The following is a 103,722-nucleotide window of genomic DNA, read 5'->3' as shown; positions in this document are numbered from 1 at the left end:
CTCCGTGTGCGGTGCAGCTTAGACACCTCCACCACACCGGAGGTCTTCGTCGTGATCAAGACCGGCCCCCGTTAACAACGCTCGTGGTCAATACAGCTAGGCCGTCACGGTCCCGGCCGGCCCGCGCCCTTCGACGACACGCCGTACGGGTGGCACCGGGCGCTACCGCGGCACCCGCCCGGGGCCCGGCCGGGAGCGCGCGGCGGCAACGGAGCGTGATCGGCGGGGAGATGTGTCCCACGACCGGCCGTGAGCCCGGTCACGCGGGACGCCACCGCCTCCGGCGGTCTCCTAGTCTGGCTCCAGTGAACCTGCCCGGCCGCCCCGCCCCCACCACCCCGGACGCCCCCGCGCGCCCCGCCGCCCTGCGCACCCTGCTCGCGCTCGCGGTCGTGTTCCTGATGCTGGCGACCACCGGCTGGACCGCGGTGCACCGCCCCGACACCGGGATCCAGGCACGGGCCGCCGAGCTCGTCGCGTGGGCCTCGGTCCGGGTGGCGGGGCAGGCCGTACCGCCCGCCGACGCCCCCGTACGGACGGTCGCCCGCTTCTTCGCCGGCCTCGACGGCGCCCAGCGGGCCCACCTCGCCGACGGCTACCCGCTCGTGGTCGGCAACCTCGACGGGGTGCCCGCCGAGATCCGCTACCGGGCCAACCGCCGCGCCCTGGCGCAGGCCGCGCGGCTGGAGCGGGCCCGCGGCCGGGACGTCGCGCTGACCCCCGCCGACCGCGGCACCGCCGTCCGGCGCGCCCACCGCTTCGAGTCCCTCGCCGAACCCGGCCGGCAGATCCTCGTCTTCGACCCCACCGGCAGCGGCCTGGTGGCCGAGGTCTTCGGCGACCTCGCGGCGGCCCGGCGGGTCTCGGTGGTCGTCCCCGGCGTCGACACCGACGCGCTCACCTTCGAGCGCTCCCAGCGCCGCCTCACCGCCCCCTCCGGCATGGCGCGCTCCCTCTACGAGGCCGAGCTGGCGACCGCGCCGGCCGGCCGTACCGCCGTCATCGCCTGGGCCGGCTACACCGCCCCCACCGGGGTCGGCGTGGACGCCGCCACCGGCAGGCTCGCCGTGCAGGGCGCCGTACGCCTGGAGTCCCTGGCGGCGGCCCTGCCCGGGGACGCGAGCGTGGCCCTGTTCTGCCACAGCTACGGGTCGGTGGTGTGCGGCGTGGCCGCGCGCCGGCTGCCGGACCGGGTGACCGACCTGGTGGTGGCGGGCAGCCCCGGCATGCGCGCCGAGAACGCCGCCGCGCTGCACACCTCCGCGCGGGTCTGGGCGATGCGCGACGAGGGCGACTGGATCTCCGGCGTACCGCACGTCGAGGTCGGCGGGGTGGGCCACGGCGCGGACCCGGTGGCCCCGGAATTCGGCTCACGGCTGCTGTCCTCGGAGGGGGCCGGGAGCCACACCGGTTATTTCGAGCCAGGCACGGCCTCCCTGGACAACTTCGCCAAGATCGGAACCGGCGCCTTCGGTTCCGTCGCGTGCGCGAACGGCGCAGACGACTGCCGGCTCGGAATTTCCGGCACGGACGGTGACTGACGGGGCCGTCCCCGGCCCCGCACCCGTAGCAAGTCGAAAATCGGGCCGGGAGACGAGGGGGACGCGCGGGGGCACGTCCCTTTACGATGTGCCGCATGGGTGACGTACTGGCCGGAAATCATGCCGTCTGGGAGTTCGACTCGGACTCGGTGCTCATCCGCTTCGCACGGGGGATGCGAACTCCACGGCTCTGGCACGCACTGGGCGAGCGCCGCATCCCCCTGGAAGCGTTGTCCGGGGTGAACGTGAGCGCCGCCGCCGGGGCGATGGGCCGGCGGGACACGGTGGTGCTGCGCGCCGTTCCGCGCGCGGGCGCCGATCCGCTGATGGAGGCTGCCGCCGGGCAGCTGAAGGAGGGCTGCGACCCGTACCGCCTCGCGCTGCCCGGGGACCGGGCGCCGCAGGCCGTGGCCTTCGCCGACGCGCTGCGCGAGCGGCTGGGGCCAGGCTCCGACGAACCCGCCGACCGCTTCCTGGTCGAGGTGCCGCAGCCGCCGGTCCACCTGAAGGCGTACGACGCCCGGGTGGGCTTCGACGGCTCGGCGGTTACCTTCCACTGGTCGCGCACCGGTGCCAGCAGCGCCAAGTGGCGGGCCGGCGACCAGCGTTTCGCGCTGGCCGGCCTGGCCGGCGTCGAGTGGGCCTCCCCGGACCGCCCCGGCGGCGGGTACCTGCGGCTGCGGCCCCGGGACGCCGCCGGGGACCCCGGCCCGCCGGACCACGACCTCGCGGCCGCGGTGTTCGGGGTCGGGTACGGGGCGGTGCACGAGTCCCTGCCGTTCGCGGCCGCCGTGCTCGCAGCGCTGCGCGAACGGGCCCCCGTGGCCTCGGTCCCGCGCGCCCGGACGTCCGACGACCGGCTGGCGCACCTGAGCGAGCTGCACAGCACGGGCCTGCTCACGGACGCCGAGTACGCGATGCTGCGGGACCGTTTCGCCGCCGGGGCGTGAGCCCAGCGCACTACGCCTCGCGGGAGTCCGAGGTGAAGGCCATGTCCGGGTAGCGCGCGCCCTCGACCCGGCCGGCCAGCGGCTCCAGCAGGGCCAGCTCCGCCCCGGTCAGGGTGATCCGGGTCGCGGCGGTGTTCTCCCGCAGCCGGTCCGGCCTGCGGGTACCGGGGATCGGGACCACCGTCAGGCCGTGCACCGCCGCCCGCTGCTGCACCCAGGCCAGCGCGACCTGCGCCGCCGTGACCCCGCGCGCCGCCGCGATCTCCCGGACCGGAGCCAGCAGGGCCGCGTTGGCCCTGGCGTTCTCGCCGGTGAAGCGGGGCTGGCGCTGCCGGAAGTCGCCGGCCGGCAGCTCCGCCGCCGCGTCCGCGAAGGCCCCGGTCAGGAAGCCGCGCCCGAGCGGGGAGTACGGCACGAAGGCCACGCCCAGCTCCGCCGCCGCGCCCACCGCGCTGCGCTCCACGTCCCGGCTGAACAGCGACCACTCCGACTGGACCGCCGCGATCGGGTGCACCGCGTACGCCTCGCGCAGCTCGGGCCCGGTGACCTCGCTGAGGCCGAGGTGGCGCACCTTCCCCTCCCGCACCAGCTCGGCCATGGCGCCCACCGACTCGGCGAACGGCACGTCCGGGTCGCGCCGGTGCATGTAGTACAGGTCGATCACCTCGACGCCGAGCCGCCGCAGGCTGTCCTCGACAGCGTGCCGGACGTACGCGCGGTCGTTGCGGACGCCCCGGTACAGCGGGTCGTCGTTGCGCTCGATGGCGAACTTGGTCGCCAGGGTGATCTCGTCCCGGTGGGCGGCCACGAAGGGCGCCAGGAACTCCTCGTTGGCGCCGCGCCCGTAGACGTCCGCCGTGTCGAAGAGGGTGACCCCGGCGGCCAGCGCCGCGTCCAGGGTCGCGCGGGCGGCCGTCTCGTCGGTCTCCCCGTAGAACTCGCTCATGCCCATGCAGCCGAGGCCCTGGACGCCGACGACCGGTCCGCCCCGGCCCAGTTCGGCCCTCGCGATGGGGGTGCCGTGCTCCGTCATGACCGTGCCTTCCCGGCGACCGCTTCGGCGCCTGCCGCCGGGGTGCCCGTCGATTTCGTCCCGTACATGTTGATCTTCACGTCGAGTACGCCGAGCGCGTCCGTCAGCTCCGCGAGCCGCGCCCGCACCTCGCGGCGCGTCCGTTCCAGCAGTTCGCGGCGCTCGTCGACGGTGTGCTCCCCCTCTCGGACGAGTTCGGCGTAGCGGACCATGTCCGCCACCGACATCCCGGTGGCCCGCAGCTTGCCCACGAAGGCCAGCCAGCCGAGGTCCTTGTCGGTGAACCGCCGCTGCCCCGAGTGGGAGCGGTCCACGTGCGGCATCAGGCCGATCCGCTCGTACCAGCGCAGCGTGTGCTGGGTCAGCCCGGTCCGGGCCTCGACCTCGCTGATCGTGTACCGCGTCTCCGTCAGGCTCATGGCCCCTACGCTAAAACCCTGGAGCGCACTCCAAGCAAGTAGGCTCGGCGGCATGGAGACCATGCAGAGCCTGCGGGCCATCGAGACCTGGCCGGTACCCGCCGCCGCGGCGGCCGTCGTACGCGCCGACGGGAGCCTGGCCGGCTCCCACGGGGACACGGCCCGCCGTTTCCCGCTCGCCTCGGTCACCAAGCCGCTCGCCGCGTACGCCGTCCTCGTCGCGTACGAGGAGGGGGCCCTGGAACTGGACGAGCCGGCCGGGCCCGAGGGGTCGACGGTCCGTCACCTCCTCGCGCACACCAGCGGCCTGGCCTTCGACGAGCACCGGGTGACGGCCCCGCCCGGCGAGCGCCGGCTGTACTCCAACGCCGGCTTCGAGGTGCTCGGCGACCACCTCGCCAAGGCCACCGGCATCCCCTTCGCCGAGTACCTGCACCAGGCCGTCTTCGAGCCGCTGGGCATGACCTCCTCCAGCCTGGAGGGCTCCCCCGCCAAGGACGGCGTTTCCACCGTCGCCGACCTGGTGCGCTTCGCCGCCGAACTCCAGGCGCCCCGGCTGCTCGACGTCCGCACCGTCGCCGAGGCCACCTCCGTGGTGCACCCCGGTCTCAAGGGCGTCCTGCCGGGCTACGGGCACCAGTCCCCCAACGACTGGGGCCTCGGCCTGGAGATCCGCGACGGCAAGTCCCCGCACTGGACGGGCCTGACGTCCTCCCCGCGCACCTTCGGCCACTTCGGCCAGTCCGGCACCTTCCTGTGGGTGGACCCCGACGTGCGCGCCGCCTGCGTGGCGCTGACCGACCGGGCCTTCGGCCCCTGGGCGGTGGAGGCCTGGACCCCCTTCACCGACGCGGTGCTCGCGGAGTTGCGCGGCCGCTAGTCCGTCGGCGACGGCTACGCGGGCAGCTCCCAGATCAGCAGTTCGCCCGGGGACCCGGCGGTGATCTCCAGGCCCTTCTCGCCGGTGATCCGCGCCGAGTCCCCGGGGCCCAGCTCCTGCCCGTCGAGCCGCAGGTCGCCGCGCACCACGTGCAGGTAGACCCGCTCCGCGTCCGGTACGGGGACCCGCTCGCCCGCGCCCGGCCGTCGGACGTACAGCACCGCGCCCGCCGCGGGGACCTCGTACGGGGTGCCGTCCGCGAGGCCCCGCACCACCTCGTACGCGGGCTCCCCGCCCGCCGTGAGCGGCGCGAGCCACATCTGCACGAACCGCAGCGGGACCGGGCCGTCGTTGCGCTCCACGTGCCGCGCCCCGGAGCCGGCGCCGAGCAGCTGGACGTCCCCGGGCCGGACCGTGCCGGTGTGGCCGCCGGTGCTGTCCTGGTGGGTGAGCTCGCCCTCCACCACCCAGGTGACGATCTCGGTGTGGCTGTGCGGGTGCTCGTCGAAGCCGGCGCCGGGCGCGAGGCTCTCCTCGTTGCAGGCCAGCACCGGACCGAAGCGGATGTTGTCGGGGTCGTAGAAGGACCCGAAGGAGAAGGCGTGGCGGGTGGTGATCCCGGCGTCCGGGTCCCCGCCCGCGTACCGGTCGGCGGCGCGGCGTACATCGATCATGCGGGCCACCGTAGCCGCCGCCGGGGGACGGCGTGCGGACCCGACTCCGAGCCGGGCCGCCGATAAGGCAGTCTTGTCCCGTGCCCCAACCCGAACGTGAGCAGCCCCCCGAGACGCGTCCCGCGCATCCGGTCCACCCGCACACCGCGACGCTGCGCCGACTGGAGAAGTCGTCCGGCCGGCTCGCAGCCAACGCCATCGCGCGGATGGACGAGAACCTGCCCTGGTACCGGGCGATGCCTCCGGAGAACCGGTCGTGGATCGGTCTGGTCGCACAGGCCGGCATCGCGGCCTTCACGGAGTGGTTCCGGCACCCGGAGACCCCGCAGGCCATCTCCACCGACGTCTTCGGGACCGCTCCGCGCGAGCTGACCCGGGCGATCACCCTGCGCCAGACCGTCGAGATGGTCCGTACGACGATCGAGGTCATGGAGGCCGCGATCGACGAGGTGGCGGCCCCGGGCGACGAGTCGGTCCTGCGCGAGGCGCTGCTCGTGTACGCCCGGGAGATCGCCTTCGCGACGGCCCAGGTCTACGCCCAGGCCGCGGAGGCGCGTGGCGCGTGGGACGCCCGGCTGGAGTCCCTGGTCGTGAACGCCGTGCTGTCCGGCGAGGCCGACGAGGGCGCGCTGTCCCGGGCCGCCGCGCTCGGCTGGAACTCCCCGGAGCACGTCTGCGTGGTCCTGGGCACCGCCCCGGAGGGGGACAGCGAGCTGACGGTGGAGGCGATCCGCCGCGCGGCCCGCCACCACAAGCTCCAGGTGCTGACCGGGGTGCTCGGCGACCGTCTGGTGGTGATCGCGGGCGGCAGCGACAACCCGATGCAGGTGGCGAAGTCCCTGATCGGGCCGTTCGCGGCCGGTCCCGTGGTGGCGGGGCCGGTGGTCCCGGACCTGCTGAACGCGACGAAGTCCGCGCAGGCCGCGGCGGCCGGCCTGAAGGCGTGCACGGCCTGGCAGGACGCGCCGCGCCCGGTCCTTGCGGACGATCTCCTGCCCGAGCGCGCGATCGCCTCGGATCCCTCGGCCAGGGAGCAGCTGGTGGAGGAGATCTACAGACCGCTGGAGGAAGCGGGCTCGGCGCTGCTGGAAACGCTGAGTGTCTATCTTGAGCAGGCCAGCAGCCTGGAGGGGGCCGCGCGGATGCTGTTCGTGCACCCCAACACCGTGCGCTACCGGCTCCGACGTGTGACCGACGTCACCGGCTGGTCACCCTCAGACGTCCGTTCGGCGTTTACGCTGCGAATCGCCCTGATCCTGGGGCGTCTGGCCGACGGAGATCAACAGTCCTAGACTTTTGTCGGACATCAACAATTACCCCGACCGTTCTTCGTCCCTGTCCCCACGGGCGGCGGAGACCATCCACAAGAGAGAGTGTGAGGGTGCTCGTACTCGTCGCTCCAGGCCAAGGCGCTCAGACGCCCGGCTTCCTGACTCCCTGGCTCGAACTCCCCGGCGCCGCCGAGCGCGTCGCGGGGTGGTCCGACGCCATCGGGCTCGACCTCGCCCACTACGGCACGAACGCCGACGCGGACGAGATCCGCGACACGGCGGTGGCCCAGCCGCTGCTGGTCGCGGCCGGGCTGCTGTCCGCTTCGGCGCTCGGTGCGCCGACGGCCTTCGGTGCCGTCGCGGGCCACAGCGTCGGTGAGATCACCGCCGCCGCCGTCGCCGGTGTACTGAGCGAGGGCGACGCACTGTCCTTCGTCCGTACCCGCGGTCTGGGCATGGCCGAGGCCGCCGCCGTCACCGAGACGGGCATGGCCGCGGTGCTGGGCGGCGACCGTGACGTGGTCGTCGCGCACCTGGAGAAGCTGGGCCTGACCCCGGCCAACATCAACGGCGCGGGCCAGATCGTGGCCGCCGGCACCATGGAGCAGATCGCCGCTCTGGAGGCCGACAAGCCCGAAGGCTCCATGAAGGTCGTCGCCCTCAAGGTCGCGGGCGCCTTCCACACGCATCACATGGCCCCCGCGGTCGCCACCCTGGAGAAGGCCGCCGAGGCGCTCGCTCCGGCCGACCCGGCGCTGAAGTACGTTTCGAACAAGGACGGCCTCGTCGTCTCCTCGGGCGCCGACGTCGTCGCCCGTCTCGTGGGCCAGGTCGCGAACCCGGTCCGCTGGGACCTGTGCATGGAGACGTTCGCGGAACTGGGCGTCACCGGGATCATCGAGCTGTCCCCCGGCGGCACCCTGACGGGTCTGGCCAAGCGCGCGCTCAAGGGCGTGCCCAGCGTGGCGCTCAAGACGCCGGACGATCTCGACAAGGCCGCGGCGCTCGTCGCCGAGCAGACGGCCTGAGAGAAGGAGCCCACACAGCATGTCAAAGATCAAGCCGGCCAAGGGCTCCCCGTACGCCCGCATCCTCGGTGTCGGCGGCTACCGCCCGACCCGTGTGGTGCCCAACGAGGTCATCCTCGAGACGATCGACTCCTCCGACGAGTGGATCCGCTCCCGCTCCGGCATCGCGTCCCGGCACTGGGCCTCGCCCCAGGAGACCGTCGCCGCGATGTCGGTGGAGGCTTCCGGCAAGGCGCTCGCCGACGCCGGTGTCGCCCCCGAGCAGATCGGTGCGGTGATCGTCTCGACGGTCTCGCACTTCAAGCAGACCCCGGCCATCGCGACGGAGATCGCGCACCGGATCGGCGCGGGCAAGCCCGCCGCGTTCGACATCTCGGCGGGCTGCGCCGGTTTCGGCTACGGCCTCACGCTCGCCAAGGGCATGGTGGTGGAGGGTTCCGCCGAGTACGTGCTCGTCATCGGCGTGGAGCGGCTCTCGGACCTGACCGACCTGGAGGACCGCGCGACGGCCTTCCTGTTCGGCGACGGCGCCGGTGCCGTGATCGTCGGACCCTCGGACGAGCCGGCCATCGGCCCCACGGTGTGGGGTTCGGAGGGCGACAAGTCCGAGACCATCAAGCAGACCGTGCCGTGGGACGAGTACCTCGGCAAGGACGGCGGCGAGAAGTTCCCGGCCATCACGCAGGAGGGCCAGGCGGTCTTCCGCTGGGCCGTGTTCGAGATGGCCAAGGTGGCCCAGCAGGCGCTCGACGCCGCCGGGATCACCCCGGATGACCTGGACGTCTTCATTCCGCACCAGGCCAACATGCGGATCATCGACTCGATGGTGAAGACTCTCAAGCTGCCGGAGCACGTCACGGTCGCCCGTGACGTGGAAACCACCGGCAACACGTCGGCCGCCTCGATCCCGCTCGCCATGGAGCGGCTCCTGGCGACCGGAGCGGCGAAGAGCGGCGACACCGCGCTCGTCATCGGCTTCGGGGCGGGGCTCGTCTACGCCGCGACGGTCGTTACCCTCCCCTAGGGCCCGGGATCACTTCCCGCCCTGATCCACCAGTTAGCTACAGAAGGAGCGCCACATGGCCGCCACGCAGGACGAAATCGTCGAGGGTCTCGCGGAGATCGTCAACGAGATCGCGGGCATCCCGGTCGAGGACGTCGAGATCGGCAAGTCCTTCACCGACGACCTGGACGTCGACTCGCTGTCCATGGTCGAGGTCGTCGTCGCCGCTGAAGAGCGCTTCGACGTGAAGATCCCCGACGAGGACGTCAAGAACCTCAAGACGGTCGGCGACGCCGCCGAGTACATCCTGAAGCACCAGGCCGCCTGAGCCTGACGAGCGTTTGTCGCCACCTGGCGGTGGCGCCGTGACAATTCAGCACCCCCTTAGACGTGGAGAAAGAATTCCTGTGAGCCCGACCAATCGCACCGTGGTCGTCACCGGTATCGGCGCAACCACTCCGCTGGGTGGCGACAGCGCTTCGACCTGGGAAGGTCTGCTCGCCGGCCGGTCCGGCGTCTCGCCCCTGGAGGGTGAGCGCTTCGCCGAACTGCCGGTCCGGATCGCCGCCCAGGCCGCCGTGGACCCGAGCGAGGTACTGCCCCGCCCGCTGGCCCGCAAGCTCGACCGCTCGGCGCAGTTCGCCCTCATCGCGGCCCGTGAGGCCTGGGCCGACGCGGGTTACACCGCCCCGGCCGGCGAGGACGGGACCGTGGTCCCCGAGCGTCTGGGCACCGTGATCGCCTCCGGCATCGGCGGTGTCACCACCCTGCTCGACCAGTACGACGTACTGAAGGAGAAGGGTGTGCGCCGGGTCTCCCCGCACACCGTTCCCATGCTCATGCCGAACGGCCCCTCGGCCAACGTCGGCCTCGAGGTCAACGCCCGCGCCGGTGTGCACACCCCGGTCAGCGCGTGCGCGTCCGGCGCCGAGGCCATCGGCTACGCCGTGGAGATGATCCGTACCGGCCGTGCCGACGTGGTCGTCGCCGGCGGCACCGAGGCGGCGATCCACCCGCTGCCGATCGCGGCGTTCGCCAACATGATGGCGATGTCCAAGAACAACGAGAGCCCGACCACGGCCTCCCGCCCGTACGACAAGGCCCGCGACGGCTTCGTCCTCGGCGAGGGCGCCGGTGTCGTGGTCCTGGAGTCCGCCGAGCACGCCGCCCAGCGCGGCGCCCGCGTCTACTGCGAGGTGCTGGGCCAGGGTCTGTCCGCGGACAGCCACCACATCGCGCAGCCGGAGCCGACGGGCCGCGGTGTCGCGGCCGCCGTGCAGAACCTGCTCGACAACACGCAGCTGGACCCGGCCGAGCTGGTCCACGTCAACGCGCACGCCACCTCCACCCCGCAGGGTGACACGGCGGAGCTGAAGGCGCTGCGCAAGGTCCTGGGCGACGACCTCGACCACATCGCGATCTCGGCGACGAAGTCGATGACCGGTCACCTGCTGGGCGGCGCGGGCGGTATCGAGACCGTCGCGACCGTGCTGGCGCTGTACCACCGGATCGCCCCGCCGACGATCAACGTCGACGAGCTGGACGAGGACATCGACGCGGACATCGTGCGCGGCGAGCCCCGCAAGCTGCCGGTCGACGGCCCGATCTCCGCGATCAACAACTCCTTCGGCTTCGGCGGCCACAACGTCTCGCTGGCGTTCCGCACTGTTTAGTGCGCCTGAACCGGCGCCGCTCTCGCGGACGTGGTTGCTCGCCGTTCCGGCTGCTCAATTGATGGTTGCGGTGTTCGTCGTCTCGAACACCGCAACCGGTACGACGAAGGCCCACCCGGCGTCCGGGTGGGCCTTCGTCGTACCGGGCGGCTAGACCACCTGGTGGAGCCAGCGGACCGGGGCGCCTTCGCCGGCGTAGCGGAAGGGCTCCAGCTCGTCGTCCCAGGGCTTGCCGAGCAGTTTGGCGATCTCCGCCTCCAGGTCGGTCTCGCCGCGCGCGGACCGGGCGAGCGCGGCGCGCAGCCGGTCCTCGGGGATCAGGATGTCGCCGTGCATACCGGTGACGGCGTGGTAGATGCCGAGCTCCGGGGTCGAGCTGTAGCGCTCGCCCTCGGCGGTCGGGCAGGGTTCGGCGGTCACCTCGAAGCGGAGCAGGTGCCAGCCGCGCAGGGCGGAGGCGAGTTTCGAGGCGGTGCCCGCCTCGGCCTGCCAGGAGAACTCGGCTCTCCAGGTACCGGGGGATGCGGGCTGCCTGATCCAGTCGAGGTTCACCCGCACCCCGAGCACACCCGCTACGGCCCATTCCACGTGCGGGCAGAGCGCACGCGGTGCGGAATGCACGTACAGGACTCCACGTGTCGTCACCTGGACCTCCAGTATGGGACGAGGTCGGGAATAAACTCCAGAAAACGGACAGTATGTGACGTGATGTAATGTAACGGAAATTATTGGACATTGCGCTACGGCACCTGCGGCCGAAACGCCACGGGAAAAAGCTACCGTGCGCCAAGGGTCATGGTGTGACGTACGGTCGCTCCAAGACCCGTAAACCCAGAGCATTCACTCAGCAGGACGCCCCTTGGAGGACCGGGGGCGACGAGGGAGGACCACCCCATGCGCTCCACCGCCGCCCGTCGTCGCGCACTCCGGTCCGCGGGCGTGGCGGCGGCCGTCCTGGCCGCGACGGTCACGGGCTGTGACTCCGGCGGTCCGCCGGCCGGCGGTGAGCGGGGGGCGCAGGCCGCGCCGCGCTGGAACACCGCGCCCGCCTCGGTCGCCGCCGTCGGGGACTCCATCACCCGCGGTTTCGACGCCTGTTCGGTGCTGGCCGACTGCCCCGAGGTCTCCTGGGCCACCGGCAGCGATCCCGCCGTCCGTTCCCTGGCGGCCCGGCTGCTGGGCGATGCCGAGGTGCCCGCGCGCAGCTGGAACTACGCGGTGACCGGCTCGCGCATGGCGGACCTTCCGGGACAGCTGGCCCTGGCGGCCCGGCACAAGCCCGGCCTGGTCACGGTCATGGTCGGGTCGAACGACGCCTGCCGGCCCACCGTTTCGTCGATGACCCCCGTGGCGGAGTTCCGCGCCGGTTTCGAGCGCGCCCTGAAGGAGCTGCGGAGCGCGTCGCCCGACTCGCAGGTGTACGTGTCCTCCGTGCCGGACCTCCAGCGGCTGTGGGAGCAGGGCAAGGACATCCCGGTCGTGCGGCAGGTCTGGAAGCTGGGGATCTGTCAGTCCATGCTGGCCGACCCGCTGTCGGGCGAGGCGGTGGCGACCGCCCGCCGGGAGAAAGTGCGGGCGCGGGTGGTCGAGTACAACGAGGTGCTGCGCGAGGTGTGCGCGACGGACGCGCTGTGCCGCTATGACGGCGGCGCCGTCTTCCAGTACCCCTTCGGAGCGGACCAGCTGAGCCGCTGGGACTGGTTCCACCCGGGCCGGGACGGGCAGGCGCGGCTCGCGGAACTAGCGCACCGACAGGTGACGGCGGCGGCGCCGCCACGTTGACGCGTCCCGGGCCCGAGGCGGTCCCAGGGGCCGCCCCCGGCCCGGTGCACGGGTCTTTTCCAGCCAATTCCGCGCTACGGCGTGTCGCGCCGCCCCGCCGTCACGGGCGGAGGGTCGCCGTCAGCCGGGTGTCGGCGTGCGAGCGGCCCGCGCGGACCTCGTGGGCGCCGCCGGTCCGCCGCCAGCCGTGCGCGTCCTCATCCCAGACCTCGAAGGCGCGGGCGGGCAGCTCGATCTCCGCCTCGACGCTCTCGCCGGGGCCGGCCTCCACCCCCGCGAAGCCGGCCAGCCGGCTCGGCGGGTGCCCGTCCCGGCCGGCGAGGGGCGCCAGGTACACCTGGACCACCTCGCGGCCCCGCCGGGTCCCGGTGTTGGTGAGGCGGACCCGGACCCGGTCCGCGGTCGCCTCCAGGGACTCGTACGCCCAGTCCGTGTAGCCGAGGCCGTGCCCGAAGGGGTAGGCGGGCGTCACCCCCAGGGCCTCGTAGGCCCGGTAGCCGATGAGCAGCCCCTCGCGGTACTCCAGCCGCCCGTCGGCGGGGACGACCTCGGTGACGGGCGCGTCGGTGAGGGTGGCGGGCCAGGTGGTGGGCAGCCGCCCGCCGGGCTCGGTCCGCCCGAGGAGTACGTCGGCCAGCGCGGCCCCGCCCTCCTGCCCGGGGAACCAGGTCAACAGCACGGCGGCGACGTCCTCGCGCCAGGGCAGCTCGACGGGGGAGCCCGCGTTGACCACGACCACGGTGTTCGGGTTGACGGCGGCGACGGCCCGCACCAGGTCGTCCTGGCGGCCGGGCAGGGCGAGGTCCGCGCGGTCGAAGCCCTCGGACTCCACCCGCTCGGTGGTGGCGACGACCACGACGGCCGTGTCGGCGGCGCGCGCGGCCTCCACCGCTTCGGCGATCAGCTCGTCGCCGTCGCGCCGCGGCCCGAGGTGGAGCAGGGAGAACACCACCGCCCGCAGCGGCAGCGCACTCATGTCGGGGACCCGGAAGGTCAGCGACACCTCGACCGGTTCGCCCTCGGTGAGGACGGCTCGGGCGCGCTCGGCGGGCGCTCCGAAGAAGGCCTCGAAGGGGTCGGTCTCGTCGCCCGTCTCCTGGACGCCCTCCCAGAGGGTGCGGCCGGCGACGGCGAGGGTGAAGGCGCCGAGTCCGCGGGTGCCGAAGGCGTGCTCGCCGCTCTCGCGCGGCAGGTAGGTACCGGTGACCTCGATGGTGGCCATCGTCTCGTAGGAGGCCCCCTGGGGCAGGTCGTCGCCGATCCACTGGACCTGCCCGCTCGGCAGGGTGCCCTCGCCGATGACGGCCCCGGAGGCGTCCCGGCAGACGGCGCGCAGCGCGAAGCCCGGCCCGGCGGGGGCGAGTTCGTCGCTCGGGTCGGCGCCGACGGCGTAGGTGAGGGCGCCTTCGGGCAGCGCGGCGGTGAGCCCGTCGAGCGGGGACACCACCCGTTCGGGGAAGACGGTCGCGGATCCGCCGCCGAGGACGCGGGCGTCACGGGCGGCGGCGCCGATCAGGGCGACGGTGCGGCCGGGGCCGGCGTCCAGCGGCAGGGCGCCGGCTTCGTTGCGTACGAGGACGGCCCCTCGGGCGGCCAGCTCGTGGGCCAGCGCCTGCCCGTCGAGCGGGGCGGGCGGTTCGGCGACGGCGGCGGGGGCGCCCTCCAGGAGGCCCACGCGGGCGGCGAGGCGCAGGACGTTGCGCACGGCCCCGTCGACGGCGGCCTCGGGGACCTCCCCGGAGCGGACGGCCTCGGCGAGGGCGGGCCCGTAGACGGTCCGCGGGCCGGGCATGGCGACGTCGAGGCCGCCGAGGAGGCACCCGGCAGTGGAACGGGCGGCCATCCAGTCGGAGACGTTGCAGCCGTCGAAGCCCCACTCGGCGCGCAGGACCTCGTTCACCAGCTGCCGGTGCTCGGTCATGGTGGTGCCGTTGACGCGGTTGTAGGCGGTCATGACGGCCCAGGGGCGGGCGTTCCCGACGATGGCCTCGAAGGGTGCGAGGTAGGCCTCGCGCAGCGGGCGGGCTGCGATGACGTTGTCGACGGTGAAGCGCTCGGTCTCGGCGTCGTTGCCGACGAAGTGCTTGACGGTGGCGGCGACCCCGCCGTCCTGGACGCCGCTGACGTAGCCGCTGCCGATGGCGCCGGTGAGGTACGGGTCCTCGGAGTAGCACTCGAAGTGGCGGCCGCCCAGCGGGGAGCGGTGCAGGTTGACGGTGGGCGCGAGGAGGACGTGCACGCCCTTGCGGCGGGCCTCCTGGGCGAGGAGCCGGCCGGCGCGGCGGGCGAGGGCGGGGTCCCAGGCGGCGGCGAGGGCGGTCGGGGAGGGCAGCGCGACCGAGGGATCGTCGGCGGTCCAGCGCACGCCCCTGACCCCGATGGGGCCGTCGGACATGACCAGGGATCCGAGTCCGATCCCGGGGAGGGCGGGCAGGGACCACATATCCTGTCCGGCCAGCAGGCGGGCCTTGGTGTCGAGGTCGAGCTTGCCCAGCGCGGCCTCCACGGCGTCCTCGCGGTCCCGGTCGTCGCGGTCCTCGTGGCGCTCAGGGTCCTCGTGGTGCTCGCGTAGCTGATCGGCGTCGGTCACGGCCGTGCCTCCTCGTCGATGTGCGTGCGGGTGCGGTGCGGAGGGCCCCATCGTGGACCCGTTGCCTGTAGGCCAGTAGGCCTCGTAACCCTTTCGTGATGTCACCATGCCGTACGGTCCTGCTGGCAGGTGTGAGCGGAAGGAGCGCCGGGCGATGGCCAGAGCGAAGAGCGAAGAGCGGCGCGGCGAGATCGTCCGCGCGGCGGTCGAGGTGATCGCCGAGCGCGGCTACCGGGGCGCGTCCCTGGGGTCCGTCGCCGAACGCGTGGGCCTGACCCAGCAGGGACTGCTGCACTACTTCCCCACCAAGGAGGCCCTGCTGGTCGCGGTCCTGGAGGAGCGCGACCGCTGGGACACCGGCGGCGGCTCCCGCGCGGCCGCCGACGCCTGGCGCCTGGACCTGCTGGAGTCGCTGGTGGAGTACAACGCCATGCGTCCCGGCATCGTGCAGACCTTCTCGGCGCTGCTCGGCGAGAGCGTCACCGACGGCCATCCGGCCCGCGACTTCTTCACCGACCGGTACGCGCAGGTGCGGGCGGAGATGGCCACGCTGCTGCGCGCCGAGTTCGGTGCGCGCCTCCCCTCCGGCCTCACCCCGGAGGAGGCCGCTCCGCTGCTCACGGCGGTGATGGACGGCCTCCAGTACCAGTGGCTGCTCGCCCCGGAATCGGTGGACATGCCCGCCGCGTTCCGCTCCTTCCTCACCCTGCTGAGGGGTCCGGGCGCATAGCCGCCCCGTCCTGCCGGGCATCCTCTCCCCTGGTCGGAGCTGTTCTTCGACCTGGTGCCGGTCTTCGCCGTCACCCAGGTCTCCGCCCTGCCGCACCACGACCACGGGTGGGCCGGTACCGGCCGGGCCCTGATCGTCTTCGTGCCCGTCTACTGGGTGTGAGTGGGCAACACCGTCCACGCCAACACCCATGACGCCGACCGGCCGCTGAACCGGATCGCCCTCATCACGGCCGGGCTGCGCGGCCTGCTGATGGCCCTGCCCCGCCGGAGGCCTTCGGGGACCGCGGGCTCCTCCTCGCCGGCGCCTGCTTCTGCGCACGCCAGGTGCTCGCCGCGCTCGCGCACGGCCGCAGCCGCCGCCTCAGGCCCACCCCGGTCACCCTGTCGGTGCTGATCAGCGGACCGCTGCTGCCGGCCGGCGCCTTCCTCGACGGCGGACTCCGCGTCGCGCTGTGGGCCCTGGCCGGCGCCGTGGCCCTGGCCGCGCCCCGGTCGCCGCCGCCCCCGAGCTCGGCACCGGCTCCCTGGCGGCCGTCACCGCGGCCTTCGTCCTCGTCTGCGGTCTGTGGTGGGTGTACTTCCACCTCGCCGCCGGAGCCGTCCGGCACGGGCTGGAGACCGCGGCCGTACGGGCGGACGTGGCCCGGCAGGTCCTCTCGTACGGGCACCTCTCGCTGATCGCCTCGGTCATCGCGGTGGCCGTCGGCATGGCCGACCGTCGCCCATCCCGGGACGCGGCTCCCGCTCGGTTCGCCGCCCTCCTCCACGGGGGCTGCGTCCTCTTCCTCGCCACCTTCGGCCACACCCGCTGGTACCTGTTCCGCTCCTGGTCCGTGACCCGGCTGGCGGCCGCCGCGGCCGTCCCGGCCCTGCTGCCGGTGGCCGTGCTGCTGCCCTCCCTCGGGGCGCTCGCCCTGCTGACCGCCGTGGTCACCGCCCTGAACCTGGTGGATCTGAGCCTGGTGCGCCGCCGGGACCGGCTCCCCGGCGGCCGGAGCCGGGAGGCGGCCGAGGGGCTGGCATCCTGAGCCCATGAAGATCGCCGCCACCCAGCTGACCTGCGTCCCCGCCGACGTCACCACCAACGCCGCGGCCGCCGCCGCCCTCGCCGTCCGGGCGCGCGGACAGGGCGCGGAGCTGGTGGTCTTCCCGGAGTTCACGCTCACCGGGTACGAGCTGGAGGCCCTCGCCGACGACCCCGGCCTGTGGCTGGCCGACGCCGAGGATCCCCGCCTGGACGGGCTGCGCTCCACCGGCACGGCGGTGGCCGTCAACGTCGCCCTGCGCACCGGGGGGCCGCTGCCCGCCATCGCGACGCTGGTGTACGACGCGGACGGCGCGCACGTGACGACGTACGCCAAGCAGCACCTCTACCAGCACGAACGGGGCGCCTTCGCCGCGGGCGCCGCCGACGGCCGCTTCGAACTCGGCGGCATCCGCTTCTCCCTGGGCGTCTGCTTCGACAACCACTTCCCGGAGCTGACCGGCCGGGCCGCGGCCGACGGCTGCGCTGTGCACCTGGCGAGCTCCCTGTACGGCACGGGCGACGGGATCGCCGAGCGGGCGAGCGTGTACCCCGGGATCGCGAAGGAGCACGGCCTGTACGTGGTCCTCGCCAACCACGTCGGCCCGGCGGGTCCCTGGACGGGCTGCGGCGGCGCGGCGGTATGGGCCCCGGACGGCGCCCTGCTGGCCGAGGCCGACGACCGCGGCCCGGACGTGGTCACGGTCGAGGTCCCCGCCTGACGGCCGGCCCGGCGGTCTCCCGCACGCGCAGCCCCCGGGCTCAGGCGGAGTCCGGGAGGAGGTGCTTGGCGCCCCACTCCCCCAGGGCCTCCAGGGCCCCGTTCAGCTCCTCGCCGAGCGGGGTCAGGGAGTACTCGACGCGCGGCGGGACCTCGTCGTACACCTCCCTGCGGACGATGCCGTCGGTCTCCAGCTCGCGCAGCTGCGCCGCGAGCACCTTCTCCGACACCCCCGGGACGAGCCGCCTCAGCTCGCCGAAGCGGCGCCGCGGGCAACGCTCCAGCTCCCACAGGAGCGAGACCTTCCACTTGCCCTCGATCACCGACATCGCCGCGGCGATCCCGCAGTGGTCCGCCCCGGGCCGTCCTGTAACCGCCATCACGTACTCCCCTCCCACCTGCTCGCTCACCTCGGGGTAACCACCCACTCCGAAGTGCGTACTTGAGCGCGTCACCGCCTGCCACCAGGCTAAACGGCATGACCGACACACACGTGACGAAGCGTCCGCTCACCCTGCTCGGACTCGGCGACATGGGCACCGCCCTCGCCCGCACCTGGCTCGCCGCCGGGCACCCGCTGACCGTCTGGAACCGCACCGCCGCCAAGGCCGCCGCCCTGGCCCCCGAGGGCGCGGCAGTCGCCGGGAGCCCGGCCGCGGCCGTCGCCGCGAACACCCTCATCGTGCTCTGCCTGCTGGACGACGCCAGCATCGAATCCACCCTGGACGGCGTCGACCTGGCCGGCAAGGACCTGGTCAACCTCACCACCGGCACCCCCGCCGAGGGCCGGGCGCGGGCCGCCTGGGCCCAGGAGCGCGGCGCCCGCTTCGTGGACGCCGGGATCATGGCGACGCCGGACATGATCGGCGCCCCCGGTTCCGGTGGGTACGTCCTCTACAGCGGCTCCCGCGCCCTCTTCGACACCCACCGGGCCGCCCTGGAGGTCCCGGCCGTCGCCCGCTTCGTCGGCGAGGACCCGGGCCACGCGGCGCTGCACGACGTGGCGCTGCTCAGCGCGATGTACGGCATGTTCGCGGGGATCTCGCATGCCTACGCCCTGATCGAGGGCGAAGACATCGCCCCCAAGGACCTGGCGCCGCTGCTGTCCGAGTGGCTGGGCGCGATGGGCTTCTTCGTCGGCAACGCCGCCGAGCGGCTGACCTCGCGGGACTTCACCAGCGGGGTGGTGTCCGGGCTGGCCATGCAGGTCGCCGCCAGCGGGACGCTGCTGCGCACCGCCGCCGACCAGGGGGTCAGCGCCGAGCTGATCAGCCCGTACCTGGACCTGATGCGCGAGCGCCTGGACGCCGACCCCGCGGCCCACGGCGGCGAGGACACCGTCGCGGCGCTCACCCTGCTGCGGCGGCGGTAGCCACGCGTCGGACCGGCGGCGGCGCGCGGGGTCCGGGCCAGGTCAGCCCTGGGCGTAGGGGTTCGGGGTCTGGCCGTAGGGGTTCGGAGCCCCGCCGGGGGACTGGCCCGGACCCTGGCCGTACGGCCCCGGGCCGTACGGACCCTGACCGTGGGACTGGCCGTACGGGCCCTGCGCCCCCGGGCCCGTGCCGGGCCCCGGGCCGCCGTCACCCTCCTCCCCGTCCTCGGCGGAAGCGGCAGAATCGGCGGAGTCGGCGCCCACCAGCTCCCGCGCCATCAGGGTCGCCCCCGCCACCGCGCCCGGCATCAGGAAGACCGCGACGAACGGGATCAGGAACGCCAGCACCAGCGGCACGCCGAAGCCCAGGGCCTGCGCCCGCCGCCCGCGCAGCAGGACCAGCTGCTCGGCCAGGTCCACCCGGCGCCGCTGGAGGGCGACGGAGGTGAGCTCCTGGGTGAGGAAGAAGCCGGAGACGCAGAACCCGATCACCGGCACCACGGTCTGCCCGATGACGGGGATGAACCCGAGGGCGAAGAGCAGGATCCCGTACAGCACCACCCGTACCAGCAGCCGCACGCTGTCCCGGGCGGAGATCCACAGGTCCTCCCAGAACGAGCGCCCCGATTCGGGGACCTCCCCGCCCTCGGTCCGGTCGACCTGCTCGGAGAGGGACTCGTAGAAGGGCTGCCCGACCAGCAGGGTCACGGCGGTGAAGGTGATCACCGAGAGGAAGAGCCCGAGGGAGAGGGTCAAGGCGGTCAGGAAGCCGCGGAACAGGCCCAGCCAGGGCGAGGACCAGTCCGAGGCGAAGGGCGTGGCCCACTCGACGAAGTCGTCGGCGCCGTAGAGGAGGCCGGCGAGCGCGGCCGCGTACAGCGCCAGCGCGACGAGGCCCGGCAGCAGGCCGAAGCCCAGCCAGCGGCCGTTCCGGAACACCCATCTCTGTCCGGCCATCAAGTACCGGAAACCCCCCGCAAGATCACGCATGGGGCCAGTTTATGGGGCCGGGTACGGCGAAGGCCGCACCCCGGGGGGTACGGCCTTCACCAGGCGTGCGACGCGGTCAGGCGACGTTCAGCTCGACCGTGATGTTGCCGCGGGTGGCCTTGGAGTACGGGCAGATCTGGTCGGCCTTCTCGACCAGGTCCTTGGCGGTCGCGGCGTCCACGGTCGGGATCGAGGCCGTGAGCTTGACGATGATGCCGAAGCCGTCGTCGTTCTTGCCGATGCCGACCTCGGCGGTCACGGTGGAGCCGGTGACGTCGAGGTTCTCGTTGCGCGCGGCGACGCTGAGGGCACCCTGGAAGCAGGCGCTGTAGCCGGCGGCGAACAGCTGCTCCGGGTTGGTGCCGGCGCCGCTGCCGCCGAGCTCCTTCGGCGGGTTCACGACGATGTCGAGCTGGCCGTCGTTGGTGGCGACGCGGCCGTCACGGCCGTTCTCGGCGGTGGCGACGGCCGTGTACGCGACGTCGGTCTGCGTGATGGACATGAAGAACTTCCTCCAGATGAATCGCCGCGATGCGCGCCCACGATCGCGACGGTCGTGGAGTGAGCCTAACCGGTGAAAGAAACGATCATCTTGCCGGTGTTCTCTCCGCGCAGCATTCCGAGGAAGGCGTCGGTGGCGTTCTCGACGCCCTCGACGACCGTCTCGTCGTAGCGGAGCTCCCCGGAGGCCAGCCAGCCGGCCACGTCCTTGACGAACTGCTGCTGCAGTCCGTAGTGGTCGCCGACGAGGATGCCCTGGAGGCGCAGCCGCTTGCCGATGACCATCATGAGATTGCGCGGGCCGGGGGCGGCCTCGGTGTCGTTGTAGCCCGCGATGGCGCCGCAGAGGGTGGCGCGGCCGTGGACGTTCATGCTGGTCACGGCGGCCTCGAGGTGGTCGCCGCCGACGTTGTCGAAGTAGACGTCGATGCCGTCGGGGGCGGCCGCGGGCAGCTGCTCGGCGACGGGGGCGTTCTTGTAGTTGAAGGCGGCGTCGAAGCCGTACTTCTGCGTGAGCAGCGTCACCTTCTCGTCCGAGCCGGCGGAGCCGATCACCCGGGAGGCGCCCTTGATCCGCGCGAACTGGCCGACGAGACTGCCGACCGCGCCCGCCGCGCCGGAGACGAAGACGGAGTCGCCCTCCTTGAAGGAGGCGACCTCGAAGAGGCCCGCGTAGGCGGTCAGGCCCGGCATGCCGAGGACGCCGAGGTAGGCCGAGAGCGGGGCGAGCGAGGCGTCGACCTTGACGGCCTGCCCGGCGTCCACCTCGGCGTACTCGCGCCAGCCCAGCATGTGCAGGACGTGGTCGCCGGCCTGGAAGCCCTCGGCGTTGGAGGCGACGACCTCGCCGACGGCGCCGCCCTGCATCGGCTCGTCGAGCCGGAAGGGCGCGATGTAGGACTTCGCGTCGTTCATCCGGCCGCGCATGTAGGGGTCCACGGACATGTGCAGGTTGCGGACCAGGATCCGGCCGGGGGCGGGCTCGGCGGAGACGGGCACCTCGCGCAGGGCGAAGTCCTCGGCCACGGGCCAGCCCTGCGGGCGGCGGACGAGGTGCCACTCGCGGCTGACGGCGGGGATCTGAGACATGAGGGACTCCAGGGGAACGAAGTTTTACTTCAGAACGTGAAACAACCATGCGCCTGGATATTTCACGTTGTCAAGTAAACGGGTACGCTGGAGCCATGCCCAGTCGTCGCGCAGACCCAGTGACCATCGAGGTCGTCGAGCTCATCGGCGATGTCGTGGCCCGCTACCACATGGAGTACGAGGAGGCGGCCGCCCGCCACCAGCTCACCGGCGCCCAGGCCAAGGTGCTGAACCTGCTCGCGATGGAGCCGCTGCCCATGCGGCACATCGCGCAGAAGCTGCGCTGCGAGCCCTCGAACGTGACCGGCATCATCGACCGCCTGGAGACCCGTGGCCTGGTCGAACGCCGCCCGGACCCGGCCGACCGCCGGGTGAAGCTGGCTGCGCCCACCGAAGAGGGCACCGCGACCGCCGAGCGGCTGCGCGAGTCGCTGGACTTCGCGCGCGAACCGCTGGCCGGGCTCTCGGCGGAGGAGCGTACGGCGCTGCGGGACCTGCTCAGGCGGATGCTGGGCTGAGCGGCGCGGGGATGCCGCACCGGCCGGGGGTTCGGCACGGATCGGAGCCGCCCTGCGCACCGGAAGTGCCGTACCGGCCGTGAGGCCCGGTCAGCAGAAGATCCAGAACACGCAGGTCTCGGTCGGCTTCGGCTTCGGCTTGCCCGTCGTGCCCGTCGGGCTCGGCCGGGTGGGCTGCGCCGTGCCGGTGGGGCCCGGCTCGGGCTGTCCCGGCTGTGTCGGCTTTACGGATGCCCCGCTGCTGGAACCTTTCTGCGAGGGCGTCGCCGCCGAGGCGGAGGCGCTCGCGCTCCCCGACGGCTGCGCCGAGGCGCTCGGGCTTCCGCTGGGCCGGGCCGCCTTCGCCGCCCCGCCGGAGCCCTTCGGCAGGACCGAGGGCACGGCCGGCCCCTCCCCGCTGGGCAGCGGGTCCGGCTGCTTCGGCCCGTCGTCGGTCAGCACCACCTTGTCCGCCCGGTCGGTGCCCTCGCCGTCGGCCACGATCCGGGCCACGGCGATCGAGCCCCCGGTCGCCAGCACCAGACCCAGCCCGAGCGCGAGCACGCCCCGGCCCCGTCTGCGGCGGGTGGCGGCGCGCTTGCGGGTGCCGGCGCGGCCCTCGTGGGGGCCCGACAGCACGACGAGCGAATCGGCGAACACCTCGGCCAGCGCGGGCTGCGGCTCGGGGCCCGGGGACGGCACACTCGGCGCGGCGACCACCAGGTGCTCGGCCGGGGTTCCGCACCCGGCGCAGGCGAGCGCGCCGTTGAGGTGCCTCTGACAGGCGGGGCAGAAGTAGTTCATGGCGACCGCAGGCTATGCGGTCCCCGGCAACATAAGCATTCCGGGAACGTAAGGATCCTGTGTGGAATCGTTACTTCCATGACAGCGAACCCGACTCCGGGGCGTCCGGGAGCCTTCGGGCCGGCCGCCTTCCAGCTGGTGCTGCTGCGCAGGATGGCGGACTTCCAGCCCGGCCTGGCCGAGGAGGCCCGGCTGCGCCTCGGCGCCACCCTCGCGGAGCAGCGGGAGGCCAACCGGCGCTGGCAGGCGATGGTCCGCTCCCCCAGGTCCCGCGGGGCCCTGGCGCGTTACCGGTCGGTGCTCGGCCCGCCGGAGTCCGTGGAGCGGCGCACCATCGGGGACCTGGAGTGCGAGGCCCTGCTGTGGCCGGTGCCGCTGTGGCCGGAGCTGCGGTTCGAGGTGCTGGCCGCGCCGGACGGGGCGGTGTGGAACGAGTGGCTGGTCCGGGCCCCGGGCGCGCGGGGGCCCGTACTGGAGACGACCGGTGACCTGCGGCCCTGGTCGGCGACGGTGGACGAGGTCGCGCGGGCCTTCGCGCCGGCGCGGCCGATGGAGGGCACGGCGCCGACGCGCTGGCGGCTCGCGTTCACCGCGTCGGGCCGGCCGCTGGTGGCGGAGTTCACGTACGGGCTGCTCCAGCGGGTGCAGGAGGGGTAGGGCCGCCTCAGGTCAGCCCCGCAGGAAGGCGCGGACTCCGGCCGAGGTGGTGTCGTCGCCGAGCAGGTCGTTGTGTTCCAGGCAACCGACCGGCGTGTTGAGGGCCCCGGCGAGCGAGACGCTGCCGTCGGGGTTGACCACCTCGTCGCACTCCGACCAGAAGGTGGCGTACCTGACCGCGCCCGGGGTCTCGTCACCGGTGGCGAGGTTCTTCACCACGTACGAGCCCGGGGTCATGTCGCGGCAGGCCTGGTCCCACAGGGCGCAGGCCCAGGCGGTGGACGTGCCGTGGTTGGGGCCCGCCAGGGAGACCCAGTGGTCCACGGCCGCGTCGCCGCCGCCGTACTTGACGTACCAGCGGCTGACGAGCGAGCCGAAGGAGTGCCCCACGAGGTCCACGCGGGCGGCGCCGGTCTGCCGGCGGACCTGGTCGACGTAGGCGGCGAGGCGTCCGGAGAGCACTTCGTTGACGGACTGGTGGGTGTCGTAGCCGAAGGAGAAGAGCTCCGAATCGGCGTACCCGTCGGCCCTGAGGTCCTCGCGCAGGGACCCCCAGACCCCCGGGTCGGCGTTGTAGCCGTGCACGAAGACCACCGGATTGCGGGCGGCGGCGTCCTCGGCCGCCCGGGGGGCGGCGGCCTGGGCCGGAAGGGGTGCCAGGAGGGCCAGGCAGAGGATCAGGAGCGCCAGGAGTCTCTGGCGGGGCGTCAGCATCGGGTCTCCTTTACCTTGTTACGCACGGGTAGCGCGGATGGTGCGCGCATGCTGCTGCCTGTCGGTACAGAAATCCACCCCCGTGCAGCACCCCTCACCCGTACGCCACGACCCCACCCGGACCAGCCCAGCGGGCGCTATGACCCTTTTATCCGAGAAGATGTGAAATGCGATCGGCGGTAGCCGGTCTCTCATCCTTCGTCCGCGCTCTCGGGAGGATCTGCCGTGACCGTCAGTCTTGAGCAGTTGCGCCGCTGCCACGTCGCCGTCGACCTGGGAGCCGCGAGGACCCGCGTCTACGTCAAGGGACCGGGGCTGGTCGTCGACGAGCCCAGCGTCGCCGCCGTCAACACCCGCACCGGCGCCCTCATCGCCGTCGGCACCTTCGCCGAGCGGATGACCGGCCGCACACCCGACTACATCCGCGTCGTGCGCCCCGTCTCCGGAGGCACCGTCGTCGACATCGAGATGGCCCAGCGGATGCTGCGTCACCTCCTCGGCGAGAAACTGCGCCGCGCCCTGCGCCGCAAGCCCCGACTGCGCGCCGCCTGCTGCACCCCGCACGACGCCGACCCGCTCGCCCAGCGGGCGGCCGTGGAGACCATGGTCGGACTCGGCGCCCGGCGCGTCGAACTCGTCGACACCCTGATCGCGGCCGCCGTCGGCTGCGGCCTGCCCGTGGAACAGCCGACCGCGACCATGATCATGGTGTGCGGTGCGGCGGCCACCCAGATCGCGGTGCTCTCCCTCGGCTCGATCGTCACCGCCCAGCGGATCCCCGTCGGCGGCGAGGCCATCGACCACGCGGTGGTCCAGCACCTGCGCCACGCCCACGAACTGATGCTGCCGAGCCAGGCCGTACGCCCCCTCCAGCTGGCCCTGCACGGCAACGGCATCACCCCCGACGGCCCGGCCTCCACCCTGATCCACGGCCGGGACGTGGCCACCGGACTCGCCCGCTCCGTCCACGTGGACACCGCCGCCGTGCGGGACGCCATCCACACCCCGCTGACGGCCGTCCTCGACGGCATTGGCAAGGTGCTGCGGGACTGCCCGCCCGACCTGGTCGCGGACCTGACGGACCGGGGGATCATGATGGTGGGCGGCAGCGCCCTGCTGCCGGGCCTGGACCAGATGCTGCGGGACTCCACCGGAATGCCCGTGGCCATCGCCGAACGGCCCGACGTGTGCGCCGTGCTGGGACTCGGCGCGATGCTGGAAGGAAAAATCGCCCCCATGGTCCTCAACCCGCTGGCCGGATGACCCTGGACGGACCCGCCGGCGCCGCCGGGACCGGCGGGGCCGGTGTGCCGTCGAGCCTCCCGGCGCTGCTGGAGGCGGTCCTCAGCGTCGGCTCCGAACTGGAGCTGCACACCACCCTCCAGCACGTCGTGGACTCCGCCACCGACCTGTGCGGGGCGCGGTACGGAGCGCTCGGCGTCGTCGACCCCGAGCGCGTCCGGCTGACCCAGCTGTTCACCTCCGGCATGACCGACGCCGAACGCGCCACGATCCCCCGGCTGCCGGACGGCCGCACCGGCGTCCTCGGCGCGCTGATCACCGAGCCCCGGCCCCTGCTGCTGGACGACCTGACGAGGGACCCCCGCGCGGCGGGCTTCCCGCCCGGCCACCCGCCCATGCGCAGCTTCCTGGGCGTGCCGATCCGGGTGCACACCGAGGTCTTCGGCAACCTCTACCTCACCGAGAAGCGCGGCGGCGGCCCCTTCACGGACGAGGACCTCGCGCTGATGCGCGTCCTGGCCTCGCAGGCCGGCATAGCGATCGGCAACGCCCGGCTGTACGAGACCGCGCGCCGGCGCGAACGCTGGATCGAGGGCGCGGCCGCCGTCACCACCACCCTGCTGGCGGGACGCCCGGCGGCGGACGCCCTGATGTGCGTGGCCGAACGCGCCCGGCTACTGGCGGACGCGGCGGCCGGTGTGGTGCTCCAGCCGACGCCGGAGGGCGGCATGGAAATCGTGGCCGCCTCGACGCACGGGGACCCCGGCGACCTGGTCGGCACCGCCATCGCCCCCGGTTCGCCCGTACTGGAGCAACTCCTCGGCGGTGAGCCCGTCTTCATAGAGGACTCCGCGACCGATCCCCGGATGACCACCCACGTACGCGAGCGCTTCGGGCCGAGCATGATGCTGCCGCTGCAGAGCGGCGGGCAGCTGATCGGAACCCTCGCCCTGCCCAGGGCCCGGGGCGGGCAGCCGTACGACGCGGTGGACCGGCTGCTGGCCTCGCAGTTCGCCTCGCAGGCCGCACTGGCCCTGGTCCTGGCGGACGCGCAGCACGACCGGGAGCAGCTGGCCGTGTACGAGGACCGCGACCGGATCGCGCGCGACCTGCACGACCTGGTAGTGCAGCGGCTGTTCGCCACGGAGATGATGTTGGAGAGCACGCGGCGGCGGTCGGCCAACGCGGCGACGGGCGAAGAGGGCGGCGACGGAGGGGGCGGCGACGAAGTCGGCGAGGAGCTGGGCCGCGCCGTGGACGAGCTGGACTCCACCATCCAGGAGGTCCGCACGGCCATCTTCGCCCTCCAGCAACCCCCGACCGACGCCCCGACGACGTTCCGGGGGCGAGTGCTGCGCGAAACGGGCGGAGCCGCCGTGCTGCTGGGGTTCCAGCCGTCGGTGCACTTCGCGGGACCGGTGGACGCCCTCCTCCCGGACCCGGTGACCTCCGCGCTCCTGTCGACCCTGCGCGGCGCCCTGGCGGCGGCACACCGGCGCAGCGAGGTCACGTCGATCGAGGTCGAGATCGACGCGACCCCGTCCCGAGTCCGCCTGACGGTCTCCGACGACGGCCGCACGGAAGCGGGCACCGGGGGCACGACGGTGGTGTGGGAGGCGGGGCTGTAGGGAGATCCCCTCGGGCGGTCTTACAGCCGGTTTGGGGGTTTCCCGTCAGTCCCATCGTCCTTCCGCGTCGTGCCGGCCCGCCAAGGGCGCTCACTTCGTTCGCGTCGCTACGCGATGGCCTTCGGCCACCCTTGACCGACCAGCCCGCCCCGGAAAGCCGAAAGACTGCCGGGAACCCCCCAAAAGAACGGTCACGGGGCAGGAATGGGAGGGGCGGGCCCCTCACCGATGAGACGGGCGGCCGGGCCACGGCCTGCCGGGCATCCGGGCCCCCTCATCCCCCGTCCAGGACAGGGGCCCGGCTACCCGCACCACATGCTGATCAGAGCCCCCTGCGGAGCCCCCAAGCGCGACAGATCGCTACCCGCTCCTCCCGGCATGGCGTCCGACGCCCTTCCAGGGCCGATACCCGCACCACATGCCGAACCGGGCAGCGGAGGAAGCGGGTGGGCGCGTCAGATCGCTACACGCTCCTCTGGTCTCGGCGACTGACGGCCGCCTGGGGCTGGTCCGGGGCGGGTACGAGGTTGGCGACGGCGGTGGTGAACTCGCGGCCGGAGGCGTTGCGGATGTAGGCGAGCTCCATCCAGCGTTCGATGCCGGTGTCCGAGACGTTCTCGTTGATCACCGCCATCAGCACACCCTCGACGCCCGAGGCGATGTCGCGGACGCGACGGCGCAGGAGCCGGTGGGGCACGTACTCATAGCACTCATTCATCGGATGCTCCCTCGAAGGTGGCCAGGAAGCGCTCCCAGCCGGCACAAGCACGGTCGAGCAGCTCCTGACTCGGTACGGTTGCGGGCTCCGGCCGGGGCCACGGGGCGTCTTGGGCCGCTTCTTCGCGATGCACGCGCATTGGGTCCTCCTGTCCTCACGCGGAATGGCGTGAACCAAGTCCATCGCTCAGCGCGGTGAACCGGGCTCTGGGAGGGCGGACGTTCAGGCGGACGTTTTCGCTCCCTATCCTGGATGCGTCACGGACGATGTACGGATGGTGAGCAAGTGGTGGGGAAGAAGCTGGCCTCATTACGCCAGAGGGCGGGATACACGCAGGCGTCGTTCGTGGAGGCATTCGCGGCCGAGGCGGTGCGCCTTGGCGTTGCCGCTGCGGTGAGCGTGCGCCAGTTGCGGCGCTGGGAGAACGAGGCGCCGCCACCGCTGCCTCATCCGGGGCAGCAAGCCGTTTTGGAAGCGGTGTTCGGTGTCCCGCTCGCGGAGATGGGCTTCAAGGTCCCTCGTCATCGCGTGACTGTGGCAGAGCCGATCAGCGACTCTGGGAAGGTGAAGAGGAGGACCTTCGTCGCGGACGCCGGCGCCCTCGTAGCTGCGGCCCTCATTCCCGCCGCGCCAGGGCTGCGCGTGGGTACGGCCGAGCTCGGGCGTCTGCGGGAGCGACTCGAAGGGCTCTACCGGACGGACCACACCAAGGGAAGCGTGCCGGCGAGCGCACAGGCCGATCACATCGAGTCCGAGATCAGCAACGCCCTGCGCAAAGCGTCGTACACCTCCGCCGTGGGTCGTGAACTTCAGACGATGCTCGCCGAACTGCACGGCCACCGGGCGTGGTACGGCTACGACGGCGGCCGCATCTCCGAGGGCAGGTCCGCCTGCATGGAAGCCCTCACAGCAGCTCAGCTCGTCGACGATCCCCTCCTTCAGATCTCGGTGCTGGAGACGCTCGTCCTGCTGGCGATCAAGGCAGATCGAGCGTGGGAAGCCGCGAGCGCCGTCGAAACCGCCTACCGTCTGGCGACCCGTGCACGGGCCGGGGCGACGGTTCATCTGGTGATCGCACTTCGGAGCGCCAACGTGGCCATCCACTCCGGAGACCTGCCGAACGCACGCCGGGCCTTGAGCCGAGCCGTCCAGTTCCAGGGACGCACGGACCGTGACGAGGAAGTACCGGCCTGGGCCCGGTTCGTCGGCCCGTTCGAGGTCGACTACGCCACCGCCGACATGTACATGCGCGCCAACGAGCCCCAGAGGGCGGTTCCGTTCCTCCGGGCCGCCGTCGGCGGCATCGGAAGCGGATTGGCCCGGAACAGCGCCTCTTACCGCGTCAGGCTCGCCAATGCTCTGCTCGCCGCCGGCGAGGTCGAGGAGGCGTGCGCCGAGGTGGACGGCGTCATGGACGCCTGGGGTGGGATCGCCTCCCCACGTCTGCTGGGCAAGGTGTGTGAGTTCCTGCGCTCGGTGTCCGCGATCGATAGTCGGACCGCCCGCGACTGCGTCGCACGGATCCACGAAGCCATCTGAGAGGCCTGGGATGAGCCAGTCAGGACATGTCCGCATCGAGCGCCTCGACGGGCCTGCGGCGGCGGAGGCCGAGGAGGCCTTCCGAGTGGTCTACGCCGAAGCCTTCGCTCAACCGCCTTACTCGGAGACCGAGGCGGATGTGTCGTCCGCCTTCCGCCGCTTCCGTTCCCAGACCCGCAAGAGCGCCTTCATCGGAGCGCTGGCCACCACCCGAGACGGCGAACCGGTCGGCATGGCCTACGGCTATCCCCTCGGTCCCCAGACCGGCTGGTGGGACCAGCTCACTCAGCCCGTACCGGCGGACATGCGCCGCGAGGACGGCCACAGAACCTTCGGCCTGATGGAACTCGCCGTGCGCGCCCACTGGCGCAGACAGGGAATTGCCCACCGCTTGCACGACACTCTGATCGCCACCACCGACGCCGAACGCGTGCTGCTCAATGTTCACCCGGAGAGCAAAGCCGCCGTAGCCGCCTATCGGGCATGGGGCTACCGCAAAGTGGGTGACGCCCACCCGTGGCCCGGAGCACCCTCGCACGAAGTCATGCTGCTCGCCTTGGACCGCCGCACCGGCACGAACGAGCTGCGGACGCCTCCTCTGAGCAGCGTGTAGCGATCTGCCGCGCCCACCCGCTCCTCCGCTGCCCGGTTCGGCATGTGGTGCGGGTATCGGCCCTGGAAGGGCGTCGGACGCCATGCCGGGAGGAGTGGGTAGCGATCTGTCGCGCTTGGGGGCTCGGCAGGGGGCTCTGATCAACATGTGGTGCGGGTAGCCGGGCCCCTGTCCCGGACGGGGGATCAGGGGGCCCGGATGCCCGGCAGGCCGTGGCCCGGCCGCCCGTCTCATCGCTGAGGAGCCCGCCCCTCCCATTCCTACCCCGTGACCGTTCTTTTGGGGGGTTCCCGGCAGTCTTTCGGCTTTCCGGGGCGGGCTGGTCGGTCAAGGGTGGCCGAAGGCCATCGCGTAGCGACGCGAACGAAGTGAGCGCCCTTGGCGGGCCGGCACGACGCGGAAGGACGATGGGACTGACGGGAACCCCCCAAACCAGCCCTGGGACCGCCCCGCCGGGACACCGCCCACCGCCCCCAGTCCATGGCCTCGCGAGCGGGCTACGCCTAGGGTGGCTGCGTGACGATCCGCCTCTCGGCCCGTGCCGCCATCGCCGCCCTCACCGATCCCGGTACGTTCGCCGAACTCCCCGTCCCCCGCGCGGAGTCCCCCGACGACGGCCCCATCGGCTGGACCGGCTACGACGCCTCCCGGGCCCGTGCCACCGCGCGGACCGGCGAGCAGGAGTCCGTCGTCATCGGCACCGCCCTCATCGGCGGTCGTCCGGCGGCGGTCATCTCCTTCGAGTTCGGGTTCCTCGGCGGCTCCCTCGGGCAGCACACCGGAGACCGGCTCGAGGCCGCGTACCGGCACGCCCGGGAGCGGCGCCTGCCGCTGGTGTCCCTGATCGCCACCGGCGGGTCCCGGATGCAGGAGGGGATGCTGGCGCTGACCCAGCTCCAGCGGGTGGCGCGGCAGTGCGTGCTCACCCGGGCCGCCGGGCTGCCGCAGATCGCGGTGCTGCGCGACCCGACCACCGGCGGCGGGTGGGCCACCCTCGGGGCGGGGGCCGACGTGGTGCTGGCGCTGCCCGGGGCACAGGTCGGCTTCGCGGGGTCCCGGGTGCGGCCGGCGGACGCCGATCCGGCGGCCTACACCGCCGAGGGGCAGTACGCCGCCGGGCACGTCGACGCCGTCGTGCCCGCCGCGGAGCTCCCGGCGGCCGTCGCGGACTGGCTGCGGGTGCTGACCGCGCCGCGCCCGGACGGGGCGGTCGAGCCCCCGGCGGCGCTGGCCCGCGCGACGCCCCCGGAGACGGGCTGGGACGCCGTCCGGCAGGCGCGGCACCCGGACCGCCCGCGGGCGGAGGCGTACTTGCGGGCCTACTTCGAGCTGCGCCTGCCGCTGCGCGGCGACCGGGCCGGGGCCGCCGATCCCGGGATGCTGTGCGGGTTCGGGCTGCGCGGGGGGCGGGCCGTCGCGTACGCGGCCCAGTGCGGCACCGCCACCCGCCCGGCGGGCTACCGTACGGCGGCCCGGGTGATCCGCCTCGCGGACCGGCTGGGGATCCCGGTGCTCACCCTGGTGGACACCCCCGGCGCGGCCAACGACGCCGCCGCCGAACACGCCGGCGCCGGCCCGGCCATCGCCGACGCCTTCGCGGCGCTCGCGGAGGCCTCCGTACCGGTGACCACCCTGCTGATCGGGGAGGGCGGTTCGGGCGGGGCGCTCGCCCTGGCCGCGCCCGGGAACACCTGGGTCACCCCGGACAGCTACTTCTCGGTGATCGCCCCCGAACTGGCGGCGGCCATTCTGAAGCGCCCCGCGGAAGAGGCCCCCGCCACGGCGGACCAGCTGCGCATCCGGCCGCAGGACCTGGTCGCCCTGGGGGTGGCCCGAGGGATCGTCGCCCCCGCGAGCTGAGCCCGTCCCGCGAGCTGAGCCCGTCCCGAACGGCGCCCCGCGCCAACGGGGTTCCGGCGCGGAGGCGCGCGCCCGCTACGCCTGGGGCGAGCGCGCGTCGTAGCGGGCGAACGAGCGCCACCGCGCGGCGAGCCCGCACAGCACGAGCACGCACGCGACTCCTCCCCCCGTGACGGCCACCGTCGGCGAGGTCAGGTCGGCGACGGTTCCGGCGAGGAAGTCCCCCAGCCGGGGTCCGCCCGCGACGACCACGATGAACACGCCCTGGAGGCGCCCCCGCATCTCGTCCGGGGTGGCGGCCTGCATCATCGTGCTGCGGAACACCATCGAGACGGTGTCGGCGCAGCCGGCCGCCGCCAGGAAGACCAGTCCCAGCCAGAGGTTCCGCGTCAGGCCGAAGACGGAGATGGCCAGCCCCCATGCCCCGACGGACAGCAGGATCGCCAGCCCGTGGCGCCGGATCCGGCCCTGCCAGCCGGAGAACAGCCCGCCCAGCAGCGCGCCCACCGCGGGGGCGGCCACCAGCAGGCCGACCGTCTTGGCGTCGCCGCCGTACCAGAGCACGGCGACGGCCGGGAACAGTGCCCTCGGATGCGCCAGCACCATGGCGGCCAGGTCGGCGAAGAAGGTCATCCGGATGTTGGGGCGGGTCCCGAGGAAGCGCAGGCCGTCGAGGACGGAGGCCCGCCCGCCCTTGGTGCGGCCCTCCGGCAGCATCGAGGGCAGCCGCCACATGGCGTACAGGGCGGCCGCGAAGGTCACCGCGTCGACGAGGTAGGCCGCCTGGTAGCCCCACCAGCCGACGATCACGCCGCCCAGCACCGGCCCCAGCATCGTCCCGGAGGTCATGGTGACGGAGTTCAGGGCGTTGGCGGCGGGCAGCTGCTCGGGCGGCAGCAGCTTGGGGATCATGGCCGAGCGGGCGGGTCCGTTCAGCGCCCCGCAGACGGACTGGAGGGCGACGACGGTGTAGAGCAGCCAGACCCGGTGGTAGTCGAGCAGCGCCGCCGCGGCCAGGCCGAAGGACAGGACGGTGAGCCCGCTCTGGCTGTAGAGGCCGAGCTTGCGCCGGTCCACGGTGTCGGCGATGGCGCCGCCGTACAGGCCGAAAGCGACGAGCGGGACGAGCGAGAAGAGCCCGACCAGGCCGACGGAGAAGCTGGAGCCGGTGATCTCGTAGACCTGGAGCGAGATCGCGAGGGCGGTCATCGCCTGACCCATCCAGGAGATGGTGCCGCCCACCCATAGCCGCCGGTAGTGGGCGGAGGTGCGCAGCGGGGTCAGGTCGGCGAATACGCGTCGCGCGGGTCGGAGAGGGGAGGCGGTACCGGTCACACGGGATGGTAACCAGGCCGGTCTAGCGCCGCGCTGGAGCCCGGCGGCGGGCGGGCACCCACCGGCAACGCCCTCACCACGCGGACCCGGGGCCCCAGGGCGCGCCCGGTCTTACCGCTAACTCGCCACTATCACCCGAGATTTGACCGGATCGGCGTACCCTCCACGCCTCCTGTTCGGCTCATGATGAAAAGACTCGTATGTCCAGGGAGGCGTAGTGATCGAACCTGGCAACAGCACAACGAGCGCCATCGTGAGCGGGGTTCCCGTCCCCCTCACGGTCGGGGTCGAGGAGGAGTTCCTGCTCGTCGACGCCACCACCTTGCGGGTGGTCCCCGCCGCTCCGCTCGTCCTCGCCACCGCCGCCGGGCTCCCGCAGCAGCTGCACGCCGAGGGGACCCGGTACCAGGTGGAGATCTCCACTCCGGTCGCGGATTCGGCGGTGACCCTCCGCGAGGAGCTCGCCGTCCTGCGGCGTTCCCTCTCCGCGGCGGCCCGTGAACACGGCTGCCGGCTGCTGGCCGCCCCCTCGCCCGTGATGGCGGTGGAGGGGCCCCTGCACCTGACCGACGACGAGCCGCGCCAGCGGGAGCAGCACCGGCGGTTCGGCGCGCTGACGGACACCCTGGTGAGCTGCGGCCGCCACATCCACATCGGCACCCTCGACGTGGACACGGCGGTGGCCGTGTCCAACCGGGTCAGACCATGGCTGCCCACACTGATCGCGCTGGCGGCCAATTCCCCCTTCTGGGGCGGCCGGGACACCGGTCACTCCAGCTGGCGGGCCATGGCCTGGTCGGGCTGGCCATCGGCGGGGCTGCCCCCGCACTTCACGTCCACGGCCCACTTCCGGCACTCCGTGCAGACCCTGCTCGGCTCCGGGGCGGCGCTGGACACCAAGATGGTCTATTGGGACCTGCGTCCGTCCGGGAACTGGCCGACGCTCGAGATCCGGGCGCCCGACATGTCGTCGGACATCGACACGGCCGTGCTCCAGGCGGAGCTGGGGCGCGCCCTGGTGGCCTCGGCGCTGCGCGCGATCGCCGAGGGCCGGCCGGATCCGCCCGTACGGGACGACGTACTGCGTCTCGCGCGCTGGCGGGCGGCGCACGACGGTCTGGAGGGCTTCGGCCTGGACCCGTACACGGGCGCCGAGATCCCGGCGGCCGCTCTGGCGGAGGCGCTGCTCGACCTGGTGGCCGGGGACCTGGCCGCCGTGGGTGATCTGGACCACGCGGCGAAGACCCTGGGCGGGCTGCTGCGCGACGGGTCGGGGGCCGCCCGGCAGCGCACGGTCTTCGCCCGCCGTGGGGACCTCACGGACGTGCTGCGCCACCTGGTGGAGGAGACGGAGAACTTCTAGCCGGTTCCCCCCGCGGCCGCGGCCGCGGATGCCCGCTCGGGGCGTCCGCGGCCGCGGTGCCCCTCAGAGCCAGCCGCGCTGGGCGGCGCGCAGTCCGGCCTCGAAGCGGCTGGTGGCGTTGAGGCGTTCCATCAGCGCGGCCATCTGGCGGCGGACGGTGCGCAGGGACACCCCGAGCCGCTTGCCGGCGGCCTCGTCGGTCAGGCCGGAGGCCAGCAGCTTGAGCAGTTCGCGTTCGCCGGCGGTGATGCCGTCGTCGCCGGGGTGCTCGCGGGCGGCACCGAGCGGGACGGCCTGTTCCCAGGTCTGCTCGAAGAGGCTGACGAGGGAGGCCACGATGCCGGGGGCGGTGGTGCAGAGGGCGCCGAGCCTGGAGTTCGCGGGGTCGATGGGGACCACTGCGGTCTTCCGGTCGAAGATCACCAGGCGGGGCGGCAGCACCGGGCTGGTGCGCACCTGGGCCCCGAGGTCGGTCTCCCACTGCACGTAGGCCAGGGTGGCGGGGTCGTTGCGCACGCTGTCCTGGTAGACCGACCGCAGCTGGACCTTTCGCCGCAGGGCGTCCTCGTCCAGCGGCCGCGAGGCGTCCAGGCTTGCCTGGGACTGGGCGCCGCCCGGCATGATCGAGAGGCATTCGACGGTGAGGCTGCGGGTGAGGACCTCCAGCCGGGCCTGGATGGCGTCGAGGCCCACGAGCCGTTCGGCGCCGTCGGACTCCGTGTTCGGCCGCAGTCCCGCGAACTCCGCGACCGCGCGGGCGGCGGCCGCCTTGCTCGCCGCCAGCTCCTGCTGACGGCGGACCAGTTCCTCCTCCTGGCGGCGCAGGATCTGCTCCAGTCCCGCCTCCGGGCTGACGGCCCGCAGCCCGCCCGCGTGGTCGCGCGAGGGGGTGAGCAGATCGAGGTCGACGAGCCGGTCGAGCCCCTCGCGCACCTGCGCCTCCGTGATGCCCAGCCGTGCGCCCAATTCGGCCACCCCGCCGGTCGGATCGGCGAGCATCTCCCGGTAGACGGCCTCTACGAGGGTGTCCAGTCCCAAAGCTTCCAGCATGCTTGTGCCCCCCGGCCTGTTGGTCCCGGCGGATGAAGTTCCGCCGCGGGTTGATCCTAAAGGTGCGCAGGTCGGGCCATAGGCAGTCTCTTTCGATCTTGTTCGCCGGGCCCGCTCCCCATCCGGCGGCCGGGCGTGGCGGGCCGGCGGAAACGACCGGTTGCCGATGGCCGCTGGCGCCTCGGCGGCGCCCGCGGGGGCGGAGCGGATCTGGCCGGATCCCGTAGGGGCGATCGGGACCTTACCTTGGCCGGCCCCTGTCACCTTGGTGCCTGTCACCTTGGTGCCATCGGAATCCTCTTCTCCCTCTATACGGCGCCCAGCAGGATGGTGCTCACCGGGACGGCGGGGCACGGAGCCCCACCCCAGGCCAGGGCCGAAAGGCCGGACCGGTGCAGCGCGCCCATCCACACCGCACTGAAACCGCTCGTGTTCCGCAGGGGGATTCCATGTCTCGCACCGCTCGCCTGATCGCTGCCGCCGGCCTCACCGCTCTGCTGTCCTGCACCGCCGCCGTCGCGGTCACCGCCGGCCCGGGCACCATCGGCTGGGACTCGGTCCGGGCGGCCACGGCTCCGGGCACCATCGGCTGGGACTCGGTCCGGGCAGCCGGCCCCGGGACGATCGGCTGGGACTCCGCCTCCACCGACGAGCGCACCATCGGCTGGGACTGACCCGCGGTCCCTTGCCCTGCCCTCTCGACCACCCCCAGAAAACGCCGAAGCCGCAGGTGCAATCGTTTCTGCACCTGCGGCCTGCGGTGGGGCGGGTGGGACTCGAACCCACGGCCGACGGATTATGAGTCCGCTGCTCTAACCGGCTGAGCTACCGCCCCTTCACGGCGTGGCGCGTACATGTGTGCGCGCCGTCTGCCGCAGCATAGCCGCTCATACGATCTCCTGCCTCGGATGCCCCGCATGATCGGCTGCGCTCGTTCAGAGAGACCGCGCCGAAGGCTGCCCGGTTCCCCGAGGAGGGCAAAAAGAAAGAGGACCCTCCCGGGTCCTCTCCTCTTCCTGCTCCCCCGACTGGACTCGAACCAGTAACCTGCCGGTTAACAGCCGGCTGCTCTGCCAATTGAGCTACAGGGGACCGCGCTCCCCCGACTGGACTCGAACCAGTAACCTGCCGGTTAACAGCCGGCTGCTCTGCCAATTGAGCTACAGGGGATTGCTGCGGTGCACCGAACAGCCCACCTCCGGCCTTGCCGGGGGGCGAGCGCCCGTTGCGAGTCATAGATTAGCGCAAGCAGGGGGGTGCTCCGCCAATCGGTATCGCAGCAGGCCGGGCACCGAGACAAACGAAGGGTGACAGGCATGCGCTACAAGGTCACGTTCCTCTCCGGAGTGGCCCTCGGGTACGTGCTGGGCACGGCCGCGGGCCGGGAACGGTACGAGGAGATCAAGAAGTCCGCCCGGCGGATCGCGCAGAACCCGGCGGTCCGCAACGCCGCCGAGACCGCCGGGCAGACCGGACGGCAGTTCGCGGGCAAGGCGTTCGCCGTGGTCGGCGACAAGGTGGGGGACGCCGTGCCGGAGTCCGTGGCGAAGCGGGTGCGGTCGCTGCGGGACCGCGGACAGGGCACCGAGGACGAGTGGGGCACGAGCAACACCTGAGGCGGCCGGGTCCGGCCCGGCGTGCGGCAGAATTCTCCGCATGGGGATAGTCGCCGGGCTGGACAGCTCTTCCACCTTCACTCGCATCGTCGTCTGTGACACGGATACGGGGGCCGTGCTGCGCCAGGGCTACGCGCCCCATCCACAGCCCACCGGCGAGACCGTCCCCCACGAGACCGACCCACAGGCCTGGCTGCTCTCCCTCGGCGAAGCCGCCGGGGGCGGGCTGCTGGAGGGCGTCCAGGCCATCGGCGTCTCCGCGCAGCAGCACGGCGTGCTGCCGCTGGACGCGCAGGGCGCGCTGGTCCGCCCCGCCCTGGTCGGCAACGACAAGCGCGGTCAGGTCGCCGCGGTCGACCTGGTCGAGGCGCTCGGCGGCAAAGCCGCCTGGGTCGCGGCCGTGGGCTCCGTCCCGCACGCCGCGCAGCCGATCACGAAGCTCGCCTGGCTGGCCCGTAACGAGCCGGAGGCCGCGCGCCGGATCGCGGTGGTGCTGTCCCCGCACGACTGGCTCGTCTGGCAGTTGCTCGGCCGGCCCGCGCGCCGCACCACCGACCGGGCCGGTGCCTCGGGCACCGGCTACTGGTCGGCGGCCACCGGCTCCTACCGCCCCGACCTGGTCGAGCTGGCGCTCGGGCACCAGGCGCTGCTGCCCGAGGTGCTCGGCCCCGCCGACGCCGCCGGGATGACCCCCGAGGGGCTGCTGATCTCCGCCGGTACCGGGGAGACCACGGCCGCCGCGCTCGGACTGGGCATCGGGCCGGGGGACGCGGTGGTCTCGCTGGGGGCCTCCGGTTCCGTGATGGCCGTGCACCACGAGGCGCTGTCCGACCCGGGCGGTCTGATCACCTCCCTCGCCGACGCGGCCGGCATGCACCTGCCGGTGGTGAACACGTCCAACGCCGTACGGGCCCTGCGCGGCACCGCCGACATGCTGGGCACCGACCTGGAGGGGCTGAGCGCGCTCGCGCTGAAGTCGACCCCGGGTGCACACGGGCTCGTGCTCCTGCCCTACCTGGAGGGCGAGCGGACCCCGAACCTGCCGCACGCCGCCGGGACCCTGTCCGGGCTGCGCCGGGACTCGATGAAGCCCGAGCACCTCGCGCGGGCCGCCTTCGAGGGCATGCTGTGCGGGCTGGTCGACGCCCTCGACGTGCTGCGGCACCGGGGCGCCCAGATCCGCCGGGTGTTCCTGCTCGGCGCCGCCGCCGAGCTGCCCGCCGTACAGGCCGCCGCGCCGGGGCTGTTCGGGACGCAGGTGGTCGTACCCGCTCCGGCGGACTACGCGGCGCTGGGCGCGGCCCGTCAGGCGGCGTGGGCGCTGGGGGTGCGGCAGGGCACGCTGGCCCCGCACGTCCCGCCGCTGTGGCCGGCCCCGCCGGCCCAGGTGTTCGAGCCGGGCGAGGACTACCCGGCCTGGCAGGCCGTGCGTCAGCAGTACGTGACGACGCGGGAGCAGCTCCACCCGGGGGCGTTCGGGTTCTAGGGCGCGGGCCGCACGGTGGCCTACTCCTTTTGTCCCGGCTTTGCGAAAAGCGGTAGGGATCGGGCCACCGGTTGGCACAAGATGGAGTGAACCCCCCCTCGATCTTGCCTACCGGAGCCTGCGCGTGCTCATACGACTGCTGCGGACCCATCTGGGTCCGTACAAGAAACCCATCGCCGCACTGGTCCTGCTGCAACTCCTGCAGACCAGTGCGAGCCTCTACCTGCCCACGCTCAACGCGGACATCATCGACGACGGTGTCGTCAACGGGGACACCGGCTACATCCTGCGCTTCGGCGCGCTGATGCTCGCGGTCTCCCTCGTCCAGCTCGTCTGCAACGCCGGGGCCGTCTACTACGGGGCCCGCACCGCGGCCGCTCTCGGCCGCGACGTCCGGGCCTCCGTCTTCGACCGGGTGCAGAGCTTCTCGGCGCGGGAGATGGGCCAGTTCGGCGCCCCGTCGCTGATCACCCGTACGACGAACGACGTCCAGCAGGTCCAGATGCTGGTCCTGATGACGTTCACCCTGATGGTCTCGGCGCCGATCATGTGCGTCGGCGGCATCGCCATGGCGCTCTCCCTCGACGTGAAGCTGTCGGCCGTCCTGCTCGCGGTGGTGCCCGTGCTGGGCGTCTCGGTGGGGGCGATCGTCTGGAAGACGCGGCCCCTGTTCCGCCAGATGCAGGACCGCCTCGACGTCGTCAACCGCGTGCTGCGGGAGCAGATCACCGGCAACCGCGTCATCCGCGCCTTCGTCCGCGACGGCTACGAGGAGGAGCGCTTCCGCAAGGCGAACACCGGGCTGACCGACGTCTCGCTGGCCTCCGGCAGGCTGCTCGCCCTGATGTTCCCCGTGGTCATCCTGGTCGTGAACATCTCCAGCGTCGCCGTCATCTGGTTCGGCGCGATGCGCGTGGACAGCGGCGGCATGGAGATCGGCCAGCTGACGGCCTTCCTCGCCTACCTGATGCAGATCGTGATGGCCGTCATGATGGCGACCTTCATGTTCATGATGGTGCCGCGCGCCGAGGTGTGCGCCGAGCGCATCCAGGAGGTCCTGGACACCGAGTCCAGCGTGGTCCCGCCCGCCGACCCGGTGCGTACGCTCGCCCGGCGCGGGCGGCTGGAGCTGCGCGGCGCCGACTTCCGCTACCCGGGCGCCGAGGCCCCGGTGCTGCGGGGGGTGGACCTGGTGGCCCGCCCCGGCGAGACCACCGCGGTGATCGGCTCCACCGGCAGCGGCAAGTCCACGCTGCTGGGGCTGGTGCCCCGGCTGTTCGACGCGACCGGCGGCGAGGTGCTGGTCGACGGGGAGGACGTACGCCGGATCGAGCCGGAGCTGCTGGCCCGGACGGTCGGCATGGTCCCCCAGAAGCCGTACCTCTTCTCCGGGACCATCGCCTCCAACCTGCGCTACGGGCGCCCGGACGCGACCGACGAGGAGCTGTGGCGGGCCCTGGAGGTGGCGCAGGCCAAGGACTTCGTGTCCGAGCTGGAAGGGGGGCTGGAGGCACCCGTCACCCAGGGCGGGACGAACGTCTCCGGCGGCCAGCGCCAGCGTCTGGCGATCGCCCGGACGCTCGTGCAGCGCCCCGAGATCTACCTCTTCGACGACTCCTTCTCCGCCCTGGACTACGCCACGGACGCGGCGCTGCGCGCGGCGCTCGCCCTGGAGACCGAGAACGCGACGGTGGTCATCGTCGCCCAGCGGGTCTCCACGATCCGCGACGCCGACCGGATCATCGTCCTCGACGAGGGCCAGGTGGTGGGCGAGGGGCGCCACCACGAGCTGATGGCCGGCAACGAGACCTACCGGGAGATCGTGCTCTCCCAGCTGACGGAGGCGGAGGCCGCATGAGCGGGCCCGGAGGACGGATGATGACGGGGCCGGGCCAGCGGTCCATGGACTTCAAGGGGTCCGGCAAGCGACTGCTGGGCCAGCTCGCGCAGGACCGGGCCAAGCTGGGGGGCATGGTCGCGGCCGTGGTCGGCAGCGTCGGCTGCGCGGTGGTCGGGCCGAAGATCCTCGGGGAGGCCACCGACCTGGTGTTCTCGGGGATCGTCGGCCGGCAGATGCCGGACGGCCTGACCAAGCAGCAGGCGCTGGACGGGCTGCGCGACAAGGGCCAGGGCGGGATGGCGGACATGCTGTCCGGCACCGACTTCACCCCCGGGCGGGGCATCGACTTCGGTGCCGTCGGAGTCATGGCGCTCTGGGCGCTGGTCGTGTTCACCCTCGCGGGCCTGCTGATGCTGGTCGCCACGCGGCTGTCGAACCACGTGATGAACGGCACCGTGTACCGGATGCGCGAGGAGCTCCAGGCGAAGCTGTCGCGGCTGCCGCTGTCGTACTTCGACCAGCAGAAGCGCGGCGAGGTGCTGAGCCGGGCGACGAACGACATCGACAACATCGGCCAGACCCTCCAGCAGACGATGGGCCAGCTGATGAACTCGCTGCTCACGATCGTCGGCGTGCTGGTGATGATGTTCTGGATCTCGCCGCTGCTGGCGCTGGTCGCGCTGGTGACCGTACCGCTGTCGGTGGTGGTCGCGGCGAAGATCGGCAAGAAGTCGCAGCCGCAGTTCGTGGCGCAGTGGAAGAGCACGGGCGCGCTGAACGCCCACATCGAGGAGATGTACTCCGGCCACGCGCTGGTGAAGGTCTTCGGGCGGCAGAAGGAGTCGGCGGCGGTCTTCGCCGAGCAGAACGAGGAGCTGTACCGGGCCTCCTTCAAGGCACAGCTGGTCAGCGGCATCATGCAGCCGGTGATGTTCTTCATCTCGAACATCAACTACGTGCTGGTCGCGGTCGTCGGCGGTCTGCGGGTGGCCTCGGGCAGCCTGTCGATCGGTGACGTGCAGGCCTTCATCCAGTACTCGCGCCAGTTCTCGATGCCGCTGTCGCAGGTGGCGTCGATGGCGAACCTCGTGCAGTCGGGCGTCGCCTCGGCGGAGCGGGTCTACGAGCTGCTGGACGCGCCGGAGCAGGAGCCGGACGTCGAGGTTCCGGAGCGTCCGGAGAAGCTGCGCGGCCAGGTCACCCTCGACAAGGTGGCCTTCCGCTACGAGCCGGACAAGCCGCTCATCGAGAACCTCTCGCTGTCGGTGGAGCCGGGCCAGACGGTCGCCATCGTGGGCCCGACGGGCGCCGGCAAGACGACGCTGGTCAACCTGCTGATGCGGTTCTACGAGGTCACAGGCGGGGAGATCGCCCTGGACGGGGTGGACATCGCGAAGATGACCCGCGAGGAGCTGCGCGCCGGGATCGGCATGGTGCTCCAGGACACCTGGCTGTTCGGCGGCACGATCGCGGAGAACATCGCCTACGGTGCCTCGCGCGAGGTGACGCGCGCCGAGATCGAGGAGGCCGCGCGGGCGGCGCACGCGGACCGCTTCGTCCGCACCCTGCCGGACGGTTACGACACGGTGCTGGACGACGAGGGCGCGGGGGTCAGCGCGGGTGAGAAGCAGCTGATCACCATCGCGCGGGCGTTCCTGTCGGACCCGGTGATCCTCGTGCTCGACGAGGCGACGAGCTCAGTGGACACCCGTACGGAGGTGCTGATCCAGAAGGCGATGGCGCGGCTGGCACACGGCCGTACGTCCTTCGTGATCGCGCACCGGCTGTCCACGATCCGCGACGCCGACGTGATCCTGGTGATGGAGAGCGGCTCGATCGTGGAGCAGGGCACGCACGAGGAGCTGCTGGCGGCGGACGGCGCGTACGCGCGGCTGTACGCGGCGCAGTTCGCGCAGGCGGTGGCCGAGGTCGACTGACCGGGAGCGTGGACCGCGGCTCCGGCCGTGCGGGTGGGGGGCGTCCTTCGGGGCGCCCCCTTCGCGTTTCAGTCGAGGTAGCCGCGCAGCTGGTCGGCGAAGGCGTGGTCGCGCAGCTTGTTGAGGGTCTTGGACTCGATCTGGCGGATGCGTTCGCGGGTCACGCCGAAGATGCGGCCGATCTCCTCCAGGGTGCGGGGCCGGCCGTCGGCAAGCCCGTACCGGAGCTGGACCACCTTGCGCTCGCGTTCGCCGAGGGTGGAGAGCACGGCTTCGAGGTGCTCGCGCAGCAGGAAGAACGCGGCGGATTCCATCGGGGAGGTGGCGTCGCCGTCCTCGATCAGGTCGCCGAGGGCAACGTCGTCCTCCTCGCCGACCGGGGCGTGCAGGGAGACGGGCTCCTGGGCGAGGCGGAGGACCTCCAGGACCCGCTCGGGCGTCAGTTCCAGGTGGACGGCGACCTCTTCGGCGGTGGGTTCGTAGCCGCGTTCCTGGAGCATGCGGCGCTGGACGCGGACGACGCGGTTGATGAGCTCGACGACGTGGACGGGGACGCGGATGGTGCGGGCCTGGTCGGCGAGGGCCCGTGACATCGCCTGCCGGATCCACCAGGTGGCGTACGTGGAGAACTTGTAGCCGCGGGCGTAGTCGAACTTCTCGACGGCCCTGATGAGTCCGAGGTTGCCCTCCTGGACCAGGTCGAGCATGGTCAGTCCGCGTCCGACGTAGCGCTTGGCCACGGAGACGACGAGCCGCAGGTTCGACTCGATGAGGCGGCGTTTGGCCATGCGGCCCATGACGACGAGTTTGTCGAGGTCGACGGCGAGCTGGGAGTCGAGGTCGGCGGCGCCGGCGAGTTTCTCCTCGGCGAAGAGGCCCGCTTCCACCCGCCGTGCGAGTTCGACCTCTTCGGCGGCGGTGAGCAGCGGGATCCTGCCTATCTCGCGCAGGTACTGGCGGAAGAGGTCCGCGGAGGGCCCGGCCCCGGTGCCGCCGTCCCGGCCGCGCGAGCGCTGCGGGGGCACGGGTGCGAGGAGTTCGAGGACCTCGGGCTCCTCTTCCCCGGCGTCTTCCACGGTCTCGGCCTCCGGATCCGGATCGGAGGCGTCGTCCGCGGGGCGGCTCGCGTTCACGGTCAGGGTCTGGGTCTGCACGGGGGCGACCTCCAGGGCTCCGAGGACGGTGGCACCGCACCTCAGTGTGGGGTACGACACATCGCTGCCACGAGGGGCGTGCGGGCACTTTCTGAGCCCGCCGCGTGACGGATGGTTACCCCCTGGCGGGAACCCCGATGCGGACCGGACACATGTCCGAGCCGGCGGCCGCGTCGGGCCGCCGTCGGGCCGTCGTCGGGCCGTCCGGGAGACGACGGCCGTCATCGGCGGCCATACGGCGTCCGGGGCGGGGCTACGCGGGCTCCACCCGGACCGCGCAGACCTTGAACTCCGGCATGCGCGAGACGGGGTCCAGGGCCGGGTTGGTGAGGGTGTTGGCACGGCCCTCGCCGGGCCAGTGGAACGGCATGAACACGGTGTCCGCGCGGACGGCGTCCGTGACGCGGGCCGGGGCGACGGCACGGCCGCGGCGGGAGGTCACCGCGAGCGGGGCGCCGTCGGTCACGCCGAGGCGGGCCGCGAGGCGCGGGTGGAGCTCCACGAAGGGGCCGGGTGCGGCGGCGTTGAGTTCGGGCACGCGGCGGGTCTGGGCCCCGGACTGGTACTGGGCGACGACCCGGCCGGTGGTGAGCAGCAGCGGGTACTCGGCGTCGGGGACCTCGGCGGCGTCGCGGTGCGAGACGGCCGTGAAGCGGGCCCGGCCGTCGTCGGTGGCGAAGCGGTCCAGGAAGAGCCGGGGCTGTCCCGGGGAGCCTTCGGGGCAGGGCCAGAAGACGCCCTGCTCGGCTTCGATGCGGGCGTAGGAGATGCCCGAGTAGTCGGCGGGGCCGCCTTCGGAGGCGCGGCGCAGTTCGCCGAAGACCTCCTCGGGGTCGGTGGGGAAGCCCTTCTCCACGCCGAGGCGCGCGGCGAGCCCGTGCAGGACCTCCAGGTCGCTGCGGACCCCGGGCGGCGGGGTCAGGGCGCGGCGGCGCAGCAGGACGCGGCCTTCCAGGTTGGTGGTCGTACCGGTCTCCTCCGCCCACTGGGTGACGGGCAGGACCACGTCCGCGAGCGCGGCCGTCTCGGAGAGGACGACGTCGGCCACGGCGAGGAAGTCCAGGGAGCGGATGCGTTCCTCGACGTGGGCGGCCCGGGGGGCGGAGACCACCGGGTTGGACCCCATGAGCAGGAGAGCCTTGACGTCGCCGCCGAGGGCGTCGAGGAGTTCGTACGCGCTGCGGCCGGGGCCGGGCAGGCTCTGCGGGTCGACGCCCCAGACGCGGGCCACGTGTGCGCGGGCCGCCGGGTCGGTGAGCTTGCGGTAGCCGGGGAGCTGGTCGGCCTTCTGGCCGTGCTCGCGGCCGCCCTGGCCGTTGCCCTGGCCGGTGAGGCAGCCGTAGCCGGAGTACGGGCGGCCGGCGCGGCCGGTGGCGAGGCAGAGGTTGATCCAGGCGCCGACGGTGTCGGTGCCCTTGGACTGCTGCTCCGGTCCGCGGGCGGTGAGGACCATGGCGGAGGAGGGCGCGCAGAACAGCTCGACGGCGCGGCGCAGTTCCGGCACGGGGATGCCGGTGATGCGCTCGACCAGTTCGGGCCAGTGGGCCATGGCGGCGGCCCGGGCGTCCTCCCATCCGGTGGTGCGGCCGGCGATGAACTCCTCGTCGGTGCGGCCCTCGGCTACCACGAGGTGCAGCAGCCCGAGGGCGAGGGCGAGGTCGGTGCCGGGGCGGGGCGCGAGGTGCAGGTCGGCCTGCTCGGCGGTGCGGGTGCGGCGGGGGTCGACGACGATCAGGGTGCCGCCGTTGGCCTTGAGCTCGGTGAGGTAGCGCAGGGCGGGCGGCATGGTCTCGGCCAGGTTGGAGCCGACGAGGATGACGCAGCCGGTGCGCGGGACGTCCTCCAGCGGGAAGGGCAGTCCGCGGTCGAGGCCGAAGGCCCGCTGGTGCGCGGCAGCGGCCGAGGACATGCAGAAGCGGCCGTTGTAGTCGATCTGGGAGGTGCCGAGGGCGACGCGGGCGAACTTGCCGAGGGCGTAGGCCTTCTCGTTGGTCAGGCCGCCGCCGCCGAAGACGCCGACGGCGTCCGGGCCGTGGGCGCGGCGCGTGCGGGCGAGGCCCCCGGCGACGGCGTCGAGCGCCTCCTCCCAGGTGGCCGGGACGAGCGGGCCGCCGGCGTGGGTGCGGATGAGCGGCTCGGTCAGGCGCACCCGGGAGGAGAGCACGGCGGGGGCGGTGCGGCCCTTGCCGCACAGCGCGCCCCGGTTGACGGGGAAGTTGGTGCGCTCCTCGACCGTCACCGTGTCGCCGCCGGGGGCGGGGCGCAGGTTCATGCCGCACTGCAGGGCGCAGTAGGGGCAGTGGGTGGCGGTGGCTTCGGGGGAGCTGTGCATACGGTCCAGGGTGCGGGCGGGGTGTTACGCGGGTGCCTCACCTCGCGTTACACGTGGGGTACGCCGGCCTCCCGGTGCCCGGCCCCGCACGGTGAGCCGCACCCGATGAGGCCCGTCGGCGGCCGGGCGTGGCTAGGCCGGCGGGGCCAGGGCTGGAGGGCACCATGACCACCACGCTTCCCGAGTGGCTCTACCCGCCGCGCCCCAGCGGCTGGGAGGCCGGCGACCTCGACCGCATCCCGAACCTGCCCCGCCACACCGAACTGATCGACGGAGCACTGATCTTCATGATGTCGCCCCGGCGGGCCTGGCACGACCGTGTCGTCCGCCGTCTGACCGCCGCATTGGAGGACCAGGCATCAGAGGAGGGCACGGTCGCGGCGCAGATGACCGTGCGCCCTGAGCGTGAAGAGCCGCCCCGAGCCCGATGTCATCGCGGCGACCGTCGCCGACGACCCGGACCGGACCTGCTTCCTGCCGGAGGACGTCGCGCTGGTCGTCGACGTGGTCTCCGACGCGTCGCAGGAGCGGGACCGGGAGACGAAGCCCTTCAAGTACGCCCGGGCCGGGAGCCGGCGCTTCTGGCGCATCGAGGAGGAACACGGCCTCCCGGTGGTGCACGCCTACGAGCTTGACGACACGACCCGCACCTACGTCCCCACCGGGAGCACCTCAAGACGAGCGTGCCCTTCGGCATCGACATCGATCTGGCACGCCTCGCGCGGTGAGACCGGCCTACTGTCCGGTCAGGTACCTCACCGTCAGGCCGGCCGTCCAGCCGCCGTCCACGGCGAGCTCGGCGCCCGTCATGTAGCCGGCGGCGTCGGAGAGGAGGAAGGCGACGGCGGCCGCGATCTCCTCCGGGACGCCGACGCGGCCCAGCGGGGCCCCGGGGTAGTTGCCCTCGCCGGCCCGGATGCCGATGGGGGCGGTCATCGGGGTCAGCGTCATGCCGGGGTGGACGGAGTTGACGCGGATCCTCGCCTCGGCGAGCTCGACGGCACCGATCTTCGACAGCCCGCGCACGCCCCACTTGGAGGCCCCGTACCCGGCGGTGAGGGCAAGTCCCGTGAGGCCGGCCGCGGAGGAGATGTTGACGATGGAGCCGCCGCCGTTCGCCCGCATCAGGGGTATCGCGGTCTTGATCCCGATGAACACACCGACCTGGTTGACCTCGACGACCCGGCGGAAGTGCTCGACGCTCTCGTGTTCCAGGAACTGGCCGGTGGGGATGCCGGCGTTGTTCACCAGTCCGTCGATCCGGCCGAACTCGGCGGCCCCGTACTCCAGCGCCGCCCGCCAGTCGGTCTCGCTCGTCACGTCGTGCCGCAGGAAGCGGGCCGCGTCGCCGAGCCCGGCGGCGGTCTCGGCGCCCTCGTCCTCCAGCAGGTCGGTGATCAGCACCCGGCCGCCCCCGTCGACGACCGCCTGCGCGGCCGCCGCGCCCAGGCCCCGGGCCCCACCCGTGATGACGACGGCCTTGCCGCTCAGATCGACCACAGCCCCCACGCTCCACCCCCACAGCGGATACCGCATATGACTAATCGGCATACGCCGACGCGGCGTCAGTCTGCCAGAGCTGCCAGGACCCGCGACACCCCCTCCTCCTTCGGGCCGAGGAACCTCGGCTGCGGCTGGAAGGCCGCGTCGAGGGCCGCCTTGCCGGCCGCGAAGACCTCGCGGGCACCGCCGTAGTACCAGGTGGAGTCGTGCTCGTCGTCGACACCGACGCCGTAGGAGTCCACCCCCGCCGCCTGGCACAGCGCCACCGCGCGGTGGATGTGGAAGTGCTGGCTGACCAGCACCGCGCGGCGCACCCCGAATATCTCCCGGACCCGCACGCAGGAGTCCCAGGTGTCGAATCCGGCGTAGTCGCTGACGATCCGGTCGTCCGGTATCCCGTGGCCCCTGAGGTAGGCGCGCATGGCGCCCGGCTCGTCGTACTCGGTGCGGCTGTTGTCCCCGGTCACCAGGACCACCTTCACCTTGCCCGCGCGGTAGAGCTCCGCCGCCGCGTCGAGCCGGTACGCCAGGTACGGAGTCGGCCGGCCCTTCCACAGGCCCGCCCCGAAGACCACCGCCACCCCGGCGGCGGGCGCGTCGGCGGTGGTCCGCAGCCGGTCGGCGGCCGCGGCGTGCGTCCACGTCGAGGGCAGCAGCGCCAGCACGCACAGCGCCATGACCGTCTGCACGGCCCTCCGGCGCACCCGCACCGTCCACAGCCCGCCTGCACGCGACCGCCGGGCCCGCCACCGCCCGGCCCGCCACCACCCGCGCCACTGGCGGCCGCCCCGCTCCCGCTCGTCCATGACCGTCCCCCCTCATCCCGCACGCCTTTCGCACGGATTGACGAACCGGCCCCGCCCCCAGTTCCACCCGCCCCGCCTTTCACTCGTACGAATGACCGAGTGAGCCGCAGGAAAACACCCGTCACCCCCGCGCAACGCCCACGCAATCTGGACCCCGCAGGATCGGTTCATGACGGAGCCGGTGCACCCTCCCGCCACCCAGCCCCTCCCCTCCTCCGCCCTCCCGCCCTCCCTCCCCTTCGGCAGCGCGGCCGAGCTGCTGACCCGGATCACCGATCAGCTCGGCACCCAGCTCAGCGACCTGCGCCCGCCCCGCGCCCGGCACCACGGAGTCCTCCCATGCACCCCACCCTCGTCGCCGTGGCCCACGGCAGCCGCGATCCGCGCGCCCCGCTCACCGTCCTCGCCCTGCTCGAGCGGGTCCGCGAGCTCCGCCCCGCCCTCGACGTCCGCCTCGGGCACATCGAGCTGAACCGGCCGCTGCTGGCCGACACCCTCCGGGACACCACCGGATCGGCCGTCCTCGTACCGCTGCTGCTCGGGCGCGGGACCCACGTCAAGCGGGACCTCCCCGCCGCCGCGGCCCGGGCCGGGCACCTGCGGATCCGGACCGCCGCACCCCTCGGCCCCCACCCCCTCCTCGTCGAGGCCCTGTTCGAACGGCTCCTGGAGGCCGGCTGGACTCCGGGCACGGCCGTCGTACTGGCCTCGGCCGGGTCCCTCGACCCGGACTCCGCCGCCGACACCCGGCGCGGCGCCGACCTGCTCTCCGAACGGCTCGGCGGGGTGCCCGTGGTCCCGGCGTACGCCTCCGCGGCCGCCCCGAGCGTGGCGGACGCCGTCCGGGCGCTGGCCGCCCGGGGGCACCACCGGACCGCGGTGGCCTCGTACTTCGCCGCCCCCGGCCGGTTCGCCTCGGCGAGCGCCGCCGCCGCCACCGGCCCGGCGGCCGTCCCGCTCGGCGCGCACCCGGCCCTGGCCCGGCTGGTGCTGCACCGCTACGACGAGGCGCTGGCCCGCAGCGCCGGGCAACGGGAACTGGCCACCGCCTGACGACGGCATCGCTCGGATCGCTCCGGATCGCTCCGGATCACTCCGATTGTCGGTGGCTCCGGTTAACGTCTGAGCATGGAAGGCACGCCGCACGCTCCCGCCTACGAGTCCTACGATCGGGCCGCCACCGAGCGCTGGGCCCCCGAGCCCGACAAACGGCCCGGCCGCACCGCCTTCCAGCGCGACCGCGCCCGGGTGCTGCACTCGGCCGCGCTGCGCCGCCTCGCCGGGAAGACCCAGGTCGTCACCCCGGGCACCCGTTCGTTCGACTGGGACGCCAGTCCCCGCACCCGGCTGACGCACTCCCTGGAGTGCGCGCAGGTCGGCCGGGAACTCGGCGCGGCCCTCGGCTGCGACCCGGACCTGGTCGAAGCGGCCTGCCTCTCCCACGACATGGGCCATCCGCCGTTCGGGCACAACGGCGAGGAGGCGCTCAACGAGTTCGCCAAGGACTGCGGCGGCTTCGAGGGCAACGCCCAGTCCCTGCGCCTGCTGACCCGGCTGGAGCCCAAACGGTTCGTCACCGGCCCGGACGGCGAGCTGGCCAGCGTCGGCCTGAACCTGACCCGCGCCTGCCTGGACGCCGCCACCAAGTACCCCTGGGCGCGCGGGGACCACCCCACCGACCCCGCCTCGGTGAAGTTCGGGGCGTACGAGGACGACCTGCCGGTCTTCGAGTGGCTGCGGCGCGGCGCGCCCGCCGACCGCAAGTGCTTCGAGGCCCAGGTGATGGACTGGGCGGACGACGTCGCGTACTCCGTGCACGACTTCGAGGACGGGCTGCACGCCGGCCACCTCGATCCCAACCTCCTCTTCGCCGAGCCGGAGCGGACCGCCATCTGGCGGGTCGCGATCGGCCGGTACGTGCCCGCCGACACCTCCCCGGAGGAGCTGCGCGAGGCACTGGACCGGCTGATGGAGGAGGAGTGGTGGCCGCACGGCTATGACGGTTCGGCGGTGGCTCAGGCCCGTCTGAAGGACGCCACCAGCCAGCTGATCGGCCGTTTCTGCCTGGCCGCCGAGGGCGCCACGCGCGAGGCGTACGGCGCCGGGCGGCTCACCCGGTACGCGGCCGAGCTGGTCGTGCCGCGCGAGGCGCGCAACGAGTGCGCGGTCCTCAAGGCGGTCGCCGACCTGTACGTGATGCAGCGCGACGAGCAGGAGCGGCTGCGGGCCGACCAGCGCATCGTCCTGGCCGAACTCGCCGAGGCGCTCAGCGCCCGCGCGCCGGAGGGCCTGGATCCCCAGTTCCGGGCGATCTTCGACGCGGCGCCGGACGACAGGGCCCGCAAACGGGCGGTCATCGACCAGATCGCCTGCCTGACCGACGCCTCCGCCCGCTCCCTGCACGCGCGCCTCACCCGACGCGGGCGGCGCGCCGAAGGGTGAGCCGATCGGGCCACTCCCCCTTCACGCGGCAGGCTGGGTGCGGGACGCTCGCAAGGTGGCCGCACGTGGCCGATGGGTTATGAGGAGGCATCAGGTGGTCGACGCACACCAGACGTTCATCATCGTTGGCGCAGGGCTGGCCGGGGCCAAGGCCGCCGAAACGCTGAGGGCGGAGGGGTTCACGGGCCGGGTGATCCTGATCGGCGACGAGCGCGACCATCCGTACGAACGGCCCCCGCTGTCCAAGGGCTACCTGCTGGGCAAGGAGGAGCGCGACAGCGTCTTCGTGCACAAGCCGTCCTGGTACGCGGGCGCGGACGTCGAGCTGCACCTGGGCCAGCCCGCGGTGCACCTGGACCGGGACGCCAAGACGGTGCGCCTGGGCGACGGCACCCTGCTGCACTACGACAAGCTGCTGCTGGCCACCGGGGCCGAGCCGCGCCGCCTGGACATCCCCGGGACCGGTCTGGCCGGGGTGCACCACCTGCGCCGGCTGGCCCACGCCGATCTGCTGCGCAAGGCGCTGGCCTCCCTGGGCCGGGACAACGGCCACCTGCTGATCGCCGGGGCGGGCTGGATCGGCCTGGAGGTGGCGGCGGCCGCCCGCGGCTACGGGGCGGAGGTGACCGTGATCGAGCCGCTGCCCACCCCGCTGCACGCGGTGCTCGGCCCGGAGATCGGCCGGCTCTTCACCGACCTGCACGCCGAGCACGGGGTGCGCTTCCACTTCGGCGCGCGGCTGACGGAGATCGTCGGCCAGGACGGCATGGTGATGGCCGCCCGCACGGACGACGGCGAGGAGCACCCGGCGCACGCGGTGCTCGCCGCGATCGGGGCGGCGCCGCGCACCGCGCTCGCCGAGACCTCGGGGCTGGCCCTGGTGGACCGGGAGCACGGCGGCGGCATCGCCGTGGACGCCTCGCTGCGGACCTCCGACCCGGACGTGTTCGCCGTCGGGGACGTGGCCGCCGCCCACCATCCGGCGCTGGGCACCCGGCTGCGGGTCGAGCACTGGGCGAACGCCCTCAACGGCGGCCCGGCCGCCGCTCGGGCGATGCTGGGGCAGGAGGTCTCGTACGAGCGGGTGCCGTACTTCTTCTCCGACCAGTACGACGTCGGTCTGGAGTACTCCGGGTACGCCCCGGTGGGCGGTTACGACGAGGTGCTGGTGCGCGGGGACGCGGGCAAGCGGGAGTTCGTCGCGTTCTGGCTCTCGGACGGCCGGGTGCTGGCCGGGATGAACGTGAACGTGTGGGACGTCGTCGAGCCCATCCAGGCCCTGATCAGGTCGAAGGCGCCGGTGGACCGCGAAAAACTGGCGGACCCTTCCGTTCCGCTTGAGTCCCTGGTGCCGGCGGAGGGGGCCTGACGGGTTTGCCGGCGCCCGGCCGTAGAATTCACGGGTGGCAGGACGGATCAACGACGACGACGTGAAGGCGGTACGGGACGCGGTCCCGATCGACGCCGTGGTCTCCGAGTACCTCCAGCTGCGCAACGCCGGCGGCGGCAACCTCAAGGGGCTGTGCCCCTTCCACGACGAGAAGTCCCCGTCCTTCCAGGTCAGCCCCAGCAAGGGCTTCTACCACTGCTTCGGCTGCCAGGCGGGCGGGGACACCCTCGACTTCATCATGAAGATCGACCACCTCTCCTTCTCGGAGGCGGTCGAGCGCCTGGCCGGCCAGGCCGGCATCACCCTGCGGTACGAGGAGGGCGGCTACACCGCCGGCACCAGCGGCCGCGGCGAGCGGATCCGCCTGGTCGAGGCGCACAAGGCCGCCGCCGTCTTCTACGCGGAGCAGCTCGGCGGCGCCGAGGCGGAGATCGCCCGCCGGTTCCTGGCCGAACGGGGCTTCGACCAGGCGGCGGCCGAACACTTCGGCGTGGGCTACAGCCCGGCCGGCTGGGACCACCTGACCCGGTACCTGCGCGGCAAGGGCTTCACAGACAAGGAACTGATCCTCTCCGGGCTGGCCCAGGACAGCCGCAGCGGCAAGCCCATCGACCGCTTCCGGGGCCGGCTGATGTGGCCGATCCGGGACATCAGCGGCGAGGTGGTCGGCTTCGGCGCGCGCAAGCTGCGCGAGGACGACAACGGGCCCAAGTACCTGAACACCCCCGAGACGGCGATCTACAAGAAGTCCCAGGTGCTGTACGGCATCGACCTGGCGAAGAAGGAGATCGCGAAGACCTCGCGGGCCGTGGTCGTCGAGGGCTACACCGACGTCATGGCCTGTCACATGGCCGGGGTCACCACCGCCATCGCCACCTGTGGCACGGCCTTCGGCGGGGACCACATCAAGATCCTGCGCCGGCTGCTGATGGACAACGCGACCGCCGAGGTGATCTTCACCTTCGACGGTGACGCGGCCGGGCAGAAGGCGGCGCTGCGGGCCTTCGAGGACGACCAGAAGTTCGCCGCGGAGACCTCCATCACCATCGCCCCCGACGGCATGGACCCCTGCGACCTGCGTCTCGCGCACGGCGACGCGGCGGTGGCCGGGCTCGTGGACTCGCGCACCCCGCTGTTCGAGTTCGCCCTGCGGCACATCGTGGGCCGCCACAACCTGGAGAACCCGGCGGGGCGGGCGGCCGCACTGGCCGAGGCCGCACCGGTCGTCGCGAGCATCAAGGACCTCTCGATCCAGCACGAGTCGGCGGTCCAGCTGGCCGGGATGCTGGGCATCCTCGACGAGCAGTTCGTCGTCAAGCGGGTGGCGCAGCTGGCGCGCTGGGCCCGCGAACGCGGCGGCCAGCCGCAGCAGCAGGGCCGGGGCCGTCCCCAGGAACCGGCTCCCGCGCCGCCGCCGGCCGGCGCCGGCGGACCGGCGCTGAACCTGCGCAGCCCCGCCCACCGCACCGAGCGGGAGCTCCTCAAGCTGGCGCTCCAGCGGCCGGCCCTGGTCTCGCCCGCCTTCGACGCGTACGGGATCGACGAGTTCACCGCCCCGCCGTACGCGGCCGTCCGCCAGGCCATCCAGGACGCCGGCGGGGCCGCGCAGGCCACCGACGACTATCTGGCCCGGGTCCGTGACGCGGCTCCGAACGACACCGTCCGCGCGATGGTCACGGAGCTGGCGGTGGAGGCCATCCACGCCAAGACGGTGGACGAGGTCTACGCCGGCGTCCAGCTGGTCCAGGTCCGCCTGCGCGCCGTGGACCGGCGGGTCCTGGAGATCCAGGGCGCCCTGACCCGGCTGAGTCCGCAGGCCCCGCCGGAGCAGCACGCGGCGATCCAGCAGGAGCTGTGGGTGCTCCAGCAGTACGGCCAGCGCCTGCGCAACCGCGGCGCCGAAGGGCTGTAGCGGCCACACCCCGGCCGAAATCCCGCGGACGCCGCGCGGACGCGCCCCGCGGATACGCCTAGCGCAGGAGCCAGTCCCCGCCGGGGATCTCGGTGCCCGACTCCGCGAGGCGGCGGGCCAGCGGGGGTGCCGCCAGGTAGACCCAGGCCCGCACCCGGCTGCCGTCGGGGCGGACGGCCTCGCGGGCGACCCGGTCGTAGAGGTTCCCGGGGTGTCCCGGACCGGCGTACTCCTCCAGCAGGTCCAGCGCGGCCAGCAGTTCCGCGTACGCCCCCGGCGCGGCCGTGATCAGCTCGCCGGCCACGGCGAAGCCGGGGCGGTCGACGGCGTACGGGTAGCCGGGCCCTTCGTACAGCGCCGCGTCCGGCAGCCGGGCGGGCTCCTCGGCCGCCGTCCGGCCCCGCAGGAACAGGTCGTGGTTGGCCTCCCCCGGCCGCAGCGTCCCGTACACGAAGAACGGCAGCACGCCGGGCGCGGATCCCGGCCGGTCGACCGATGCCACAGGGCCCTCCCCCGACGATGGCTGGACGGTGCGGCGGCCCGGGTCCGAGGGCCCCGCTCCGCCGCGCACCCCCACCGTACGCACCGCTCTCGGGCGGTCCCCGGCCTGCCCGGGCGGGCGTCCCATGGCGACCGGTTCCGCCCGGTCCCGGGGCCGGCGCCGCCGCGCCGCCGTCCTGGCATCACCCGGACGGCGTGGCCGGACACGGATGCCCCCTCACGGCCCTGACCTGCACGGATGTCGGGCCGGCGGGGCACCGCGGGCGCCATCCGGCGCCGGTTCGGCAGGCGCGCACCGGACGGGCCGGTTTATCTCGAAGCACGACCCCGTGTCCTCCTGGAGTGCCCATGCGCCGCAGCACCGCTCACGTGCTCACCGCCACCGCGCTGACCGCCGTCGCCTTCGCCGGGCCGGTCGCTGGAGCGGTGGCGGCCGCGGACCTCGGCATGACGGCTTTCGCGCCCGGGGACTTCGCCGTGCTGGAGGTCTGGCCGAAGTCGGCCGCCCCAGGGGCCACCGTCACCGTGCACACCAAGGCCTGCGGCCGGGGCGGCCGGGCCGAGGGCGACGCCAGCACGGTGGACGGCGGCCGTTTCGACCTGGCGCCGGGCCACCGCGCGGACGTGGTGACGGGCCAGTTCCGGGTCGGCGCGGGGCTGCGGCCGGGCACCTACGGCATCGGCGCGACCTGCACGAACGGCAAGTTCGCCACCGGCGACCTGGTCGTCACCGAGCGCGGCCCGCAGGGCCACGTCCGGACCGGGGTGGGTGGTGGCACGACCACCGCCACCGACCCCGCCAAGATCGCGGCGGGAGCGGCCGTGCTGGCCGCGGCCGCCGTCGGCGGTACCTGGCTCCTGCGTCGCCGGGCGAGCGGCACGCGGAGCTGACGGGCGCCCACCGCGGCTGCGGCCGCGGTCCGACCGGTACCGCCCCCCGTCGCCCGCCCCGCGAGGTCCCCCCGTTCGCGGGGACGGGCGACGGCCACTCCCAGGAACGGCGAGACGAGGGGGTACGGCGCATGTGTGGCGGCTTCCCCGGCGGGCGGGACCGCGTACCGGACGGCGCCGCCCGGCGGGACGGCGTACTCCACGGCGGCACCGGCGTACGCGGCACCGGCGTACGCGGCGGCCCGTCCGGCGGCGTCCTCGGCACCCGGCGGGGCGGGCCGCCGGGCGCCAGGGCGCTCCCGGTGCGGGCCGGGCTGGTGGCGGTCGCCCTGTGCGTCGGCGTCTGGCTCATCGGCAGCGGCTCCGCCGTGACCGTGCGGCCCCCGCTGCCCTCCCCCGCCGAGGCGCTGAGCGCGCAACTGCTCTACCCCGGGAGCATCGCCCCGCTCCCGGGCTCGCCACCGGTGCGGATCAGGATTCCGGCGATCCGGGTGGACGCCCCGCTCACCGGGCTGGGCCTGGACCGCGAGGGCCGCCTCGAGGTGCCCCCGCCGGCCCGCCGCGACCTCGCGGGGTGGTACCGGGACGGGACCACTCCCGGGGCGACGGGGACCGCCGTGATCGCGGGGCACGTCGACCACGCCAGCGGCCCGGCCGTCTTCTACCACCTGGGCGCGCTGCGCCGGGGGGCGGTGATCGAGGTCGCCCGCGCGGACGGGCGTACGGCCCTGTTCACCGTCCACGCCGTCGAGGTGTACGACTCCGGGGCCTTCCCGGACCGGCGGGTGTACGGGCCCTCGCCGCGCGCCGAGCTGCGGGTGATCACCTGCGGCGGCGGCTTCTCGCCGCGCACCGGCTACCAGGGCAACGTGGTCGTCTTCGCCCACCTGACGGGCACGGCCTGAGCCGAGCCGCTATCCCCACTGTTCGAGCCCGAGCTTGACCACGAGGGCGCCCACCACGGTCAGCAGGACGCCGCGGACGAAGCCGCTGCCCTTCTTCAGTGCCATCCGGGCCCCGGCCATGCCGCCGGCCAGGTTGAAGACCGCCATCAGCGCGGCCAGCTGCCAGAACACCATGCCCTGGTACGCGAACATCGCGAGCGCTCCCGCGTTGGTGCAGCAGTTGACGATCTTGGCGGTGGCGGAGGCGGTGACCAGGTCGAGGTGGAGCAGGGCGGTCAGGGCCAGCACCAGGAAGGTGCCGGTGCCCGGTCCGATGAGGCCGTCGTAGAAGCCGATGCCCAGGCCGGCGAGGGCGATGGCGAGGAGCACCCGGCCCCGGGAGACGGGCGAGGCGGAGGGGGCGGCGCCGAAGCCGGGCTTGAAGATGACCACGGCGGCGACGACCACCAGCACCCCCATGATCAGCGGCCGCATGGTGTCCTTGCTGATCCCGCCCGCGAGCGCGGCCCCGCCCATGGATCCGGCGAGCGCGGCCAGCCCGATCCGGACGGCGAGCTTCACGTCGATCGGGGTCCGGCGGGCGTAGGTGACGGCCGCTCCGGCGGTGCCGACGATGGCCACCGCCTTGTTGGTCCCGAGGACGGCGGCGGGCTGGGCGTTCGGCAGGCCGAGCAGCAGGGCCGGCAGGAGCAGCAGGCCGCCGCCGCCGACGACCGCGTCGATCCAGCCGGCCGCCGCGGCGGCCGCGCACAGCACGATGATCATGGTTGTCGATATGTCAGGCACGGCCCCGACCCTAGGGACCCGGTCGATGCAAGGACCATCGATCGCCGGAAACTTGCGCAAAGGTTGAGCTTCGCCCGGGCGCCGGCCCCGGCGGGCGGCCTCCGGGGCGGCAACTCCGTGCGCCCGGAGGCCCTCACGCGCCCTGACCGGGGCGGGAGCGCCTCACGGGCCCCTGACCGGGGCGCTGAGGTCGGTGTTCCGTCCGGGTAACAGGGGCGATGCGGCGGGGAAACAGCCTGCCCGCACGCTCGTGCCATGACCTCGGAACAGCGTGTGGTGGTGATCGGCGGCGGCCTGGCGGGCCTGCGGCTCGCTGCGCGGCTGGGCTCCGGTGCGGCGGTGACCGTGCTCGGGGAGGAGACCCACGCCCCCTACAACCGGGTCCTGCTGGCGGAGGTGCTGGCCGGCCGGTACGCACCCGAGGTCACCGCGCTCCCGGAACCCGGCCCGGCCCTGCGCCGGGGTGTGCGGGCGGTGCGGATCGACCGCGCGGACCGCACCGTGCACTGCGACGACGGCTCCGGGGAGCGGTACGACACGCTGGTGCTGGCCACCGGCTCCAACCCGGTGCTTCCGCCGCTGCGCGGGCTGTTCGCCCCGGACGGGCGGGAACTCCCCGAGGGGGTGCACGCGTTCCGCACCATGGACGACTGCCTGGCCCTCGCGGCGGCCGTAGGCCCGGGCGTGCGGGCGGTGGTGATCGGCGGCGGGCTGCTGGGCGTCTCGGCGACGCGTGCGCTGGCCGCGCGGGGCGCGCAGGTGGTCCTCGCCCAGCAGGCGGAGCGCCTGATGGAGCGCCAGCTGGACGCCGACGCCTCCGCGCTGCTGCGGGACCACCTGACGGCGCTCGGCGTGGAGATACACACGGAATGCCGGGTCCGCGGCCTGATCACGACGCCCGCGCCGGGCGGACCGGCGGGGCCGCGGCGCGACTCCTCCCCGCTCTCCGGAAGTGACGGCCCCGCCCGTCCGCCGGCCCACCGGGTGCCCGGCCGGACGCCCGGCCCGGGCCCCCGCAGGGTCACCGGGGTGGAGCTCGCCGACGGCTACCGGCTCGACGCCGACGTCGTCGTCCTGGCCTGCGGGGTCCGTCCGCGCGTCGGGCTGGCCCAGGCGGCCGGGCTGGAGGTCCGCAAGGGCGTCGTGGTCGACGGCCGGCTGCGCACCGGCGACCCGCGCGTCCACGCCATCGGCGACTGCGCCGAGCACGACGGCCGGGTGTACGGCCTGGCGGGACCCGCCCTGGAGCAGGCCGACGCGCTCGCGGCGGTCCTGCTGGGGGGCGACGCCGAGTACGGCGGCACCCGCGCCCTCACCCGCCTCACCCTCCCCACCGCCGACGGCCCCGGCCCCTTCGACCTCGCCGCGTTCGGCGACCCCACCCCGCTCCCCGGCGACGACGTGCTCCGCCTCGCCGACGCCACCCGCCGCACCTACCGCAAGGTCGTCCTGCGCGGCGACCGGCTCGTCGGCGGGGTGCTCCTCGGGGAGCTCTCCACGGTGGGCGCCCTCGCCCGGACCTGGGAGGGCGACGAGTTCCTGACCGCCCCGCACGACCCGTTCCACCTGCTCACCGACGACGGAGGCCACTGATGACCGTGCCCGAGCCCCTGCCCGCGATCGTGCTCATCGGACACGGCATGGTCGGCCAGCGCTACCTGGAGGCCCTCGCCGAGCGCGGGGCCACCCGGACGCACCGGATCACCGTGCTCTGCGAGGAGCCCCGGCCCGCCTACGACCGGGTCCACCTCACCTCGTACTTCTCCGGGAGTACCCCCGAGGACCTCTCCCTCACCCCGGCCGGCTTCATCGAGGAGCACGGGATCGAGCTGCGCCTCGACGACCCCGCCGAGCACGTCGACACCGGCGCCCGTACGGTCACCTCCCGCTCCGGGCAGGTCTTCCCGTACGACGTCCTCGTCCTCGCGACCGGCAGCTACCCCTTCGTGCCGCCCGTCCCGGGCAAGGACGCACCCGGCTGCTTCGTGTACCGCACCATCGAAGACCTCCTCGCGATCGAGGAGTACGCCAAGACCCGCTCCAGCGGAGCCGTCGTCGGCGGCGGGCTCCTCGGCCTGGAGGCGGCGGGCGCCCTCCAGGGCCTCGGGCTCGCCACCCGCATCGTGGAGTTCGCGCCGCGCCTGATGCCCGTCCAGGTCGACGAGGGCGGCGGCGCGGCCCTGCTGCGCACCATCGAGTCCATGGGCCTGACGGTGCACACCGGGGTCGGCACGCAGGAGGTGCTGACCGGTGAGGACGGCTCCGTCCGCGGGATGAGCCTCTCGGACGGCTCCACGGTCGACACCGAACTGGTGGTCTTCTCGGCCGGGGTCCGCCCCCGCGACCAGCTGGCGCGCGCCGCGGGGCTGGCCGTCGGCGAGCGCGGCGGCATCACCGTCGACGCCCGCTGCCGCACCTCCGACCCGCACGTGTACGCCATCGGCGAGTGCGCGCAGGCCGTCGACGGCCGCGTCTACGGGCTGGTCGCGCCCGGCTACGAGATGGCCGAGACCGCCGCCGAGGACCTCCTGGGCCGGGAGAAGGAGTTCACCGGCGCCGACCTCTCCACCAAGCTCAAGCTGCTCGGCGTGGACGTGGCCTCCTTCGGCGACGCGCACGGCGCCGCCGAGGGCAGCCTGGACGTGGTGTGGTCCGACTCCCGTTCAGGCGTCTACAAGAAGCTGGTCGTCTCCGCCGACGGGATACTGCTCGGCGGTGTGCTGGTCGGCGACGCCGACTCGTACGGGCTGCTGCGCCCGCTCACCGGCAGCGTCCCGCCGGTCGCCCCCGAGCAGCTGGTGCTGCCCGCGGGGGTCGGCGCACCCGTCGCGCTCGGCCCGTCCGCGCTGCCGGACACGGCGGTGATCTGCTCCTGCCACAACGTCACCAAGAAGGCCATCACCGCCTGCGCCACCCTGCCCGAGGTGAAGAAGTGCACCAAGGCCGGCACCGGCTGCGGCAGCTGCCTGAAGGTGATCGGGCAGCTGCTGCCGGCCGCCGCCGACAAGGGGCTGTGCGGCTGCTTCCCGTACACCCGGGCCGAGCTGTACGAGATCGTCCGCACCCGGCGGCTGGTCTCCTACCGGGAGATCCTGGACGGTCACGGCCGGGCCGAGGCGCGCGGCGGCGAGGGCTGCGAGGTCTGCAAGCCCGCCGTCGGCTCGATCATCGCCTCCCTGGCCCCGACCCTGGGCGCCAGCGGCTACGTACTGGACGGGGAACAGGCCGCCCTCCAGGACACCAACGACCACTTCCTCGCCAACCTCCAGCGCAACGGCTCGTACTCGGTGGTGCCACGCATCCCGGGCGGCGAGATCACCCCCGACAAGCTGATCGTGATCGGGGAGGTGGCCCGCGACTTCGGCCTCTACACGAAGATCACCGGTGGTCAGCGCATCGACCTGTTCGGCGCGAGCGTGGACCAGCTCCCGAAGATCTGGGCCCGTCTGGTCGAGGCCGGTTTCGAGTCCGGGCACGCGTACGGCAAGGCCCTGCGGACGGTGAAGTCCTGCGTGGGGCAGACCTGGTGCCGCTACGGGGTGCAGGACAGCGTACGGATGGCCATCGACCTGGAGCTGCGCTACCGGGGGCTGCGCGCCCCGCACAAGCTGAAGTCGGCGGTGTCCGGCTGCGCCCGCGAATGCGCGGAGGCACAGAGCAAGGACTTCGGCGTCATCGCGACGGCGAGCGGCTGGAACCTGTACGTCGGCGGGAACGGCGGGGCCACCCCGCGGCACGCGGACCTGCTCGCCCAGGACCTCTCGGACGCGGAGCTGGTCCGGCTCATCGACCGGTTCCTGATGTTCTACATCCGCACCGCCGACCGGCTGGAGCGGACGTCCACCTGGCTGGACCGCCTGGAGGGCGGCCTGGACCACCTGCGGGACGTGGTGGTGCACGACTCCCTGGGGCTGTGCGCGGAGCTGGAGGCCCTGATGGCCGACCACGTGGCGCACTACCGCGACGAGTGGGCCGAGACCCTGTCGGACCCGGACCGGCTGCGCCGGTTCGTGTCCTTCGTCAACGCGCCCGGCGCCCCCGACCCGACGGTGAAGTTCGTTCCCGAGCGCGACCAGGTCAAGCCCGACCTGGCCGTCCTGACCATTGGAGGACCGGCCCGATGACCGTCGAACTGAAGGTGGCCGAAGGCTGGCTGACGGTGTGCCCGCTGTCGGTGCTCACCCCCGGGCGGGGGGTCGCGGCCCTGCTGCCCGACGGGAGCCAGGCAGCGGTCTTCCTCGACCGCTCGGGCCGCCCGTACGCCATCGGGAACCAGGACCCGTTCACCGGGGCGCAGGTCCTGTCGCGCGGGCTGCTGGGGGCCGCGGCGGGCCGGCCCTTCGTGGCGTCGCCGCTGCTGAAGCAGCGCTTCGACCTGGAGTCGGGGCGCTGCCTGGACGACGAGGAGGTGGCGGTCCGGACGTACCCGGTGCGGACCGCCTCCGCCCCGTAGGGGGTGGTCAGCCCTCGACGGCGGCCGGGTCCATCCAGACGTACTCCCACACATGGTGGTCCAGGTCCTCGAAGGCGCGGCCGTACATGAAGCCGAGGTCCATGGCGGGGCGGGGTTCGACGGCGCCGGCCGCGAGGGCGGCGTCGACGACCTCGTCGACCTTCTCGCGGCTGTCGGCGCTGAGCGCGACCATGACCTCGGTGGTCTTGGAGGCGTCGGCCACGGGCTTGGTGGCGAACTCCTTGAACTTCGCCTCGGTCAGCAGCATCGCGAAGATGGTGTCGCTGATCACCAGGGAGGCCGCGGTCTCGTCGCTGAACTGCGGGTTGAAGGAGTAGCCGAGCTTCTCCCAGAAGGCCCTCGCGGCGTCCAGGTCCTTCACCGGCAGGTTGACGAAGATCATCTGAGCCATCTCGGTTCCTCTTCTCTGGTGGGGCGTGCGGCGCGGTGTGCCCTGCCCGGCGTGCTGTCGAAGGGGTAGACGGGGGGCGCCGCCGGAACTCATCGCCGTCCGGAGACGTTTTTTTCGGAATTTCGTTTCCGCAGGTCAGGGCCCCGAGGGGTGGTTTCCGGGCGGCCCGGCGGGCAGCGGACGCCGCACGGGCATTGACCCCGAGCCGGTCGCTCGCGCGTCATGAGGAGTTGGCGCCGCGTCCATGCGGCGCCCTTAGGTTCCTCGACGCATGCGACCCCGCGCCCGACCGGGCGCGGGCCCTCCTCCCCCAGGAGTGACCGTGGAACGTCGTACCTTCCTGCGCGGTGCCGTGATCGGCACCTCCGCCGCCGCCTTCGCCGGCACCCTCAGCCACGGGGCCGCGTACGCCGCCCCCGCCCAGCCGGGCGCCGGGCCCTACGGCGCCCTCGGCGCGGCGGACGCCAACGGGCTCATGCTGCCGCCCGGTTTCACCAGCCGGGTCATCGCCCGCTCCTCCCAGCGGGTGAGCGGAACCTCGTACACCTGGCACAACGCCCCCGACGGCGGGGCGTGTTTCGCGGACGGGACCGGCTGGATCTACGTGTCGAACTCGGAGATCAACCCGGGCGGCGGCGCGAGCGCGGTGAGGTTCGACTCCTCGGGCACGGTCACCGGGGCGTACCGGATCCTCTCCAACACCCGGCAGAACTGCGCGGGCGGCAAGACCCCGTGGAACACCTGGCTGTCGTGCGAGGAGGTCAGCCTCGGCTACGTCTACGAGAGCGACCCGTACGGGGTGAACGCGGCCGTACAGCGGCCCGCGATGGGCCGCTTCAAGCACGAGGCGGCGGCGGCCGACCCGGTGCGCAAGGTGGTCTACATGACCGAGGACGAGTCGGACGGCTGCTTCTACCGGTTCGTGCCCACCACGTGGGGCAACCTCTCGTCCGGCACGCTCCAGGTCATGGTTGCCGGAAGCGGCACCTCCGGATCCTTCAGCTGGCAGAACGTGCCGGACCCCGACGGCTCCCCGACCACGACCCGCACCCAGGTCTCCGGCGCCAAGCGCTTCACCGGCGGCGAGGGCTGCCACTACGCGAACGACACCGTCTGGTTCACCACCAAGGGCGACAACCGGGTCTGGCAGCTCAACCTCGCGAGCGGCACCTACGAGCTGGCCTACGACGACTCGCTGGTCCCGGGCGGAGCCGCGCCGCTGACCGGCGTCGACAACGTCACCGGGTCGTCCTACGGCGACCTGTACGTCGCCGAGGACGGCGGCAACATGGAGATCTGCGTGATCACCCCGGACGACGTGGTGGCGCCCTTCCTGCGGATCACCGGCCAGTCCTCCTCGGAGATCACCGGCCCCGCCTTCTCCCCGAACGGCAGCCGGCTGTACTTCAGCAGCCAGCGCGGTACGAGCGGCTCCTCGAGCGGCGGCATCACCTACGAGGTGACCGGGCCGTTCCGCGTCTGACGCCCGGCCCGGGCGGCTCCCGGCCCGGCGGAGGAGGCCACCGCCCCTCCCGCCGGGCCGTGGCGCGTGCGTCCGGCGAACCGATCCTTCAGGAGACCACCGCGCCGCCCCTGAGCAGGGCCGCGCCCAGCGGGGTCACCGTGTGCAGGACCGCGTTCCCGTGGCGCAGGGTCGTCACCAGACCCGCCTCGCGCATCACGCAGGCGTGCTGGCTCGCGGAGGCCAGGGAGACCCCGGCCCGGCGGGCCAGTTCGCTGGTGGTGGCCCCGTCGCCGATGGCCCGCAGCACCACCGAGCGCGTGTGGCCCACCAGCTTGCCCAGGGTGCGCTGACGCTGCTCCTCGGCCGGCCGGGCGGCCTCCCCGCCCGTCGCCGCGGAGGCCAGCTGGGCGGCGGCCGGGTAGACCAGCACCGGCGGCAGCTCCGGGTCGTGCAGGGTCACCGCCGTCCGGCGGCAGAAGAAGGACGGCTGGAGCAGCAGCCCGCGTCCCCGCAGCCGTACGTCCCGGTCCACCGGGTACTCGCACTCCAGCACCGGGGCCCGCCAGCGCAGCATCGGCGGCAGCGAGGAGAGCAGCTCGTCCGCGCCCCCGTCCAGGAGGGCGCGGCCGCGTGCCGCCCGCTCGGCCTCGATCTGCGCCTGGATGTGGCTCCAGTACGGCTCCACGGCCGCCCGGTGGTACGCGCGCAGCTCGCCCAGCAGCCGGGGCAGGTACTTGGTGCCGCCGTCCATGAACTCCCGCAGCCGGGCCGGCGGCGGGGTCCCGAAGGCCGCCCCGAAGCCCGTCCCGGCGCCGGAGCCCACGAGGGACAGCTCCCGGCGCAGCCGCTCGGGGCGCAGCCCGCGCAGGGTGTCGAGCCCGAGGTCCCACCCGTACTGGCCCTCGGCCGGGGTCAGGAAATCGGGGAAATAGCCGCGAGCCGGTATGAGCGCACCCAGCAGCCTTGTTTCACCATTCAACCGGCTACGGGTTTCCGTACGCCATTCGCCGAAGAACCGGGCGTCACGCCGGTCTCTTAAGCGATGAAAACTAAGAATCGTTTCCCACAACGCATCGGGACGCCCTGCCATCCGTACGCGTGCCAGGTCCACTCCAGTGAAATGGATACGAAGCACCGAACCCCCACCTGTGCAACCGCAATCCCCCCGCCCCACGAGTATGCACCCCGTCACACGTGGTCACCACGCCCTTTCAGCCACAGTTGAAACCCCTTTCGGCGGAGGCGTGACAAGCGAAATCCTGTACTCCGCCAGGCACACTCCGGTGCGACCGAAACGCTCCGTGAAGGCCGTGGGGGGCTTTGCGGGGCCTGGCGGTCGGTCGCACTGGGAAGCGCCGACGTGCCTGGCGGATAGGCGGCAGGCGGTGGACGGGTGGGGATCCGTCCACCGCCTGGCGCCGTAATGACATTGTTGAAAATTTTGCGACACGGACCGTCTCGCGAACCGCCCCGCGAAATGGGTCGCGCCCTCCCCCGGCAGTCAGGGAACCGGGGGAGGGCGCAGTCAGGAGGGGCCATGAGCGCCCCGGGGCCCCTCAGGGGGCCTTCACGGGCCCCCTGAGGGGCCCGCAGTGGCTCAGCGGCTGTCGGAGCCCTTCGACTCGGCGGCCGCGCGGCCGGCCTCCAGGCGCGCCACCGGGATCCGGAACGGCGAGCAGGAGACGTAGTCGAGGCCGACCTCGTGGAAGAAGTGCACGGACTCCGGGTCGCCGCCGTGCTCGCCGCAGACGCCGAGCTTGAGGTCGGGGCGGGTGGCCCGGCCCTGCTCGACCGCGTGGCGCACGAGGGCACCGACGCCGTCCTTGTCGATGGTCTCGAAGGGCGAGACCCCGAAGATGCCCTTCTCCAGGTAGGCCGTGAAGAAGCTGGCCTCGACGTCGTCGCGGGAGAAGCCCCACACCGTCTGGGTCAGGTCGTTCGTGCCGAAGGAGAAGAACTGCGCGGCCTCGGCGATCTGGGCGGCGGTCAGAGCGGCGCGCGGCAGCTCGATCATGGTGCCGATCGACAGCTTGAGGCTGGTCCCCGTGGCGGCCTCGACCTCGGCGATGATCGCGTCGGCCTCCTCGCGGACGATCTCCAGCTCCTGGACGGTGCCCACGAGCGGGACCATGATCTCGGCGCGCGGGTCGCCCTTGGCGTTCTTGCGCTCGGCGGCGGCCTCGGCGATCGCCCGGACCTGCATGGCGAACAGGCCGGGGATGACCAGACCGAGGCGGACGCCGCGCAGACCCAGCATCGGGTTCTGCTCGTGCAGCTTGTGCACCGCCTGGAGCAGGCGCAGGTCGTTCTCGTTGGCGTCCTTGCGGGACTCGGCGAGGGCGACGCGCACCGACAGCTCGGTGATGTCGGGCAGGAACTCGTGGAGCGGCGGGTCGAGGAGGCGGACGGTGACGGGCAGGCCGTCCATGGCCTCGAAGAGCTCGACGAAGTCCTTCTTCTGGAGCGGCAGGAGGGCATTGAGTGCCGCCTCGCGCTCGCCGTCGGTGTCCGCGAGGATCAGGCGCTCGACCATCTCGCGGCGCTCGCCGAGGAACATGTGCTCGGTGCGGCACAGGCCGATGCCCTGGGCGCCGAAGCGTCGGGCGCGCAGCGCGTCCTCGGCGTTGTCGGCGTTGGCGCGCACCCGCAGGCGCCGGACGCGGTCCGCGTACGCCATGATCCGGTGCACGGCGGCGACGAGCTCGTCGGCGTCGTCGGCGCCGGCGTGCATGCGGCCCTCGAAGTACTCGACGACCGGGGACGGTACGACGGGTACCTCGCCGAGGTACACCTTGCCGGTGGAGCCGTCGATGGAGACGACGTCGCCCTCTTCGATGACCGTCTCGCCGACCGTCATCCGGCGGCGCTTGGTGTCGACGTCGAGGTCCTCGGCGCCGCAGACGCAGGTCTTGCCCATGCCGCGGGCGACGACGGCGGCGTGCGAGGTCTTGCCGCCGCGCGAGGTCAGGATGCCCTCGGAGGCGATCATGCCGTCGAGGTCGTCCGGGTTGGTCTCGCGGCGGATCAGGATGACCTTCTCGCCGGAACGGGACCACTTGACGGCCGTGTACGAGTCGAAGACGGCCTTGCCGACCGCCGCGCCCGGGGAGGCGGCGATGCCGCGGCCGAGGAGCGCGGTCTTCGCGTTCTCGTCGAAGCGCGGGAACATCAGCTGGGCGAGCTGGGCGCCGGTGACGCGCTGGAGGGCCTCGGCCTCGTCGATCAGGCCCTGGTCCACGAGCTGGGTGGCGATGCGGAAGGCCGCGCCCGCGGTGCGCTTGCCGACGCGGGTCTGGAGCATCCACAGCTGGCCGCGCTCGATCGTGAACTCGATGTCGCAGAGGTCCTTGTAGTGGGTCTCCAGCGTCTCCATGATCGTCATGAGCTGGTCGTAGGAGGTCTTGTCGATGGTCTCCAGGTCCGCCAGCGGGACGGTGTTGCGGATGCCCGCCACCACGTCCTCGCCCTGGGCGTTCTGGAGGTAGTCGCCGTAGACGCCCTGGTGGCCGCTGGCGGGGTCGCGGGTGAAGGCGACGCCGGTGCCCGAGTCGGGGCCGAGGTTGCCGAAGACCATGGAACAGATGTTGACGGCGGTGCCCAGGTCGCCGGGGATGCGCTCCTGGCGGCGGTAGAGCTTGGCGCGGTCGGTGTTCCAGGAGTTGAAGACCGCCTCGACCGCGAGGTCGAGCTGCTCTCGGGCGTCCTGCGGGAACTCCCGGCCGGCCTCCTTCGCGACGATCTTCTTGAAGACCTTGACCAGCTTCTTGAGGTCGGCGGCGTCGAGGTCGGTGTCGACGGTGACCTTCTTGGCGGTCTTGGCCTCCTCCAGGGCGTCCTCGAAGAGCTCGCCCTCGACGCCGAGGACGGTCTTGCCGAACATCTGGATGAGGCGGCGGTACGAGTCCCACGCGAAGCGCTCGTTGCCGGCCTGGGTCGCGAGGCCGGTGACGGACTCGTCGGAGAGGCCGATGTTGAGGACGGTGTCCATCATGCCCGGCATGGAGAACTTGGCGCCGGAACGGACGGAGACCAGCAGCGGGTCGTCCGACTGGCCGAGCTTCTTGCCCATCTTCGCCTCGAGGGCGGCGAGGTGCGCGCTGACCTCGTCGCGGAGCTCGGCCGGGGCCGTGCCGCTCTCGAGGTAGACCTTGCAGGCCTCGGTGGTGATGGTGAAGCCGGGAGGCACGGGAAGGCCCAGGTTGGTCATCTCGGCGAGGTTGGCCCCCTTGCCGCCGAGAAGGTCCTTGAGGTCCCGGTTGCCCTCGGTGAAGTCGTAGACGAACTTCTGATCTTTGTTTTCCGACACGGGTCTCGACTCCTCGAGGACTCGGGTGGCTGCCCTGACGGCCAGGAACATACCCAGATCGAAGGCTTCCCGGTACGTCCACTTGGCCGTCATGAGGGCGTAACCACCCGTGCGCCAGTGGATCGAAAGTAACCGCTGAGTAATGGAAACGCACGAAGAGCCTTCAGAAGCCGAAGCATGGAGGGGTCCCTGAGGCCTGATCGCGCTCGGATGAGCGATCATCGATACATTTGCGTTCAACTCTTGAACACACAAAGGGTGGCACCCAGTGCCACCCTTTGAAAGTCTTACCCGTGACTTACGCGCTCATCTGAGCGAAACCCCTCCCATGCGTGGCGTATATCACGCGGCACGCAGGGCGATTTCTCAGCCTCCGGACGTGTCCAGCTCGGCGTCCTCGCTCACACCGGCGCAGTCGTAGGGATCCTTCAGCCAGCCATCCGGCAGGACAACCCGGTTGTTTCCGGACGTCCTGCCCCGCGGGCCGTCCGCGCCGTCGGGCCACGGCTGATCCAGGTCGAGCTCGCTCAGATGAGCGTCCAGCTCGGCCAGGGAAGAGGTCACCGCGAGCTTGCCCCGCATCTCGGAACCCACGGCGAAACCCTTGAGGTACCAGGCGACGTGCTTACGGAAATCGATCACACCGCGCGCCTCGTCGCCGATCCACTCCCCCAGCAGCTGCGCGTGCCGCAGCATCGTCTGCGCGACCTCCCGCAGCGCGGGCTTGTGGAAGTCCTCGGGCCGGCCCTCGAAGGCGGCGACGAGGTCGTTGAACAGCCACGGCCGCCCCAGGCATCCGCGCCCCACGACCACGCCGTCGCAGCCGGTCTCGCGGACCATGCGCAGGGCGTCCTCCGCGCACCAGATGTCGCCGTTGCCGAGCACCGGAATCTCCGGCACGTGCTCCTTGAGCCGGGCGATCGCCTCCCAGTCGGCGGTGCCGCCGTAGTGCTGGGCCGTGGTGCGGCCGTGCAGGGCGATGGCGGTGACCCCCTCCTCGACGGCGATCCGGCCGGCGTCGAGGTAGGTCAGGTGGTCGTCGTCGATGCCCTTGCGCATCTTCATCGTCACCGGCAGGTCCCCGGCGCCCGCGACGGCCTCGCGCAGGATCGCGCGCAGCAGGTGGCGCTTGTACGGGAGGGCGGAGCCGCCGCCCTTGCGGGTGACCTTGGGGACGGGGCAGCCGAAGTTGAGGTCGATGTGGTCGGCGCGGTCCTCTTCGACGATCATGCGGACGGCCTTGCCGACGGTGACGGGGTCCACCCCGTACAGCTGAATCGAGCGCGGCTTTTCCGTCGCGTCGAAGTGGATCAGCTGCATGGTCTTCTCGTTGCGCTCGACCAGGGCGCGGGTCGTGATCATCTCGCTCACGAAGAGCCCCTTGCCGCCCGAGAACTCGCGGCAGAGCGTACGGAACGGGGCATTGGTGATGCCGGCCATGGGCGCGAGCACCACGGGGGGCTGCACGGTGTGCGGGCCGATCACTAGGGGCGGGGGGAGCGTGGTCATCCCCCCATTCTCGCGCACGCGGCGTTCGTTAGTTATCCGTACTATCGGCGGTATGCATCACATGAGTGGCGCAGATCACATGAGCCGTCGGCGTCGCCTGCTCGTACTGGCGATCTGCTGCATGAGCCTGCTGATCGTCAGCCTGGACAACACCGTCCTGAACGTGGCCCTGCCCGCCATGCGCCGCGAGTTCCACGCCTCGGTCTCGGGGATGCAGTGGACCATCGACGCCTACACCCTGGTGATCGCCTCGCTGCTGATACTGGCCGGATCGACCGCGGACCGGATCGGACGCCGCAAGGTCTTCGTCTGGGGGCTGGTCCTCTTCACCGCCGGGTCGGTGCTGTGCTCGCTGGCGCCCGGCCTGGAATGGCTCATCGCCTTCCGGATGCTCCAGGCCGTGGGCGGGGCGATGCTCAACCCCGTCGCCATGTCCATCATCACCAACACCTTCACCGACCCGAAGGAGCGCGCCCGCGCCATCGGCGTCTGGGGCGCGGTCGTCGGCATCTCGATGGCGGCCGGTCCGCTGGTCGGGGGGCTGCTGGTGGACTCGGTGGGCTGGCGGTCCATCTTCTGGGTCAACGTGCCCGTCGGGGTGCTCGCCCTCGTACTGACCCTGCGCCACGTCCCGGAGTCCCGGTCCGAGCGGCCGCGGCGGCCGGACCCGGTGGGGCAGCTGCTGGTGATGGCGGTGCTGGGCGGGGTGACGTACGCGATCATCGAAGCTCCCGCGGAAGGCTGGAAATCGCCGCCCATCCTCGGGTGCGCGCTGGGCGCCGCCGCCGCGCTGGCCGGACTGGTGCTCTACGAGTCCCGGCGGGCGGACCCGCTGATCGACCCGAGGTTCTTCCGCAGCGCCCCCTTCAGCGGGGCCACGGTGATCGCGGTGAGCACCTTCGCCTCGCTCTCCGGCTTCCTCTTCCTCACCACCCTCTACCTCCAGGAGGTGCGGGGGCTGAGCGCCCTGGACGCCGGGCTGCACATGCTGCCGATGGCCGCCTTCGCCTTCCTGTGCGCGCCGGTGTCCGGCCGGCTGGTCGCCAGCCACGGGCCGCGTCCGTCGCTGCTGATCTCCGGGGTGGCCATGGGGGCGAGCGGGCTGCTGTTCGCGGCGTTCTCGGCGGAGGCCTCCACGCCGCTGATGTTCACCGGGTACGTGCTCTTCGGCATCGGCTTCGGCCTGGTCAACGCGCCGATCACCAATACGGCGGTGTCCGGGATGCCGCGCGCCCAGGCGGGGGTGGCGGCCGCCGTGGCCTCCACCAGCCGACAGACGGGCGGGGCGCTGGGGGTGGCCGTGATCGGAGCGGTGCTGGCAGCCGGCACCGCCGGGGGCGCGGACTTCGCCGCGGCGACCCGGCCCGCCTGGTGGATCATCACCGGCTGCGCGTTCCTGGTGCTGGTGGTCGGGGCCGTCACCACCGGCCCGTGGGCCCACGCCACGGCGGTCCGCACGGCGCGGTCCCTCGGGCCGTCCTCCGCCGCCCCCGCCGCTCCTCCGCAGGGGCAGGCCCCGGGCCCCGGGCCCCGCATGGACGGCGGACTCCCGCCGGCTCCGGGACCGGCGCCGGCGGGCTGACCTTCCGGTGACGGCGCGTCCTGAGCGCGTTGTTACCAGCTGTTCCGGTGCGGCCGGGCCCCTGTGGGGGTCCGGCCGCACAGGCATGTCCCGGCCCCTGGCTCGGGTCCTGTCCCTTGCGGGCCTCACCATGACGGATGACAGATATTGAAATCTGTCATCCGTCATGCCATTCTCGTCGCATGACGACGAACGAGAACGCCACCACCGCCACCGTCCTCGCCCCCGCGAGCCGCCGGCTGGGCACCACCGGCCCTGCCGTCTTCCCCCTGGGACTGGGCTGCATGGGCATGTCCGCGCTCTACGGCGAGGCCGACCGGGCCGAGTCGCTCGCGACCGTCCACGCCTATCTCGAAGCCGTGCCGGAGGGCATGGGCGCACTGCTCGACACCGGCGACTTCTACGGCATGGGCCATAACGAACTGCTGATCAACGAGGCCTTGCGCACGGCCCCGGCCGCGGCCCGCGAGCGGGTGCTGACCAGCGTCAAGTTCGGGGCGCTGCGTACCGTCGAGGGCGGGTTCACCGGATACGACGGCCGGCCCGAGGCCGTGAAGAACTTCCTCGCCTACTCGCTCCAGCGGCTCGGCCGGGACCACGTCGACATCTACCGGATCGCCCGCGTGGACCCGGCCGTCCCGATCGAGGAGACGGTCGGCGCCATCGCCGAGGCCGTGCAGGCCGGGCACGTACGGCACATCGGCCTCTCGGAGGTCGGCGCGGACACCCTGCGCCGGGCCGCGGCCGTCGCCCCGATATCGGACCTCCAGATCGAGTACTCCCTGATCTCGCGCGGCATCGAGGAGGAGATCCTGCCGGCGGCCCGCGAGCTCGGCATCGGCGTCACCGCGTACGGAGTGCTGTCCCGCGGCCTGATCAGCGGACACTTCACCCGCGACCGGGCACTGGCCCCCGGCGACTTCCGCGGCATGAGCCCCCGCTTCCAGGGCGACAACCTGCACCGGAACCTCGACCTGGTCGACGCCCTGCGCAAGGTCGCCGAGGAGAAGGGGGTCACGGTCGCCCAGACCGCGATCGCCTGGGTGCTCTCCCGGGGAGAGGACATCGTGCCGCTGGTCGGCGCACGGCGCCGGGACCGGCTGGCCGAGGCACTGGGTGCCATACGGGTGGAGCTCAGCCCGGCCGACCTCGCCGCCATCGAGGAGGCCGTCCCGGCGGGGGCGGCGGCCGGCGAGCGCTACCCCGCGGCACAGATGGCCCACCTCGACAGCGAGCACTGAGGCGGCGGTACGGTCGTACCCATGCCCTCCGCTGCGACCGAACCCCTGACCCCCGAGCGCATCCTCGAGACCACCGAGGAGGTGCTGCGCCGCTTCGGCCCCACCAAGGCCACCGTCGTGGACGTCGCACGCGCCCTGGGGGTGAGCCACGGCAGCGTGTACCGGCACTTCCCCTCGAAGGCGGCGCTGCGCGAGGCGGTCACGGACCGCTGGCTCGCCAAGAGCGTGGTCATGCTGGAGAAGATCGCCTCGGCCCCGGACGAGCCGGCGCCCTCCAAGCTGGAGGCCTGGCTGGAGGCCCTCTTCGAGGCCAAGCGCCACAAGGCGGGCGACGATCCGGAGCTCTTCGCGACGTACACGGTGCTGCTCGGCGAGAACAGCGGGGTGGTCGACGCGCACCTGGGCGAGCTGATCGACCAGCTGACCCGGATCATCGCCGAGGGCGTCTCGGCCGGCACCCTGGTCGCGCCCGACGTCCCGGCGGCCGCGCGCGCCGTCTTCGACGCCACGGGGCGCTTCCATGATCCGCAGTATGTGGCGGACTGGCTCTCGCCCACGATCCTCACGGAGTTCGAGGCGGTCACGGCACTGCTCATCCGGGGCCTGCGCCCCTGATCCGGCGCGGCCGCCGCGATCGGCCCCGCCCTGCGGACGGCCCGGTCATCCCAGCGCACCGGGGCGGAGCGCTCGGCGACAGCCCGGCGTCCGGCGTCCGGTGCCACACGCACGAAGACCGGTGGCCCGGTGCGCGGATCGCGCACCGGGCCACCGGTCTTCCGGGCGGGAACCTAGCAGCCGAGCAGACGGCTGCCGAGGTAGCTCTGGATCTGGTCCAGGGACACGCGCTCCTGCTTCATGGTGTCGCGCTCGCGCACGGTCACCGCGTTGTCGTCGAGCGTGTCGAAGTCGACGGTGACGCAGAACGGCGTACCGATCTCGTCCTGGCGGCGGTAGCGGCGGCCGATGGCGCCCGCGTCGTCGAACTCGATGTTCCAGTTCTTGCGCAGGTCGGCGGCCAGGCCCTTGGCCTTCGGCGACAGGTCCGCGTTGCGGGACAGCGGCAGGACGGCGACCTTGATGGGCGCCAGGCGCGGGTCGAAGCGCATGACCGTGCGCTTCTCCATGGCGCCCTTGGCGTTGGGAGCCTCGTCCTCGACGTACGCGTCCAGCATGAAGGCGAGCATGGCGCGGTTGACACCCGCCGCCGGCTCGATGACGTACGGGGTGTAGCGCTCCTTGGCCTCCTGGTCGAAGTAGACCAGGTCCTGGCCGGAGGCCGCCGAGTGCGCCTTCAGGTCGTAGTCGGTGCGGTTGGCCACGCCCTCGAGCTCGGAGAACTCGCTGCCGCCGAAGTTGAAGCGGTACTCGATGTCGGCGGTGCGCTTCGAGTAGTGGGAGAGCTTCTCCGCCGGGTGCTCGTACCAGCGCATGTTCTCCTCGCGCAGACCCAGGCCGCGGTACCAGTTCCACCGCTCCTGCATCCAGTACTCCTGCCACTGCTCGTCCTCGCCCGGCTTGACGAAGAACTCCATCTCCATCTGCTCGAACTCGCGGGTGCGGAAGATGAAGTTGCCGGGCGTGATCTCGTTGCGGAAGGACTTGCCCATCTGCGCGATGCCGAACGGGGGCTTCTTGCGCGAAGTCGTCTGCACCATGGCGAAGTTGGTGAAGATGCCCTGGGCGGTCTCGGGGCGCAGGTACGCCTTCGAGCCGGTGTCCTGGGTCGGTCCGAGGTGGGTCTCCAGCATGCCGGAGAACTGCTTCGGCTCGGTGAACTGGCCCTTCACACCGCAGTGCGGGCAGTTGATGTCGGCGAGGCCGTTCGCGGGCAGGCGGCCGTGCTTGGCCTCGTACGCCTCTTCCAGGTGGTCGGCGCGGTGGCGCTTGTGGCAGGCGGTGCACTCGGTGAGCGGGTCGGAGAACGTCGCGACGTGACCGGACGCCACCCACACCTCGGGGGCGAGGATCACGGAGGAGTCGAGACCGACGATGTCCTCACGCCCGGTGACCATCGCCTTCCACCACTGGCGCTTGATGTTCTCCTTGAGCTCGACACCCAGCGGACCGTAGTCCCAGGCAGCCCTGGAGCCGCCGTAGATGTCACTGCACGGGAAAACGAAGCCACGGCGCTTGCTCAGGCTGACGATGGTTTCGATCTTGTCGGCGGCCACGGTGCTCTCTTCATTACGAGGACGAACGCGAATGCCTCAGGTTACCGGCGCCCGCACCCTCCCTTTCAAATCGGGTATGCCCTTCCACAGCCCCCGGCACGCCTCCGACCTGGGTTTTTGACAACGGTTTCCATCTTTGATGAAAATGGATGTCATGAACGTACGACGCCTCATACCCACCGCCGCCCTCACCGCCGCCGCAGCCCTCGGCGCGACGGCCCTCACCGCCTGCTCCGGCACCGCCGGCCCGGCGGCCGCCGAGGACGGCAAGCTGCACGTGACGGCGTCGTTCTACCCGCTGCAGTACCTCGCCGAGCAGATAGGCGGCGGCCACGTCAAGGTCGACACCCTGACCAAGCCGGGCGTCGAGCCGCACGACCTGGAGATCACGCCGAAGCAGACCGGCCGGCTCGCCGAGTCGGACGTGATCTTCTACCTCAAGACCCTCCAGCCCGCCGTGGACAAGGCCGTTGAGCAGTCCGGCGTGAAGAACGTCGTCGACGCGGCCACCCTCACCAAGCTGGAGGCCCACTCCGCCGGTGGCCACGAGAAGCACGAAGGCCACGAAGGCGAAGGCCACGCCGCCGAGGGCGAAGGCGCCGGCCACGCCGCCGAGGCCGAGGGCCACGACCACGCCCATGGCGAGGCCGGCGAGGACCCGCACGTCTGGCTCGACCCGGCCAAGTACGCGGAGATCGCCAAGGGCTTCGGCGCCGTCCTGGAGAAGGCCGACCCCGACCACGCGGCGGACTACCGGAAGAACACCGCCGAGCTCACCGCCAAGCTGGGCGCCCTGGACACCGAGTTCAAGGACGGCCTGAAGAACACGGCCTCCAGGACCTTCATCACCACCCACTCCGCCTTCGGCTACCTCGCGGAGCGCTACGGCCTCGACCAGGAGGGCATCTCCGGCGTCGACCCCGAGGCCGAACCGAGCCCGGCCCGGATGAAGGAGCTCCAGGCCGTCGCGAAGAAGGACAATGTGACCACCGTCTTCTTCGAGACCCTGGCCAGCGACAAGACCGCCAAGAGCCTCGCCCGGGACACGGGCCTGACCACCGACGTCCTCGACCCCCTTGAGGGAATCACGGACAAGTCGCAGGGCGCTGACTACTTCGAGGTCATGCGTTCCAACCTGAAGAACCTCCAGAAGGCACTCGGATCCAAGTGATGACAGCAGCAACGGAGGTGCGCGCCATGCAGTCCACGCCACGAGAGGCCGAGGACCAGCCCGTCATATCCCTGCGCGGGGCCACCGCCTCGCTCGGCGCGCGCCCCGTTCTGCGCGGGATCGACCTCACCGTCCGCCGCGGCGAGGTCGTCGCGCTGCTCGGCGCCAACGGCTCCGGCAAGTCCACGGCCGTCCGCGCCGTCGTCGGACAGGTCCCGCTCACCGGCGGCACCCTCTCCCTCTTCGGCACCGAGTTCAAGCGCTTCCGCGAGTGGTCGCGGATCGGCTACGTCCCCCAGCGCACCACCGCCGCCAGCGGCGTCCCCGCCACCGTCCGGGAGGTCGTCTCCTCCGGCCGCCTGGCCCGTACCCGCTTCGGGGTCCTGCGCAAGGCCGACAGGAGCGCCGTCGAGGCCGCCCTGGCCCTGGTCGGCATGGAGGACTACGCCGACACCTCGGTCAACGCGCTCTCCGGCGGCCAGCACCAGCGCGTGCTCATCGCCCGGGCGCTCGCCGTCGAACCCGAGCTGCTGATCATGGACGAGCCGATGGCGGGCGTCGACCTGGGCAACCAGGAGGTCCTCGCGGGCGCCGTACGGCAGCAGGTGGCCCTCGGCACCACCGTCCTGCTCGTCCTGCACGAGCTGGGCCCGCTGGAGCCCCTGATCGACCGGGCCGTGGTCCTGCGCGACGGCTGCGTCACGCACGACGGCCCGCCCCCCGAGGCCGTGGGCCAGCACGCCCTGCCCGGCCACGACCACGTACACCCCCACGCGGCGCACGACGCCGAGCCCCTGCGGACGGGACTGCTGAGCTGATGGACCTCCTGAACCACGCCTTCATGCAGCGGGCCCTGATCGCCGCCGCGCTGGTCGGCATCACCGCGCCCGCGATCGGCACGTACCTCGTACAGCGCCGCCAGGCGGTCATGGGCGACGGCCTTGGTCACGTCGCCATGACCGGCGTCGCCCTCGGCTTCGTCCTCCACACCAGCCCCGTGTGGATGGCCACCCTCGTCGCGGTCCTCGGCGCCGTCGGCATGGAGCTGATCCGCTCCCGCGGCAGGACCAGCGGGGACGTGGCCCTGTCCATGCTCTTCTACGGCGGCCTGGCCGGCGGCGTGATGATCATCAATGTCGGGGGCGGCTCCACGACCAGCCTGCTCAGCGCCATGTTCGGCTCGATCACCACCGTCGCGCCCGAGGACGTCACCGCGATGGCGATCCTCGCCGCCTTCGTCCTCGCCGTCACGGTCGGCCTGCGCCGCCAGCTCTTCGCCGTGTGCCAGGACGAGGAGTTCGCCCGGGTCACCGGCCTGCCGGTGCGCGCGCTGAACCTGCTGCTCGCCGTCACCGCCGCCGTCACGGTCACCGTCGCGATGCGCATCGTCGGCCTGCTGCTGGTCAGCGCCATGATGGTGATCCCGGTGGCGGCCGCCCAGCGGGTCACCCGGGGGTTCGCGGCGACGCTGGGCCTGGCGGTCGCGATCAGCCTCACCGTCTCCCTGACCGGCACGGCCGCCACGTACTACATCGACGCGCCGTCGGGCGCCACGATCGTGCTGCTCGCCATCGGTGTCTTCCTGGTGATGACGGCCCTGTCCGCACCGCTGGCCAGGCGCCGCGCGAAGGCTTCCCGGGCCGCCGGGGAGGTCTGCGTCCAGGACGACGTGAAGGTCTAGCAGCGGCGGCCGCCTGGCACAATGGCGGCAGGCCGAGACGAGGAGGAACCGGTGGCGACTGCGCCTGGCGAGACGAGTACCGCGCCAGTACGAGGGCGATCCACCCGGCAGCGGGCCGCCGTGGCGGCGGCGCTGGACGAGGTGGACGAGTTCCGCAGCGCCCAGGAGCTGCACGACATGCTCAAGCACCGCGGTGACTCCGTGGGCCTGACCACCGTGTACCGCACGCTCCAGTCCCTCGCGGACGCCGGCGAGGTCGACGTGCTGCGCACCAGCGACGGCGAGTCCGTGTACCGGCGCTGCTCCACCGGGGACCACCACCACCACCTGGTCTGCCGCAAGTGCGGCAAGGCGGTCGAGGTGGAGGGCCCGGCGGTGGAGAAGTGGGCCGAGTCGATCGCGGCCGAGCACGGCTACGTGAACGTGGCCCACACCGTCGAGATCTTCGGCACCTGCGCGGACTGCGCGGCCGCCGGCTAACCGGCCCTGGTCAGGTTCCGGTCGAAGAACGATCGGATCCGGTCGAGGTCCTCGGGGGTCCGGGCCGCGCGCTTCGGCACCCAGCCCAGGTCCCCGTTGAGGAACACGAGGACGAACAGGCCCCGGGTCTCCGCCCAGCCCCGGTACTTGTCCCACCTGTAGGCCACCGCCGTCCCGTCGGGGCGGTGGTTCTGCGTACCGAGCCCGGTGACGACCAGCTTGTACTCGGGGTGCTCCGCGGCCCAGCGGTACATCCGGCGCGCCCGCCGCCGCAGGTCCAGGCAGTGCAAGACGGCACCCAGGGCCATCCCCACCCCGCCCGCGAAGGCCAGGCCGGCCAGGTCCGCCGCCCGGCCGCGCTGGAGCACGACCAGCCCGATGGGCACCCCGGGGAGCGCCACCAGCCACAGCAGCAGCTCCTTGCGGCCCCCGGGGGTACTCAGGGCGCGCCAGCGCAGCACCTCCCACGCGTCGCGGCGGGCCGCGCCGTAGTGCAGCTCCACCGCCCTGTCGGTCGTGTCCATGACGGCGGAGCCTAGCGGAGGCCTCAGCTCCCGGAGCCCTCGGGCTGGTTCGGGACGGCGCCGCCGAAGCGGCGGTCGCGCTGGGCGTACTCCAGGCAGGCCGCCCAGAGGTTGCGGCGGTCGAAGTCCGGCCACAGCACGTCCTGGAAGACCATCTCGGCGTACGCGCTCTGCCACAGCAGGTAGTTCGAGGTGCGCTGCTCGCCGCTGGGCCGCAGGAACAGGTCCACGTCCGGCATGTCCGGGTAGTAGATGTACTTGGCGAAGGTCTTCTCGTTCACCTTCGACGGGTCCAGCCTGCCGGCCGCCACGTCCCGCGCGATCGCCTGCGCCGCGTCCGCGATCTCCGCGCGGCCGCCGTAGTTGACGCAGAAGTACAGGGTCATGGCGTCGTTGTCGACGGTCTGCTCCTGCGCGATCTGGAGCTCCTGGACGACGGACTTCCACATCTTCGGCATGCGGCCGACCCAGCGGATCCGGATGCCGAGCTCGTTCATCTCGTCGCGGCGGCGGCGGATGACGTCGCGGTTGAAGTTCATCAGGAAGCGGACCTCGTCGGGCGAGCGCTTCCAGTTCTCCGTCGAGAAGGCGTAGAGGGACAGGTTCTTGACGCCCATCTCCAGGCAGCCCTTGAGCACGTCCAGGACGACGCCCTCGCCGACCTTGTGCCCCTCGGTGCGCGGCAGGCCGCGCTCCTTGGCCCAGCGGCCGTTGCCGTCCATGACGACGGCGACGTGGTTCGGGACCAGCTCACCGGGGATCTTCGGCGGGCGCGCACCCGACGGGTGCGGCTCGGGAACCTTGTACTCGCGGCGAGAACGTCCCAGAATCCCGCGTCGTGCCATGTGCCCAGCTCCTATTTCTCGACGTATCGGAGGGAGCGTAGCCCGCGCTCCAGATGCCAGTGCAAATAGGCCGAGACCAGCCCGCTGCCCTCCCGCGCGTGACGGGCCTCGCAGGCGTCCGCGTGCTTCCAGTCGCCCGTCAGCAGCGCGCTGAGCAGGGCGATGGCCTCCGACGAGGGTACGACGGAGCCCGGCACCCGGCAGTCCCCGCATATGACCCCGCCCGCGGCGACGGAGAAGTGCCGGTTGGGGCCGTGGATCCCGCACTTCGCGCAGTCCTCGAAGCTGGGGGCGTAGCCGTTGACGGCGAGGGAGCGCAGCAGGAAGGCGTCGAGGATGAGGTGCGGTTCGTGCTCGCCGCGCGAGAGGGTGCGCAGGGCGCCGACCAGCAGGAGGTACTGCTGTACGGCGGGCTCGCCCTCGTTCTCGGTGAAGCGCTCGGCGGTTTCCAGCATGGCGGTGCCGGCGGTGTAGCGGGCGTAGTCGCTCGCGATGCCGTTGCCGTAGGGGGCGATGATCTCGGTCTGGGTGCACAGGGGCAGGCTGCGGCCAATGAGCTCGCTGCCGCGTGCGAAGAACTGCACGTCGGCGTGGGAGAAAGGTTCCAGCCGGGCGCCGAACTTGGATTTGGTACGCCGCACCCCGCGGGCGACCGCCCGGACGCGGCCGTGGCCGCGGGTGAGGAGCGTGATGATGCGGTCCGCCTCACCCAGCTTCTGGGTGCGCAGCACGATGCCGTCGTCGCGGAACAGGCTCATGGCCCCATTGTCCCCTGTGCGCGGACAGCGCCGACCCCCGTCCGGGGAGCACCGCCCAGCGGTGACTGGGCGGGTCCGGACGGGGGTCGGCGCCCCTTGGGAGGGTCAGGAGGCGGGCGTACCCGCGTCGTCGGCCTTCTCGACGGCCTTCTCGGAGCCGGCTGCCGCGGCGCCGGCCCGGCCGACGGCGACCTTCTCGGCCCCGGCGGCCCCGGCGGCGTCCTTCTCGGGGGCGGCCTTCTCGGCGGCCTTCTCCGGGGCGTCCTCCGCGTCCCCGGCCTTCTCCGAGGCGGCCTTCTCCGCGGCACCGCCCTTCTCCGCGTCCGCCGGAGCTCCCACCGGCTGGGCGGGCAGTTCGACGTGGGCCGCGGTCCCGACGAGGGCGGAGGCCGGTACGAGGGCCGCGGTCCGCGCGTCGTCCTTGGCCGGGCCGTTGAAGATCAGGTTGAGCACGATGGCGGCCGTGGCACCGAGGGTCACACCGCTGTTGAGGAGCGAGGACAGGTCGGGGTCCATGTGCTTGGAGAAGAGCACCGGGACGGTGGCCGGGAGCAGGGCGAAGGCGAGGGAGACGCCGACGACCAGCGCGTTCTTCTCCTCCTTGAGGTCCACCTTGGCCAGCGTCTGGATGCCGGCCAGGGCGACCATGGCGAACATGACGGTCGCGGCGCCGCCCAGCACCCCGTGCGGGACGGCGGCGACGATCGCGGCGGCCTTGGGCAGCAGACCAAGGATGATCATGAAGACGCCCGCGGCGACGACCACGAAGCGGCTCTTGACCTTCGTCATGCGCACCAGGCCGACGTTCTCGGCGAAGGCGACGTACGGGAAGGAGTTCAGGACGCCGCCGAGGGCGGTCGCGGCACCGTCGGCACGCAGGGCGCGGGCCACGGTCTCGCTGTCGACCTCCTTGCCGACGATGTCGCCCACCGCGTACGTGTCGCCGGTCGTCTCGACCATGGTGATCAGCATGACGATCAGCATCAGGACGATCGGGAACCATTCGAACTTCGGCATGCCGAAGTGGAAGGGGGTGCTGACCCCGATCCAGCCCGCGTCGCCGACGTCGCCGAACTTGGCGTCTCCGAGGAGGAACGCGACGGCGGTGCCGACGACCAGGCCGAGCAGGATGGCGATGCTGGAGAGGAACGGCTTGCCGAGCTTCATCAGGACGAGGATGAAGAGCATCGTGCCGCCGGCGTAGGCGAAGTTCTTCGGGTCGCCGAAGTCCGGGCTGCCGAGGCCGCCGGCCGCGTCGTTGAGGCCGACGGGGATCAGGACGATGCCGAGCACCGTGATGACGGTGCCGGTGACCACCGGCGGGAAGAGCCGCATGACCGCCCGGAACGCGTTGGCGGGCAGCCAGGCGAAGGCGAAGGTGGCGATGCCGGCGGTGATGACCGCGCCGTAGATGACCAGCAGCGCGGCGGTGCCGCCGCCGGCGCCGAGGCCTATGGCGATCATCGGGGAGACCGCCGTGAAGGTGACGCCCTGGATCAGCGGCAGTCGCGCGCCGATCCTGCCGATGCCCCAGGCCTGGATGATCGAGGCGATACCGCAGGTGAGGAGGTCTGCGTTGATCAGGTAGACGAGCTGTTCAGGGCTCAGCTTGAGTGCGCTGCCCACGATGATCGGGACGATCACCGCGCCGGCGTAGAACGCGAGTACGTGCTGGAAGCCGTACAGCGCGAGCTTGGGGAGGGGGAGCACCTCGTCGACCGGGTGCGTGCTCTGCTCTCCGTTGGCGGAAAGCCGGGCGGCGACACGTGCCATCTCTGCCTTGCCCTTCAATGAGGTAGGTAACGAGAGGAATCTGGTTGTCCCTGGGCGAAGTGGGTCGTTAACCCGTTGGTTCGCCAGGGTTGTCAGCTCGAACACGTGGATCGAAGCGCCCGGATGTTTCCGGCGGCGTCTCCTCGTGTGACCGGAATTGAACGCCTGTGGAAGCGCTCACAGATATCGGAGACTTCGACGAACCGAAGGCGTTTCAGGACGCCGGATCTGGCGGTTCCTCCAATGGCGCACCCACGCCGCACAGGCGTATGGGGCGAGGACCGCAGCACACTTTCCGCAGGCTGCGCACCTGCGAAGTTCCGCGCTTCGACGCGAGCCGTACCCGGTTCGCAGGCATTCGGCCACGCAAATCCGAGGGCGCAATTCCGGCCGTCCGAAATGCGGAATTTTTGTACGGAAGGGCCGGGTCCAGTCCCTTGCACGGACTCGGCGGCGCCCCGGTTCACCCCCGTGAGGCCGGATCGTTACCTCACTCGCGGCCATTTGTGGCGGTTCGGCCGTCCGGATCGTGGCCGAAAAGAAGCCGGACCCGGCGGAGAACCCGCCGGGTCCGCGATTTCGTACGCGTTCCTACGGGGCGCGGACCGCCGAGAGGAGGCCGGACACCTCGTCTGTGCCCATCCGCAGCGCCGCCCCGACGGTGGCCAGCACCTCGCGCTCGGCGGGGATGTAGGGGCCGTCCGCGAGGGCGATCCGCGCGCCCTGGAGCAGGATCGACTCCCGCCCCGGCGCGGCCAGGTGCGGGGCCAGGGGCTCCAGCGCCTCGTGGAGCTCGATCGACAGGGCGGCCCCGCAGCACTCGGGCCCGTCGTACAGCCCCAGCCGGCCCTCCTCGGTGGCCAGGGCGTCCACGAGGGACTCCAGCTGCTCCGCGGTGCAATCCTGGAACCCGGCGGCCCGTACGGACGCCACGGCGGCGTCCAGGGCGCTGCGCGAGGTGGTCCCGCCCGCCGCGAGCACGGCCAGCGCCACGGTGTGCACGGCGTCGCGCAGCAGCGCCGAGAAGCGAGTGGTGGTCAGGTGATCCAGCACGTCGGTGTCGAAGCGCTGCCGGCAGCCCTGGCACTCGATGACGGGCCCGGCCTCCCCGCGCGGCAGCAGCGGCACGCCGAGCACGGTGAAGCGCCTGCGCCCGGTGCGCCTGCGGAAATTGCGGTCACCGCCGCAGCCGGGGCAGAAGAACTCCCCGTCTCCCACGGTGCTCCAGGTGGTGCGGATGCCCCAGACGGTCAGCTTCCGGCCGTCCCCACCCCGAACTGGCAGCACGTCGCACCTCCGTATCTCCCCCGCGGCGCTCAGGACGCGGGCGGGACCCCTCCGGCAGCACCGCCGGGTTGGCGTGATGTTAGCCACATCGGTGAGGCCGCGTCAGTCGTGCGACAGGACAACATCGCGCGGGAACGGGAGTTGGCCGAAGTGCGCCCCCAGCGAGGGGCCGGGCGGCGCAGGGGATCCGCGTCAACGCGGTGCTTCCCGGAACCATCCGCACGGAGCGGGCGCCGACCCCCGGACGGAGACCGCGCGCCCCGGGAACGGTCCGCGAAACGAGCCCGGGAACGCCGGAGCCCCCGTCCCCCGCGGCGGGGGACGGGGGCTCCGGCGGGGCGGTTAGGCCCTGCCGTCAAAGTCCCGCCTGGCGGCGCTACGTTGACGACAGGACCTAGCGGCCCGCGCGGTTGACGGCGGAGATGACCGCCTTCAGGGAGGCGCGGGTGGTGTTGGCGTCGATGCCGATGCCCCACAGGACCCGGCCGTCGATCGCGCACTCGATGTACGAGGCGGCCACGGCGGAGGCGCCCTCGCTCATGGTGTGCTCGGTGTAGTCCAGCAGGCGGGCGTCGACGCCGATGCCGGCCAGCGCGTCGAAGAAGGCCGAGATCGGACCGTTGCCGGTGCCGTTCAGGACCGTCTCCACGCCGTCCACGACCGCCTCGACGGTCAGCGTGTCGGTGCCGTCCTTGTCGGTGGCGGTCGAACCGGAGCGCAGCTGGATGCGGCCCCACGGGTTCTCGGGGTTGGGCAGGTACTCGTCCGAGAAGACGTCCCAGATGGCCTTCGGCGTGACCTCGCCGCCCTCGGCGTCGGTCTTGGCCTGGATGATCCGCGAGAACTCGATCTGCATGCGGCGCGGCAGGTCCAGCTTGTGGTCGTTCTTCAGGACGTACGCGATGCCGCCCTTGCCGGACTGCGAGTTGACCCGGATGACCGCCTCGTAGGAGCGGCCGACGTCCTTCGGGTCGATGGGCAGGTACGGGACGGCCCACTCGATGTCGTCGACGGTCTTGCCCTGGGCGGCCGCGTCGGCCTCCATGGCGTCGAAGCCCTTCTTGATGGCGTCCTGGTGGGAGCCGGAGAAGGCGGTGTAGACCAGGTCGCCCGCGTAGGGGTGGCGCGGGTGGACCTCCATCTGGTTGCAGTACTCGCTGGTGCGGCGGATCTCGTCGATCTGCGAGAAGTCGATCTGCGGGTCGATGCCCTGCGAGAACAGGTTCATGCCCAGGGTGATCAGGTCCACGTTGCCGGTGCGCTCGCCCTGCCCGAACAGGCAGCCCTCGATGCGGTCGGCGCCGGCCATCAGGGCCAGCTCGGCGGCCGCGACGGCGGTGCCGCGGTCGTTGTGCGGGTGGACGGAGATGCAGATGTGCTCGCGGCGGGTCAGGTTGCGGGCCATCCACTCGAAGCGGTCCGCGTGGGTGGAGGGGGTCGAACGCTCCACGGTGGCGGGCAGGTTCAGGATGATCTCGCGGCCCTCGGCGGGCTGCCAGACGTCGCAGACGGCCTCGCAGACCTCCAGGGCGAAGTCCAGCTCGGTGTCGGTGAAGATCTCCGGGCTGTACTGGTAGCCGAAGACGGTCTCGGGGCCCAGCAGCTTCTCGGCGTACTCCATGACCAGGCGGGTGCCGTCGACGGCGATCTGCTTGATCTGCTCCTTGGAGCCGCGGAAGACGACCCGGCGGAAGGTCGGGGCGGTCGCGTTGTACAGGTGCACGGTGGCGCGCTTGGCGCCGACCAGCGACTCGACGGTCCGCTCGATCAGGTCCTCGCGGGCCTGGGTCAGTACGGAGATGGTGACGTCGTCCGGGATCGCGCCCTCTTCGATGATGGAGCGCACGAAGGCGAAGTCCGTCTCGCCGGAGGACGGGAAGCCGACCTCGATCTCCTTGTAGCCCATGCGCACCAGCAGGTCGAACATCTCGCGCTTGCGGGCCGGGGTCATCGGGTCGATCAGCGACTGGTTGCCGTCCCGCAGGTCGGTGGACAGCCAGCGGGGGGCCTTGGTGACGCGGGCGTCGGGCCAGGTGCGGTCCGGGATGTCCACCTGCTCGTACGCGCCGTACTTGTGGATCGGCATACCGGAGGGCTTCTGGGTGTGGGTCGCGTTCGTGATGGGCGTGGGGCGACCGACAAAAGGCTGCTGGCTCATGGCGTTGGGCTCCTCGCGTGTCCGCGTGTAGTTCGCTGGGACGGCCGACGGCGGTAGTGAAAACCGCAACACCAAACTCCGCGGGGAGGGGGCCGGCCTACGACTACAGACCCTCGCCGCGGCAGCTAAGGAGAAGCAGCCCGAAACGCATGATGGGCCGAGCCTAGCCGAGCCGCGCCGTATCGCGAGGACCTGTTTCAGTATGCAAGACCCCGGCGCCCGATTTGCACCCTTTGTGAGTTACGACTCTTTCCGGGCGCCCAGGTCAGGGCGATCCGTCAACGCGGCGCACTCCGTTTGAGACAACCGAATGAATCATGGTCGCTGCTAGTGACAGCGGCATGACCCACTGCCACATTGCCGTGCATGGATGCCTTCCTTTCCCCTGGCCACACCCCCCACCACCCCGTCTTCTGCACCGTGGTGCCGCCGCACCTGCTCCGCAAGGCCGCCCAGTCCCCGGACGGCGCGCGGGCCGAGGCCGCCCTGCGGACCCTCGAGCACGACAGCGGCCTGCGCGAGCGGCGGCAGATCAACGCCCTCCGCGGGATCGCCCCCTCCCTCGTCGACACCCCGGCCGAAGGGCCCTCGCGGACGGTCTACGACGCCCAGCACCGCACCCGGCTGCCCGGGAAGAAGGTCCGCGGGGAGGGGAGCGAGCCGGTCGGCGACTCCACCGTCAACCGTGCCTACGCGGGGCTCGGGGCGACGTACGAACTGTTTCTGAAGGCCTTCGGGCGGCACTCCAACGACGACTCCGGGCTGCCGCTGGACGCGACCGTCCACTACGGCGAGGACTACAACAACGCCTTCTGGGACGGCCGGCAGATGGTCTTCGGCGACGGGGACGGGGACCTGTTCCTCGACTTCACGGTCTCGGTGGACGTCATCGGGCACGAGCTGGCCCACGGCGTCACCCAGTACACGGCCAACCTCGACTACCACGGCCAGTCCGGGGCGCTCAACGAGTCCATGTCGGACGTCTTCGGCTCGCTGATCAAGCAGTACTCCCTCGGCCAGACCGCCGACCAGGCGGACTGGCTGATCGGTGCCGGGCTGCTGGGGCCGAACGTCACCGGGGTCGCGCTGCGCTCGATGAAGGCGCCCGGGACCGCGTACGACGACGACGAACTCGGCAAGGACCCGCAGCCCGCGACCATGGACGACTACGTCAACACCTCGCGCGACAACGGCGGCGTCCACATCAATTCCGGGATCCCCAACCACGCCTTCTACATCGCGGCCACCGAACTGGGCGGCAAGGCCTGGGAGCGGGCCGGGCGGATCTGGTACGACACGCTGACCGGCGGGCAGCTGGGCGAGAAGGCCTCCTTCAAGGACTTCGCCCGGCTCTCGGTGGCCTCGGCGGTCGCCCGGTACGGCGAGGGCGGCGCGGAGCACCAGGCCCTCCAGAAGGCCTGGTCGTCCGTCGGCCTGGCCTGAGCGGGCTGGGCGCGGCGGCCCGCATCGGGTAGAAGGGGCACCATGCGGATCGAAGTGGTGCGGACGGGCGGTTTCGCGGGGATCGAACGCCGGGCCGAGGTGGACACCTCGGGCCGGCCCGACGAGGAGGAGTGGCGGGCACTGGCCCTGCTGGCCCTGCGGCCGGACCCCCGCACCGAGCCGGGACCGGGCGGCGTGCGGGACGGGTTCTCGTACCGGATCACGGTGGACGGCCGGACGGTGTCCTGCCAGGACCCGCACCTGTCGGACGCCCAGCGCAGCCTGGTCGCGCGGGTGCTCAAGGAAGGCGCCTAGCCGGGGCCGGTCTCCGGGCCGGGCATAAGCGGGTGCCCGGCGGCGGCGGTTTTGCTTGGATGGCGGGATGAGTGAAACGATCTTGGCCGCCCTGGAGCAGTACTACGACACCGTCCCCCGCCGGGGCGGTGCGCGCGGCGAGGACTTCGGGCCGCTGACCCTGTTCGTGCAGGAGGGGCCGGGCTGGCAGTACTACGCGCGGCCCGCCGCCGGCGGCGCGAACGCGACCGCCGAGGACGTACGCGCGGTGCTGAAGAGGCAGCGGGAGCTGAAAGTGCCGGAGTCCTTCGAGTGGGTGGCCGAAAACACCCCCTCGCTGCGGGCCGCGGTGGAGGAGGCGGGGCTGCACGTGCACGCCCACCCGCTGATGGTCCTGGACGAGGACGCCGAGCCGCTCCCGCCGCATCCCGAGGTACGGCTGCTCGGCGCGGGGGACCCGCTGCTGCGGGCCGCCGTGACCGTCCCCGCGCTGGCCTTCCGCGAGCCGGGCACAGCCCGGGGCACGGCAGGACCGGCCCACCTCGCCGCGGCGCTGGAGGACCCGGCCTCGGAGGAGCACCGGGCCAGGGTGTCCGCGACGGCCTGGTGCTGTGCTCGGGCCAGTACAACCCGGTCGGCGACGTCGCCGAGATCGTCGGTGTCGGCACCCTGCCCGCCGCCCGGCGGCAGGGGCTGGCCCTCGGGGTGACGGCGGCGCTGGTCGTCGCGGCCCGCGCCCGCGGCGCCCGTACGGTCTTCCTGTCGGCCGGGGACGAGGACGTGGCCCGGATCTACGCCCGCGCCGGGTTCCGCCGGGTGGGAACGGCCCTCATCGCGGAGCCGGCGGCGGCCTGAGGCCCGGCGGGTTTGCCGGTTCGGCAACGGAAGTTGCCCGGGGCCCGGCCCCGGCGCAGCATCGGCCGTACCGGCAGACCCGTACAGGAAGAGGCCCCATGTCCGAGCAGCAGCACCACCAGGACCACCCCGCGGGCGCGGAATGGTGGGACGCCCGCTACCGCGAGAGCGACCGCATCTGGAGCGGCAGGGCCAACGCGGTCCTGGTCCGCGAGGCGTCCGGCCTCACGCCCGGGCGCGCCCTCGACCTCGGCTGCGGCGAGGGCGCCGACGCGGTGTGGCTCGCCCGGCGGGGCTGGCGGGTCACCGGGACCGACATCTCGGGGGTGGCGCTGGAGCGGGCGGCCGGGCACGCCGCCGAGGCGGGGCTCGCCGACCGCGTCGACTGGCAGCGGCACGACCTGGCGCGGTCCTTCCCCGACGGGGAGTTCGACCTGGTCTCCGCGTGCTTCCTGCACTCGTACGGGGACTTCCCCCGCGAGCGGATCCTGCGCACCGCCGCGACGGCCGTGGCCCCGGGCGGGATCCTGCTGATCGCGGGCCACGCGGGCGGGCCGTCCTGGGACCCGGACGCGCACGCGGACATCCACTTCCCGACCCCGGACGAGGTCCTCGCCCAGCTGGAGCTGCCGGAGGGCGGCTGGGAGGTGCTCGTCGCGGCCGAGCACGAGCAGGCCATGACGGCCCCCGACGGCCGGCCCGGGAGCCGCAGGGACAACGCGCTGAAGGTGCGCAGGCTCCGCTAGGCCCTGCCGTGGAGCGTCCTCGGCGTTGTCCCGCCGGGCGCTCCTTCGGCGACAGGGCCTTAGAAGCCGAGCTTGCGGAGCTGCTTGGGGTCGCGCTGCCAGTCCTTGGCGACCTTCACGTGCAGGTCGAGGAAGACCGGCGTGCCGAGCAGCGCCTCGATGTGCTTGCGCGACTTCATGCCGACCTCCTTCAGGCGCGAGCCCTTCGGGCCGATGATGATGCCCTTCTGGCTGGGACGCTCGATGTAGACGTTGGCGTGGATGTCCAGCAGCGGCCGGTCCGCGGGCCGGTTCTCGCGCGGGATCATCTCCTCGACCACGACGGCGATGGAGTGCGGGAGCTCGTCGCGCACGCCCTCCAGCGCGGCCTCGCGGATCAGTTCCGCGACCATCACCATCTCGGGCTCGTCGGTGAGGTCGCCCTCCGGGTACAGCGGGGGGCTCTCGGGCAGCAGCGGCGCGATGAGGTCGGCCAGCAGCTGCACCTGCTTGTCGCCGACGGCCGAGACGGGCACGATCTCGGCCCACTCGATACCGAGCTCGGCGCCCAGCTGGTGGATGGCGAGGAGCTGCTCGGCCAGCTGCTTGGACTCGACCAGGTCCGTCTTGGTGACGATGGCGATCTTGGGGGTCTTCTTGATCCCCGCGAGCTCCTTGGCGATGAACTTGTCGCCGGGGCCGAGCTTCTGGTCGGCGGGCAGGCAGAAGCCGATCACGTCGACCTCGGCCCACGTGGTGCGCACCACGTCGTTCAGGCGCTCGCCGAGCAGCGTGCGCGGCTTGTGCAGGCCCGGCGTGTCGACGAGCACCAGCTGCGCGTCAGGGCGGTGCACGATGCCGCGGACGGTGTGGCGGGTGGTCTGCGGCCGGTTGGAGGTGATCGCGACCTTGGTGCCCACGAGCGCGTTGGTCAGGGTCGACTTGCCCGCGTTGGGGCGGCCGACGAAGCAGGCGAAGCCCGCGCGGTGCGGGGCGTTGGGCTCGGGGGAACGATCGCTCATACGGGCCATTCTCCCCGATGCGGCCCCCCGCGCCGACCAGGCCGCTGCCGCGGGGGCGGCGGGAGGCTCGCGGCGCCCGTCGCCGGGCCGCCCGGGGCGGCGTCCGTACGGCCTCCGGAGCCGAACCGGCGGGCCGTCCCCGCCGCGGTCCGGGCCCGCTCCAGCGGGCCGGTGGCGCCCGCCGCGGCCCCCCGCGCCCGCCGGCTTCGCCCATCACGAGGGGGCGTCACCGCCCCGGGCCCCGGCGGCGCCCGCCTCCCGGAAAAACGCGCCGGCCGGCCGTCGGGCCGACGCCCGGCGCCGCCGGGGTCCCGGGGTTCAGGCTCCGGCGGGCGTGGTGGACTTCAGGGTGCCGTCCGGGGCGGCGAGCAGGACCGGGGTGGCGGGGCCGCCCAGGTCGCGGACCGCGGCGCGGTCGGCGTCGGCGGGGGCGTCGGCCGCGCTGACCACGGCCGCGGCCTCCAGGGAGCGCGCGCCGCTGGCGACCGCCATGGCGACGGCCGTCTGGAGGGCGCTCAGCTTGAGGGAGTCGAGCTCCACGGTGCCGGCGACGTACGTACGGCCGGTCTCGTCCCGTACCGCCGCCCCTTCCGGTACTCCGTTGCGGGCCCGGGCGCTGCGCGCCAGGGTGATGATCTTGCTGTCCTCGGGGTCGATGCCGTTGCCCACGGTGCTCTCGCTCATGGGCGACAGCATAGGGAGCGCCCCGGCGGAGCCCGGCGACGGCCCCGCCGGGACGGTCCCTTCGTGCGGGTTCCGCGTCACGGCCGGTCGAGCCGCAGCCGCTCCGCCCTCGGCATCCCGGCCACGACCAGGTCGTACGAGTCCTCGACCAGCTCCCGCACCAGTGCGTCCGGCAGACCGCCGACCGTCACGGTGTTCCAGTGCCGCTTGTTCATGTGCCAGCCCGGGACGATCGCCGCGTGCTCGGCCCGTAGCCGCACGGCCGCTTCCGGCTCGCACTTGAGGTTGACCTTCAGCGGCTCGGCGTCCAGCGCGGTCAGGGCGAACACCTTCCCCAGCACCTTGAACACCGAGGTCTCCGGGGTGAAGGGGAACTCCTCCACGGCCGCGTTGAAGCCCAGGCAGAACGCGCGCAGCTCCGCGGGGGTCACTCCGCCTCCGCCTCTTCGGCCTCCGTCACGACCACCGGCTCCACCAGCACCGTCACGATCTTGTTCCGGCGCCCCGCCGGGGATTCCGCCGTGAGCTTCAGCGGACGCCCGTCCGGCAGGTCCACCACCGCCGAGGCACCCGCGATCGGGACCCGGCCCAGCGCCTTCGCCAGCAGCCCGCCGACCGTCTCCACGTCCTCGTCGTCGAAGGCCAGGGCCCCGAACAGCTCTCCGAGGTCGGTGATGTCGAGCCGCGCCGTGACCCGGTAGCGGTCCTCGCCCAGCTCCTCCACGGGCGGGATCTCCCGGTCGTACTCGTCGGTGATCTCGCCGACGATCTCTTCCAGGATGTCCTCGATGGTGACGATGCCGGCGGTGCCGCCGTACTCGTCGATGACGACGGCCACGTGGTTGCGCACCGACTGCATCTCGCGCAGCAGGTCGCCCGCGTTCTTCGTGTCGGGCACGAAGACCGCGGGCCGCATCACCGTGGAGACCAGGTCGGACTCGGCGTCCCGGTTGATGTGGGTCCTGCGGACGAGGTCCTTCAGGTAGACGATGCCGACGATGTCGTCCTCGTTCTCCCCGGTGACGGGGATCCGCGAGAAGCCGGACCGCAGCGCGAGCGTCGTCGCCTGCCGGATCGTCTTGTAGCGCTCGATGCACACCAGGTCGGTGCGGGGCACCATCACCTCGCGCACGAGGGTGTCGCCCAGCTCGAAGACCTGGTGCACCATCCGGCGCTCGTCGTCCTCGATCAGCGATTCCTTCTCCGCGAGGTCCACCATCGCGCGCAGCTCCGCCTCGGAGGCGAAGGGCCCCTTGCGGAAGCCCTTGCCGGGGGTGAGCGCGTTGCCGAGCAGGATCAGGAGCTGCGGGACCGGACCCATGACCCGCGCCAGCGGTACGAGGACGTACGCGGCCGCCGTCGCGGTGTTCAGCGGGTGCTGGCGGCCGATCGTACGGGGAGACACGCCCACCGCCACGAAGGACACCAGGACCATCACGGCGATGGCGACGAGCAGCGCCGTCCAGTTCTCGCCGAACTCGTCGAGGCAGACGTACGTGACGAGCACGCCCGCCGCCATCTCGCAGGTCACCCGCACCAGCAGGGCCACGTTGACGTACCGGGTGGGGTCGCCGGCGACCTGGGCGAGCTTCGCGCTCCCGCGCCGGCCCTCCCGTACCGCCTGCTCGGCGCGGAAGCTGGAGACGCGGGCGATCCCGGACTCGGCGCACGCCGCGAACCAGGCCACCACGGTCAGCAGCACCGCCCCGGTGATCAGCTGGGCGGCGCCGGTCACGAGACGGTGGGGGCCGGCGACGGACCGGTCAGGCCGCGCTCGGCGCGCCAGCCGTCGACGATGGCCGCCTGGAGGCCGAACATCTCGGCCTTCTCGTCCGGCTCCTCGTGGTCGTACCCGAGCAGGTGCAGCACCCCGTGGACGGTCAGGAGCTGGAGCTCCTCGTCCATGGAGTGCCGCGTCGGCGCCTCGTCGCCCTGCTTCTTGGCCACCTCGGGGCAGAGCACGATGTCACCGAGGAGACCCTGCGGGGGCTCCTCGTCGTCCTTCGTCGGCGGACGGAGCTCGTCCATCGGGAAGGACATGACGTCGGTCGGTCCGGGGAGGTCCATCCACTGGATGTGGAGCTGCTCCATGGCGTCCTCGTCGATGACGATGACGGAGAGCTCGGACAGCGGGTGGATCCTCATCCGGGTGAGCGCGTAGCGGGCGATGTCGAGGATCGCCTGCTCGTCGACCTCGGTTCCGGACTCGTTGTTGACGTCGATCGACATGGTGCGCTGGGTTCTACTTCCGCTGGTTGCCGTTCCGGGCCGGACCGGTCTCCCGGGCCGCCTGGCTGTCGTCGTACTTCTCGTACGCGTCGACGATACGGCCGACCAGCTTGTGCCGGACGACATCCTCGGACGTGAGCCGCGAGAAGTGGATGTCCGGCACCCCTTCGAGGATCTCCTGGACCTGCCGCAGACCGCTCCTGGCACCGCCCGGAAGGTCGATCTGGGTGATGTCACCGGTGACGACGATCTTCGAATCGAAGCCGAGGCGCGTCAGGAACATCTTCATCTGCTCGACGGTGGTGTTCTGCGCCTCGTCGAGGACGACGAAGGCATCATTGAGGGTTCTGCCCCGCATGTAGGCCAGGGGCGCGACCTCGATGGTTCCGGCGGCCATCAGCCTTGGGATCGAATCCGGGTCGATCATGTCGTGCAGGGCGTCGTAGAGCGGGCGCAGGTACGGGTCGATCTTGTCGAACAGCGTGCCCGGGAGGAAGCCGAGCCGCTCGCCCGCCTCGACGGCGGGGCGGGTCAGGATGATCCGGCTGACCTGCTTGGACAGCAGCGCCTGGACCGCCTTCGCCATCGCGAGGTAGGTCTTGCCGGTACCGGCGGGGCCGATGCCGAAGACGATCGTGTGCTTGTCGATCGCGTCGACGTACCGCTTCTGGTTGAGGGTCTTGGGGCGGATGGTGCGGCCGCGGTTGGAGAGGATGTTCTGCGTGAGCACCTCGGCGGGGGTCTCCGGGTCACCGCCCTCGCTGCCGTTCGCCTTGAGCATGGCGATCGAGCGTTCCACTGCGTCCTCCGTCATCGGTTGCCCGGTGCGGAGCACCAGCATCATCTCGTCGAACAGGCGCTGGATCAGGGCGACTTCCGCCGCCGCCCCGACCGCGCTGACCTGATTGCCCCGAACATGGATGTCGGCCTTCGGGAAAGCCTTTTCGATCACGCGCAACAGCGCGTCGCCCGAGCCGAGCACGGTCACCATGGGGTGCGTCGCCGGGACCGTGAAGTGGGCGCGCGCCTGGCCCTGCGCCGGGGTGTGGGCTGTCGGTGTCTGAGTCATGGGCCGGCACTGTGGCCTGCGCATACCTCCCGCTGAGGGGCCGCGCCGATCGTCGACCTCCGGAATACCAAGGGTACGTCCACCCCCGCCCGAGCCCGAGGGGTTTTCCGGGCGGTCCCGGACGGGTCCTACACCGAGTGCCGGAAGCCGATGGTCGGGACCGCCCGGCGGCGCGAGCAGGGCGCGGCGCCCGGCGGGACGAGGGCGTCCAGGAAGGCGTAGCGGTCCCGCAGGGCGTCGGGGGCGGTGCGCCACCAGTGGGCCACCTCGGGCCAGCCCGGGGCGGAGAGGGAGCCGCCGAACTCCTGCACCGAGAGGGCGGCGGTCAGCCCGGCGAAGGCCAGCCGGTCGGCGAGCGGCCACCCCGCCAGGCTGCCCGTGACGAAGCCGGCCACGTACACGTCGCCCGCACCGGTCGGGTCCAGGGCGTCCACCGGGATCGCGGGGGCCTCCGCCGTCTCCCCGGTGCGGCTGTCGACCGCGTACGAGCCCTCCGAGCCCATGGTCACCACCGCGACCGGGACCTTCTCCGCGAGGGCCCGGGCCGCTCTGCGCGGACACTCGGTCCGGGTGTAGCGCATCGCCTCTCCCGCGTTGGGCAGGAACGCCTCGCAGTGCTGGAGGTCGGCCAGGGCGCCCAGGTCCCACCGCCCGGTCTCGTCCCAGCCGACGTCCGCGAAGATCCTGGAGCCCCGGCGGGCCGCCTCCGAGATCCAGTCCTCGGTCTGCCCGGCGCCGAGGGATGCCACCGCCGCGCGCGCCTTCGGCGGGCACCAGGGGAAGGGGCCGGGGCCCGCCGGGGGCGGTGCCTCGTGGCCGTGGGAGACCATGGTGCGCTCACCCTCGTACGCCATGGAGACCGTGACGGGGCTGTGCCAGCCGGGGACGGTGCGCGACATGGACAGGTCGATGCCCTCGCCCTGTTCGAGGGCGTCCCAGCAGTACTCGCCGTAGTGGTCGTCGCCGAAGGCGGCGGCCAGCGAGGTGCGCAGGCCCAGCCGGGCCAGGGCGGTGGCCATGTTGGCGACGCCGCCGGGGCTGGAGCCCATGCCGCGCGCCCAGGACTCGGTACCGCGCACGGGGGCCGAGTCGAGGCCGGTGAAGATGATGTCGAGGAAGACCGTGCCGGTCAGGAAGACGTCACAGCCCGGCTCTTGGGGATCGCGCACCGGTCCGAGCGGGTCGAGGGTGATGTGGCTGTCCCGACTGGTCACGGTGTGCTCCCCGGTGAAGTGTCGTTTCTGCGAGTGGGCTGGAAAACTGCCAGCCCTGCCCGGGCCGGGCAGGACCAAAACCCAGTGTGACGCACATCACCGGAGCGCCGCTCACCTCCGCCCCCAGCGCCACTGGAGGAACACCGAGGAACACCACCCCCGGCGCTCCTCCTACCGCTTGGGCAGGGCCACCCGCCCCAGGTCCGCCGCGATCGTCAGCTCCCCCTCGAATCCCGCCGCGCGGGCCTCGCGTTCGAACTCCGACGGATCCGCGTACCGCTGCGAGAAGTGCGTCAGCACCAGGTGCCGTACGCCCGCGTCCCGTGCCACCCGCGCCGCCTGTCCGGCGGTGAGGTGGCCGTGGTCGGTGGCCAGCCGGACGTCCGCGTCGAGGAAGGTCGACTCGATGACCAGCATGTCGCAGCCCTCCGCCAGCGCGTCCACGCCTTCGCAGAGCCGGGTGTCCATGACGAAGGCGAACCGCTGCCCCGCCCGGTGCTCGCTGACGGCCTCCAGCGTGACCTCGCCCTCCGGCCCCTCCAGCCGCCCCTCGCGCTGGATCCGGCCGACGTCGGGCCCCTTGATCCCGTACCGCGCGAGCAGCGCGGGAACCATCCGGCGCCCGTCCGGCTCGGTCACCCGGTAGCCGAAGGACTCCACCGGGTGCGAGAGCCGCCGCGCCTCCAGGACGTACGAGGGCCCGCGCGCGAGCACCCCGTCCGCGGCGACCGGCTCCTCCAGGAGCCGCACGGTCTCCCGGTAGGCGGTGGCGTACCGCAGCCGGTCGAAGAACTTCTGCCCCGAGGCCGGGTAGTGCGCCGTCACGGGGTGCGGGACCTGGTCGAGGTTGATCCGCTGGATCACCCCGGCCAGGCCCAGGCTGTGGTCGCCGTGGAAGTGCGTGACGCAGATCCGGTTGATGTCGTGCGCCGCGACCCCGGCCCGCAGCATCTGCCGCTGCGTGCCCTCGCCCGGGTCGAAGAGGATGCCCTCGCCGTCCCAGCGCAGCAGGTAGCCGTTGTGGTTGCGGTGCCGGGTGGGGACCTGACTGGCGGTGCCCAGCACCACGAACTCGCGTACGGACACGGCTTATCCGGGCGGCCACTGGAGGCCGCGGCCCCCGAGGACGTGCAGGTGCGCGTGGAAGACGGTCTGGCCCGCGCCGGCGCCGGTATTGAACACCACCCGGTAGCCGCTGTCGGCGATCTTCTCCTCGGCGGCGATCTCCCCGGCCTCACGCAGTATGTCGGCGATCACGCCCGGCTCGGCGGCGGCGAGGGAGGCCGCGTCGGGGTAGTGCGCCTTGGGGATCACGAGCACGTGGGTGGGCGCCTGCGGGTTGATGTCCCGGAAGGCGACGGTCGTTTCGCTCTCGCGGACGAGCGTCGCCGGGACGGTCCCCTCGACGATCTTGCAGAACAGGCAGTCCGCCTGCGGTTCCCCGGCCATTGCCGCGCCTCCCGTTGACGTTGATCGGTCGGGGCATGCTACCGGGCCGCCCCGCGACCGGGGGCCGGTGCGGGGCCGCGTACGGCGTCCGCCACCGGACCGCCCCCGGGTGGCGGACTACGACCAGCGCCCCGTGCGCGCCAGCAGCACCGCCGTCGCCGCCGTGCCGGCGGTCGACGTACGCAGCACCGAGGGGCCCAGCCGGTACGGCAGCGCCCCGGCCGCGGCGAAGGCGGCCAGCTCCTCCGGCGAGACCCCGCCCTCGGGACCGACCACCAGCACCACGGACCCCTTCTCCGGCAGCGGGGCCGTGGCCAGCGCCGCCGAGGGAGCGTCACGGTCCTCGTGCAGCACCACCGCCAGGTCGGCCTGCGCCAGCAGCGCGGCCACCTGCTTCGTGGACATCGCCCCGGCCACCTCCGGGAAGCGGACCCGGCGCGACTGCTTGCCCGACTCCCGGGCCGTCGAACGCCACTTGGCCAGGGACTTCTCGCCCCGGTCGCCGCGCCACTGGGTGATGCAACGGGACGCCTGCCACGGCACGATGGCGTCGACGCCGGTCTCCGTCATCGTCTCGACCGCCACCTCGCCCCGGTCGCCCTTCGGCAGGGCCTGCACCACGGTGATCCGTACGTCGGGCTCCGGTTCCTCCCTCACGGACTCCAGATCCGTGACCACCAGACGGTCCTTGCCCTCCGCCGCCTTGACCACGCCTTCCGTCCACCGGCCGCGCCCGTCGGTGAGGACCACGTCCTCGCCCGGGTTCAGCCGCTTCACGGACACCGCGTGCCGCCCCTCGGGGCCCTCCAGCACGAACTCCGGCCCCGCCGGAACCTCTTCGACCACGAACACGGGGGCCGTCATGACGCTCTCCTCATCTGCAATGCCTTCAACGCGTTCTGCGCCTCGGCCAGTTCCGCCACCAGCACTTCCACCAGCGCCCCGGCCGGGAGCGCCCGGGCCAGCCGGTGCCCCTGCCCGGCCCACAGGGACATGCCCTGCGGGTCCCCCGCCGCCGCCGCGGCCTTGCGCAGGCCCGAGGTCATGTCGTGGACCTGGGGGTAGGCGGCCGGGGCGTACGGCCCGTGCTCCCGCATGAAGCGGTTGACCAGCCCCCGCGCGGGCCGGCCCGAGAAGGCCCGGGTCAGTTCCGTGTGGGCGAACATCGGGTCGGTCAGCGCCCGCTTGTGCAGCGGGTGCGCGCCCGACTCCGGGCAGGCCAGGAAGGCCGTGCCGAGCTGCGCCGACTCCGCGCCGGCCGCGAGCACCGCCGCGATCTGCGCGCCCCGCATCAGACCGCCCGCGGCGGTGATGGGCAGGGCCACGGCCTCGCGTACCTGCGCGACCAGCGCGAGCAGGCCGACGCCGGCCGTGCCGTCGGTCTGCGGGTCGTCGCGGTGGGTGCCCTGGTGGCCGCCCGCCTCGATCCCCTGGACGCAGACGGAGGCGGCGCCGGCCGCCTGCGCGGTACGGGCCTCGTCGACCGAGGTGACGGTGACGACGGTGTGCGTGCCGGCCCGGCGCAGCCGCTCCAGGACGTCGGGCGCGGGCGTGCCGAAGGTGAAGGAGACCACCGGGACGGGGTCCTCCAGCAGGATGGCGAGTTTGGCCTCGTAGCCGTCGTCGCCGGTGCCGATGATGTCCTCCGCGGCGAGCGAGACCGCGTACCATCCGGCCTCGCCGGCCAGCTGCCCGCGGTAGGTCTCGACGGCGGCCGGGTCCACGTAGCCGGTCTGCGGCACGAAGAGGTTGACGCCGAAGGGCCGCCGGGTCAGGCCGCGGGTCCGCTTGATCTCCTGGTACATGCCGTCGGCGGTCTTGTACCCGCCGGCGAGGCAGCCGAGCCCGCCAGCCTCGCACACGGCGGCGACGAGCGGCGGGCAGGAGGCGCCGCCCGCCATGGGAGCCTGCACGATCGGGTACTGGTGGAGACCGTTCGGCGCGGAGGACATGGACTGCATCGTGCCACGTCCCGGGCACCGCGCCGAACCGTCGCTTTCGCCTGGCATAGTCCGTCCCCGGGCGGTGTCCGGGAATCGACGCGTGCCGTGATCCGGGAAGCACGGAGCCCGGCCCGGGGCGTCCCCGGACCGGGCTCCGTACGGGTTCCCGGGCGCCTCAGCGGCCGTTGAACGCGTCCTTCAGGCGGCTGAAGAGGCCCTGCTGGCCGGGGGCGAACTGCCCCATCGGCCGCTCCTCACCGCGCAGCTTGGCGAGCTGGCGCAGCAGCTCCTCCTGCTGGGCGTCGAGCTTGCCGGGAGTGGTGACCTCGACGTGGACGATCAGGTCGCCCCGGCCGCCGCCGCGCAGGTGGGTGACGCCGCGCCCGTGCAGCGGGATGGCCTGCCCGGACTGGGTGCCGGGCCGGATGTCGATCTCCTCCATGCCGTCCAGCGTCTCCAGCGGGCACTTGGTGCCCAGGGCCGCGGCCGTCATGGGGATGGTGACCGTGCAGTGCAGGTCGTCCTGGCGCCGCTGGAAGGTCGGGTGCGGCAGCTCGTGGATCTCCACGTAGAGGTCGCCGGCGGGGCCGCCGCCGGGGCCGACCTCGCCCTCGCCCGCGAGCTGGATCCGGGTGCCGTTCTCGACACCGGCGGGGATCTTGACGGTGAGGCTGCGGCGGGAGCGGACCCGGCCGTCGCCCGCGCACTCGGGGCACGGGGTCGGGACCACGGTGCCGAAGCCCTGGCACTGCGGGCAGGGGCGCGAGGTCATGACCTGGCCGAGGAAGGACCGGGTGACCTGGGAGACCTCGCCGCGGCCGCGGCACATGTCACAGGTCTGCGCGGAGGTGCCGGGGGCGGCGCCCTCGCCGGTGCAGGTGCCGCAGACGACGGCCGTGTCGACCTGGATGTCCTTGGTCGTGCCGAAGGCGGCCTCGTCCAGTTCCAGGTCCAGGCGGATCATGGCGTCCTGGCCGCGGCGCGTCCGCGAGCGCGGGCCGCGCTGCGAGGTCTGGCCGAAGAAGGCGTCCATGATGTCGGAGAAGTTGCCGAAGCCGCCCGCTCCGAAGCCGCCCGCGCCGCCACCGCCGCCCGAGGAGGACAGCGGGTCGCCGCCGAGGTCGTAGACCTGCTTCTTCTGCGGGTCCGAGAGGACCTCGTAAGCCGCGTTGATCTCCTTGAAGCGCTCCTGCGTCTTCGGGTCCGGGTTCACGTCCGGGTGGAGTTCACGGGCGAGGCGGCGGAAGGCCTTCTTGATCTCGTCCTGCGATGCGTCGCGGCGCACGCCGAGTACGGCGTAGTAGTCCGTGGCCACTTACGACTCCGCCAGGATCTGTCCGACGTAACGTGCCACTGCGCGTACCGCTCCCATCGTTCCGGGGTAGTCCATGCGGGTCGGTCCGACCACGCCGAGTTTGGCGACTGCTTCGCCGCCCGAACCGTAGCCGACGGACACGACCGACGTGGAGTTGAGCCCCTCGTAGGCGTTCTCGTGCCCGATCCGTACGGCCATTCCCGACTCTCCGGCCTCGCCGAGCAGCTTGAGGAGCACCACGTGCTCTTCGAGCGCTTCCAGCACCGGCCTGATCGTCAAGGGGAAGTCATGTCCGAAGCGAGTGAGGTTGGCGGTGCCGCCGATCATCAGCCGCTCCTCCGCCTCCTCGGCCAGCGTTTCGAGAAGGGTCGCGAGGACGGCCGTGACGGTCGCCCGGTCCTCGATCTCGAACGACTCCGGAAGGTCCTGCACCAGCTGCGGGACGTCGGTGAACCGACGGCCCACGACCCTGCTGTTGAGCCGCGCCCGCAGGTCGGCGAGGGAGTTCTCGCCGAAGGGCGTCTGGGTGTCGACCATGCGCTGCTCGACGCGTCCCGTGTCGGTGATCAGTACGAGCATCAGCCGGGCCGGGGCCAGCGACAGCAGCTCGACGTGCCGCACGGTGGAGCGGGTCAGCGACGGGTACTGGACGACGGCGACCTGGCGGGTGAGCTGCGCGAGCAGCCGCACCGTGCGCCCGACCACGTCGTCGAGGTCGACGGCGCCGTCGAGGAAGTTCTGGATGGCCCGGCGCTCGGGGCTCGACAGCGGCTTGACGCCCGCGAGCTTGTCGACGAAGAGCCGGTAGCCCTTGTCCGTGGGGATCCGGCCGGCGCTGGTGTGGGGCTGGGCGATGTAGCCCTCCTCCTCCAGCACGGCCATGTCGTTGCGGACGGTGGCGGGCGAGACGCCCAGCCGGTGCCGCTCGGTGAGGGCCTTGGAGCCGACGGGCTCCTCCGTCCCCACGTAGTCCTGGACGATGGCGCGCAATACCTCGAGCCTGCGTTCACTGAGCATCGCGCACACCTCCGGATGCGGGTCGGTCGTCGGTCTGGCCGTCGGGGGCCGGTCGCTGGCTTGTTGGCACTCTGCGCGTCTGAGTGCCAGACATCCCCCGGTCAGTGTACGGCCGGGTAGTACGCCGCGGGCAAGGGCGGCCCGCCAGGGTAGCGTCGCGGCATGGACGTGCGTTGGGAAGAGGCGGGCTGGGAACGGGTCACCGGACGGGTCGGCCGGCGGCGGCTGCCGGTGTGGGACTGCACGGTGGGGCTGGTGGTGGGGGACGAGTCGGTACTGTTGGTCGACCCCGGGTCCTCGGTGCGCGAGGGGGCGGGGGTGCGGGCCGAGGCGGAGCGGCTGACGGGCCGCCGCGTGACCCATATCGCATTCACGCACGGACATTTCGACCACGTGCTGGGCGGGGCGGCCTTCGCGGGCGCCGAGACCTTCGGGGCGGTCGGCCTGGACCGGATGCTGTCGGCCCCCACCGGCCGCGAGGAGGTACGGGCGAGCGCGGTCCGGCACGGCCTGGCGGAGGCGGAGGCCGCCGAGGCGGCCGGGCTGCTCCGGGCACCGCGGCACCTGGTGTCGGGCGAGTGGACCCTGGAGCTGGGCGGGGTGCAGGTGCTGCTGGCCAACGTGGGGCCCGCGCACTCCCAGCACGACCTGGCCGTCTTCGTGCCGGGCGAGCGGGAGGCGGTGTTCTGCGGGGACCTGGTCGAGGAGTCGGGCGAGCCCCAGGCCGGCCGGGACGCGGTGCCGGGCCAGTGGCCGGCCGCCCTGGACCGGCTGCTGTCCCTGGGCGGGGACGACGCGGTGTACGTGCCGGGTCACGGAGCGCTGGTGGACGCGGGCTTCGTGCGTGCGCAACGCGCCACACTGGCGGGCCGGTTCGGCGTGTCGGAGGCGTGAGGGCGCCGGCTCTCCTAGTGTCGGCCGGATGCGTGAGTACTCCCCCGACCTGACCCCGCAGTGGAAGCGCGCCAAGGCCGTGCCGGAGGTGCCGGCCGACCCGGACCTGGTGGTCGAGGTGGCGGGTACGGACTTCTGCGGCGCGGTGGTGGCGTGCGAGGCGGGCACCGTGACCCTGGAGGACCGTTTCGGCAAGCGCCGGGTCTTCCCTCTGGAGCCGCGCGGCTTCCTGCTGGACGGTGCCGTGGTGACCCTGACCCGCCCCTCGCGGGGGCCCGCCGCGCCGGCCCGTACGGCCTCCGGCTCGATCGCCGTCCCGGGGGCGCGGGCCCGGGTGGCGCGCGCCGGGCGGATCTACGTGGAGGGGCGGCACGACGCCGAGCTGGTCGAGCGGGTGTGGGGCGACGACCTGCGGATCGAGGGCGTGGTGGTGGAGTACCTGGAGGGCGTCGACGACCTGGCCGCCGTGGTGGAGGAGTTCGCCCCGGGGCCGGACGCCCGTCTCGGCGTGCTGGTGGACCACCTGGTGCCGGGGTCCAAGGAGTCCCGGATCGCGGCCTCGGTGACCTCAGCGGACGTGCTGGTGGTGGGTCACCCGTACGTGGACGTCTGGCAGGCGGTGAAGCCGTCCGTGCTGGGCATCCGGGCATGGCCGGAGGTGCCGCGCGGCCAGGACTGGAAGACGGGCGTCTGCCGTGCGCTGGGCTGGCCCGCGAACACGGGGGCCGCCTGGCAGCACATCCTGTCGCGGGTGTCCTCGTACCGGGACCTGGAACCGACGCTGCTGGGCCGCGTCGAGGAGCTGATCGACTTCGTCACGGCGCCCTGAGGCGCGGCACGCCGAGGCACCGCGCACCGTCGGACGACTCGCCCACCTCCGGGTGACAGTGCGTGTGCGGAGCGCCACGAAGGGCAAGGGTGCTCACCATGATCACCTTTGCTCTGCGGCAGCGCGCCGTCCTCGCCGCGACCGTGCTCGCCGCCGCCCTGCTCCCGCCCGCCTCCGCCTCGGCCACGGCGCACGCCGCCCCGGCGAACTCGTGTCCCCGGGTGACCGACCACCTCTTCGCCGCGGCGGACAAGACCGTCGTGGTGGAGCGCATCACCCCGTCACCGTCCTGGCGGATCAACTGCAAGCAGCTCTACCGCTCCGACGGCCGTCCGCCGTCGGTGGTCTTCGAGGAGGGCTTCAAGCCGAAGGCACCCCTGGACGGCCAGTACGACATCGAGCAGTACGTGCTGGTCAACCAGCCCTCCCCGTACGTGTCGACCACCTACGACCACGACCTGTACAAGACCTGGTGGAAGAGCGGCTGGAACTACTACATCGACGCCCCGGGCGGGGTGGACGTCAACCAGACCATCGGCGACACCCACAAGTACGCCTCCCAGGTGGAGGTCGCCTTCCCCGGCGGCATCGACCGCTCCTTCATCGTCGCGGTGTGCCCGGTCGACAAGACCTCCAAGACCGAGATCATGGACGAGTGCCAGGACAACCCGCACTACAAGCCCTGGCGCAACAGCTGGCCGAGCTGACCCCGCCCCTGCGCCGGGACCTGGTCAGTCGACCAGGTCCCGCACCACGGCGTCGGCCAGCAGCCGCCCGCGCAGCGTCAGCACCGCCCGCCCCGCGTCGTACGGCCCGGCCTCCAGGAGGCCGTCGGCCAGGGCACGGCGGGAGGCCGCGAGGCCCGCGGGGGCCAGCAGGGACAGCGGGACGCCGTCCACCAGCCGCAGCTCCAGCAGGATCCGCTCCACGCGCCGGTCCTCCGCCGACAGCAGCTCGCGCCCCGCGCCCGGCGACCGTCCCTCCGCCAGTGCGGCCGCGTACGCGCCGGGGTGCTTCACGTTCCACCAGCGCACCCCGCCGACGTGCGAGTGGGCACCCGGGCCCGCGCCCCACCAGTCGGCGCCGCGCCAGTACAGCTCGTTGTGCAGGCAGCGGCCGGCCTCGGAGGTGGCCCAGTTCGACACCTCGTACCAGGAGTACCCGGCCCGCTCCATGACCTCGTCGGCGATCAGGTACCGGTCGGCGTGCACGTCGTCGTCGGTCATCGGGACCTCGCCGCGGCGGATCCGGCGGGCCAGCTGCGTGCCCTCCTCGACGATCAGGGCGTACGCGCTGACGTGGTCGGGCCCGGCGCCGAGCGCGGCCTCCAGCGAGGCCCGCCAGTCGTCGTCGGACTCCCCCGGGGTGCCGTAGATCAGGTCGAGGTTGACGTGCTCGAAGCCCGCGGCCCGCGCCTCCGCGACGCACGCCTCGGGGCGCCCGGGGGTGTGCGTGCGGTCCAGCACCTTCAGGACGTGCTGCCGGGCGCTCTGCATGCCGAAGGAGATCCGGTTGAAGCCGCCGGCCCGCAGCTCCGCCAGGTAGTCCGGGTTCACGGACTCCGGGTTGGCCTCGGTGGTGACCTCGGCGTCCTCGGCCAGCCCGAACTCGTCGCGGATCGCCGCGAGCATCCGTACGAGGTCCCGCGCGGGCAGCAGCGTGGGCGTGCCGCCGCCGACGAAGACGGTCCGCACGGCGCGCGGGTCGTCGCCGAGCACCTCGCGGGCGAGGCGGACCTCGCCGATCAGGGTGTCGGCGTAGTTCTCCCGGGAGGCGAGCACGCCGCCGGTACCGCGCAGCTCGGTGGCGGTGTAGGTGTTGAAGTCGCAGTACCCGCAACGCGTGGCGCAGTACGGGACGTGCAGGTAGAAGCCCAGCGGCCGCCCCCCGGCGCCCTCCAGGGCGTGCGACGGAAGCGAGCCGTCTTCGGGCATGGGTTCACCATCGGGCAGTGCGGAAGGCATGACGCCATTGTCCCGCACCGCCCCATGGTCGTTTACGCCCCCGGCCGGGGCCGGACTAGGCCTCCCGGGAGCCCTCGTACATTTCGTCGATGAGGTGCTTGAACTCACGCTCGACGACCGGGCGCTTCAACTTGAGGCTGGGGGTGAGGTCGCCGTGTTCGACGTC

Annotated in this window: 98 protein-coding genes, 3 tRNA genes and 1 pseudogene (1 of these 102 running past the window's edge); 53 read left to right on the top strand and 49 right to left on the bottom strand. The window is 72.6% G+C overall.

The features are described 5' to 3' along the window. Positions 1-311: 311 nt before the first annotated feature. Positions 312-1,541, top strand: a complete 1,230-nt coding sequence (locus tag ACFY7H_RS18195; protein WP_388939138.1) for an alpha/beta hydrolase — start codon at positions 312-314, stop codon at positions 1,539-1,541. 95 nt (positions 1,542-1,636) lie between these two features. Next, positions 1,637-2,491 (top strand): DUF4429 domain-containing protein, encoded by an 855-nt coding sequence (locus ACFY7H_RS18190; RefSeq protein WP_388939121.1) that lies wholly within the window; start codon positions 1,637-1,639, stop codon positions 2,489-2,491. Between the two features lie 10 nt (positions 2,492-2,501). Here ACFY7H_RS18190 and ACFY7H_RS18185 read toward each other — a convergent pair whose 3' ends face one another. After that, positions 2,502-3,524: an aldo/keto reductase gene (locus ACFY7H_RS18185; RefSeq protein WP_388939120.1), complete on the bottom strand. Its 1,023-nt coding sequence runs from the start codon at positions 3,522-3,524 to the stop codon at positions 2,502-2,504. After that, positions 3,521-3,943: a MerR family transcriptional regulator gene (locus ACFY7H_RS18180; RefSeq protein WP_388939119.1), complete on the bottom strand. Its 423-nt coding sequence runs from the start codon at positions 3,941-3,943 to the stop codon at positions 3,521-3,523. The genes ACFY7H_RS18185 and ACFY7H_RS18180 overlap by 4 nt, the downstream gene beginning before the upstream one ends. Positions 3,944-4,004: 61 nt before the next feature. Here ACFY7H_RS18180 and ACFY7H_RS18175 point away from each other — a divergent pair, with 61 nt between their 5' ends. Further along, on the top strand, positions 4,005-4,823 hold the full coding sequence (locus ACFY7H_RS18175; RefSeq protein ID WP_388939137.1) for a serine hydrolase domain-containing protein: 819 nt from the start codon (positions 4,005-4,007) through the stop codon (positions 4,821-4,823). Between the two features lie 14 nt (positions 4,824-4,837). Here the strand turns inward: ACFY7H_RS18175 and ACFY7H_RS18170 are convergent, their stop codons facing one another. Continuing rightward, positions 4,838-5,497 (bottom strand): pirin family protein, encoded by a 660-nt coding sequence (locus tag ACFY7H_RS18170; protein WP_388939118.1) that lies wholly within the window; start codon positions 5,495-5,497, stop codon positions 4,838-4,840. Between the two features lie 80 nt (positions 5,498-5,577). Here ACFY7H_RS18170 and ACFY7H_RS18165 point away from each other — a divergent pair, with 80 nt between their 5' ends. The 5 genes from ACFY7H_RS18165 to fabF all read left to right on the top strand — a co-directional run bounded on the left by ACFY7H_RS18165 (position 5,578) and on the right by fabF (position 10,472). Next, positions 5,578-6,789, top strand: a complete 1,212-nt coding sequence (locus ACFY7H_RS18165; protein WP_388939117.1) for a PucR family transcriptional regulator — start codon at positions 5,578-5,580, stop codon at positions 6,787-6,789. A gap of 89 nt (positions 6,790-6,878) precedes the next feature. Continuing rightward, entirely contained in the window at positions 6,879-7,796 is a 918-nt protein-coding gene (locus ACFY7H_RS18160; protein WP_388939116.1) for an ACP S-malonyltransferase, read from the top strand. A 19-nt stretch (positions 7,797-7,815) separates the two neighbouring features. Continuing rightward, positions 7,816-8,820: a ketoacyl-ACP synthase III gene (locus tag ACFY7H_RS18155; protein WP_388939115.1), complete on the top strand. Its 1,005-nt coding sequence runs from the start codon at positions 7,816-7,818 to the stop codon at positions 8,818-8,820. Positions 8,821-8,875: 55 nt separating this feature from the next. Further along, entirely contained in the window at positions 8,876-9,127 is a 252-nt protein-coding gene (locus ACFY7H_RS18150; protein WP_362060851.1) for an acyl carrier protein, read from the top strand. A 79-nt stretch (positions 9,128-9,206) separates the two neighbouring features. Beyond that, on the top strand, positions 9,207-10,472 hold the full coding sequence (gene fabF, locus ACFY7H_RS18145) for a beta-ketoacyl-ACP synthase II (RefSeq protein ID WP_388939114.1): 1,266 nt from the start codon (positions 9,207-9,209) through the stop codon (positions 10,470-10,472). Between the two features lie 150 nt (positions 10,473-10,622). Here the strand turns inward: fabF and ACFY7H_RS18140 are convergent, their stop codons facing one another. Next, positions 10,623-11,117 carry a DUF3145 domain-containing protein gene (locus ACFY7H_RS18140; RefSeq protein ID WP_007263912.1) on the bottom strand — a complete coding sequence of 165 codons (495 nt, stop codon included), beginning with the start codon at positions 11,115-11,117 and terminating at the stop codon, positions 10,623-10,625. A gap of 249 nt (positions 11,118-11,366) precedes the next feature. Here ACFY7H_RS18140 and ACFY7H_RS18135 point away from each other — a divergent pair, with 249 nt between their 5' ends. Further along, positions 11,367-12,254 (top strand): SGNH/GDSL hydrolase family protein, encoded by an 888-nt coding sequence (locus ACFY7H_RS18135; protein WP_388939113.1) that lies wholly within the window; start codon positions 11,367-11,369, stop codon positions 12,252-12,254. Positions 12,255-12,354: 100 nt separating this feature from the next. On the opposite strand, the gene ACFY7H_RS18130 is transcribed toward ACFY7H_RS18135, so the two are convergent. Beyond that, positions 12,355-14,844, bottom strand: a complete 2,490-nt coding sequence (locus tag ACFY7H_RS18130) for a beta-glucosidase (protein ID WP_388939112.1) — start codon at positions 14,842-14,844, stop codon at positions 12,355-12,357. 154 nt (positions 14,845-14,998) lie between these two features. Between ACFY7H_RS18130 and ACFY7H_RS18125 the strand changes: the two genes are divergently transcribed. From ACFY7H_RS18125 to ACFY7H_RS18110, 4 genes are all read left to right on the top strand, one after another. After that, on the top strand, positions 14,999-15,574 hold the full coding sequence (locus ACFY7H_RS18125; protein WP_388939111.1) for a TetR/AcrR family transcriptional regulator: 576 nt from the start codon (positions 14,999-15,001) through the stop codon (positions 15,572-15,574). A 54-nt stretch (positions 15,575-15,628) separates the two neighbouring features. Beyond that, positions 15,629-15,736, top strand: coding sequence for a hypothetical protein (locus tag ACFY7H_RS18120; RefSeq protein ID WP_388939110.1), 108 nt, complete (start codon positions 15,629-15,631; stop codon positions 15,734-15,736). A gap of 292 nt (positions 15,737-16,028) precedes the next feature. Beyond that, the gene (locus tag ACFY7H_RS18115; protein WP_388939109.1) at positions 16,029-16,604 is read left to right on the top strand and encodes a low temperature requirement protein A; all 576 of its coding nucleotides are present in this window, start codon (positions 16,029-16,031) and stop codon (positions 16,602-16,604) included. Positions 16,605-16,608: 4 nt separating this feature from the next. After that, a complete protein-coding gene (locus tag ACFY7H_RS18110; RefSeq protein ID WP_388939108.1) occupies positions 16,609-17,322 on the top strand; it encodes a carbon-nitrogen hydrolase family protein in 714 nt (237 codons plus the stop codon). A 40-nt stretch (positions 17,323-17,362) separates the two neighbouring features. On the opposite strand, the gene ACFY7H_RS18105 is transcribed toward ACFY7H_RS18110, so the two are convergent. Beyond that, entirely contained in the window at positions 17,363-17,701 is a 339-nt protein-coding gene (locus ACFY7H_RS18105; protein WP_388939136.1) for a winged helix-turn-helix transcriptional regulator, read from the bottom strand. A 98-nt stretch (positions 17,702-17,799) separates the two neighbouring features. Between ACFY7H_RS18105 and ACFY7H_RS18100 the strand changes: the two genes are divergently transcribed. Continuing rightward, entirely contained in the window at positions 17,800-18,693 is an 894-nt protein-coding gene (locus ACFY7H_RS18100; protein ID WP_388939107.1) for an NAD(P)-dependent oxidoreductase, read from the top strand. 42 nt (positions 18,694-18,735) lie between these two features. Here ACFY7H_RS18100 and ACFY7H_RS18095 read toward each other — a convergent pair whose 3' ends face one another. The 3 genes from ACFY7H_RS18095 to ACFY7H_RS18085 all read right to left on the bottom strand — a co-directional run bounded on the left by ACFY7H_RS18095 (position 18,736) and on the right by ACFY7H_RS18085 (position 21,273). Further along, on the bottom strand, positions 18,736-19,683 hold the full coding sequence (locus ACFY7H_RS18095) for an EI24 domain-containing protein (protein WP_388939106.1): 948 nt from the start codon (positions 19,681-19,683) through the stop codon (positions 18,736-18,738). Positions 19,684-19,759: 76 nt separating this feature from the next. Continuing rightward, positions 19,760-20,185 (bottom strand): organic hydroperoxide resistance protein, encoded by a 426-nt coding sequence (locus ACFY7H_RS18090; RefSeq protein ID WP_388939105.1) that lies wholly within the window; start codon positions 20,183-20,185, stop codon positions 19,760-19,762. Between the two features lie 65 nt (positions 20,186-20,250). Further along, positions 20,251-21,273: an NADP-dependent oxidoreductase gene (locus tag ACFY7H_RS18085; RefSeq protein ID WP_388939104.1), complete on the bottom strand. Its 1,023-nt coding sequence runs from the start codon at positions 21,271-21,273 to the stop codon at positions 20,251-20,253. A 95-nt stretch (positions 21,274-21,368) separates the two neighbouring features. Here ACFY7H_RS18085 and ACFY7H_RS18080 point away from each other — a divergent pair, with 95 nt between their 5' ends. Continuing rightward, positions 21,369-21,791: a MarR family winged helix-turn-helix transcriptional regulator gene (locus ACFY7H_RS18080; RefSeq protein ID WP_388939103.1), complete on the top strand. Its 423-nt coding sequence runs from the start codon at positions 21,369-21,371 to the stop codon at positions 21,789-21,791. 90 nt (positions 21,792-21,881) lie between these two features. Here the strand turns inward: ACFY7H_RS18080 and ACFY7H_RS18075 are convergent, their stop codons facing one another. Next, positions 21,882-22,574: a hypothetical protein gene (locus ACFY7H_RS18075; protein WP_388939102.1), complete on the bottom strand. Its 693-nt coding sequence runs from the start codon at positions 22,572-22,574 to the stop codon at positions 21,882-21,884. 78 nt (positions 22,575-22,652) lie between these two features. Between ACFY7H_RS18075 and ACFY7H_RS18070 the strand changes: the two genes are divergently transcribed. Next, positions 22,653-23,231 (top strand): hypothetical protein, encoded by a 579-nt coding sequence (locus tag ACFY7H_RS18070; protein WP_388939101.1) that lies wholly within the window; start codon positions 22,653-22,655, stop codon positions 23,229-23,231. A gap of 12 nt (positions 23,232-23,243) precedes the next feature. Here the strand turns inward: ACFY7H_RS18070 and ACFY7H_RS18065 are convergent, their stop codons facing one another. Beyond that, on the bottom strand, positions 23,244-23,945 hold the full coding sequence (locus ACFY7H_RS18065) for an esterase/lipase family protein (RefSeq protein ID WP_388939100.1): 702 nt from the start codon (positions 23,943-23,945) through the stop codon (positions 23,244-23,246). Between the two features lie 225 nt (positions 23,946-24,170). On the opposite strand from ACFY7H_RS18065, the gene ACFY7H_RS18060 reads away from it, so the two are divergent. Together ACFY7H_RS18060 and ACFY7H_RS18055 are read left to right on the top strand one after the other, a co-directional pair. Beyond that, positions 24,171-25,208, top strand: a complete 1,038-nt coding sequence (locus tag ACFY7H_RS18060; RefSeq protein ID WP_388939099.1) for a rod shape-determining protein — start codon at positions 24,171-24,173, stop codon at positions 25,206-25,208. Continuing rightward, positions 25,205-26,815 carry a GAF domain-containing protein gene (locus ACFY7H_RS18055; RefSeq protein WP_388939098.1) on the top strand — a complete coding sequence of 537 codons (1,611 nt, stop codon included), beginning with the start codon at positions 25,205-25,207 and terminating at the stop codon, positions 26,813-26,815. Before ACFY7H_RS18060 ends, ACFY7H_RS18055 begins: the two co-directional genes overlap by 4 nt. A 463-nt stretch (positions 26,816-27,278) precedes the next feature. On the opposite strand, the gene ACFY7H_RS18050 is transcribed toward ACFY7H_RS18055, so the two are convergent. Beyond that, the gene (locus ACFY7H_RS18050; protein ID WP_388939097.1) at positions 27,279-27,533 is read right to left on the bottom strand and encodes a hypothetical protein; all 255 of its coding nucleotides are present in this window, start codon (positions 27,531-27,533) and stop codon (positions 27,279-27,281) included. Between the two features lie 288 nt (positions 27,534-27,821). Here ACFY7H_RS18050 and ACFY7H_RS18045 point away from each other — a divergent pair, with 288 nt between their 5' ends. The 3 genes from ACFY7H_RS18045 (at position 27,822) to ACFY7H_RS18035 (ending at position 31,545) form a co-directional block, all read left to right on the top strand. After that, positions 27,822-29,072, top strand: a complete 1,251-nt coding sequence (locus ACFY7H_RS18045) for a hypothetical protein (RefSeq protein WP_388939096.1) — start codon at positions 27,822-27,824, stop codon at positions 29,070-29,072. Positions 29,073-29,082: 10 nt separating this feature from the next. Further along, positions 29,083-29,685 (top strand): GNAT family N-acetyltransferase, encoded by a 603-nt coding sequence (locus ACFY7H_RS18040; RefSeq protein ID WP_388939095.1) that lies wholly within the window; start codon positions 29,083-29,085, stop codon positions 29,683-29,685. A 516-nt stretch (positions 29,686-30,201) separates the two neighbouring features. Beyond that, positions 30,202-31,545 carry a carboxyl transferase domain-containing protein gene (locus tag ACFY7H_RS18035; protein ID WP_388939094.1) on the top strand — a complete coding sequence of 448 codons (1,344 nt, stop codon included), beginning with the start codon at positions 30,202-30,204 and terminating at the stop codon, positions 31,543-31,545. Positions 31,546-31,620: 75 nt separating this feature from the next. Here ACFY7H_RS18035 and ACFY7H_RS18030 read toward each other — a convergent pair whose 3' ends face one another. Further along, positions 31,621-32,880, bottom strand: coding sequence for an MFS transporter (locus ACFY7H_RS18030; protein ID WP_388939092.1), 1,260 nt, complete (start codon positions 32,878-32,880; stop codon positions 31,621-31,623). Between the two features lie 253 nt (positions 32,881-33,133). Here ACFY7H_RS18030 and ACFY7H_RS18025 point away from each other — a divergent pair, with 253 nt between their 5' ends. Next, entirely contained in the window at positions 33,134-34,243 is a 1,110-nt protein-coding gene (locus ACFY7H_RS18025) for a glutamate--cysteine ligase (protein ID WP_388939090.1), read from the top strand. A 63-nt stretch (positions 34,244-34,306) separates the two neighbouring features. Here ACFY7H_RS18025 and ACFY7H_RS18020 read toward each other — a convergent pair whose 3' ends face one another. Next, positions 34,307-35,293 (bottom strand): LuxR C-terminal-related transcriptional regulator, encoded by a 987-nt coding sequence (locus ACFY7H_RS18020; RefSeq protein ID WP_388939088.1) that lies wholly within the window; start codon positions 35,291-35,293, stop codon positions 34,307-34,309. A gap of 449 nt (positions 35,294-35,742) precedes the next feature. On the opposite strand from ACFY7H_RS18020, the gene ACFY7H_RS18015 reads away from it, so the two are divergent. Next, a complete protein-coding gene (locus tag ACFY7H_RS18015; protein ID WP_388939087.1) occupies positions 35,743-35,967 on the top strand; it encodes a hypothetical protein in 225 nt (74 codons plus the stop codon). Positions 35,968-36,054: 87 nt separating this feature from the next. Here the strand turns inward: ACFY7H_RS18015 and ACFY7H_RS18010 are convergent. The 3 genes from ACFY7H_RS18010 to ACFY7H_RS18000 form a co-directional block, all read right to left on the bottom strand. After that, positions 36,055-36,128, bottom strand: a tRNA-Ile gene (locus ACFY7H_RS18010). Positions 36,129-36,312: 184 nt separating this feature from the next. Continuing rightward, a tRNA-Asn gene (locus tag ACFY7H_RS18005) sits at positions 36,313-36,385 on the bottom strand. Positions 36,386-36,390: 5 nt separating this feature from the next. Further along, a tRNA-Asn gene (locus tag ACFY7H_RS18000) sits at positions 36,391-36,463 on the bottom strand. Positions 36,464-36,609: 146 nt separating this feature from the next. Here ACFY7H_RS18000 and ACFY7H_RS17995 point away from each other — a divergent pair. The 4 genes from ACFY7H_RS17995 to ACFY7H_RS17980 all read left to right on the top strand — a co-directional run bounded on the left by ACFY7H_RS17995 (position 36,610) and on the right by ACFY7H_RS17980 (position 42,172). Next, entirely contained in the window at positions 36,610-36,909 is a 300-nt protein-coding gene (locus tag ACFY7H_RS17995; protein ID WP_388939085.1) for a YtxH domain-containing protein, read from the top strand. Between the two features lie 40 nt (positions 36,910-36,949). Continuing rightward, positions 36,950-38,395, top strand: coding sequence for an FGGY family carbohydrate kinase (locus ACFY7H_RS17990; protein ID WP_388939083.1), 1,446 nt, complete (start codon positions 36,950-36,952; stop codon positions 38,393-38,395). Positions 38,396-38,519: 124 nt separating this feature from the next. Beyond that, positions 38,520-40,253: an ABC transporter ATP-binding protein gene (locus ACFY7H_RS17985; RefSeq protein WP_388939081.1), complete on the top strand. Its 1,734-nt coding sequence runs from the start codon at positions 38,520-38,522 to the stop codon at positions 40,251-40,253. Then, positions 40,250-42,172: an ABC transporter ATP-binding protein gene (locus ACFY7H_RS17980; RefSeq protein ID WP_388939079.1), complete on the top strand. Its 1,923-nt coding sequence runs from the start codon at positions 40,250-40,252 to the stop codon at positions 42,170-42,172. The genes ACFY7H_RS17985 and ACFY7H_RS17980 overlap by 4 nt, the downstream gene beginning before the upstream one ends. A gap of 68 nt (positions 42,173-42,240) precedes the next feature. On the opposite strand, the gene ACFY7H_RS17975 is transcribed toward ACFY7H_RS17980, so the two are convergent. After that, positions 42,241-43,386, bottom strand: coding sequence for an RNA polymerase sigma factor (locus ACFY7H_RS17975; RefSeq protein WP_388939077.1), 1,146 nt, complete (start codon positions 43,384-43,386; stop codon positions 42,241-42,243). A 193-nt stretch (positions 43,387-43,579) separates the two neighbouring features. Beyond that, a complete protein-coding gene (locus ACFY7H_RS17970) occupies positions 43,580-45,658 on the bottom strand; it encodes a molybdopterin oxidoreductase family protein (protein ID WP_388939075.1) in 2,079 nt (692 codons plus the stop codon). A 164-nt stretch (positions 45,659-45,822) separates the two neighbouring features. Between ACFY7H_RS17970 and ACFY7H_RS17965 the strand changes: the two are divergent. Further along, positions 45,823-46,386: pseudogene (locus tag ACFY7H_RS17965) on the top strand (Uma2 family endonuclease). A 7-nt stretch (positions 46,387-46,393) separates the two neighbouring features. Here the strand turns inward: ACFY7H_RS17965 and ACFY7H_RS17960 are convergent. Together ACFY7H_RS17960 and ACFY7H_RS17955 are read right to left on the bottom strand one after the other, a co-directional pair. Then, the gene (locus ACFY7H_RS17960; protein ID WP_388939074.1) at positions 46,394-47,158 is read right to left on the bottom strand and encodes a glucose 1-dehydrogenase; all 765 of its coding nucleotides are present in this window, start codon (positions 47,156-47,158) and stop codon (positions 46,394-46,396) included. A gap of 65 nt (positions 47,159-47,223) precedes the next feature. Then, positions 47,224-47,967: a vancomycin high temperature exclusion protein gene (locus tag ACFY7H_RS17955; protein WP_388939072.1), complete on the bottom strand. Its 744-nt coding sequence runs from the start codon at positions 47,965-47,967 to the stop codon at positions 47,224-47,226. A gap of 339 nt (positions 47,968-48,306) precedes the next feature. On the opposite strand from ACFY7H_RS17955, the gene ACFY7H_RS17950 reads away from it, so the two are divergent. The 4 genes from ACFY7H_RS17950 (at position 48,307) to dnaG (ending at position 53,711) form a co-directional block, all read left to right on the top strand. Further along, on the top strand, positions 48,307-49,020 hold the full coding sequence (locus ACFY7H_RS17950; protein WP_388939070.1) for a sirohydrochlorin chelatase: 714 nt from the start codon (positions 48,307-48,309) through the stop codon (positions 49,018-49,020). 75 nt (positions 49,021-49,095) lie between these two features. Next, positions 49,096-50,409 (top strand): deoxyguanosinetriphosphate triphosphohydrolase, encoded by a 1,314-nt coding sequence (locus tag ACFY7H_RS17945; protein WP_388939068.1) that lies wholly within the window; start codon positions 49,096-49,098, stop codon positions 50,407-50,409. Between the two features lie 94 nt (positions 50,410-50,503). Beyond that, complete coding sequence (locus tag ACFY7H_RS17940) at positions 50,504-51,778, top strand: NAD(P)/FAD-dependent oxidoreductase (protein ID WP_388939066.1); 1,275 nt, start codon at positions 50,504-50,506, stop codon at positions 51,776-51,778. 34 nt (positions 51,779-51,812) lie between these two features. Beyond that, a complete protein-coding gene (gene dnaG, locus ACFY7H_RS17935; RefSeq protein ID WP_388939064.1) occupies positions 51,813-53,711 on the top strand; it encodes a DNA primase in 1,899 nt (632 codons plus the stop codon). Positions 53,712-53,769: 58 nt separating this feature from the next. Here the strand turns inward: dnaG and ACFY7H_RS17930 are convergent, their stop codons facing one another. Then, positions 53,770-54,213 (bottom strand): gamma-glutamylcyclotransferase family protein, encoded by a 444-nt coding sequence (locus ACFY7H_RS17930; protein ID WP_388939062.1) that lies wholly within the window; start codon positions 54,211-54,213, stop codon positions 53,770-53,772. Positions 54,214-54,560: 347 nt separating this feature from the next. On the opposite strand from ACFY7H_RS17930, the gene ACFY7H_RS17925 reads away from it, so the two are divergent. Together ACFY7H_RS17925 and ACFY7H_RS17920 are read left to right on the top strand one after the other, a co-directional pair. Continuing rightward, the gene (locus tag ACFY7H_RS17925; protein WP_388939060.1) at positions 54,561-55,103 is read left to right on the top strand and encodes a hypothetical protein; all 543 of its coding nucleotides are present in this window, start codon (positions 54,561-54,563) and stop codon (positions 55,101-55,103) included. Between the two features lie 302 nt (positions 55,104-55,405). Then, positions 55,406-56,008, top strand: a complete 603-nt coding sequence (locus ACFY7H_RS17920) for a class F sortase (protein WP_388939135.1) — start codon at positions 55,406-55,408, stop codon at positions 56,006-56,008. 9 nt (positions 56,009-56,017) lie between these two features. Here the strand turns inward: ACFY7H_RS17920 and ACFY7H_RS17915 are convergent, their stop codons facing one another. Further along, entirely contained in the window at positions 56,018-56,794 is a 777-nt protein-coding gene (locus ACFY7H_RS17915) for a sulfite exporter TauE/SafE family protein (protein WP_388939058.1), read from the bottom strand. Positions 56,795-57,049: 255 nt separating this feature from the next. On the opposite strand from ACFY7H_RS17915, the gene ACFY7H_RS17910 reads away from it, so the two are divergent. Genes ACFY7H_RS17910 through nirD form a run of 3 tightly spaced genes read left to right on the top strand, consistent with a single transcriptional unit; the run spans position 57,050 to position 61,247 of the window. Then, positions 57,050-58,387: an NAD(P)/FAD-dependent oxidoreductase gene (locus tag ACFY7H_RS17910; protein ID WP_388939056.1), complete on the top strand. Its 1,338-nt coding sequence runs from the start codon at positions 57,050-57,052 to the stop codon at positions 58,385-58,387. Beyond that, positions 58,387-60,918, top strand: coding sequence for a nitrite reductase large subunit NirB (nirB, locus tag ACFY7H_RS17905; RefSeq protein WP_388939054.1), 2,532 nt, complete (start codon positions 58,387-58,389; stop codon positions 60,916-60,918). Before ACFY7H_RS17910 ends, nirB begins: the two co-directional genes overlap by 1 nt. Next, entirely contained in the window at positions 60,915-61,247 is a 333-nt protein-coding gene (gene nirD, locus ACFY7H_RS17900; protein ID WP_388939052.1) for a nitrite reductase small subunit NirD, read from the top strand. The genes nirB and nirD overlap by 4 nt, the downstream gene beginning before the upstream one ends. A gap of 7 nt (positions 61,248-61,254) precedes the next feature. On the opposite strand, the gene ACFY7H_RS17895 is transcribed toward nirD, so the two are convergent. Next, positions 61,255-61,659, bottom strand: a complete 405-nt coding sequence (locus ACFY7H_RS17895) for a VOC family protein (protein ID WP_388939050.1) — start codon at positions 61,657-61,659, stop codon at positions 61,255-61,257. Between the two features lie 322 nt (positions 61,660-61,981). On the opposite strand from ACFY7H_RS17895, the gene ACFY7H_RS17890 reads away from it, so the two are divergent. Continuing rightward, entirely contained in the window at positions 61,982-63,142 is a 1,161-nt protein-coding gene (locus ACFY7H_RS17890) for an alkaline phosphatase PhoX (protein ID WP_388939048.1), read from the top strand. A gap of 88 nt (positions 63,143-63,230) precedes the next feature. Here ACFY7H_RS17890 and ACFY7H_RS17885 read toward each other — a convergent pair whose 3' ends face one another. The 3 genes from ACFY7H_RS17885 to dusB all read right to left on the bottom strand — a co-directional run bounded on the left by ACFY7H_RS17885 (position 63,231) and on the right by dusB (position 68,939). Continuing rightward, on the bottom strand, positions 63,231-64,259 hold the full coding sequence (locus ACFY7H_RS17885; protein ID WP_388939046.1) for an ArsR/SmtB family transcription factor: 1,029 nt from the start codon (positions 64,257-64,259) through the stop codon (positions 63,231-63,233). 462 nt (positions 64,260-64,721) lie between these two features. After that, entirely contained in the window at positions 64,722-67,430 is a 2,709-nt protein-coding gene (ppdK, locus tag ACFY7H_RS17880) for a pyruvate, phosphate dikinase (protein ID WP_388939044.1), read from the bottom strand. A 366-nt stretch (positions 67,431-67,796) separates the two neighbouring features. After that, a complete protein-coding gene (dusB, locus tag ACFY7H_RS17875) occupies positions 67,797-68,939 on the bottom strand; it encodes a tRNA dihydrouridine synthase DusB (RefSeq protein ID WP_388939042.1) in 1,143 nt (380 codons plus the stop codon). A gap of 52 nt (positions 68,940-68,991) precedes the next feature. Here dusB and ACFY7H_RS17870 point away from each other — a divergent pair, with 52 nt between their 5' ends. The 3 genes from ACFY7H_RS17870 (at position 68,992) to ACFY7H_RS17860 (ending at position 72,377) form a co-directional block, all read left to right on the top strand. Further along, positions 68,992-70,521, top strand: a complete 1,530-nt coding sequence (locus ACFY7H_RS17870) for an MFS transporter (RefSeq protein ID WP_388939040.1) — start codon at positions 68,992-68,994, stop codon at positions 70,519-70,521. A gap of 182 nt (positions 70,522-70,703) precedes the next feature. After that, a complete protein-coding gene (locus tag ACFY7H_RS17865) occupies positions 70,704-71,762 on the top strand; it encodes an aldo/keto reductase (RefSeq protein ID WP_388939038.1) in 1,059 nt (352 codons plus the stop codon). A gap of 21 nt (positions 71,763-71,783) precedes the next feature. Further along, a complete protein-coding gene (locus tag ACFY7H_RS17860; RefSeq protein WP_388939036.1) occupies positions 71,784-72,377 on the top strand; it encodes a TetR family transcriptional regulator in 594 nt (197 codons plus the stop codon). 173 nt (positions 72,378-72,550) lie between these two features. Here the strand turns inward: ACFY7H_RS17860 and ACFY7H_RS17855 are convergent, their stop codons facing one another. Next, complete coding sequence (locus ACFY7H_RS17855) at positions 72,551-73,933, bottom strand: glycine--tRNA ligase (RefSeq protein ID WP_388939035.1); 1,383 nt, start codon at positions 73,931-73,933, stop codon at positions 72,551-72,553. A 154-nt stretch (positions 73,934-74,087) separates the two neighbouring features. On the opposite strand from ACFY7H_RS17855, the gene ACFY7H_RS17850 reads away from it, so the two are divergent. The 4 genes from ACFY7H_RS17850 to ACFY7H_RS17835 are packed head-to-tail and all read left to right on the top strand — an operon-like array spanning position 74,088 to position 77,265. Further along, positions 74,088-75,104 carry a metal ABC transporter substrate-binding protein gene (locus ACFY7H_RS17850; protein ID WP_388939034.1) on the top strand — a complete coding sequence of 339 codons (1,017 nt, stop codon included), beginning with the start codon at positions 74,088-74,090 and terminating at the stop codon, positions 75,102-75,104. Then, on the top strand, positions 75,104-75,922 hold the full coding sequence (locus tag ACFY7H_RS17845) for a metal ABC transporter ATP-binding protein (protein WP_388939032.1): 819 nt from the start codon (positions 75,104-75,106) through the stop codon (positions 75,920-75,922). The genes ACFY7H_RS17850 and ACFY7H_RS17845 overlap by 1 nt, the downstream gene beginning before the upstream one ends. Continuing rightward, positions 75,922-76,785 (top strand): metal ABC transporter permease, encoded by an 864-nt coding sequence (locus ACFY7H_RS17840; protein WP_388939030.1) that lies wholly within the window; start codon positions 75,922-75,924, stop codon positions 76,783-76,785. The genes ACFY7H_RS17845 and ACFY7H_RS17840 overlap by 1 nt, the downstream gene beginning before the upstream one ends. 51 nt (positions 76,786-76,836) lie before the next feature. After that, entirely contained in the window at positions 76,837-77,265 is a 429-nt protein-coding gene (locus ACFY7H_RS17835) for a Fur family transcriptional regulator (protein WP_388939029.1), read from the top strand. Here the strand turns inward: ACFY7H_RS17835 and ACFY7H_RS17830 are convergent. From ACFY7H_RS17830 to leuA, 6 genes are all read right to left on the bottom strand, one after another. Continuing rightward, a complete protein-coding gene (locus tag ACFY7H_RS17830; RefSeq protein WP_388939028.1) occupies positions 77,262-77,789 on the bottom strand; it encodes a YcxB family protein in 528 nt (175 codons plus the stop codon). The genes ACFY7H_RS17835 and ACFY7H_RS17830 overlap by 4 nt on opposite strands. Positions 77,790-77,812: 23 nt before the next feature. After that, positions 77,813-78,634, bottom strand: a complete 822-nt coding sequence (locus ACFY7H_RS17825; RefSeq protein WP_030227016.1) for an isoprenyl transferase — start codon at positions 78,632-78,634, stop codon at positions 77,813-77,815. A gap of 11 nt (positions 78,635-78,645) precedes the next feature. Beyond that, entirely contained in the window at positions 78,646-79,392 is a 747-nt protein-coding gene (gene recO, locus ACFY7H_RS17820) for a DNA repair protein RecO (protein WP_388939025.1), read from the bottom strand. Between the two features lie 105 nt (positions 79,393-79,497). Continuing rightward, positions 79,498-81,165 carry a nucleobase:cation symporter-2 family protein gene (locus ACFY7H_RS17815; RefSeq protein ID WP_388939024.1) on the bottom strand — a complete coding sequence of 556 codons (1,668 nt, stop codon included), beginning with the start codon at positions 81,163-81,165 and terminating at the stop codon, positions 79,498-79,500. Between the two features lie 591 nt (positions 81,166-81,756). Continuing rightward, a complete protein-coding gene (locus ACFY7H_RS17810) occupies positions 81,757-82,452 on the bottom strand; it encodes a TerB family tellurite resistance protein (RefSeq protein ID WP_388939023.1) in 696 nt (231 codons plus the stop codon). Between the two features lie 394 nt (positions 82,453-82,846). After that, positions 82,847-84,610 (bottom strand): 2-isopropylmalate synthase, encoded by a 1,764-nt coding sequence (leuA, locus tag ACFY7H_RS17805; protein ID WP_388939021.1) that lies wholly within the window; start codon positions 84,608-84,610, stop codon positions 82,847-82,849. Positions 84,611-84,976: 366 nt separating this feature from the next. On the opposite strand from leuA, the gene ACFY7H_RS17800 reads away from it, so the two are divergent. From ACFY7H_RS17800 to ACFY7H_RS17780, 5 genes are all read left to right on the top strand, one after another. Beyond that, entirely contained in the window at positions 84,977-86,053 is a 1,077-nt protein-coding gene (locus ACFY7H_RS17800; RefSeq protein WP_388939020.1) for a M4 family metallopeptidase, read from the top strand. A gap of 42 nt (positions 86,054-86,095) precedes the next feature. After that, positions 86,096-86,368 (top strand): protealysin inhibitor emfourin, encoded by a 273-nt coding sequence (locus tag ACFY7H_RS17795; protein WP_388939019.1) that lies wholly within the window; start codon positions 86,096-86,098, stop codon positions 86,366-86,368. Between the two features lie 67 nt (positions 86,369-86,435). Continuing rightward, positions 86,436-87,056 carry a GNAT family N-acetyltransferase gene (locus ACFY7H_RS17790; protein ID WP_388939017.1) on the top strand — a complete coding sequence of 207 codons (621 nt, stop codon included), beginning with the start codon at positions 86,436-86,438 and terminating at the stop codon, positions 87,054-87,056. Beyond that, positions 86,954-87,202, top strand: coding sequence for a GNAT family N-acetyltransferase (locus ACFY7H_RS17785; RefSeq protein ID WP_388939015.1), 249 nt, complete (start codon positions 86,954-86,956; stop codon positions 87,200-87,202). Before ACFY7H_RS17790 ends, ACFY7H_RS17785 begins: the two co-directional genes overlap by 103 nt. A 98-nt stretch (positions 87,203-87,300) precedes the next feature. Continuing rightward, positions 87,301-87,948: an SAM-dependent methyltransferase gene (locus tag ACFY7H_RS17780; protein WP_388939013.1), complete on the top strand. Its 648-nt coding sequence runs from the start codon at positions 87,301-87,303 to the stop codon at positions 87,946-87,948. A 59-nt stretch (positions 87,949-88,007) separates the two neighbouring features. Here the strand turns inward: ACFY7H_RS17780 and era are convergent, their stop codons facing one another. The 13 genes from era to hrcA all read right to left on the bottom strand — a co-directional run bounded on the left by era (position 88,008) and on the right by hrcA (position 99,869). Continuing rightward, positions 88,008-88,958, bottom strand: coding sequence for a GTPase Era (era, locus tag ACFY7H_RS17775; protein ID WP_388939010.1), 951 nt, complete (start codon positions 88,956-88,958; stop codon positions 88,008-88,010). 309 nt (positions 88,959-89,267) lie between these two features. Continuing rightward, a complete protein-coding gene (locus ACFY7H_RS17770; RefSeq protein ID WP_388939008.1) occupies positions 89,268-89,633 on the bottom strand; it encodes a cytidine deaminase in 366 nt (121 codons plus the stop codon). 77 nt (positions 89,634-89,710) lie between these two features. Next, on the bottom strand, positions 89,711-90,064 hold the full coding sequence (locus ACFY7H_RS17765) for an MmcQ/YjbR family DNA-binding protein (protein WP_388939006.1): 354 nt from the start codon (positions 90,062-90,064) through the stop codon (positions 89,711-89,713). Beyond that, the gene (locus ACFY7H_RS17760; RefSeq protein WP_388939004.1) at positions 90,061-91,368 is read right to left on the bottom strand and encodes a hemolysin family protein; all 1,308 of its coding nucleotides are present in this window, start codon (positions 91,366-91,368) and stop codon (positions 90,061-90,063) included. Before ACFY7H_RS17760 ends, ACFY7H_RS17765 begins: the two co-directional genes overlap by 4 nt. Next, positions 91,365-91,862, bottom strand: coding sequence for an rRNA maturation RNase YbeY (gene ybeY / locus ACFY7H_RS17755; protein ID WP_388939002.1), 498 nt, complete (start codon positions 91,860-91,862; stop codon positions 91,365-91,367). The genes ACFY7H_RS17760 and ybeY overlap by 4 nt, the downstream gene beginning before the upstream one ends. A 13-nt stretch (positions 91,863-91,875) precedes the next feature. Continuing rightward, the gene (locus ACFY7H_RS17750; RefSeq protein WP_388939000.1) at positions 91,876-92,931 is read right to left on the bottom strand and encodes a PhoH family protein; all 1,056 of its coding nucleotides are present in this window, start codon (positions 92,929-92,931) and stop codon (positions 91,876-91,878) included. A 128-nt stretch (positions 92,932-93,059) separates the two neighbouring features. Further along, the gene (locus tag ACFY7H_RS17745; protein ID WP_388938998.1) at positions 93,060-94,145 is read right to left on the bottom strand and encodes a carbohydrate kinase family protein; all 1,086 of its coding nucleotides are present in this window, start codon (positions 94,143-94,145) and stop codon (positions 93,060-93,062) included. Between the two features lie 171 nt (positions 94,146-94,316). After that, positions 94,317-95,231: a ribonuclease Z gene (locus ACFY7H_RS17740; RefSeq protein ID WP_388938997.1), complete on the bottom strand. Its 915-nt coding sequence runs from the start codon at positions 95,229-95,231 to the stop codon at positions 94,317-94,319. Positions 95,232-95,234: 3 nt separating this feature from the next. After that, entirely contained in the window at positions 95,235-95,594 is a 360-nt protein-coding gene (locus ACFY7H_RS17735; protein WP_388938995.1) for a histidine triad nucleotide-binding protein, read from the bottom strand. Positions 95,595-95,711: 117 nt separating this feature from the next. Then, positions 95,712-96,458, bottom strand: a complete 747-nt coding sequence (locus ACFY7H_RS17730; protein WP_388938993.1) for a 16S rRNA (uracil(1498)-N(3))-methyltransferase — start codon at positions 96,456-96,458, stop codon at positions 95,712-95,714. Then, the gene (locus ACFY7H_RS17725) at positions 96,455-97,546 is read right to left on the bottom strand and encodes a nitronate monooxygenase (protein ID WP_388938991.1); all 1,092 of its coding nucleotides are present in this window, start codon (positions 97,544-97,546) and stop codon (positions 96,455-96,457) included. The genes ACFY7H_RS17730 and ACFY7H_RS17725 overlap by 4 nt, the downstream gene beginning before the upstream one ends. A 166-nt stretch (positions 97,547-97,712) precedes the next feature. Further along, positions 97,713-98,852 (bottom strand): molecular chaperone DnaJ, encoded by a 1,140-nt coding sequence (gene dnaJ, locus ACFY7H_RS17720; protein ID WP_388938990.1) that lies wholly within the window; start codon positions 98,850-98,852, stop codon positions 97,713-97,715. Then, entirely contained in the window at positions 98,853-99,869 is a 1,017-nt protein-coding gene (gene hrcA, locus ACFY7H_RS17715; RefSeq protein WP_388938988.1) for a heat-inducible transcriptional repressor HrcA, read from the bottom strand. Positions 99,870-100,031: 162 nt separating this feature from the next. On the opposite strand from hrcA, the gene ACFY7H_RS17710 reads away from it, so the two are divergent. The 3 genes from ACFY7H_RS17710 (at position 100,032) to ACFY7H_RS17700 (ending at position 102,299) form a co-directional block, all read left to right on the top strand. Continuing rightward, positions 100,032-100,763, top strand: a complete 732-nt coding sequence (locus tag ACFY7H_RS17710) for an MBL fold metallo-hydrolase (protein WP_388938986.1) — start codon at positions 100,032-100,034, stop codon at positions 100,761-100,763. 28 nt (positions 100,764-100,791) lie between these two features. After that, the gene (locus ACFY7H_RS17705; RefSeq protein WP_388938985.1) at positions 100,792-101,592 is read left to right on the top strand and encodes a DUF3097 domain-containing protein; all 801 of its coding nucleotides are present in this window, start codon (positions 100,792-100,794) and stop codon (positions 101,590-101,592) included. 98 nt (positions 101,593-101,690) lie between these two features. Next, positions 101,691-102,299 (top strand): ADP-ribosyltransferase, encoded by a 609-nt coding sequence (locus ACFY7H_RS17700; RefSeq protein WP_388938984.1) that lies wholly within the window; start codon positions 101,691-101,693, stop codon positions 102,297-102,299. Positions 102,300-102,323: 24 nt separating this feature from the next. Here the strand turns inward: ACFY7H_RS17700 and hemW are convergent, their stop codons facing one another. After that, positions 102,324-103,556: a radical SAM family heme chaperone HemW gene (gene hemW, locus ACFY7H_RS17695; protein ID WP_388938982.1), complete on the bottom strand. Its 1,233-nt coding sequence runs from the start codon at positions 103,554-103,556 to the stop codon at positions 102,324-102,326. Between the two features lie 55 nt (positions 103,557-103,611). Beyond that, positions 103,612-103,722: the 3' end of an AMP-dependent synthetase/ligase gene (locus tag ACFY7H_RS17690; RefSeq protein ID WP_388938981.1), read on the bottom strand. It continues 1,782 nt past the right edge of the window; the window shows 111 of its 1,893 coding nt (coding positions 1,783-1,893); the start codon falls outside the window, past its right edge; it ends in the stop codon at positions 103,612-103,614.

The sequence above is a fragment of the Streptomyces sp. NPDC012794 genome (assembly GCF_042901085.1).
GTDB lineage: Bacteria > Actinomycetota > Actinomycetes > Streptomycetales > Streptomycetaceae > Streptomyces.
The sequence above is the reverse complement of the archived record's forward strand: the minus strand, read 5'-3'. Positions and strand labels throughout refer to the sequence as shown.

Bases quoted from the DNA above. Each gene is read 5' to 3' on its own strand.
- ACFY7H_RS18190 (WP_388939121.1), top strand. From the start codon at position 1,637: ATGGGTGACGTACTGGCCGGAAATCATGCCGTCTGGGAGTTCGACTCG.
- ACFY7H_RS18185 (WP_388939120.1), bottom strand. From the start codon at position 3,524: ATGACGGAGCACGGCACCCCCATCGCGAGGGCCGAACTGGGCCGGGGC.
- ACFY7H_RS18180 (WP_388939119.1), bottom strand. From the start codon at position 3,943: ATGAGCCTGACGGAGACGCGGTACACGATCAGCGAGGTCGAGGCCCGG.
- ACFY7H_RS18175 (WP_388939137.1), top strand. From the start codon at position 4,005: ATGCAGAGCCTGCGGGCCATCGAGACCTGGCCGGTACCCGCCGCCGCG.
- ACFY7H_RS18170 (WP_388939118.1), bottom strand. From the start codon at position 5,497: ATGATCGATGTACGCCGCGCCGCCGACCGGTACGCGGGCGGGGACCCG.
- ACFY7H_RS18155 (WP_388939115.1), top strand. From the start codon at position 7,816: ATGTCAAAGATCAAGCCGGCCAAGGGCTCCCCGTACGCCCGCATCCTC.
- ACFY7H_RS18150 (WP_362060851.1), top strand. From the start codon at position 8,876: ATGGCCGCCACGCAGGACGAAATCGTCGAGGGTCTCGCGGAGATCGTC.
- ACFY7H_RS18135 (WP_388939113.1), top strand. From the start codon at position 11,367: ATGCGCTCCACCGCCGCCCGTCGTCGCGCACTCCGGTCCGCGGGCGTG.
- ACFY7H_RS18125 (WP_388939111.1), top strand. From the start codon at position 14,999: ATGGCCAGAGCGAAGAGCGAAGAGCGGCGCGGCGAGATCGTCCGCGCG.
- ACFY7H_RS18110 (WP_388939108.1), top strand. From the start codon at position 16,609: ATGAAGATCGCCGCCACCCAGCTGACCTGCGTCCCCGCCGACGTCACC.
- ACFY7H_RS18105 (WP_388939136.1), bottom strand. From the start codon at position 17,701: ATGGCGGTTACAGGACGGCCCGGGGCGGACCACTGCGGGATCGCCGCG.
- ACFY7H_RS18100 (WP_388939107.1), top strand. From the start codon at position 17,800: ATGACCGACACACACGTGACGAAGCGTCCGCTCACCCTGCTCGGACTC.
- ACFY7H_RS18095 (WP_388939106.1), bottom strand. From the start codon at position 19,683: ATGCGTGATCTTGCGGGGGGTTTCCGGTACTTGATGGCCGGACAGAGA.
- ACFY7H_RS18090 (WP_388939105.1), bottom strand. From the start codon at position 20,185: ATGTCCATCACGCAGACCGACGTCGCGTACACGGCCGTCGCCACCGCC.
- ACFY7H_RS18085 (WP_388939104.1), bottom strand. From the start codon at position 21,273: ATGTCTCAGATCCCCGCCGTCAGCCGCGAGTGGCACCTCGTCCGCCGC.
- ACFY7H_RS18080 (WP_388939103.1), top strand. From the start codon at position 21,369: ATGCCCAGTCGTCGCGCAGACCCAGTGACCATCGAGGTCGTCGAGCTC.
- ACFY7H_RS18075 (WP_388939102.1), bottom strand. From the start codon at position 22,574: ATGAACTACTTCTGCCCCGCCTGTCAGAGGCACCTCAACGGCGCGCTC.
- ACFY7H_RS18070 (WP_388939101.1), top strand. From the start codon at position 22,653: ATGACAGCGAACCCGACTCCGGGGCGTCCGGGAGCCTTCGGGCCGGCC.
- ACFY7H_RS18065 (WP_388939100.1), bottom strand. From the start codon at position 23,945: ATGCTGACGCCCCGCCAGAGACTCCTGGCGCTCCTGATCCTCTGCCTG.
- ACFY7H_RS18055 (WP_388939098.1), top strand. From the start codon at position 25,205: ATGACCCTGGACGGACCCGCCGGCGCCGCCGGGACCGGCGGGGCCGGT.
- ACFY7H_RS18050 (WP_388939097.1), bottom strand. From the start codon at position 27,533: ATGAATGAGTGCTATGAGTACGTGCCCCACCGGCTCCTGCGCCGTCGC.
- ACFY7H_RS18040 (WP_388939095.1), top strand. From the start codon at position 29,083: ATGAGCCAGTCAGGACATGTCCGCATCGAGCGCCTCGACGGGCCTGCG.
- ACFY7H_RS18020 (WP_388939088.1), bottom strand. From the start codon at position 35,293: ATGCTGGAAGCTTTGGGACTGGACACCCTCGTAGAGGCCGTCTACCGG.
- ACFY7H_RS18015 (WP_388939087.1), top strand. From the start codon at position 35,743: ATGTCTCGCACCGCTCGCCTGATCGCTGCCGCCGGCCTCACCGCTCTG.
- ACFY7H_RS17995 (WP_388939085.1), top strand. From the start codon at position 36,610: ATGCGCTACAAGGTCACGTTCCTCTCCGGAGTGGCCCTCGGGTACGTG.
- ACFY7H_RS17990 (WP_388939083.1), top strand. From the start codon at position 36,950: ATGGGGATAGTCGCCGGGCTGGACAGCTCTTCCACCTTCACTCGCATC.
- ACFY7H_RS17980 (WP_388939079.1), top strand. From the start codon at position 40,250: ATGAGCGGGCCCGGAGGACGGATGATGACGGGGCCGGGCCAGCGGTCC.
- ACFY7H_RS17970 (WP_388939075.1), bottom strand. From the start codon at position 45,658: ATGCACAGCTCCCCCGAAGCCACCGCCACCCACTGCCCCTACTGCGCC.
- ACFY7H_RS17955 (WP_388939072.1), bottom strand. From the start codon at position 47,967: ATGGACGAGCGGGAGCGGGGCGGCCGCCAGTGGCGCGGGTGGTGGCGG.
- ACFY7H_RS17950 (WP_388939070.1), top strand. From the start codon at position 48,307: ATGCACCCCACCCTCGTCGCCGTGGCCCACGGCAGCCGCGATCCGCGC.
- ACFY7H_RS17945 (WP_388939068.1), top strand. From the start codon at position 49,096: ATGGAAGGCACGCCGCACGCTCCCGCCTACGAGTCCTACGATCGGGCC.
- ACFY7H_RS17925 (WP_388939060.1), top strand. From the start codon at position 54,561: ATGCGCCGCAGCACCGCTCACGTGCTCACCGCCACCGCGCTGACCGCC.
- ACFY7H_RS17910 (WP_388939056.1), top strand. From the start codon at position 57,050: ATGACCTCGGAACAGCGTGTGGTGGTGATCGGCGGCGGCCTGGCGGGC.
- nirB (WP_388939054.1), top strand. From the start codon at position 58,387: ATGACCGTGCCCGAGCCCCTGCCCGCGATCGTGCTCATCGGACACGGC.
- nirD (WP_388939052.1), top strand. From the start codon at position 60,915: ATGACCGTCGAACTGAAGGTGGCCGAAGGCTGGCTGACGGTGTGCCCG.
- ACFY7H_RS17895 (WP_388939050.1), bottom strand. From the start codon at position 61,659: ATGGCTCAGATGATCTTCGTCAACCTGCCGGTGAAGGACCTGGACGCC.
- dusB (WP_388939042.1), bottom strand. From the start codon at position 68,939: ATGACCACGCTCCCCCCGCCCCTAGTGATCGGCCCGCACACCGTGCAG.
- ACFY7H_RS17870 (WP_388939040.1), top strand. From the start codon at position 68,992: ATGCATCACATGAGTGGCGCAGATCACATGAGCCGTCGGCGTCGCCTG.
- ACFY7H_RS17865 (WP_388939038.1), top strand. From the start codon at position 70,704: ATGACGACGAACGAGAACGCCACCACCGCCACCGTCCTCGCCCCCGCG.
- ACFY7H_RS17860 (WP_388939036.1), top strand. From the start codon at position 71,784: ATGCCCTCCGCTGCGACCGAACCCCTGACCCCCGAGCGCATCCTCGAG.
- ACFY7H_RS17850 (WP_388939034.1), top strand. From the start codon at position 74,088: ATGAACGTACGACGCCTCATACCCACCGCCGCCCTCACCGCCGCCGCA.
- ACFY7H_RS17845 (WP_388939032.1), top strand. From the start codon at position 75,104: ATGACAGCAGCAACGGAGGTGCGCGCCATGCAGTCCACGCCACGAGAG.
- ACFY7H_RS17840 (WP_388939030.1), top strand. From the start codon at position 75,922: ATGGACCTCCTGAACCACGCCTTCATGCAGCGGGCCCTGATCGCCGCC.
- ACFY7H_RS17830 (WP_388939028.1), bottom strand. From the start codon at position 77,789: ATGGACACGACCGACAGGGCGGTGGAGCTGCACTACGGCGCGGCCCGC.
- ACFY7H_RS17825 (WP_030227016.1), bottom strand. From the start codon at position 78,634: ATGGCACGACGCGGGATTCTGGGACGTTCTCGCCGCGAGTACAAGGTT.
- recO (WP_388939025.1), bottom strand. From the start codon at position 79,392: ATGAGCCTGTTCCGCGACGACGGCATCGTGCTGCGCACCCAGAAGCTG.
- ACFY7H_RS17815 (WP_388939024.1), bottom strand. From the start codon at position 81,165: ATGGCACGTGTCGCCGCCCGGCTTTCCGCCAACGGAGAGCAGAGCACG.
- leuA (WP_388939021.1), bottom strand. From the start codon at position 84,610: ATGAGCCAGCAGCCTTTTGTCGGTCGCCCCACGCCCATCACGAACGCG.
- ACFY7H_RS17800 (WP_388939020.1), top strand. From the start codon at position 84,977: ATGGATGCCTTCCTTTCCCCTGGCCACACCCCCCACCACCCCGTCTTC.
- ACFY7H_RS17795 (WP_388939019.1), top strand. From the start codon at position 86,096: ATGCGGATCGAAGTGGTGCGGACGGGCGGTTTCGCGGGGATCGAACGC.
- ACFY7H_RS17790 (WP_388939017.1), top strand. From the start codon at position 86,436: ATGAGTGAAACGATCTTGGCCGCCCTGGAGCAGTACTACGACACCGTC.
- ACFY7H_RS17780 (WP_388939013.1), top strand. From the start codon at position 87,301: ATGTCCGAGCAGCAGCACCACCAGGACCACCCCGCGGGCGCGGAATGG.
- era (WP_388939010.1), bottom strand. From the start codon at position 88,958: ATGGCCCGTATGAGCGATCGTTCCCCCGAGCCCAACGCCCCGCACCGC.
- ACFY7H_RS17770 (WP_388939008.1), bottom strand. From the start codon at position 89,633: ATGAGCGAGAGCACCGTGGGCAACGGCATCGACCCCGAGGACAGCAAG.
- ybeY (WP_388939002.1), bottom strand. From the start codon at position 91,862: ATGTCGATCGACGTCAACAACGAGTCCGGAACCGAGGTCGACGAGCAG.
- ACFY7H_RS17750 (WP_388939000.1), bottom strand. From the start codon at position 92,931: ATGACTCAGACACCGACAGCCCACACCCCGGCGCAGGGCCAGGCGCGC.
- ACFY7H_RS17735 (WP_388938995.1), bottom strand. From the start codon at position 95,594: ATGGCCGGGGAACCGCAGGCGGACTGCCTGTTCTGCAAGATCGTCGAG.
- ACFY7H_RS17730 (WP_388938993.1), bottom strand. From the start codon at position 96,458: ATGACGGCCCCCGTGTTCGTGGTCGAAGAGGTTCCGGCGGGGCCGGAG.
- ACFY7H_RS17725 (WP_388938991.1), bottom strand. From the start codon at position 97,546: ATGTCCTCCGCGCCGAACGGTCTCCACCAGTACCCGATCGTGCAGGCT.
- hrcA (WP_388938988.1), bottom strand. From the start codon at position 99,869: ATGCTCAGTGAACGCAGGCTCGAGGTATTGCGCGCCATCGTCCAGGAC.
- ACFY7H_RS17710 (WP_388938986.1), top strand. From the start codon at position 100,032: ATGGACGTGCGTTGGGAAGAGGCGGGCTGGGAACGGGTCACCGGACGG.
- ACFY7H_RS17705 (WP_388938985.1), top strand. From the start codon at position 100,792: ATGCGTGAGTACTCCCCCGACCTGACCCCGCAGTGGAAGCGCGCCAAG.
- ACFY7H_RS17700 (WP_388938984.1), top strand. From the start codon at position 101,691: ATGATCACCTTTGCTCTGCGGCAGCGCGCCGTCCTCGCCGCGACCGTG.
- hemW (WP_388938982.1), bottom strand. From the start codon at position 103,556: ATGCCTTCCGCACTGCCCGATGGTGAACCCATGCCCGAAGACGGCTCG.